An 81,711-nucleotide genomic window follows, 5' to 3' on the forward strand; every position below is an offset into this window, starting at 1 on the left:
AAAAAAATGCGTGAGTTAGCACAATTTTAGGGAGGTAACATAATGGATGTTAAAATGCCAAAATTAGGAGAAAGTGTCCATGAAGGTACAATCGAACAATGGTTAGTTTCTGAAGGGGATCATGTGGATGAATATGAACCACTATGTGAAGTAGTTACAGATAAAGTAACAGCAGAAGTTCCTTCAACTATTTCTGGTACAATTACAGAGTTAATTGCTACTGAAGGTGAAACGATTGAAATCAATCAAACCATTTGTAAAATTCAACCCGATGATACATCTTTAAATTCTAATCAAGACGATACTAACGAAACTAATGAAACACCCAGTCAAACACAAAGTAATTCTGTAAAGAGCCAGTCTAAGCCTTCTAACACAAATCAATCATCTAAGCATTCGATCAATAATGGAAGATTTTCTCCAGTCGTATTTAAGATAGCTTCAGAAAACGATATTGATTTATCACAAGTCCCAGGCACAGGATTTGAAGGTAGAGTAACCAAAAAAGATATTGAAACTTATATTCAAGAAAATAACCAACAAAATTCAAAAGAAACATATACCACTCAGATAACGAATCATTCCGAAACAACTTCAAGAAATAATAACGCTTCATCAAATGAACCATTAGACGATTATACAATATCAGTTAAAGGCGTGCGAAAAGCAATTGCCCAAAATATGGTTACCAGTGCCACTGAAATTCCACATGGCTGGATGATGATAGAAGTCGATGCTACAAATCTTGTGAAAACTAGAAATCATTATAAGACTGTGTTTAAAAAACAAGAAGGATATAATTTAACTTTCTTTGCTTTCTTTGTAAAAGCTGTAGCAGAAGCTTTGAAATCTAATCCATTACTTAATAGCAGTTGGGATGGTAATGAAATTATAATTCATAAAGACATCAATATTTCAATAGCTGTAGCTGATGAAGATAAATTATATGTTCCTGTAATTAAAAATGCTGATGAAAAATCAATTAAAGGTATTGCTAGAGAAATCAATCAACTAGCACAAAAAGCTCGAAATCAACAACTGGCTCAAGAAGACATGACTGGTGGTACTTTTACAGTTAATAATACTGGTACATTTGGTTCTGTATCTTCAATGGGTATTATTAATCATCCTCAAGCAGCAATTTTACAAGTAGAATCAATTGTTAAAAAACCTGTTGTCATCGACGATATGATAGCTATAAGAAATATGGTTAATTTATGTATTTCAATTGATCATCGTATTTTAGATGGTGTTCAAACTGGACGATTTATGTCGCAAGTAAAAAATCGAATTGAAAGCTATTCAATTGAAACAACAAATATTTATTAAAAGTTTGTTATATTACAACCAACCTATTTGAACTATATGTTGTAAATTAGTAAAATGACAATAAATAATAATTGACTGAAAGGTGATTCTAAATGGATTTAAATTTTGATTTATATATGAATGGTGTTGTAGAACAAGCTAGAAATGAAATTGAATCTGCTGGTTATGAACAATTAACTACTTCAGATGAAGTTGATAAAGTATTTAAACAAGATGGCACTACACTCGTAATGATAAATTCTGTTTGTGGATGTGCAGGAGGTATAGCGCGTCCAGCAGCAAGTCACGCACTTCATTATGATAAGTTACCTAATAGATTGGTTACTGTATTTGCTGGTCAAGATAAAGAAGCAACTCAGCAAGCAAGAGACTATTTTGAAGGATACGCACCTTCAAGTCCTTCATTTGCACTGATGAAAGATGGTAAGATTACTGAAATGATAGAACGCCATCAAATAGAAGGTCATGACGTAATGGATGTTATCAATCAACTTCAAAAGTTATTTGATAAGTATTGTGAAGAAAGATAAGAGGAACAATACATGCTAACTTTAAATCCTTATAGAATTGGATTTAGAACACTTAAAACAGCTGTAGGAATTACTTTAGGTGTTATTTTAGCTAAATGGATAGGGCTTGATAACTATGCTTCAAGTGCTATCCTCATTGTTCTATGTATTAAACATACTAAGGTTCACTCACTACAAGCAATTGGTTCTCGATTCGTTTCGTGTTTATTAATGTTATTTTTTGGTTCATTTATTTTTAATTTACTTGGTCAAAATGCAATCGTTTTAGGATTAATTGTTTTATTATTTATTCCACTTACAGTGATGTTGAATGTTCAAGAAGGTGTAGTGACAAGTTGTGTCATTTTACTTCACGTATTTAATGCCAAAGTTATTGGGCTTCATTTAATTATTAATGAAATTTTACTTCTTATCATTGGCTTAGGAATAGCATTTTTAATGAATTTAATTATGCCTAGTCTAGATAATACATTAGGTAATTTTAAGAAAGAAATTGAAAATGAAATTAAAACAATATTTACACAATATAGTGAAGCATGTTTAAATATTAATAAACAATTGTCAATTTCTTTTGATACATTAGAAAACAATATTCGTAAGGCTAAATCTATTGCTTTTAGAGACGTTAAAAATCACTTTGTGCGAAATGAAAACTCATATTATCACTATTTTGATATGAGAGAAGAACAACTAGAAATACTACGCAGAATCCAAACATTAATTCATAATACTTCAGCTAATGATCCTTTGTTAGAGACTGTTGCCCATTTAATGGCTGAAATTGGAGATAATGTTAATAGTAATGATTATACTGTATTAAGACTACATTCATTATATGAGATACGTTTAAAATTAGACGAATTGCCATTGCCAGAATCACATCAATCTTTAAAATCAAGAGCAAGTATGATGCAAATTTTAAATGAATTAGAAGAATATTTAAATATTAAATCTCAATTCGGCTCTTTAAAATTACATAGTGAAATATAACATCTAAGATTAACTTCTAATCAAAGTAAAAAGACAAACTTTCTTTAAATACAAAAAGTTTGTCTTTTTTATTTGCATAATTTTAAGAAATAATAATAAAAACTATCGTCAAATTCGAATTTTTGTCGATAGTTTTTAATCTAATTAATTTTTAATGCATGAGAGGAACAAGACTTGTAAGTAACAATGCAGCTACAACTGCAATTAACATGATAATGATAATAATCTTTAGCACTTTATTATTCAATGTAAACGCTCCTTGAAACCTTTAAAATAATTTGATTATTCGTTATATTAATAACTTATAGTATATAAAATAACCTTAAATGATTTCGATAAAAATGGCAATCAATTTATTTACTCTAATTGTCAAAGTCAGTTAAAATATTATCTATATAAGAAAGGGGTTTTCATAATGATTAATAGTCGCCGTTTACTTAATACTTTTTTAGAGTTAGTGCAAATTAATTCTGAAACTGGGAATGAAGAAACGATACAACCCATTCTAAAAAAGAAATTTATAGATTTAGGATTAAAAGTTGTAGAAGATAATGCGTCTAAAAGAGAATGGTTAGGTGCAAATAATTTAATTTGTACCTTACCAAGTAGTAAAGGAAAAGAACATGTTTCTAAAATCTATTTTACTAGCCATATGGATACGGTTGTTCCAGGTATTAACGTTAAACCGATCCTTAAAGAAGATGGCTATGTATATTCAAATGGCACAACTGTATTAGGAGCAGATGATAAAGCAGGTATAGCTGCTTTGTTAGAAATGATTCAAACTATAAACGAACAACAATTACCTCATGGACAAATTCAATTTATTATCACTGTAGGAGAAGAAGCAGGTTTAAAAGGTGCTAAAGAATTAGATCAAAACTTGATAGATGCGGAGTTCGGCTATGCTGTCGATGCCAGCCAAGCGGTTGGAACAACAGTGGTGGGTGCTCCAACTCAAATGATTATCAATACAACTATTTATGGGAAAACAGCACATGCTAGTAAACCCAACCAAGGTATAAGTGCAATTCATATTGCAGCTAAGGCGATTAATAAAATGCATTTAGGTCAGATTGATCAAGATACCACAGCGAATATTGGTAAATTTTATGGTGGTTCTGCTACAAATATTGTTGCAGATAAAGTCATTTTAGAGGGAGAAGCTCGTTCGCATAATGATAAAAGTTTAGAATATCAAGTCAACCATATGAAAGAGACTTTCGAAACGACAGCAAAAGAATTAGGGGGTAAAGCAAACGTTGAAATTTCTAAGAGTTATCCTGGTTTTAGAAGAAACGATTCTGAGACTGTAACTCAATATGCTATAAAAAGTGCGAAAATTTTAGGCCTTTCAGGTAAAACTGTTATTGCTGGCGGAGGTTCAGATGGAAGTATTATTAATACGTATCATATTCCAACTGTTATATTAGGTGTAGGATATGAACATATTCATACTACTTCTGAACGTATTCCTGTAGCTGCTTTAAATCAACTTACGAATCAATTGATTAAAATTGTTGAATTAGTAGCGAAATAATATTTTACTTTAGTGAAGTCATTTATATTTTTGTGATACAATACTAATGAAATTATTGAATAAGAGAGGTAAGTAATATGACTCAACAAATAGGTGTAGTAGGTTTAGCTGTTATGGGTAAAAACCTAGCATGGAATATCGAATCACGTGGTTATAGCGTATCTGTTTATAACCGTTCTAGTGATAAAACAGATTTAATGATTAAGGAATCAGAAGGTAAACAAATTCATCCAACGTATTCTTTAGAAGATTTTGTAAACTCTTTAGAAAAACCACGTAAAATATTATTAATGGTTAAAGCTGGTCCTGCTACAGATGCAACAATTGATAGCTTATTGCCTTTATTAGATGACGATGACATTTTAATTGATGGCGGTAATACAAACTATCAAGATACAATTCGTCGTAACAAAGCACTTGCTGAAAGTGGTATCAACTTTATTGGAATGGGTGTTTCTGGTGGTGAAATCGGAGCGTTAACTGGTCCATCTTTAATGCCTGGTGGTCAACAAGAAGCTTACAACAAAGTAAGTGATATTTTAGATGCCATTGCTGCTAAAGCAAAAGATGGTGCTGCATGTGTAGAATATATTGGACCAAATGGTGCAGGACATTATGTAAAAATGGTTCATAATGGTATCGAATATGCTGATATGCAATTAATTGCTGAAAGTTATGCAATGATGAAAGAATTATTAGGTATGTCTCATGAAGAAATTTCTAAAACGTTTAAAGAATGGAATGCTGGAGAATTAGAAAGTTATTTAATTGAAATAACAGGCGATATTTTCACTAAATTAGATGAAAATAATGAACCTCTTGTAGAAAAAATTCTTGATACTGCGGGTCAAAAAGGAACTGGTAAATGGACATCAATTAATGCATTAGAATTAGGTATACCATTAACAATCATTACTGAATCTGTATTTGCACGTTTCATTTCTTCAATTAAAGAAGAACGCGTAAATGCATCGAAAGTATTAAGTGGCCCTAAATCAAACTTTGATGGCAATAGAGAAGACTTCTTAGAAAAAATCCGTAAAGCGTTATATATGAGTAAAATTTGTTCATACGCTCAAGGTTTCGCCCAAATGCGTAAAGCGAGCAATGAAAATGAATGGAACCTTAAATTAGGTGATTTAGCAATGATTTGGCGTGAAGGTTGTATTATTCGTGCTCAATTCTTACAAAAAATTAAAGACGCATATGACAATAATTCAGGTCTTCAAAACTTATTATTAGACCCTTATTTCAAAGGTATTGTTACTGAATATCAAGATGCACTTAGAGAAGTAGTTGCTACTGGTGTTAAAAATGGCGTACCAACACCTGGTTTCTCAGCAAGTATCAGCTATTATGATAGCTACCGTTCAGAAGATCTACCTGCTAATTTAATTCAAGCTCAACGTGATTATTTTGGTGCACATACGTATGAACGTAAAGATAAAGATGGTATTTTCCATACTCAATGGACTGAAGAATAATCATTGTAGGATTAAAAATCTGGGACATCATTAAGTGTCTCAGATTTTTTTATTATGACAGTTTTGTATAGATGTCTTAATACATATAGCCTTGCTATTTAATTTACATTTAATCGATATATCCCAAGTTGACATTTAGAGACTCGATTAGTACGATAAATATAGGTGTAAACGTTTTCTAAATAACTGGATTATCGCTATATAATGCTATTACATATTATTTTATATTTATATAAATCCAGAAAAATTTAGATTATATATTGAAGACTAACATTGACTATTAAATATTTAACTCGAATATTATGATTAATTATTTCAAAGTTAATTGATTTACATAATACTTTCAAAGGAGCGATATAAATGGAAAAAAATTGGTGGAAAGAAGCCGTAGCATATCAAGTGTATCCGAGAAGTTTTAATGATAGCAATAATGATGGTATTGGTGATTTACCAGGGATGGTAGAAAAATTGGACTATCTGAAAGATTTAGGTATTGATGTCATTTGGCTTAGTCCAATGTATAAATCTCCAAACGATGATAATGGTTATGATATTAGTGATTATCAAGATATTATGGAAGAATTTGGAACAATGGAAGACTTTAATCATTTATTATCTGAGACTCATAAGCGTGGAATGAAATTAATTTTAGACCTTGTTGTTAACCATACATCTGATGAACACCCATGGTTTATAGAATCTCGTTCTAGTAAAGATAATCCTAAACGAGATTGGTATATTTGGGCAGATCCTAAATCTGACGGTTCTGAACCTAATAATTGGGAAAGTATTTTCAATGGTTCAACATGGGAATATGATGACACAACAAAACAGTATTATTTCCACTTATTTAGTAAAAAGCAACCTGATTTAAATTGGAGTAATCCTGACGTTAGAGAAGCTGTTTTTAAAATGATGAATTGGTGGTTCGAAAAAGGAATTGATGGCTTTAGAGTCGATGCGATCACACATATCAAAAAAACATTTGAAGCTGGTGATTTACCTGTTCCAAAAGGAAAACAATACGCTCCAGCATTTGATGTTGATATGAATCAACCAGGCATTCAAGATTGGCTTCAAGAAATGAAGGACAAATCACTTAGCCATTATGACATTATGACTGTTGGCGAAGCAAATGGCGTAAATCCAGATAATGCAAAAGAGTGGGTTGGAGAAAAAGAAGGTAAATTCAATATGATTTTCCAATTTGAACATTTAGGTTTATGGAGTACTGGAGACTCTAAATTTGATGTTTTATCTTATAAAAATGTATTAAACCGTTGGCAAAAACAACTAGAGGGTATAGGATGGAATGCACTATTTATTGAAAATCATGATCAACCTAGACGTGTTTCTACTTGGGGAGATGATACAAAGTATTGGTTTGAATCTGCTACTAGCCATGCAGTGGTATATTTCTTACAACAAGGCACACCTTTTATTTATCAAGGTCAAGAAATTGGTATGACAAACTATCCATTTGAAAGTATTGAAACATTTAACGATGTTGCTGTAAAAACAGAATATCAAATTGTTAAATCTCAAGGTGGAGATGTTAATCAGTTATTAGATAAATATAAAATGGAGAATCGTGATAATTCTAGAACACCTATGCAGTGGACTAATGAAGTAAATGGAGGTTTTACTGAAGGTACGCCATGGTTCCCAGTCAACCCTAACTATAAAACAATAAATGTAGCACAACAATCCGAAGATTCAGATTCCGTTCTTAATTTTTATAAACGTCTAATTAAATTAAAAAAATCCGATGATATATATACTTATGGTGAGTTTAATTTAATCGATGATGAGAATGAGAATATTTTTGCTTACACACGTAAACTTAATAATAAAACAGTTCTAGTTGCAGGAAATTTAACAGATCATGTTGCATCATTAAATTTACCATTTGAAGTTGAAGCATCTCAAATTAAGCTACACAATTATAAAAATGATTTAGATATCACTAATATGAAACCTTTTGAAGCATTCGTAGCCGAACTTTAATAGTAAAGCGTTAGATGACATAAGTTTAATAACTTAGTCATCTAACGCTTTTTTTATTCTATATCATAAGTTTCTTGTTTAATAGGTAGCCATAATTGTATTTTAGTGAACGGGTTCTCGAATGAGAGATCAAAAGGATAAATTTCAACATATAAGCTATTTTTTTCATAAGGTAGAGTAAGTTGTAAGCTGGATTCAATATAATACCAAGCTTCATTAACAGTATAATCCACTTGACCTTGCAAATTAAATTTTGCATAGTGTCGCCCTGGTAACAATCGGCTTTCTAAGTGAGCTGGATAACGTTCACTAGGTACGCCCACAAATAATTCTACACCTTCATCTAAAGGACATGTAATAACAAATAACTCATATGGACTTATATTATTATATCGTTTTAATTCTTTTATTTTACCATCTAAATATAAATCTTCTAAAAAGTCAGGAACTTTGTAAGGGTTAGATAGTTGATTAGCCTCAATATATTTTACATATCCAACTAAAGGTGTGTCTTTAGTCGTTTCTAGTCTGTAAGGGTATGGTGCTCTTTCTGTAGTTGTTAATTTAATATACAAGCGTTCATTCATTTTTAGTTCTTCTTTTTTAGTAGAAGCTTGAATAGGAGATATTCCATGAAAATCACTAAAATCATTTGCAAAGTCATTTGAACTTAAATAATTATAGCGTTTTGCTACATCAACTAATCTCGAAGAACTTTGTATCATTTCTTTAGCAGCTTCAGTCATTTTTCGAGAGTGAGCATAACTTTCAGGAGGTTGTCCAACAATCATTTTAAACGATTGATCAAGATGGTAAGGAGAGAGACCAACGTAATCACTTAAATCTTGCAAATTAAAAGGCTCTAATAAATGATCTTCTATATATACAATTGCCTGTTGTATCTGCTTGATAACGTCCAAAACTTTCACTCCAATAAATTTACAATCAATACTAATATTTTACATTATTTTATAAAAATATACATCAATAATATAAAATTAAATTAAATTTTTAAATGACTCTTTCAATATTCAATTTAAAAAGGACAAGACCTTATTTTCAATGAGTGAAAATAATATAATGTGTCTTATCCTTTATACATTTATCACATGAAACGTCTAGTATATCTGTTTATTGAATATCGTCCCACCAATGATTTCCGTCTCTGCTTAATAATAAATCACTTTCGATAGGGCCATTTGTCCCTGATTTATAGTTAGGGAAGTTTGGATCAATCATAGTCCAATGTTCTTGAATAGCGTCTACAAATTTCCATGTAGATTTAAGTTCTTCCCAATGTGTAAAGTTCGTTGCATCACCTTTAAGACAATCGAATAACAAGTTTTCATATGCATCTACTGTGTTCATTTTATCTTGTGCACTCATAGCATAAGACAGTTGAACAGGCTTTGTTTCGATACCTTGAATACTTTTCTTAGCATTTAAGTGTAATGAAATACCTTCATTAGGTTGAATATTAATAACTAATAAATTAGAATCTAGTAATCGATCCGTTTGATAATATAAATTCATAGGAACTTCTTTAAATTCTACAACAACTTGTATACATTTAGACTTCATACGCTTACCAGTACGAATGTAGAATGGTACACCAGCCCAACGGAAGTTATCGATAGTTAATCTTCCAGAAACAAAGGTTGGTGTATTGGAATCAGATGCAACACGATCTTCATCTCTATAAGCGATAACACGTTGGTCATTAATAGTTCCTTCTCCATATTGTCCACGCACAAAGTTTTGATTGACTTCTTCAGGTTTTAATTGTCTTAAAGATTTTAATACTTTCACCTTTTCAGCTCGAATATCTTCACTTTTAAGACTAATAGGTGCTTCCATTGCTAGTAATGCAACCATTTGTAACATATGGTTTTGTACCATATCTTTTAATGCACCGCTCGATTCATAATAACCTCCACGATCTTCAACACCTAGTATTTCTGAAGAAGTGATTTGTATATTAGAGATATACTTATTATTCCAAAGAGGTTCAAACATCGCATTAGCGAATCGTAGAACTTCGATATTTTGCACCATATCTTTACCAAGATAGTGATCAATTCTGTATATTTCTTCTTCTTTAAATGATTGTCGTAATTGATTATTTAATTTTTCAGCAGATTTAAAATCACTACCAAATGGTTTTTCAATTACAAGGCGTTTAAATCCTTTAGTTTCAGTTAAGCCAGAAGCTTTTAAATAATCAGAAATTGGTCCAAAGAATTGAGGTGCCATTGCTAAATAGAATAGGCGATTACCTTCTAATTTAAATGTATCATCAAGTTCATTAGAGAATGCTAATAATTCATGATAACTTTCTTCTTCATTGACATCATTTTTAAAATAAAAAACATGTTCTATGAATTCATCGAGTCGATCAGTATCTTTGACGTGCGTTTGAATAGATTGTTTAACTTGTTCACGGAAAAAGTCGTTAGTATAATCTCTTCGACCAACGCCAATAATGGCAATATGTTCATCTAAATTATCTTGTTGATATAAGTGGAATAAAGAAGGGAATAATTTTCTATGACTCAAATCTCCAGTTGCGCCAAATATAGTAATTAAACAAGGGATATGTTTAGTGTGTGTGTTCAAATTCAAAACCTCAATTCTTTAATTGCTATGATTAATTCATTATAAATTAAAACTGTTTTTCTTGATATGTTTTTGCCTAAAATTGTTGATAATATTTACAACATTAAACTAAATAACATACAATTTATTTTTTATAAGTTACATTATACCCTAAATTCTGATAAATTCATTTATTTTATTTCATATGATAACAAACTTATAGACGTATGATAAAATATATTGAAGAAAGAGGAGGCAAATGCATGGAAGTTACATTTTTTGGAACGAGTGCGGGTTTACCTACTAAAGATCGTAATACTCAAGCGATTGCTTTAAACCTAGAACCTTATTCAAATTCAATATGGTTATTCGATGTAGGAGAGGGGACTCAACATCAAATTTTGCATCACTCGATAAAATTAGGCAAAGTTGATCATATTTTTATCACGCATATGCATGGCGACCACATTTTTGGATTACCTGGATTATTAACAAGTCGTTCATTCCAAGGTGGAGAAGATAAGCCATTGACGTTAATAGGGCCAACAGGTTTGCAACAATTTATTGAAACCGCTTTGAAATTATCTGAATCTCATTTAAACTATCCTATTACATATATTGAAATTGATAATAATTTTACATATCATCATAATGGCTTTACAGTTTCATCAAGGTTATTAAATCATGGTATACCTTCATATGGTTATCGAATTGAGGCTCCTACAACACCAGGTACAATTGATGTAACTGCATTAAAGGCAATTGGACTAGAACCGGGTCCTAAATATCAAGAAGTAAAAATGTTTGATACTTTTGAATATAATAATCAAATTTATCTTTCTAAAGACTTTAAAGGTCCAGCCAAACCAGGACCTATTGTTACTATTTTTGGAGATACGAAACCATGTGATAACGAATATATACTTGCAGAAAATGCGGATATTATGATTCATGAAGCAACATATATTGACGGTGACAAAATTTTAGCAAATAACTATCATCATAGTCACATTGACGATGTATTTAGGTTAATTTATCAGTCTAATGTGAAGAAAAGTTTTATTACCCATCTAAGTAATCGATATAATTTAGAAGATATAGAAGAGATAAACCGTGCATTAAAAGAAATGAAAGATACACCAAATTTTGAGTTTGTTAAAGACTTTGATACATTCAAATTTTAAATAATAATAGCGTTTTAAATGCTACGTAAAAACTAAAAAATAGCTATAACGATATGTATGACTTAATTTTCGTTATAGTTATTTTTAATATTTATTACTCATCTTCACTTTTAGAAAGGGCGATACTTCTATGAACTGCAGCATCTAGACAGGCTTTAAAAATACTCTCAATATCATGTCGATCAAGTTCATTTAATCCAGCTTGTGTTGTGCCACCTTTAGAGGTAATATTTTTTCTAAGTTGTTCCATACTTAAATCCGATCGTTCAATCATCTTACTTGTTCCAATAATGAGATTCTTAATGGATTCTTCAACTTGTTTTTTTTCAAGACCTAATGATGTTCCTGCTTTAACATATTGTTCAAATACATGATATAAAAAAGCTGGTCCGCTTCCTGTAATAGCCGTCACTTGATGTAAATATTCTTCGTCAACTTCAATAACTGAGCCAAAAGCACTAATTAATTCTGTTACTTCATCTTTAGAATGAGGATCGAAATTACCAGAAAAACTAATACCTGTTACTGAATGACCTACCTGTGCATTTGTATTGGGCATAATTCTAGCAACGGGATTATTCGTTTCTAACTTTTCTCGGATATAATTTATCGATAAACCAGCCATAATAGATATAAAACGATGGTCTGATTGTATATGTGATTTAATACGTGATGCGACCGTTTCAAAATCATGAGGCTTAGTACCTAGAAAAACATAATCTGCATCTTTTAATAAAAATGCATCATCGTAACTATATTTTACTCCTAATTCTTTCGCAAATGATTTTAAAGTATTTTCATTTGATTTATTTGTTAAATAAATATCGTTATGATTTAATATTTTAGAATCAATAATTCCTTTAAAAATGGCTTGTGCCATGTTACCAGCGCCATAAAATACTAACTTCATAAAACAGCACCATCCTTACCCTTAATTGATAAAACTATAGTAACATATTCAATATAATTATTATCAAAAATTAACTATACTTGTTAGATAGGAGAGAGTCATCCGTGATTGTAGGTAAACATTTCATCGTAACTGGAGGAACTAGTGGCTTAGGTTTAGAAATAACGAAAGAATTATTAAAAAAAGGCGCATATATTACCCTCATTGTTCGTAGTACGGAGAAATTCGAAAATATTAATTTTAATCCGTACAAACATCGTGTTTCAATGATTAAATGTAATTTACAAGATATTTCACAAATAGATAATATTTCTAAATCTCTTTGTTATCCGATTGACGGAATCATTTATAGTGCAGGTTTAGGCTTTTTTAAATCAATACAATCTCATTCGTTAGAAGAAATCATGGAAACTTATGATGTAAATGTGCTTGGTTTTATTACATTATTTAAAACTGTTAAACCCTATTTAACAATGAACGCTTCTATAGTGGCTATTTCAAGTCAGGCAGCATTTGTAACGCAAGCGAATGCTGCATTTTATGGCTCATCTAAAGCTGCTTTAAATGGCGTATTAAATGCTCTAAGAATTGAGGAACAAGACTTTCATGTAATGACTGTTAATCCAGGTCCCATTAATACACCATTTCATAAAAAAGCAGATCCATCATTGAAGTATGCTAATAAATATGCATCACTAATGATAGATCCCAAAATACTCGCAGAAGACATCGTTAAAGGTATCATCACTCGTAAAGTAGAAATTAACAAGCCGCTATGGATGAATCCACTATTAAAACTTTACCAATTAGCTCCTAGAAAAATTGAAAAATATTTTACTTCATTGTTTAAAAATAAAATATAATTTAACCTAAAAAAGTGATGAAGCATTCATCATAGATACTTCATCACTTGTACTTTACATCAACGATTGTTTATAAGAATTTATAATAATGATTCCTTACTCAAGATGCTGAGTATATTCCAAATCTTTCACACGGTGACGTGCAGATTTAATTTGATCCAAACTTACTGTTTTATTAAAATTAGCAATATTATCTTTTAATTGTGAAACAGAACTTGCACCAACAATAATAGAACCTAATGCATCATGAGATTTTAAATATTCGAATGATAAAGCACTTAAATTACTTTCAACTTCCTTAACAGAAGCAATCGTTTCTCCTAATTCATGATAATTATAGTCAAAAATACCATCAGAGAATTTCTGATCAAGTACATTAACACTATTTGAAGTAAGTAACCCTTTAAACACGGGACCACGTGCTAAAACTTTTACGCCATGAGAATGAATATGATTTAAAAGACGTTCTGGACGATTATCAATAAGATTAAATTGAGACATAATCGTTTCTATTTGACTGTGTTTTAAATAATACTCAATCACGTTAGGTCTAATAGAAGAGATTCCATAAGCTTTGATTACACCTTCTTTTTTCAGTTCATCGAATGCACTAATCGTCTCATCTAGGGGATCATCAATTGTACCTCCGTGAAGTTGATAAAGATCTAACTGTTCTAAGCCTAATCGTTTTAAAGAACTTTTAACACTTTCTTTAATATATTTTTTTGAAGGATCCCAAGTAGTACTACCATCATTAAGTGGTCTATTTCCTACTTTTGTTCCTATAACAATATCATCTCTATTTTGATATTTCTTTAAAGACTTTCCAACAATGTCTTCATTGACCCCTCTATCATAAATATCTGCGGTATCAAAATATGTGATATCATTTTCAATTGCACACTCAATAATTTCTTCTGCATGATGATATTCTGTGCCTAAACTCATACAGCCTAAACCTAGTTCCGAAATTTCAATGCCACTTTTTAATATATTTTTTTGCATGAACAATCTCCTTCCGATACACTTTAGTTAACGCATTTATCTTATCAATTTATTAACTTAATGAAAAGGGACGTGGATATAATGGACTTTAATGAAAAAACTTTTGATAGAACAGTCATTTATAATGGTAAAATTATCGATCTAGAACTACACGATGTGGAATTACCAGACGGAAAAACTTCCAAGAGAGAAATTATCAAGCATAATGGTGCTGTGGCAATTTGCGCTATTACTCCAGAAAAAGAAGTACTATTGGTTAAACAATATCGTAAACCTATTGAAAAACCCTTGTTAGAAATTCCAGCAGGTAAACTAGAAGAATATGAAGAAAGAGAAGAAGCAGCTAAACGCGAATTAGAAGAAGAAACTGGCTACAAAGCTAATCATCTAACGTTCATCACTCATATGTATGGTTCTCCAGGATTTTCAAATGAGAAACTAACCATTTATTTTACTGATCATTTAAGTGTAGGAGAATTAAATCTGGATGATGACGAATTTGTAGAATTGCATAAAATACACTTAGACGATATCCATGCACTTATAGAAAATCATGAAATTGAAGATGCGAAAACAATGATTGCTTTACAATATGTATTATTAAATTATAATCATTATAAATAAGATGTGATAACTACTTGATTTTTACTAAATTTATTGGTAATTTATTAATTGAAATAATTTAGTTTAAAATGATTATAATTAATTGAGGAGTGATGCTCCCGTGGAAGAACGTCTAAATAGAGTAAAACAACAATTACAGCAATCTTCTTATAAATTAACACCTCAACGCGAAGCAACAGTTCGTGTGTTAATTGAGAATGAAAAAGATCATCTCAGTGCTGAAGATGTATATTTAAAAGTAAAAGATAAAGCACCTGAAATAGGTTTAGCTACTGTTTATCGAACTTTAGAACTACTTGCTGAATTAAAAGTAGTAGATAAAATTAATTTTGGTGATGGCGTAGCGCGATTTGATTTGAGAAAAGAAGGTGCTAAACATTTTCATCATCACTTAGTTTGTATGGAATGTGGTAGGGTAGATGAAATTCATGAAGACTTACTACCAAAAGTAGAAGAACGTGTTGAATCAGAATATCAATTTAAAATTTCGGATCACCGCTTAACATTTCACGGTATATGTTCAGAATGCCAAGCTAAAGGTAAATAATAAGTTAAACTTAATAAAGTGTTGTATCAACTCTATATACAAATGCTTGAAGAACTTTTCAAGATAAAAAAGTAATATGTAATAATTAATCGATAGAAGGTGTGAAATTAAGAATCAACTTTGAATTCTATTTCATACCTTTTTTATATAAACAGAGGTGTAATATGAATACGATTATTGAAGAATTTTTAAAATTTATTCAAATTGAAAAGGGATTGAGTGAAAATACTATCGGCGCATATCGACGTGATTTAGCTAAATATGAAGAATACATGAAAGAACATAAAATTGCTCATATCGATTTTATTGATCGCCAAGTTATACAAGAATGCTTAGGATATTTAATAGACCAAGGTGCTTCTGCTAAATCAATGGCGCGTTTTATCTCTACAATTCGCAATTTTCATCAATTTGCACTTAGAGAAAAATATGCCGCTAAAGATCCAACTGTCTTAATTGAGACTCCGAAATATGAGAAGAAGTTACCCGATGTTTTAGAAGTTGAGGAAGTCATTCAACTTTTGGAAACACCGGACTTAAATAAGAAAAATGGGTATCGTGATCGTACAATATTAGAATTATTATATGCGACTGGCATGCGTGTTTCTGAACTGATACAAATTAATATTGAGGATATAAATCTTATTATGGGATTTGTTAGAGTATTTGGTAAAGGTAATAAAGAACGAATTATACCATTAGGAGACACTGTGATTGAATTTCTAGATACGTATTTAGAAAAGATACGTCCTCAACTTTTGAAAAAGACTATTACGAATGTATTGTTTTTAAATATGCACGGTAGACCTTTAACTAGACAAGGGATATGGAAGATGATTAAACAATATGGTTCAAAGGCCAATATTAATAAAACTTTAACTCCTCATACGTTGAGACATTCATTTGCTACACATCTTTTAGAAAATGGGGCAGATTTAAGAGCAGTTCAAGAAATGCTTGGTCATTCAGATATTTCAACGACGCAACTTTATACACATGTGTCTAAATCTCAAATAAGACAAATGTATAATCAATTCCATCCCAGAGCTTAAAATAAAAGAAAGAAAAGTGAATGATTTAACTTTTCTTTCTTTTATTTTTAAGTGCTTTTTTTCTAGCTGCAATGATATCGCTTCTATCTCTTAGACGATGGCAATGAACAATCATGTCATCATTGTTAATTTGTGTCTTATATTCATAATTAGGATATAAATTGATAATTTCCCTTTCTACCGAAGATTTAATTGGCAACTGTATTGGTTGAAATGTCTGATCATATTTCACTTTTTCTATTTGATTTTGAATCAAAAAAGTAAATTCATTGACCTTTAAACCTAGTGTCTCTTTATCTTTCGCATGCTTAAATGTATATAACGCTTTTTTAAAACTTTTTAATGCACCTAACTTATTACATCGTCTATAGTGATACATTGCAGTTGAAAATAATATTAAACTAACTACAGCATCTTTCTTAGAAAAATTAGGGTTTGACTTCCATAATTCTTCTAAAATATCATGACATAAAAAATAATGTTGGTGTGTATGAAATTGATAGTAGAAGTGACTTAATGCTTTATTCATGAATACTCATCCTTAATTTAATTCTAATATATATTCATGCTATAATATTTAAGTGAATTATGCACAATTTAGATTTTATAATACAAGGAAGTTAATTTATGTACGAAGTTAAATTAGATGCTTTTAATGGCCCATTAGATTTACTTCTTCATTTAATTCATAAATATGAAATAGATATTTATGATATACCAATGAAAGCTTTAACTGAACAATATATGCAATATGTTCATGCAATGAAAGAAGTTGAAATTAATATTGCAAGTGAATATTTAGTGATGGCTTCAGAGTTATTAATGATAAAAAGTAGATTATTATTGCCACAACAAGAAACTGAAAATGACTTAGAAGAAGATCCTCGTGAGGAACTTGTAGGTCGTTTAATCGAATATCAAAATTATAAAGAATATTCTTTACTATTAACAGAATTAAAGAAAGAACGAGAATTATATTATACTAAATCACCAGCTGATTTATCTCACTTAGAAAAAGAAACGCATTGGGACAAAAATCAAACGATTGATTTGACTCAACTGATTGTTGCATACCAAAGAGTAAAAAATAGAGTAGCATTAAATACGCCAAAAGCAGTTGAAATTTCAAAAGATACTTTTACAATTCAACAAGCTACTGAAGTGGTTGCTAAACATTTAGAGAAACAAACATCATTTAACTTCTTTAGTTTATTTAACTTTAATGAACCTGTGAGTAAAGTCGTTACACATTTCTTAGCAATATTAGAAATGTCTAAAGCAGGTCTTATTAATATAGAACAGTCAAATAACTTTGAAGACATCAATATCATTAGAGGAGTGAACTATTCTATTGGATAACATTGGAATTATAGAGTCATTATTATTTACTGTAGGCGATGAAGGACTCGAAGCAGGTCAGCTTGCAGATATTTTAAAAATGGATTTAGATGAACTTGATCAATTAATTTCGACGTATCATTCAAAAGGTCTTGAAATACAAAGATATGGTTCCATTTATATGTTAACCTCCAAAAAAGAGAGTGCACCTTTTATCGAATTACTAGTGAATCAAAAAGCAAACATGAAATTATCTCAAGCTGCTATGGAGACACTATCGATTATTGCTTATAATCAACCATTAACTAGAAGTGATATCGAAGTAACAAGAGGTATCAATTCTGATGGTGCAGTGAGAACATTAATTGCTAGAGGACTTATTGAAGCAAAAGACATGGAGAATTCGCGTAGTCATTTACTCATGACTACTGATTTATTTTTAAATGTTTTTGGAATGAAATCAATAGAAGAACTACCATCTACTGAAGAAGATAACGAAGAGATCGAAAATTTCTTTAGTACACTTACAGAGCAAAAGGAGAAATAAAATGAATAAAGATTTAGAAAGACTTCAAAAACGAATTGCTAACAGTGGATATACATCTCGAAGAAAGGCAGAAACTTTAATCACTGAAGGTAAAGTAAAAGTCAATGGTCAAGTAGTTACAGAACTTGGAACGAAAGTTAAATCTTCAGACACTGTTGAAGTTGAAGGAATTAAAATTGAGCAAGAAGATAAAATTTATATTCTGTTCTATAAACCAACGCAAGTGATTACTAGTGTTTCAGATGATAGAGGTAGAACGGTTGTAACAGATTATTTTAAAGATTTAGAAGCAAGAATTTATCCAGTTGGACGATTAGACTATGATACTTCAGGGTTATTATTACTTACAAATGATGGTGAATTTACTAACCTGATGACTCATCCTAGATATCATATTCAGAAAAAATATGTTGCAAAATTAAAAGGGTATTTAATGAGAGAAGAAGTTAAAGCATTAGAACAAGGAATTGAATTAGAAGATGGTTTTACACAACCTGCTCAAGTTAAAATAAAAAATCAAAATAAAGAAAAAAATACGACACTGGTTGAAATAACTATTAGCGAAGGTAGAAATAGACAAGTTAGACGTATGTTCGAACATTTTAATCACACAGTCGATAAATTGATACGAATCGAATTTGGAAATCTTAATTTAAAAGGTTTAAATGCAGGTGAAGGTAGAGTATTAACACCTCATGAGGTGAAAATATTAAGACATATGGCTGAAAATGGTAATTAATTCGAAATAACTTAACAATACAAAGTATTTTCTCAATTACAATGTGTATCTTTTTTTATTTATTCACTGTAATTATAAATCATAGGTCCTACATCAAAAAAGATATTTTGCTATTTTTTTCACAAAGTCAATTGAATCGAAAGCTTTAATATAGTGAATATGCTATAATTAAAATGGTATAGAGCATGTGTAGGAGGTATATTGTAATGATGAATGAAATATTAATTGTAGACGATGAAGATAGAATCAGAAGATTATTAAAGCTTTACTTAGAAAGAGAATCGTTTACTATCCATGAAGCAAGTGATGGTAGAGAAGCATATGAACTTGCTATGGAAAATGACTATGCGTGCATTCTTTTAGATTTAATGTTGCCTGAAATGGATGGTATTGAAATGTCATCAAAATTACGTGAGCATAAAGATACGCCTATTATTATGCTTACAGCTAAAGGCGAAGAAACCAATCGTGTGGAAGGATTCGAATCAGGTGCAGATGATTATATAGTGAAGCCTTTCTCTCCCCGAGAAGTCGTATTAAGAGTGAAAGCATTACTGCGTAGAACTCAAACATCTAAACCAGAACAAAACGAACCACATGCAAGAGATGTCATTGAGTTTAATCATCTTATTATCGATAATGATGCACATCGTGTATTAGCGGATCAACAACAAGTGAATTTAACTCCAAAAGAATATGAGCTATTAATATACTTAGCAAAAACACCTAATAAAGTATTTGATCGTGAACAACTATTAAAAGAAGTTTGGCATTATGAATTTTATGGTGATCTAAGAACTGTAGACACACATGTTAAACGATTAAGAGAAAAATTAAATCGAGTTTCTGAAGAAGCAGCACATATGATTCAGACCGTTTGGGGTGTCGGTTACAAATTTGAGGTCAATACAAATGATGAATCGACTAAATAGTGTTGTTATAAAACTGTGGTTAACTATAATATTTATAGTAACGACAGTTTTAATTTTATTAAGTGCAGCATTAATTACATTTATTCAATATTATTACACCCAACAAACAGAAAACGCTATAAGAGAAGATGCTTCAAGGATTAGTCATCTTGTTGAAAAAGCTGATAACAAGTCACTTGCCATACAACATAGTCAGGAATTGATTGATGGTACAGGTGGCGTTATTATTATGTCTAATAAAAATATGTCAGCAGAAAAATCATATAATCTGATTAAAAAAAGAATGTTAAAAGAAATTCAAAACAACGATAACTTTAATAAAGTATTTGATACAGGGAAATCTGCCACACAAAACGTCACAATAAGTGAAAAAGGAGCATCCCATTCTTATATTCTTTTAGGATATCCGATGCAATCTCAAGATCGTAAACATGCTAAGTTTAGTGGCGTATTTATATATCAAGATTTAAAAACAATTGAAGATACTAATAATGCAATTACCATTATTATTTTAATTACTGCCATTGTATTTTTAATTGTTTCAACGATTTTTGCGTTCTTTTTATCTAATCGTATCACTAAGCCACTTAGAAAATTAAGTACACAGGCAATCAATGTATCGAATGGAGATTACTCTCAAAAAACAACAGTAAATACGAAAGATGAAATTGGTGAACTTTCTTATACGTTTAATAATATGAGTTATAAAATTCAAGAACACATTGAAGCTTTATCTACTCAAAAAAATATTCGTGATCGTTTATTTAATTCTATGATTGAAGGTGTAGTGGGTTTAAATGATAAAAGTGAAATTATTTTATCTAACAAAATGGCAGACCAAATACTACCGACAATTGATAAATCTATTTATTCAGAAATTAAAAATCAAATTAATGCCACATTTCATTCAAAAGGTACAGAGTTTAATGAATATACAATAAACTCTAAGTATTATGTGTTTATAATGAGCTATATTGATCGTATTCAACAAGATGGTCGTAGCGGGATTGTAATCATCATAAGAGATATGACAAATGAACATAATCTTGATCAAATGAAAAAAGATTTTATCGCAAACGTATCCCATGAACTCCGTACACCGATTTCGTTATTACAGGGTTATACTGAATCGATAGTCGATGGCATTGTAACAGAACCTAACGAAATCAAAGAATCACTATCAATTGTATTAGATGAAACAAAACGACTTAATCGCCTTGTCAACGAGCTTTTAAATGTTGCAAGAATGGATGCGGAAGGATTAGCCATTAATAAAGAAATACAGCCTATAATGCCATTATTACGTAAAATACAACTTAAATATCGTCAACAAGCACAAGATTTAGAACTAAACATAGACTTGTTACCAAATATTAATGAAGATGATTTATGGAATTACGATGCTGATCGAATTGATCAAGTACTCACAAACTTAATTGATAATGCAACACGCTATACACATCCTGGAGATTCAATTACGATTACTGCTAATAAAGATAGTCAGTACCAATTTTTAAATATAAAAGACACAGGTAGCGGCATTGCTCCCGAACATCTTGATCATGTATTTGATCGTTTTTATAAAGTAGAAGCTTCTAGAACTAGAGGTAAACAAGGAACTGGTTTAGGATTATTTATTAGTAAGATGATTATTCAAGAGCATGGCGGAATTATTTCTGTAGAAAGTACAGTGAATAAAGGCACAACCTTTATTATTAAATTACCTAAACCTTCTATAGATTCTAAATAATTAACTTTCGACAAAATAGGATTAAATATCCAAATTATTTGAGATTATGCTCTTCAAAGTTAAAGATAAAACTTTGAAGAGCGTTTTTATATCTATAGTTTTTTTAAATTAATATTTCATTTCATATTAATTTAAAATCAGTCGACGAAATTGATGAACCATATCTCTCATTTTTATAAATAAACAGAGATATTGCAATGAAGGAGTTATTCATGTAATATAAATTTTAAATGATAAATTCAATAATTCATCTTCGGGGTAGGGTGTAATTCCCAACCGGCAGTAATTTGAGCCTGCGACCCGCTTCAATGGAAGTGGCTGATTCAGTGTAAATCTGAAGCCGACAGTATAGTCTGGATGGGAGAAGGTGGAGGTTTTTTGTTGTGTAAAAGTATCCTCCAATTCTTAGTAAGATGAATGGAAGGAGAAAACTGAATATGCAACAAAATAAACGTTTAATTACCATAAGTATGTTGAGTGCAATTGCATTCATATTAACATTTTTGAAATTTCCATTACCATTTTTGCCTCCATACTTAACATTAGATTTTAGTGATGTACCGACTTTATTAGCTACTTTTATTTTTGGTCCTTTATCTGGTCTTCTTGTAGCATTAATTAAAAATATATTAAATTTCTTATTTAATATTGGCGATCCTGTTGGGCCTGTGGCAAATTTTTTAGCAGGGGCTAGTTTTTTACTAACAGCTTATTTTGTTAGTCATCGTAAACAATATTCATCTCGTCGTTCACTAATTATAGGATTAGTTGCCGGCACTATTGCAATGACTATCGTTTTAAGTATTTTAAATTATTTTGTCTTACTACCTTTATATGGCATGATATTTAATCTTGGTGATGTATTTACTAATTTAAAAGTAATTATTTTATCTGGTATTATTCCTTTTAATATTATTAAAGGATGTGTAATATCGATTATTTTTATCTTGCTATATCGCCGTTTAAAAAAAGTATTGAAATAAAATCAAAACCTCCGATGACTTCTTAGTAGGAATCATCGGAGGTTTTATATTATAATTATGGTAATGCAATTTTATTTACGGATTTATTCAAATTTTAAGGCATCTCCATCAAAAGGCTCTTCTTCAATTTTAATTGAATCAGTTGGACAGCCTTCAAGAGCATCTTCCATATCTTCATATAATTCTTCTGGTACTTCTGCAGTACCTTGATTATCGTCAAGGATTACGAAAGCAATACCTTCGTCATCATAATCGTAAATATCTGGTGCAGCAGCGCCACAAGCACCACAAGCAATACATGTATCCATATCAACGATTGTGTACTTTGCCATTTTATTCGCCTCCTTTGATAAAAATGCTACACTAGTCATAATAAATAATTTTATTATATTCTAGATATAAAAGTTCTATAAAAGAGGAGTTCACTCATGCAAGAAATGATTAGTTATGTTAAACATCACTCATTCAATTATAAAACTAATAAAAGTATATATAATATTTTAAGTGGAAAAAAGTCACATCAAACGTTTTTTGATGCGAGCTCTCAACAACTTTTATCATTATATCATAGTTTACCTAAATTAAAATATCAGACATTTGAACGACTTTTAAATAAAAATGATATAAAAGAATTAAATATCAAGGTGCATCCTCGATTCACTTATGATAGTCTTAATAATACTTTTAAATGTATTCAATTATTAATTCAGACGATATCTCAATATCTCCATCATCAACTTAAATTCGTACCAATGAACCAACAGGTTATTATTCAAAATAAAGTTAAAAAGGTTTATGGAACTATTATTGAAAATGATTTAATAAAAGACTTTGAAAATGAAGTGACTGATTTATTTCAAGCAATCAGTTTAAATAATAATAATAAGTGTTACCTTCATTATTATTTGCATGGTTATGATGAGCCTATGTATACAAGACAACAGGTAAGTTTGATTGAGAATATTTCTATTTCAAAATTATATACATTAGAATTGAATAATTTAGTCACCTTAGGAAGTGAAATTGAAAATAAACAACGTTATCCTATATTGTCTGAATGTATTATTCTTTCATCATTATTAAATAAAACATCTATTACTCAACAATATCTTCATCAAGGTTTGAGTTTAAATGAAATCGCAATTGCACAGAATGTTAAACTTAATACAATAGAAGATCATATTTTAGAATTATTTATTAAAGGTTATGAGAAAAATTACGAAAATTATGTGGAGAAAAAAGATATTTTTCAATTTACTCAATACTATACAGAGCATAAAGGAGAAAGATTAAAACGATATAAACAAGAGTTTGATCATTTATCATACTTTGAAATTAAACTCATGATTGTTGGGATAGAAAGAGGTGAAATGAATGTTAGAGAACAATCTTAAACAATGGTTTGGACATGAAAGTTTTCACCCAGGTCAGAAAGAGGTCATAGAAAGTGTATTACAAGGCAATCATACACTTGGTGTTTTGCCAACAGGTAGTGGGAAAAGTCTGTGTTATCAATTTCCAACTTATATGCAACAAAAACCTACTCTTATTATTTCACCGCTAATTTCTTTAATGGATGACCAAGTGATGCAACTTAAATCTCAAGGTGAACGAAGGGTTGTGTGTATTCATTCAGGTATGGATGAACAAGAAAAAAAAGAAAATATCAATGTATTAAATCAAAGTCGTTTTATATTTCTAAGTCCTGAATTTATTCTTCAATCTCATCATTTCAATTTAATTAAAAACATTCCATTTGGTTTAGTAGTATTAGATGAAGCACATTGCTTATCAGAATGGGGATATGATTTTAGACCGCATTACGCACTTATTGGTCAAATCACTCATCATTTTAAATTAGCGACTATTTTAGCATTAACTGCTACTGCACCGCCACATTTAACAAGTGATTTAGAACATATTTTAAAAGTTAAATTAAACACTATACAAACTACTATGAATCGTAAAAATATTTCGTTATCACATTTTAATTTCAAGGATGACGACGAAAAAATAGAATGGTTATTGAAATTTATTGAATCTTCAGGTCCCACAATTATTTATGTATCATCTAAGAAAATATGCTTACAACTCGCAAAACTCATTTATCAACATGGATATTTAACTGGTATTTATCATGGGGATTTAACTTATCAAGAACGTCAAACTGTTCAAAATCAATTTATTAATAATTTTATTCCAGTTATTGTAGCTACTAGTGCTTTTGGAATGGGGGTTAATAAAAAAGACATTCGGACTGTTATTCATTTTCATTTATCATCTAGTCCTTCAAATTATTTACAAGAAATTGGACGAGCTGGGAGAGATGGAAAACAAAGTCAAGCGATTAGTCTATATCAACCAGACGATGCTTATATTCTAGAGACGTTACTCTTTAATGATGCTATCGTATCAGAAGATGTCGAAACTTTTGAGTTAGGCGCATTCCTTCCACCTAATAAAGAAGAAATTTTAACAGTATTACACCAAAATTATACATTTAAAGAATTGAAACACATTTTTAAAACCTCATATATACGTAAACAAGCTGGTTATCAAAGAATCATAGGTTATACTCGTATAGATCAATGTAGAAGAAAATTTTTACTGGAATTTTTTGGAGAATCTCCTAATCAATCTAATGAATGTTGTGACAATGATTCAGATTTAAGTAAAATTGAGTGTTACAACAGAAAAAAAGTTAAAAGACAATTTACTTTCAATGAAAAAATTAAAAACTTATTTAGAGTTTAGTGACTTTACTTTACTAAAATATTTTATACAGGATATAATTAAATTACAAAATGATTTATAAGAAATTTAAAAAATGATACATATTTATGCATTACTTGGGTATAAATAATGTGACAATTAAAATAAGAAAAAGAAAGGATGTTGACTATGTCTAGAGATAATTTTAAGGATGATTTTGAAAAAAATCGACAATCGATAGATTCAAACGATCAATTCGATCGTGTAAATAATGAAACTAACGATGAAATAGACAATTTTAACAATGAAACTGATCAACAGTTTCCACCAAGAAATGCACAAAGACGACAAAGAAGAAGAAACCAATCTTCTAGTCGTAACAAAAAATTTAACGATCAGGTTAATGATTATGAAGAAGGTTCATTAGATGACCGTTATGATGAGGAAACATTTGACAAAGTACATAACGAAAGTAACTCTCATCATAATCACGAGAATGATGAGAATAATCAACGTTCCAATATAGATGAGCATTATGATGAACGCAACCGTCATTCTAATTTAAATGATCGTCATAATGATGATGATCGTCGTAATAATTCTAATCATCGTTTTGAGGACGATAGTTATGAAAATGATGATAATAGTGATGATAGAATGAATAGTGATCATCGTCGTCATCGTGATTTTGATCAAGATAATGATAGACATGAAGATCATCATTCCAAAATCGGAAAAGATGCAACCATTGCTGGAGGAGCTGCTGCTACTGGAGCTGTTGGAGCAAAAGCATCACGTAATAAAAAACGTAAAAATAATCGTCATGATGAGGAAAATTATAGAGATAATGAAAATAGAAGTGTTCAACATGACAACGAAGATAATAATGAACTAGATAATAAACATCACAGAAAAAAAGGAAATAAAGGCAAAAAAGCTGCTGCAGTCGGTGCTGGCGCAGCTGGAGCAGGTGCTGCTGGTGCTGCTGCTTCTAAACATAAACATCATAATGAACATAACAATCTAAATCATCATGATGATGATAAACATCGTGAATACGAAGATAATGATGGTTTCCAAGCACATAACGGTAAGAAAAAACGTGGTTTAATGGGAATTTTACTTCCACTCATAGCTTTATTACTTATTTTAGCTGCTCTAGCTATTTTTATTGGCATGTATCTTAACAATGACCATAAAGATAAGAATAATAACACTGCAGATAATAAAACAGAACAAACTGAGAACAAAGATAAAGATAAAGACAAAGACAATGCTACAAATGAAAAAGACCAATCAAATGAAACAGCAGCAACAAAAGAAGATAAATCAAGTGAATCAGATAATAGCACTAAAAAAGATAGTGATGAGTCAAATGAAGTAGCTACAACAGAAAACAGTACATCAAATGATAATAATGATAAAAATTCTACTGAAAATGCAACATCTGAAAATGATAACAATAAATCAAATGTATATAATAATTCATCAAGTTCAGATAATAACTCAAATTCTCAATCAACTCAAAATAACACACAATCAAGTAATAGTGTTGGCCAACAAACTCACGTAGTATCTGGTAATGATAATTTATATCGTATTGCAATTCAATACTATGGTGAAGGTACAGTTGAAAATGTAAATAAATTAAAACGAGCTAATGGCTTAACTAGTAATAATATTGTAAATGGTCAAAAATTAGTTATTCCTCAATAATATCTGAATGTATTAAAAAAGATACACCTAAAATGGTGTATCTTTTTTATGTTCATTTGAAGATAAGTAAATAATAATGTAAATATTTTTATTTAGAAATATATCAGTAAACTGATATAATATGTTAGTGATTAAAGGAGGCCATTAAACATGCAAACAATTGAAAGTATTATTATTGGTGGAGGCCCATGTGGTTTAAGTGCAGCCATTGAGCAAAAGAAAAAAGGCATAGAAACACTAGTAATTGAAAAAGGTAATATTGTAGATGCCATTTATCATTATCCTACGCATCAAACTTTTTTCTCTTCTAGCGATAAATTAAGTATTGGCGATGTGCCATTTATTGTAGAGGAAAGTAAACCTCGTCGTAACCAAGCACTTGTCTATTATAGAGAAGTAGTAAAATTTCATCAGTTGAATGTACATCCTTTTGAGGAAGTATTAACAGTTAAAAAAATTGGAAATAAATTTACAATTACAACAACTAAAGACGTGTATGAATGTAAATTTTTAACAGTTGCGACTGGTTATTACGGTCAACATAATACTTTAGATGTTAAAGGTGCGGATTTATCTAAGGTTAAACATTACTTTAAAGAAGCACATCCATACTTCAATCAAGATGTTGTGGTTATTGGAGGTAAGAATTCTGCAGTAGATGCAGCTTTGGAATTGGAAAAGGCTGGGGCAAATGTGACTGTATTATATCGTGGAGATCGATATTCAGCAGCAATTAAACCTTGGATTTTACCAAATTTTGAATCTTTAGTTAACCATGAAAAAATCGATATGGAATTTGATGCAAATGTTACTGAAATCACTCAACATTCAGTAACTTATGAAAAAAATGGTGAAACAGTAACAATACCAAATGACTTTGTTTTTGCAATGATTGGTTATCATCCAGACTATGAGTTTTTACAATCTATTGGTATAGATATTCATACTAATGAATTTGGAACAGCTCCAATTTATAACAAAGAAACGTATGAAACAAATGTGGAAAACTGTTATATTGCTGGTGTTATAGCAGCTGGTAATGATAATAATTCAATTTTCATTGAAAACGGTAAATACCATGGTGGCATTATCGCTCAAAGTATTTTAAGAAAAAAACAAACTCCACTAGAAAGTTAAATTTCATTTATTTTAATTAAAAGAGAGAAACAATGAGTGCATCATCATTGTTTCTCTCTTTTTTAAGTTTCAAAGTATTCTTTCAATTCCTTGTGATTCATATGATTACTTAAACCAATTAAAAGTTTTAATCTTGCTTTAGGGCCATTTAATCCGTTAGAAAAAATAAGTCCCTCTTCAGCTAATCGAAAACCTCCACCTTCATAATCATATACTGGACTTACAATGCCATTAAATGAGCGAGACACAAGTACGATAGGAATATCTTTTTTGACACACGATTCAATACCTTTTAAACAACTTGGGGGTAAGTTACCTTGGCCTAACGCTTCAATAATTATACCTTGAACATTTTGTTGAGCATAAAATTCTAAAACATCCTTAGTCATCCCCATATACGCTTTAATTAATGGCACATTTAAACTCTCATCTATTCTTGGAAATACTGTTTGTCGATATGGACGATTATAGAATTGAACACGATCTTTAGTTAAGATACCTAAAGGGCCTTGATTAGGACTCTGAAAGGTATTGATATTCGAAGTATGTGTTTTAGTAACATTTCTCGCAGTATGTATTTCGTCATTAAATACGACCATCACGCCTTTATCAGAAGCTTCTAATGAAGTTGCAACTCTAATTGCTGAAATAAAATTATATAGCCCATCTGAACCAATCTCGTTTGATGAACGCATCGCACCTGTTATAACAATAGGTTGACTTATATCGATTGTTAAATCGAGCAAATAAGCTGTTTCTTCTAACGTATCTGTGCCATGTGTAATCACACATCCATCATAATGATTCTTAGAAAATTCCTTAATAATGATGTCTTTTAACTTTATTACATGAGAAAGTGTGATATGTGGTGATGGGACATTAAAAGGACTTATTTCATATACATTTGCATATTGACCTATGATGTTTTTATGTAATGAAATAGGATTGATGTCATTTGTAACGACCTGATTGAGTTGATTTTGAGACATACTAATTGTTCCACCTGTATGAATAACAAGTATTTTTTTCATTAAACTCCTCCTATTTTTAAAATATATATTTATGATAAAATAATACAGATAAAACAACAAGAAAGGAAAAATGTTATGAATCCAATTAATATTGCATTAGATGGTCCTGCTGCTGCTGGAAAAAGTACAATTGCAAGACAAGTGGCTAGTAAATTATCAATGATTTATGTCGATACTGGTGCAATGTATCGTGCAATAACGTATAAATATTTAAAGCAAGATGCTCCTGAAGATTTTCAAAATTTAATTAATCATACTTCTTTAGAATTAACTTACAATCCATCAAAAGGACAACGAATTATTTTAGATAACGAGGATGTGACAGACTATCTAAGAGAAAATGATGTCACGCAACATGTTTCATATGTTGCATCAAAAGAACCTGTACGCACATACGCCGTACAAAAACAAAAAGAATTAGCAATAAAAAAAGGAATTGTTATGGACGGTAGAGATATTGGTACCGTCGTTCTTCCAGATGCTGAGTTAAAAGTATATATGATTGCCTCTGTAGATGAAAGAGCTGAAAGAAGACAAAAAGAGAATGAATTACGTGGCATTTCTTCCACTTTAAATCAATTAAAAAAAGAAATTGAAGAAAGAGATCATTACGATATGAATCGTGATATTTCACCTTTAAGAAAAGCGGAAGATGCTATAACAGTGGATACAACGAGTAAAACTATAGAAGAAGTAACTGAAGAAATATTAAAATTAGTAGAGAATCTGTAATTTTTGTACATAGCTATTTAATTTAATTCGTCAAATGACTAAAATATAAGCGAATTATTTTAAATAGCTATTTTAGTTATATATAATTAATTATGGAAATATAAACAATAAATTTTCTTAATCTTATATTCAATCATAAGTTTCGATTTTTATTGATATTAATAAATATATTTTTTCTATTGCTCAATATTAAATAATTTTAAAAAATGATATATTTTTTAAAAACTTATGAAACTAAAGGGGTATTTCTTGACAATTCCTTGTGTTTATAAGATGTTATAGTTATGTAGTGTATAAGGAGGCAAACATGATGACTGAAGAATTCAATGAATCAATGATTAATGATATTAAAGAAGGTGACAAAGTCACTGCAAAAGTTCAACAAGTTGAAGATAAACAAGTAGTAGTTCATATTGATGGGGCTAAATATAATGGAATTATTCCAATTAGCCAACTTTCAACTCATCACATTGAAAATCCAAGTGAGATTATTTCAGAAGGTGATGAAATTGAAGCATATGTAACCAAAATTGAAATTGACGAAGAAAATGAATCAGGCGCTTACATTTTATCAAAACGTCAACTTGAAACCGAAAAATCATATGAATATTTACAAGAAAAGCTTGATAATGACGAAGTAATCGAAGCTAAAGTTACTGAAGTAGTTAAAGGTGGCTTAGTTGTGGATGTGGGCCAAAGAGGATTCGTTCCTGCGTCACTCATTTCAACTGATTTCATTGAAGATTTCTCTGTATTTGAAGGACAAACAATTCGTCTTAAAGTAGAAGAATTAGATCCTGAAAATAATAGAGTCATTTTAAGCCGTAAAGCAGTTGAACAAGCTGAAAATGACGTTAAAAAAGCATCGTTATTAGATTCACTTAATGAAGGGGACGTTATCAAAGGGAAAGTTGCTCGTCTTACTAACTTTGGTGCTTTTGTAGATATTGGTGGCGTTGATGGATTAGTTCACGTATCAGAATTATCACATGAGCATGTTCAATCTCCTGAAGACGTGGTAAGCGTTGGACAAGAAGTGGACGTTAAAGTTAAATCTGTTGAAAAAGATTCTGAGCGTATTTCTTTATCTATTAAAGATACTTTACCAACTCCATTCGAAAATATTAAAGGTAAATTCCACGAAAACGACGTTATCGAAGGTAAAGTAATTCGCTTGGCTAACTTTGGTGCTTTTGTGGAAATTGCTCCTGGTGTTCAAGGACTTGTACACATTTCAGAAATTGCTCATAAACATATTGGTACACCAAGTGAAGTGTTAGAACCAGGACAACAAGTGAGCGTTAAAATTTTAGGTATTGATGAAGAAAATGAGCGTATTTCTTTATCTATTAAAGCTACATTACCAAATGAAGATGTGATTGAAAGTGACGAAGCTACAACTCAATCATATTTATCTAATGAAACAGATGAAGACAATCCAACATTAGGTGACGTTTTTGGTGATAAATTTAAAAACTTAAAATTCTAATATTAAATATTTTATTATTTAATTTAATGATGAGAGCAAGAAAAGATATTCAAATAGAATTCTTTCTTGCTCTTTTTTATTTATCTTTACTCACTATCTATCGTATGACAATATATACTTGTTTTTAAATCATCATTGCATATGATAAAATTATAGAGATTTTAGAAAGAGAGGAAGTTAGCTTATGACTAAACCTATTGTAGCAATTGTAGGTAGACCTAATGTGGGTAAGTCTACAATTTTTAATAGAGTAGTAGGTGAACGTGTATCAATTGTTGAAGATACTCCAGGTGTTACGCGTGATCGTATTTATTCTTCAGGCGAATGGTTAACACATGAATTTAATATCATTGATACTGGAGGCATCGAAATCGGAAATGCACCTTTCCAAACACAAATAAGAGCTCAAGCAGAAATCGCTATTGATGAAGCAGACGTAATTATCTTTATGGTAAATGTAAGGGAAGGTCTCACTCAAAGTGATGAAATGGTAGCTCAATTACTTTATAAATCAAAAAAACCTGTTGTTTTAGCAGTAAACAAAGTAGATAATCCTGAAATGAGAAGTGATATTTTTGATTTTTACTCTTTAGGTTTTGGCGATCCTTATCCAATTTCTGGTTCACATGGTTTAGGTCTAGGTGATTTATTAGATGAAGTCGTTAAACATTTTAAAGAAGAAGATAGTGATCCATATGATGATGACACTATTCGTTTATCTATTATTGGTCGTCCAAATGTGGGCAAATCTAGTTTAGTAAATGCCATTTTAGGTGAAGAACGTGTTATTGTATCAAATGTAGCAGGTACAACTCGAGATGCTGTAGATACTGAGTATAGCTATGATGGACAAGATTATGTGTTAATAGATACAGCAGGTATGAGAAAAAAAGGTAAAGTATATGAATCAACTGAGAAATACTCTGTATTAAGAGCTTTAAAAGCAATTGAGCGTTCAAATGTGGTGTTATTAGTTATTGATGCCGAAGAAGGAATTATTGAACAAGATAAGCGTGTTGCTGGATATGCTCATGAAGAAGGAAAAGCAATGGTGATTGTCGTAAATAAATGGGATGCTGTAGAAAAAGATACTAATACCATGAAAAAATTTGCTGACGATGTACGTAATCAATTTCAATTTTTAGATTATGCACCTATCGCTTTCGTATCGGCAAAAGAGCGACTACGATTAAAAACACTTTTCCCTTATATTAGAGAAGCAAGTGAAAATCACAAAAAACGTGTTCAAAGCTCAACACTTAACGAAGTAGTAACAGATGCTATTTCAATGAATCCTACACCTACAGATAAAGGTAGACGTTTAAATGTCTTCTATACTACTCAAGTGGCTATTGAACCACCAACATTTGTTGTATTTGTAAATGATGTTGAGTTAATGCATTTTTCTTATAAACGCTATCTCGAAAATCAAATTAGAGATGCATTTGGTTTTGAAGGAACGCCTATTCATATCATCCCTAGAAGAAGAAACTAAGAGGAGAGATTAAGATGACTAAGATTACGGTTTTTGGTACAGGAAGTTTTGGTACTGCATTAGCAAATGTTTTAGCAGAGAATGGCCATTCAGTTTTAATGTGGGGGAAAAATGAAAATACTGTAGATGAAATCAATCAATCTCATCAAAATAAACGGTACTTGAAAGACGTAACATTAAATGAAACGATTAAAGCAACAAGTCAATTAGAACAAGCAGTTAATTTTTCAGATATATTTTTAATTGCTTTACCTACAAAAGCAATTAGGAATGTTGTGACTGAAATTGATCAACATATTAAAACTAAAAAAACGTTTATTCACGTTGCAAAAGGTATTGAAAATGAAACATTTAAACGTGTATCAGAAATGATTGAAGATTCAGTATCTAAGAACCATAAAAATGGCGTAGGGGTACTATCTGGACCAAGTCATGCTGAAGAAGTTGTAATTAAACAACCCACAACTGTTGCAGCTTCGTCAAAAGATGAACACATAAGTAAACTTATTCAAGATTTATTCATGAATGATTACTTAAGAGTATATACTAATAATGATTTGATAGGAGTAGAACTAGGTGGTGCACTTAAAAACATTATTGCTGTAGCAAGTGGTATTGTTGCTGGAATGGGTTATGGTGATAATGCTAAAGCGGCTTTAATGACAAGAGGTTTAGCTGAGATTAGTCGACTAGGTGAAAAGCTAGGGGCTGATCCTATGACTTTTCTAGGTCTTGGTGGCATTGGTGATTTAATTGTAACGTGTACGTCTACTCATTCAAGAAATTATACTTTGGGATATAAATTAGGAAAAGGTAAAACGACTGAAGAAGCACTTAACGAAATGAATATGGTTGTTGAGGGAATTTACACAACAAATTCAGTATATCATTTAGCGAAGTCTCAAAATGTTGATATGCCAATAACCAATGCTTTATACAAAGTATTATTTGAAGATAAACCAGTGAAAGATAGCGTGAAAGATTTAATGGGGCGAGATAAAAAAGCTGAATAAAGTGTAATTTTGCTATTTAACACAAATATTTTATAAAATTATTCACGAAATACTGACAATTCAACGTTTTAAGTATATAAATCGTTGCGGTAAAGGGAATTATTGTGTTAAAGTCATACCATAATGATATAAATTTATCATTATCATTCATCCGGAGGTGAACTCATAATGAATAAAACTGACTTAATCAATGCGGTTGCAGAACAAGCTGATTTAACTAAAAAAGAAGCTGGTTCAGCAGTAGATGCTGTTTTCGAATCAATTCAAAACTCACTTTCTAAAGGTGAAAAAGTTCAATTAATTGGTTTCGGAAACTTCGAGGTACGTGAACGTGCTGCACGTAAAGGACGTAACCCTCAAACAGGTAAAGAAATCGAAATTCCTGCAAGTAAAGTTCCAGCATTCAAAGCTGGTAAAGCATTAAAAGATGCTGTAAAATAATTTACTTAAAAAAGCCCTATAAGGGCTTTTTATTTTATATATTGTTTAATTCTAAATACATATGTTTTATTTATAATTGTACAATTCACTGTGAAGCGACTATGAAGTTATTTTCGTCATAAGCACTATATTTTATTTTTATGAATATAATGTTAATATGTATATTGATACTAACGTGAGGTGTGAACATGGAAAGAACATTAAGCAAATTAAATAGACAAATTACTCAAAGGCTTAAAGGAATTAATGAATATGAAGCAATTCACATTAATAAAGGATTAAGTGATGTTTTAGATCATTTTAATATTCCAGAAAATGCTAAACTTGCCTGCCTCACTATTGATACTTCAATGAAGCATCTAGATGATATTTCTAAAAATAAATTATCTAAGAAATCAATTCTAATTGGTGACTTATTAAGTGCTCATTTTTATACTTTAATATCTGAAATTGGTGATGTATCATATCAAAGACTAATGAGTGAAGCGATTATCAAATCTAATGAGCTTAAAACTTCATTGCATCATCATTCACTCGAGCGTCATGATATATATAAGGCTGTGTTAGATATAGAAACACTTTTCCCTTTTATAACTATTTCTCATTTTACAGATATTGAGATCTCTCAATATGAAATATTTGAAAAATTATTTAATGGGGTACATCAATATTATCCCTCTTATTTAAGTGAATATGATGAAGATGAAATCAACCAAATTATTAAACATATAAAGCAAAGCGATAAAGAGAAAAGTAGAGGTAATAATTAATGACTGAAAATAATGCAAAAAAAGAACAAGTTCATACGGTTTTTCAAAATATTTCTAAAAAATATGATCGATTGAACAATATAATAAGCTTCGAACAACATAAAATATGGCGTAAACATGTAATGAAAGATATGAATGTGTTACCTGGAAGTAAAGCACTTGATGTATGTTGTGGTACAGCAGATTGGACCATTGCTTTAAGTAGAGCAGTAGGACCTAATGGAGAAGTTACAGGTTTAGATTTCAGTGAAAATATGCTTGAAGTTGGTAAAGAAAAAACTAAATCAATGCCTAATATTCACTTAGTGCACGGCGATGCTATGAATTTACCATTTGAAGATAACACATACGATTATGTAACCATTGGTTTCGGTTTAAGAAATGTGCCTGATTATTTAGCAACATTAAAAGAATTAAATCGCGTATTGAAACCAGGCGGTATGATTGTATGTTTAGAAACAAGTCAACCAACATTACCCGTATTTAAACAAGTTTATAAACTTTACTTTAAATTTGTGATGCCTATTTTCGGGAAGTTGTTTGCTAAATCTAAGGAAGAATATGAATGGTTACAACAATCTACATTCAATTTTCCAGATAAAACTAAATTAAAGCGTTTATTTGAACAGGCTGGTTTCAGTCATGTAAAAGTTCGTAGCTTTACAGGTGGCGTTGCTGCAATGCACCTTGGCTATAAATAGAAAGTTCTACTAAATAAAAGGTGATTAATGTGGCAAAGTTAAGTATGAATAGTGAAATTAAAAATGTTGAAAAGCGTTTAAAAAATGCTATTAAAAGTAATGATTCTGTATTACAAGAAGCAGCATTTCATTTATTATCTTCGGGTGGCAAACGAGTGCGTCCAGCATTTGTTCTTCTTAGTAGTCAGTTTGGACCAAAAAAAATTACTGAAGATACGTATCATGTTGCAGTAGCTTTAGAATTAATTCATATGGCAACACTTGTGCACGATGATGTGATTGATAAAAGTGACAAACGTCGTGGTAAATTGACGATTGAAAAAAAATGGGATGTTACTACCGCTATCCTAACTGGCAATTTCTTACTAGCTTTAGGTTTAAAACAACTTTCTAAAATTGAAGATCATCGTGTTCATACTATTATTTCTAACGCAATTGTTGATGTTTGTAGAGGCGAGCTCTTCCAATTCCAAGACCAATTTAATAGTCATCAAAATATTACGAACTATTTGAGACGTATTAATAGAAAAACGGCGTTGCTTATTCAACTTTCAACGGAAGTTGGTGCAATAACATCACAAGCTGATAATGAGACGATTCGAAAATTAAAAATGATTGGTCATTATATTGGAATGAGTTTTCAAATTGTAGATGATATTTTAGATTTTACAAGTACTGAGAAAAAATTAGGTAAACCTGTGGGTAGTGATCTAATGAATGGCCATATTACATTACCAGTTTTATTAGAGATGAAAAAAGACCCAGTTTTCAAAAAACAAATTGCTGAGTTATCACACCTGACAAATAAAAATCAATTTGGCCCACTTATTGATCAAATCAAGAATTCAAATAGTATCACACAATCTCAAGAAGTGAGCGATCACTATTTAAATAAAGCACTCGACTTAATTGATCAATTAGAGGAACCAAATGCTCAAAATTTATTTAGAAAGCTTATTAAAAGAATGCGATCTAGAAATACTTAAAAATAGAAAAAAGTTGAAAGCGCTTTAACAACCTGTTAGTATTTAGTAGTAGTAGGTTGTTTTCTATTAAATGTATTTATACATATTAAATCAATTTTTTTAATTAGGGGGATTTGTATAATGGAACGCACTTTTTTAATGATTAAGCCAGATGCAGTACAACGTAATTTAATAGGAGAAATTATTTCTAGAATTGAAAGAAAAGGTTTAAAAATAGTTGGCGGTAAATTTATAATTCCAACTAAAGATACTGTTAACGTACATTATGCTGAACATACAGAGAAGCCGTTTTTTCATAAACTTGTTTCATTTTTAACTTCTGGACCTGTGTTTGCCATGGTTGTTGAAGGAGAAGACGCAGTTGCGGTATCTAGACATATTATCGGAAAAACAAATCCCACTGAAGCCGATCCCGGTACTATAAGAGGCGATTATGGTTTAACAGTAGGGAGAAATATTATTCACGGATCAGACTCTGTAGAATCTGCTGAAAGAGAAATCAATTTATGGTTTAATGATGATGAAATATATAGCTACGAAGCTATTAGGGAAAATTGGCTTTATGAAGAATAATTTTTTAAAAGTGGAATAAACTGGAATTTATTTTCCATTCAACCATTGACTGCCAACATGTTAGAAAGTACCTAAGACAACAGTTGTCTTAGGTACTTTTTTATATGAAATTATTTGAATTTTCAAACACCAATTATTCTACACTAGTTATGTAATTTCGTTGAATATGATATGATAACAAATAATACATAATACTATTTAAAGTGGTAAAGGAAAGGAGCTATTATTCATGAGATATTTAACTTCAGGAGAATCCCATGGTCCACAACTAACAGTAATTATTGAAGGTGTTCCAGCTAACTTAGAAATGAGAGCTGAGGAGATAAATAAAGAAATGTTTAAGCGTCAAGGTGGCTACGGTAGAGGACGTCGAATGCAAATTGAAAAAGATGCAGTAGAAATTGTTTCTGGTGTAAGAAATGGCTTTACTTTAGGTAGTCCAATTACAATTGTAGTTAAAAATGATGATTTTACTCATTGGAGAAATATTATGGGTATTGAACCAATTAGTGACGAAGCACGAGAAAATATGAAACGTACAATTACAAAGCCAAGACCTGGTCATGCAGACTTAATTGGCGGTATGAAATATAATCATCGTGATTTGAGAAATGTACTTGAACGTTCTTCTGCAAGAGAAACAGCTGCACGCGTAGCTGTAGGAGCAGTGTCCAAAATTTTACTTTCTCAACTAGACATTCATATGTATAGTCGTGTTGTAGAAATTGGTGGAATTAAAGATGAAGGGTTATACGATACAGAAACATTTAAACAAAATATCGATAAAAATGATGTACGTGTGATTGATGAATCGATTGCTCAAAAAATGAGAGATAAAATTGATGAAGCTAAAAAGGAAGGCGACTCTATAGGTGGCGTAGTTCAAGTTATGGTTGAAAATATGCCAGTTGCAGTAGGTAGCTACGTGCATTATGATCGTAAACTCGATGGACGTATTGCGCAAGGTGTTGTAAGTATTAATGCCTTCAAAGGTGTCAGCTTTGGTGAAGGGTTTAAAGCTGCTGAAAAACCTGGAAGCGAAATTCAAGATGAAATTTTATATCATTCTGAAAGAGGTTATTATAGAGGATCTAATCATTTAGGTGGCTTTGAAGGTGGAATGACTAATGGTATGCCTATCATTGTAAATGGCGTTATGAAACCTATTCCAACTTTATATAAACCTTTAAATTCTGTAGATATTAATACTAAAGAAGATTTTAAAGCAACTATAGAACGTTCAGATAGTTGTGCAGTTCCAGCAGCAAGTGTTGTTTGCGAGCATGTCGTTGCTTTTGAAGTTGCTAAAGCTCTTTTAGAAGAATTCCAATCTAATCATATCGATCAACTTAAAGAACAAATTGAAGAACGTAGAAAGTTAAATATAGAATTTTAAACATCTTTTTTAATTAACCTTTAGAAATGAGGTATATCATGCAATTACAAACCACATATCACAGTAATAATTATCCAATTATTGTAGAACATCATGCATTTAAATATTTATCCGAATATATTCAAGATTACGATAAAGTATTCTTAATTATAGATGAATTTGTTGATTTTAATTTTAGAGATAAATTTGAAACAATATGTCACAATTCAAACATTCAAAAAGTTATCGTTCCTGCCGGCGAAAAAATGAAAACGTTTAATCATTATCAAGCTATCATGGAACAACTACTAGGAATGAATCTTACTCGTAATACTTGTTTAGTTGCTATAGGTGGTGGAGCCACAGGAGATTTTACAGGATTCTTAGCTTCTACTTTATTACGAGGTGTTGATTTTATACAAGTACCTACAACAATATTAGCGCATGACTCAAGTGTAGGAGGTAAGGTTGGAATAAATTCTTCCCATGGTAAAAATCTTATAGGCGCATTTTATAGACCTAAAGCAGTCATATATGATTTGGATTTTTTAAAAACTTTACCTTATCATGAAATTTTAAGTGGATACGCTGAGGTGTATAAGCATGCTTTATTGACTGGCACAGTTGCTACAGAAGATATTGAAAAACACTTTTCAGATAGAAAAACACTTGAATCACTTAAAGATATGGATCAATTTATTTTTAAGGGCATAAAAACAAAACTAAACATTATTATAAAAGATGAAAAAGAAAGTAATGTTAGAAAATATTTAAATTTAGGTCATACCTTTGGACATGCAGTAGAATATAAGTATAAAATACCTCATGGTCATGCCATTATGATTGGGATGATTTATCAATTTATTGTGGCAAATCATCTTCTTGGCACACAATTTGATATTCAACATTACATTAATTATATGAATCAATTAAATTATCCGCTGGATTTAATCCAGCAGATTGATTTTGAAGAAATGTATCAATATATGTTATCAGATAAAAAGAATAATGGTGAAGGTATTCAAATGGTTCTACTCGAGAAATTAGGCAAACCTAATGTATATCATGTAGAAAAAAATATATTGAAGCAATCATTTAAACAACTACAATTATTAGTAGAGTAGGTGAAATACTGTGACAACAAGTCAAATAATAGATATTCATGGTCCATTAAAGGGTGAGATAGAAGTGCCCGGAGATAAATCTATGACGCATAGAGCAATTATGCTATCGTCACTCGCTAAAGGTAAATCAATTATTGAACAACCGCTTCTAGGTGAAGATTGTTTACGTACGATTGAAATTTTTAAACTCTTAGGTGTGGAGATTGAAATTGAAGAACATCGTCTTATTGTTAATTCTCCAGGATATCAACATTTCAATATACCACATCAAACGTTATATACTGGAAATTCTGGTACAACAACGCGCTTACTTGCTGGTCTTTTAAGTGGATTGGGCATAGAGTGTGTTTTATCTGGAGATGCATCGATAGGAAAACGACCTATGAATCGTGTTTTAAGACCTTTAAAATTAATGAATGCAAATATTAACGGTATTGAAAATAACTATACACCACTTATTATTAAGCCTTCAGCCATTAATGGCATCAATTATCAAATGGAAGTCGCAAGTGCTCAAGTTAAAAGTGCAATTTTGTTTGCAAGTCTATTTTCAAAAGAAGCATCACAAATTACAGAATTAGACATAAGTAGAAATCATACTGAAACGATGTTTAAACATTATCAAATTCCAATACAAGTAAATCAAAAAGTGATTACAACATCTCCTTATGCTATAAGCAATATTCAACCTAAAGACTTTGTAGTACCAGGAGATATTTCTTCGGCCGCTTTCTTTATTGTAGCTGCTTTGATTTCTCCTGGAAGTGATATTACAATTCATAATGTTGGCATCAATCCTACACGTTCAGGTATTATAGATATCGTTGAACAAATGAATGGTAACATTGAGTTATTTAATGTTACAGAATCTTCAGAACCAACTGCGTCGATTAGAGTTCAGTATACGAACAACTTGAAACCCATCACAATTGAAGGAGATTTAATTCCTAAAGCAATTGATGAATTGCCAATTATTGCTTTGTTATGCACTCAAGCTTCTGGTACAAGTATGATTAAGGACGCAGAGGAATTAAAGGTAAAAGAAACTAATCGTATTGATACAACTGCAGATATGCTTAATTTACTAGGTTTTAAATTACAAGCTACTGAGGATGGATTAATTATTCATCCCTCTAAATTAACTAGAAATGCTATAGTAGATAGCTTAACTGACCACAGAATTGGCATGATGCTTGCAGTCGCATCTATTTTAAGTGATTCACCATTAACGATACGTCAGTTTGATGCAGTAAATGTATCATTCCCTGGTTTCTTGCCGAAATTAAAGCTTTTAGAAAATGAGGGATAAAATATTATGGAAGATATCTATAAATTAATAGACGATATCAATCTTCAAAAATTAGATCATTTAGATACACGTGTAAATGAAGCATTAACTTCCAATAATGATGATGCTTTATTTATTTTAGGAGAAACATTATATCACTTTGGATTAACACCTCAAGGTCTTGAAGTGTTTAGAACGTTATATCATAAGTATCCAGATGAAAGTGAACTATTAATTTATTTTATCGAAGGGCTTATGTCTGAAAATCAGACAGACGAAGCATTAGAATATTTAAATCAAGTTGAATTGTCACCTGAAAAATTAATGTTAGAAGCCGACTTATATCAACAAATCAATATGACTGAAGTTGCTATTGATAAATTAACTGAAGCGCGTGAATTAGAACCTAATGACCCAATTATTCATTTTGCTTTAGCAGAATTACTTTATTTTGATGGACAATACCTTCGTGCTACACGAGAATATGAAGTTGTTTTAGATACAGGCGAATATGAAATAAATGGAATTAATTTATTTTCAAGAATGGCTGATTGTGCGTTACAAAGTGGAAATTATAGTGATGCTATACAGTTATTTGATGAGATTAGTGAAGATGAAATGATCTCTGATGACTTTTTCAAAAAAGCTATCGCATATGAAAAAAATGATCTAACTCAAGAAGCTATAAAAATTATGACTACACTTCTTTCTAAAGATCCAGACTTTATTCAAGGTTACTTTTATTTACAATCTTTATATGAAAATGAAAAAAATTATCCAGATGCGATTGAAACAGGTAAAGAAGGGTTACGTCTTAATCAATTTTATAAAGAGCTCATGGTTTCTACCGGTAGTTTAGAAATTGAACATGGAGATGCGAATGAGGGGGTAGAACTTCTTAAAAAAGCACTTGAAGTAGATAATGCTTACCATGAACCTTTACTTATCTTAAGTGATTTATTCCGCCAAGAAGAAGATTATGAAGCCATCATTTCACTCCTATCTTATGTAGATGAAGAAGATTTTGACCCTGTCTTTATGTGGCACTTAGCACATGCATATGGGGAAGAAGAAAGAGATACTGAAGCCCAACATTTCTATGAATTGGCTTATCCGACATTGAAATCTCAGAGTTTATTCTTAAGCGATTATTATTTTTATTTAATTGAAATTGGCCAAAAAGATAAAGCTAAAGTATTGCTTAACGAGTTATTAATCATTGATCCAACTAATGAAACTTGGAATGAAGAATTGAGTAGATTGAATGACTAGAGTGGGTGTTAAAATTGAATGACACATTAGTTAAAATGAAACAAAGCTATATTGAATATGCTTTGTTTCATTATCATTTTAAGTCCAGAATTAGTGTGTGGCTATTAAATTATTTAAAAGCTTCACCGCTAAAATTAAATTGTAGTCATTTTGTAAATAAGAAAATTAAAAGTCATATAACCCTTGAAATTGGCCTAAAACACTCCAATTTCTCTGCAATTAAATTAACAAAAGACGATCAAACATTAATTAATACAAATGAAATATTCAATTATATAGCTTCTAAAGATATTTGTATTGATATATTCATTCACTTTGAATACAACGATGAGCAAGATTGGCGATTAAATGAGCTCATAATTCAACAATTAATATATTCTGATCAATATCTTGCATATCTTAATAATATATATCACTTAAATCTTGATCTAAATAAAAAGTATTCATTAATCGAACAATTAGAACATCATATCGATGTAAGTTTACAAATGAAAGATCAACAACGCTTTTATCAATTATCACAAATTTTGAGTGTATTAACTCATCACTCATAGATCAAAATTAAAGGAATTATAACTTATGCCTACTTTAAGACAACTATGGGAATTATCATTATATCAACGTTCCATACTCGTAATATTGCTTATATGTAATGTTTTAGGTACCATTTATGGTTTTATATGGTATGGTGATCAATTACTTAAGACACAATGGCATTATCTAATTTTTGTACCAGATAGTCCTATTGCATCGCTATTTTTATGTATATCAATTTGTTTAATAATTTTAAATAAACAAAATAGTATTATTGAAGGACTAGCATTTGTAACTTTATTTAAATATGGTTTATGGGCTGTCATTATGAATTTTATAATGATAATTAATAATGATGATATAACTATTATGAATGTATTTTTAATTATTAGTCATGGAATTATGGTACTTGAAAGTATCTATTTTTATCCACGATTCAACATCTCTATGCTCAGTTTGTTTATCTCTATGATATGGGTATTTAACAATGATTATGTAGATTATATATTAAAGAAATATCCTTATTATGATTTTATACAGCAACACGTTAATTTAGTTGCTTTTATCGCGCTATGGCTAAGTATTATATCACTTATGCTTTATTATAATTTTAATAAATTAATAAAGGTTAAATTATTTGCTAAAAAAATCGATAGTCAGTAGAATATGATTAAAGGAGAGTGAAATTGATTGTCTATAGTGTCTTATATTATATATATCGTCATTATTATGCTCATTCCAATGTGGGCTCAACACAAAGTAAAATCAAATTATGAAAAATATTCACAGGTAAGATCAACAAGTGGTAAAACTGGTCGTGAAGTAGCAGAAGAAATTCTTCATGCTAATGGAATTTATGATGTAGATGTAGTTAAGGGCGAAGGCTTTTTAACAGACCACTATGATCCAAATAAGAAAGTAGTTTGTTTATCTCCTGCAAACTTTGACCGTCCTTCAGTAGCTGGTACAGCTATTGCGGCACACGAAGTTGGACACGCTATTCAACACCAACAAGGTTATGCATTTTTACGTTTTAGAACTGCTTTAGTACCGTTAGCAAATATTGGTAGTTCATTAAGCTACATCGTTATTATGGCTGGTATCTTTTTAACAGCATTAGGTAGCGCTTTTGGCTCAACTGCATTATGGATTGGTGCTGGGTTAATGTCATTAGCAGTTTTATTCTCAATCGTGACATTACCAGTTGAATTTGATGCAAGCTCAAGAGCTATGAAACAAATTACTGCACTTAATATTGTGAATGAAAAAGAATATAAACATGCGAGAAAGGTATTATCAGCAGCAGCTATGACTTATGTAGCAGCAACAGCTACAGCTGTAGCCGAACTTGTTAGAATTATTTTACTAGCACGTGCAAATGATAACTAAAATACCTTTATAAACTAACTTAAGTTTAAATCTTGTATAATAACATTTAAGATTTTCAAATAGTTATACCGAGCGAAATATGAATTCAAAAATGAATTCTGTTTCGCTCTTTTTTATACCCCATAGAATAGAATTGATAAAATGCATTAACAAGTAATTTGAGATATACTTAGTAAGAAACGGAAAAAAGGAGAATGATGATGAAATCTTTAAATCAAATGCAAAAAGAAGTAGATGACTATATTAGTCAATTTAAAGCGGGTTATTTTTCTCCATTAGCTAATTTAGCCCGTCTAACAGAAGAAGTGGGCGAACTTGCAAGAGAAATCAATCATTATTACGGTGAAAAGCAAAAGAAACCAACGGAAGAAGAAAACTCTGTTAAAGCTGAATTAGGAGATAATTTATTTGTTTTACTTTGCATTGCTAATTCCCTTGGTATTGATATGACAGAAAGTTTTAATGATACAATGGAGAAATTTAATACTAGAGATAAAAACCGATTTGAACGTAAATAATGGATAGAAAGGTGGTTATTTTATGAAAATAGGTATTACATGTTATCCGTCAATGGGTGGCTCAGGTATCATAGCAACTGAATTAGGTATTAAAATGGCAGAAAGGGGACATGAAGTTCACTTTATTACGTCAAATATTCCTTTTAGAATTCGTAAGCCGTTGCCTAACATTACTATCCATCAAGTCGAAGTAAATCAATATGCAGTATTTCAATATCCACCGTATGATATTACATTGAGCACAAAAATATCTGAAGTCATTAAAGAGTATGATTTGGATATCTTGCATATGCATTATGCTGTACCACATGCTGTATGTGGTATTTTAGCACGTCAAATGGCTGGAAAAGATATAAAAATTATGACAACATTACATGGTACTGATATCACAGTGTTAGGCTACGACCATTCACTTAAAGGTGCTATTAAATTTGGCATTGAACAAAGTGACCTCGTGACTAGTGTCAGTCAGTCATTAGCTAAACAAACACAATCAATTATTGAAACAGATAAAGAGATTATTCCTATTTATAATTTTGTTCGAGAAAAAGAGTTTCCTACACAACATGAAAATCAATATAAAGAGCTTTACGATATAAAGCCTGAGGAAAAAGTTCTTATACATGTATCAAACTTTAGAAAAGTCAAACGTATTGACACTATTTTAGAAACTTTCGCTAAAGTCCATAAACATATACCAAGTAAGTTGATCTTATTAGGTGATGGCCCAGAACTTTTAGATATGCGTAAAATAGCAAGATCATTACATATCGAAGATGATGTATTATTTTTAGGTAAACAAGCTCAAGTTAGTAAATTTTATCAAATGGCTGATTTAGTTTTACTGTTAAGTGAAAAAGAAAGTTTTGGTCTTACACTATTAGAGGCAATGACTACGGGAGTAGTACCTATAGGTTCAAATGCTGGAGGTATTAAAGAAGTCATCAAACATGGTGAAACAGGTTATATTGTAGATGTAGGAGATAGTGAACAAGCAAGTGATTATGCACTAAAATTATTAACAGATGAGGAACTCTATCAAAAATTACAAAGTAATATGCTTAAAGATATTAAACAACGATTTAGTTCTGAACTTATCGTCGATCAATATGAATATTACTATAAAAAAATGTTGAATTAAAAAAAGAGGATTAATATGGGTAATGAATTATTTGAAAAAGCTCTGCCAATTCTTAATCAAATAGAAAAACATCATTTCGAAGCTTATTTTGTAGGCGGGGCAGTCAGAGATTACATTATGCATCGTACAATTCATGATATTGATATCACTACAAGTGCGATGCCAGATGAAATTGAAGATATATTTGAACACACTATTCCAATTGGAAAAGAGCATGGAACAATCAATGTTGTTTTCAACAATGAAAATTACGAAGTGACGACATTTAGATCAGAAGGTGATTATTTAGATCACCGTCGTCCAAGTGAAGTTCATTTTGTGAGAAATCTCTATGAAGATGTACAACGTAGAGATTTCACTATCAATGCTATTGCTATGGATAAAAATTATAAAATATTTGATTACTTTGGTGGTCAAAAGGATATACAATCAAAATTAATACGTACAGTAGGGAATCCAAGTGAACGATTTAAAGAAGATGCATTAAGAATTATTCGTGGACTTAGATTTCAGTCACAACTTACATTTGATATTCATACTGAAACCTTTGAAGCAATGCAATTAACTTGTTCGAACATTGAATATTTATCAATCGAACGAATTGTTGTAGAATTTAAAAAATTAATCTTAGGAAGTAATGTTAAACAGAGTTATCATAATTTATTATCTTTAAAACTTTTTAATCATATTCCATTTTTTAATGAATTAGATATGACATGTGTTTACATCAATGAACCTCTTGAATTTGAACAATGGTTAGCCATTTTACTTATAAAAAATGATACGCTTCCTTCTTTAAAGCAATTAAAAATTAGTAATAAAGAAAAATCAGATATACATACATATATTGATATTATTGAAACATTACCTCAAATTACTTCTAAAGATGCTTTAAAATTATTTGTTTATGATTATAGTGACTATTATATCTTAAAGGTTTTAAATATTTATTCTGTACTTCAAAATAATCAAATTCCTACCGCTTCAGAACTTATTATCAATTCTCTTTCTATTAAACAAGTCGTTCAACACCTCCAATTACATGAACGTAAAGAAATGGATGTGAATGGAAAAGATTTACTTGATCATTTTAATAAAAATGGTGGCCCTTGGTTAAAAAATGTATTGAGAGAAATAGAATGTGCGATAGTTACTGATAAAATCAAAAATAACAAAGAAGAAATTTTGAAATGGGTGAATGAAAATGTCAAAATATAGTCAAGATGTCGTTAAAATGTTATATGAGCATCAATCAGAATATATTTCTGGTCAATACATTGCGAATCAGCTTAATATATCGAGAGCTGCTGTAAAAAAAGTAATTGATCAATTAAAAGCAGATGGATGTGATATTGACTCAATTAATCATAAAGGACATAAGCTTAATGCATCGCCAAATCGTTGGTATAGAGGCATTATCAATAAAGTACTAGAGTCTAATCATTTAGTATCCAAAATTGAAGTATATGATAGTGTTGAATCTACTCAAACTATTGCTAAACAAAGCCTTGTTGATAATCAATACACCATGTTAATTTTAAGTGATGAGCAAACAAAAGGTCGTGGTCGTTTCAATCGTAATTGGTCTTCTTCAAAAGGAAAAGGGTTATGGATGTCTGTTGTTTTAAGACCTAATGTCTCATTTGCAATGATTCCAAAATTTAATCTTTTTATAGCTTTAGGAATTAGAGATGCTATCCAAGCATTTTCTAAAGACAAAGTAGAGATTAAATGGCCAAATGATATTTATATTAATGATAAAAAAGTATGTGGATTTTTAACAGAAATGGTAGCAAATGCTGATGCAGTTGAGGCTATAATATGTGGTATTGGTATTAATTTAAACCATCAAGAAGAAGATTTTTCTGATATTATACGTCATCGTGCTACAAGCATTCGCTTGCACTATTCAGAAGAAATCAATCGATATCAATTTTTAAAACGTTTAATTGAGGAAATTGAAAAGCGTTACCATCAATTTCTTAATTCTTCATTTGAAACGATTAGAGATGAATACATTCGTACATCTAATATTTGGCATCGTAAGTTAACATTTACTGAAAGTGGAGAACAATTTATAGGTGAAGCTATTGATATTGATAATGATGGCTTTTTAATTGTCAAAGATGAAGATAATCAGATGAGACGACTGATAAGCGCAGATATAGATATATAAGCATACGGATAGAATTAGGAGAGATAGATATGGCATATACAAGTTTTGCGGTAGTAGATTTAGAAACAACCGGAAACCAACTTGAACATGATGAAATTATACAAATTGGTATTACATTTGTACGTGATAATAAAATATCAGGAACTTATCATTCAATGATTCGTACTGATTTGGAAATCCCACCATTTATCCAAGCTTTGACTTCTATCGAAGAAACTATGCTAGAACAAGCACCGTATTTTTATGAAATTGCTGATGACATATACGAACAACTCAAAGATTGTATATTTGTAGCCCACAATGTTGACTTTGATTTAAATTTCATTAAAAAGGCATTTGAAAAAAGTAATATTCATTTTAAACCTAAAAAGGTGCTTGATACCCTGGAATTATTTAAAATTGCATTTCCTACTGAAAAAAGTTACCAATTAAGTGAATTAGCAAATGCTCATAATATACCTCTGACAAATGCACATCGAGCAGATGAGGATGCAACAACAACGGCCTATTTAATGATTAAAGCTTTTAAAAAGTTTGAGTCATTACCTATAGATACCTTAAAGCAATTATATTATTTAAGTAAGCATTTAAAATATGATTTATTTAACATTTTATTTGAAATGGTCAGACAACATCATAATCATGATATAGATTATCAGTATGCTCAATTTGAACAGATTATCTATAAAAAACAACAAGACTTAAAAGTACCACAAATTGAATTTAAAGGTTCATTAAAAGATTTATATCTAGAAGTTACAACAGCACTTGAACTTACTTATCGCCCACAACAACTCTATTTGTCAGAAATTATTTTAGAGCAGTTAATGCATAATGATAAGGCACTTATTGAAGCACCTTTAGGAAGTGGTAAATCACTAGCATACTTATTAGCTGCATTGATGTATAACATTGAAACAGGCAAACATGTAATGATTTCAACAAACACGAAATTACTTCAACATCAATTACTTCAAAAAGATATTCCTAGTATTAATCGCGCGCTAGATTTCAAAATTAATGCTGCACTTATCAAAAGTAAAACAGACTATATTTCACTAGGATTGATAAGTCAAATTTTAAAAGATGATACAGCTAACTATGAAGTGAATATTTTAAAAATGCAATTACTTATATGGATATTAGAAACAAATACTGGAGACATACAAGAGTTAAATTTAAAAGGTGGTCAGAAAATGTATTTTGACCAAAAATTAGAAACTTATGTTCCAGTAAGGCACGATATTCATTACTATAATTATATAAAACGTAATGCTCAAAATATTCAAATTGGTATTACTAATCATGCGCATCTTATTCATTCAGATCAAGAGAATTCAATCTATCAGTTATTTGATGATTGTATCATTGATGAAGCACATCGTTTACCTGATTATGCTCTTAATCAAGTGACCAATGAATTAAACTATTCTGATATCAAATATCAGTTAGGTTTAATAGGGAAAAATGAAAATGAAAAGCTTCTTAAATTAGTAGATCATTTAGAGCAACAACGTATTTTAGAACGATTAGATATTCCACCTATTGACGTGTTTGGTCTAAAATCTAATATTTCTGATTTACACGAACTAAATGAAACCCTATTTAATCATATTTTTGATATTGTTCAACACTCAGACGTACATGATGATGATGTACATCGATATCATTATGTATTCGACTTTGATGCTACACGTATTCTAAAAGATTTGCATGCAATTGTAGACAAAATCAACAAAACTTTAGAATTTTTTAATGGTATTAACCATAAAACAATCAAATCTATACGTAAGCAATTACTTTACATTAACGATAATTACAGACATATAGAACTAAGTTTAAAACAAAATCATACTGCCTTCATATCTATCAAAAATTTGAATCAAAAATCGACCATACGTCTAATTGTAAAAGATTATGAAGTCCGTGATATTTTAACAAAGCAAGTGCTCGAGAAATTTAAATCATTAACATTTATTTCAGGCACACTTACATTCAACCATTCGTTTGAGGCATTTAAAAACTGGTTTAAAGAAGATGTAGAATTTAATACTTATGAAGTACAGTCATCACTTCAAAATCATAAATCAACAAATATTTACATTCCAAGCGATGTTGTTTCTTATGATTTTAAAAATACAGAAGATTATGTAGCATCTATTGTAGACTATATTCAAGAGTACGTCACTGTAACACAATCTAAATGTCTCGTACTTTTCACAAGTTATCGAATGATGCATATGGTACAAGAGCTATTAAATGAATTACCGATATTTGACGATTATGTTATTTTGACCCAACAACAAAATCAAAACTATAAAATTGTTCAACAATTTAATCATTTTGATAAAGCTATTTTGTTAGGTACATCAACATTCTTTGAAGGATTTGACTATCAATCTAATGGTATTAAATGTGTGATGATTGCTAAATTACCATTCATGAATAAATATAATACAAAGCATTGGTTAATGGATTCAGAATTTGAATCTACATTTAAAGATTATGTCTTACCTGATGCTGTAACGCGTTTTAGACAAGGTCTAGGTAGATTGATTCGTAACGAAGATGACAAGGGGCTCATTGTTTCCTTTGACGATCGTTTAACAAATAGTAACTATAAGCGTTTTTTCGAACAATCGTTAGAATCTTATTCTCAAAAAAAAGGGGATATTCAACAATTTAGTAAATTACTTTACCGCATGCAGGCAAGTAAACTGAAAAACAGAAAAAAATAGTTTATTTTAAATAATGAGAACACTATTCAGGTGCTAGAAGTTCACTTTCTATTTTGATAGAATAAATAAGTATTGTATAAAAAGAAAATAAAGTAGGAGTTTGATTATGAAAACAACAATTAAACAAGCAAAACAATACATTAATCAAGAAGTCACAATTGGCGCTTGGTTAACAAATAAACGTTCAAGCGGTAAAATCGCATTTTTACAATTACGTGATGGTAGTGGATTTATGCAAGGTGTTGTCGTTAAATCAGAAGTCGATGAAGAAACATTTAAACTTGCTAAAGACATTACACAAGAATCATCACTTTATGTCACAGGTACGATTACAGAAGATAATCGTTCTGATTTAGGCTATGAAATGCAAGTAAAATCAATTGATGTCATTCATGAAGCTCACGATTATCCAATCACACCTAAAAACCATGGTACAGAATTCTTAATGGATCATCGTCACTTATGGTTAAGATCTAAAAAGCAACATGCAGTAATGAAAATTAGAAATGAAATCATTAGAGCAACATATGAATTTTTTAATGAAAATGGCTTTACTAAAATTGATCCGCCTATCTTAACTGCAAGTGCACCAGAAGGTACTAGTGAATTATTCCATACTAAATACTTTGATCAAGATGCATTTTTATCTCAAAGTGGTCAATTATATATGGAAGCTGCAGCTATGGCACATGGACGTGTCTTCTCATTTGGACCAACATTTAGAGCTGAAAAATCTAAAACAAGACGTCATTTAATTGAGTTCTGGATGATTGAACCTGAAATGGCATTCACAAATCACGAAGAAAGTTTACAAGTTCAAGAACAATATGTATCTCATATCGTAAAATCTGTATTAGAACATTGTAAATTAGAATTAAAAGCGCTAGATAGAGATACGAGTAAATTAGAAAAAGTATCTGCGCCATTCCCACGCATCTCTTATGATGATGCTATCAAGTTCTTAAAAGAAGAAGGATTTGATGACATTGAATGGGGTGAAGACTTTGGTGCGCCACATGAAACAGCTATAGCCAATCATTATGATTTACCAGTATTTATTACAAATTATCCAACTAAAATTAAACCATTCTATATGCAGCCAAACCCTAACAACGAAGACACAGTTTTATGTGCAGATTTAATTGCACCAGAAGGTTATGGTGAAATTATTGGTGGTTCTGAACGTATTAATGATTTAGAATTATTAGAACAACGTATCGATGAACATCAACTTGATACAGAAAGTTATAACTACTATTTAGACTTACGTCGTTATGGTAGTGTGCCACACAGTGGTTTTGGTTTAGGTTTAGAACGCACAGTTGCATGGATTTCAGGCGTTGAACACGTGAGAGAAACATCACCATTCCCACGTTTATTAAATCGTTTATATCCATAAAATATCACGTTTTATAAATCATACATGGGGAGTGAGACTAAATGATGTTATTCATGTCTCACTCCCACTTTTTACAATAAGAAAGAGAGGGGTATCATGGACACACATCAACTTAAAACTCGTCCTGTTGTAGTTAGAAGGGAACTTTTCGATCATTACAATGAATTAGGTTTAAATGAAAAAGATTTAGTCATTTTGATTAAGTTGATTTATGCCGCTGAAGTTTCTAATAAACAACCCTCAATAGAATTTTTGCAAAAAGGTTCAAATATGGAGCCGAGAGAAATAACATCAATTATTCAAAATTTAATTCAGCGTGATTTACTTGCACTACATGTAAGTAAAGATGAGGAAGGAAAATTTACTGAATATATGAATTTAAATCGTTTTTACGAAAAGTTAAGTGATATTTTAACTCAAGAAAAAAATGAAACTACACATCATCAAACGCAACAAAACTTTAAGGAATTATTTCAATATATTGAACAGTTGTTTTCGAGACCCTTATCACCATATGAAATCGAAACGCTCAACCAATGGATTGATGTAGACCAACATGATTACACTTTAATACGTGCTGCATTAGATGAAGCATATAGTCATGATAAATTAAGCTTTAAATATGTTGATCGTATCTTATTAAATTGGAAGAAAAACAATGTAACAACTTTAGAAGAATCTAACAAAGTGAGAGAAAAATTCAATAAACCTAAATTAACTCATACTGTAAAACATATACCTAAATTTGACTGGTTAAATGGAGAGAATCTAGATGGTAAGTAAGAAAAAAGCATTAGAAATGATTGACGTTATTGCAGATATGTTTCCTGATGCAGAATGTGAATTAAAACATGATAATCCCTTTGAATTAACAATAGCTGTATTATTATCTGCGCAATGTACAGATAATTTAGTTAATAAAGTGACACGTTCACTTTTTAAAAAATATAAAACTCCTGAAGATTATTTAAAAGTAGATATAGAAGAATTGCAGAATGATATAAAATCAATAGGTTTATATCGTAATAAAGCAAAAAATATTAAAAAATTATGCCAATCTTTACTCGACCAGTACGGTGGACAAGTTCCTCATACACATAAAGATTTAGAAAGCTTAGCTGGAGTCGGACGAAAAACAGCGAACGTTGTCATGAGTGTAGCTTTTGATGAGCCTTCTTTGGCAGTAGACACACACGTTGAACGTGTTTCAAAGCGTCTAGGTATTAATAAGTGGAAAGATAATGTTAAACAAGTAGAAGAACGTTTGTGTGATATTATTCCAAAAGAAAGATGGAGTAAAAGTCATCATCAACTTATCTTTTTTGGACGTTATCATTGTATTGCTCGAAAACCAAAATGTGATATTTGTCCATTACTTGAGGATTGTAGAGAAGGGCAAAAACGCATGAAAGCAATGAAAAAGGAAGTCGGAACAAATGATTAATAAATCACAATTTGAATCGCTAGAAAATGAACTTGATGTCTATGCTAAGAAAAGACAACTAAATTCTGATTTAGCAAAACAATATATCGATGATTATTTTGAACTGCTTCTTTTGTTCTTTAAACAAATTAATGAAATAGAGTCTATTGATTTAAATCATTTAGACCAATATCCAGTTGTTCCTATGAATTTTTTAGAACGATATCAATATATGTTAAAAAGAAAATACCACTTTATGGGGTATAGTCAAATGAAAACATTAAAAAATGAGCTTATTAAAATGAATGCTTCATATCAAATTAGAAGAAAAAATCAAAATAATAATTAATATGAAAGATAGTCTAGAGCAAAGTTGTTCTAGACTTTTTTTAATTAAAAAAACGACATAGCCTTATAAAAGACTATGTCGTTTTTAAAGCTATTACGACGCTTTTCTAAAATTAAAAATCGTGTTTGCTTTAAATATGTTAGATAAACTATTATTGTTATTTGTATTATCATTATTATTATTTTGTTGAGTTAATGTGGTACTATTGTTAGCACTGTTGTTCGTAGTTGAATTATTTGCTGAGTTATCAGTTGTATTACCTGTGTTCGTTGTTGATGTAGTATTTGAGTTGTTATCACTGGTAGAATTAGAATTGCTTGAACTATTTCCTGTACTACTAGAATTACTTGATGAGCTACTATCTGAATTGTTAGTAGACATATTATCATATTTACTTCCTGAAGTTGTATTATTATCTGGATGATCTTTAACTGATAATGTACTTGCACCTGAACCAGTAACTGAATCAGGTTTTTTGAAGTCTCCGTCATTACTTGAAGTAATATCTGACATCACATCTTTATATAGATATTGTGGATATTCTTGTTCAGAATGTCCTAAGAATGAATCTTCACCGCCTGGTTTAATTTGGCTGAAGCCCATCCAAATTGACATTGTATATTTAGGTGTGAAACCATTCATCCAAATATCTTTAGCTGCATTGTCAGGTAAGTTATATTGATTATTAACTTCTGTGCCATAAGTACTTGTACCTGTTTTAGCACCCATATTAACGCCAGCAACACCATGACCGTAAGCAGACCCATATGGTTTAAATGTACCAGTTAACATTTCTGCAAGCATATAAGCAGTATAATCTTCCATGGCTTTATGACTTGTATGATCAAATTCGATAGTTTCATCATCAGATGTTACAACTTTGCGAATTGAATGCGCATTATTGTAAGTACCACCATTAGCTATTGATGCAAATGCTGATGCTAATTGAGTAGGTGAGAATTCAGAAGCACCACCACCTAAAATTTCAGATGGTCCTAAATCAATTTCATAATCTAAACCAACTTTAGACGCAAAATCTTTTGGAGCATCTTTACCTGCACTTGATGATACTTGCTGCCAAGCTTTTAAAGCAGGAATATTAAAACTTTGTCTTAATGCATCATATGCCGATACTGTACCATGACCTTGCCCATCATAGTTACGGAATGTACCACCATCAATGGAATAACTTGATTCATCTTGCATTACGTGGTTTGTAGCCCATTGCATATTTTCAATTGCTGGACCATATGATAAGAATGGTTTCAGTGATGAACCAGTCAAGTGTGTATCTGTAGCAGCATTACGATCAACGACATCTCTATAATTTCGTCCACCGGAAATGGCTACAATGCCTCCAGTTTTACTATCAAGAATGGTTGAGCCTACTTGTTGGTCATCATTTTTATAGTAATTACCATTATCAATGCGATCTTGAAGCGTTTTTTGAACGTCTTTATCCATATTCGTATAAATCTTAATACCACTTTGCATTAAATCACTATAATTTTTATTTTTAAAGTGTTTATTACCTATTAATTCAGCTTTAACAAAATTAACGTAAGAATCATACTCACTATTAGAATCATCATTAGATATTTGACGTTCTTTTGTTGTACGTTTTACTAAATTATCTTCTAATGAAGTAGCTTTAGCTTCTTTCCACTGTTTATCAGAGATTCTATTATGGTAGTGCATTAAGTATAAAACAGTTTCTTTACGATTTTCAGCTTCTTTTGGGTTATCATAAATGTTATACAGGTTAGGAACTTGTGGTAAACCAGCTAGATAGGCCTCTTCAGCTAAATTAAGTTCATTTAAATTTTTATTAAAGTAATATTTAGCTGCAGCCCTAACGCCATATACACCATCTGAGTAATAAATTTTATTTAAGTACATTTGGAAAATATCATCTTTACTGTACTCTTGCTCTAAACGGTAAGATAGATAAGCTTCTTGCGCTTTACGTCCAATCGATTTCTTTTCTGAAAGGAATGAACGCTTAACCACTTGTTGTGTTAAAGTAGACGCCCCTTGGGAACCAAAACCACCAGTTACGTTCTTACCAATAGCACCAAATAAACGTTTATAGTCTAACGCACCATGTTCATAGAAGCGATTATCCTCAGTTGCTAACACGGCATTTTTCATATTTTTAGGAACATCTTTCAAATCAACATGTTCTCTACGTGCGCCATTGTCTAATTTCTTAACCAAGTCCCCGTTTTTATCATAAATTTCAGCAGGCTTTGGATCTTGTAATTTAGACTCATTAAATGCTGGAGCTTTCCAAGCATAGTATGCAAATAGAAGTATACCAAGTAGAAGTAACACGATAAAGGCAATGAATAAAAAGCCTATAATCTTAATAATCGTTCTTTTTACATTCTTATTCTTTTTTGATTTGGATTTCCCATTTTTGCCTTTATTTGGTTGGGAAGATCCTTTATTTTCCGTCATACGCGGTCCTCACTTTCATCTAATATCAACTTATCAACAGCCTTAAGATAATTCAATCTAGGTTGATACTGATAAGGAATATAGTAACTATTTTTTTTGATTTCTTCAACTGTTATTGATTTTTTTATTTCCTTTTTATATCTTTCCCAAAAAGGTTCAAACTTCGAAAAAGGTAATAGATATACCTCATCAAGCACTTTAAATCTAATCAGTAAAAAGACGAGTCCTTTTTGTAGAAAACAACTTTTCATATGTTCTACTTGATGATCATGGATATTATTTAAAGGGAAAGACGTTTTATTTTTCGTTTCTTTCGCTTCAAAATCAATGTAATAGCCTCGATAAACGCCATTATAATCAGTTGTAGAAGGTGTTCGAAAGTATGCTTCATTAATTACAGCTTTACTTCTTTTAGGATAATGAACATTTACAATTTGAATAGGAGTAGGTTTCTTATGTATAACAGCCACACCATGCTTAAAATAGTAATTGTTAGATTGTTCAATATCTTTTTCGAGAGTCATACCTCGTCCACCATATTTAATGTTACTAGAAGCATCACTTTGATTACTTCCAACCTTAGTAGGATTTAGTTTGAATGGTTTTCCATTTGGATAATTTATCATACTCACCACACAAATTTAATATTACACTTTCAATTTCTCAGAGAATAATATTAAACTATAATACGATAATAATGAAATGAGCATAATATTTATATTATACTACACATAATTAAATATATTCATTAATTATCTATTCTATTTTAACGTGCTTTAACAGTGAAAACAATATGTTTAAAAATTTGTAATAATGTAAAATTTATATCTAAACAATACTATAAAATAATTGTAATAAATTGTAAGAATATAGGAGGCCTCGTTATGTACACATTAATTAATGAAATACTTAAAGAACTACAGTACATGGCGTCAAGCTATAATGAAATAAAATTGACACAGTCAGAGAAGCAATTTCATCGAGATGTTGTTCCTTATGTAAAAAAAATTGATGGTTTAACTGAAGAATTATCTCATTATCATGATGAACTAATTCAATTTCCTTATATGAATAAGGAAAAATTAGAAATTTTAGTTAAACATATTAAGGAATTATCTGTAGAGTGTCACTACAATAAAACAAGTAAGAAGTTATTTAATGAAAAATTGAAATCTGCTAATTATGATCTTACCAATTTGCTTAAACATATAAAAGATAAAGAGGAATCAATACATTGAAAACAGTATATGTGACTGGATATAAATCATTTGAGTTAAATATATTTAAAGATGATATGAAAGAAGTGGATTATCTTAAACAATTTATAGAACATAAATTATTACAGTATATTGACGAAGGGCTAGAATGGGTACTCATTCAAGGACAAATTGGTATTGAATTATGGGCAGCTGAAGTAGTATTAAAATTACAAGACACATATCCTGAGTTAAAATTAGGTATTATCACACCATTTTATGGTCATACCTCCAAATGGAATGAACACAATATAGCAAAGTATGAATCTATTGCTAGTAATGCACAATTTCTAGAAAGTGTATTTCATTCTGAATATCAAGGACCTTTTCAATTTAAACAAACAGACCAGTTTATATTAGATCATACAGATATGACGTTATTAATTTATGATGATGAACAAGAAGGAAGTCCAAAATATTTTAAGAGGATGTTAGTTGATTTTATGGAAAAAACGACTTATAATTGTGATATTGTGACATTTGATGAACTTACTGACTTTATTAACGATTTACAATGGCAACAAGACCAAAGTTTTGAATGAGGTGGAAATTAATGGCAGATGTTTCTTTAAAGCTTTCAGCAAAAGATATCTATGAAAAAGACTTTGAAAAAACGATGGCTCGCGGTTATCGTCGTGAAGAAGTTGATGCTTTTTTAGATGATATCATTACTGATTATCAGAAAATGGCTGATATGAATAATGAAGTAGTCAGACTATCTGAAGAAAATAATAAACTTAAAAAAGAAGTTGAAGAATTGAGAATCAGAGTTGCAACTTCACGTCCTTCTGATAATAAGTCATTTGCTTCAAGCAATTCGAAATCAGCGAATAACAACGTAGACATTTTAAAAAGAATTTCTAATCTTGAAAAAGCTGTTTTTGGCAAATAATACATTGATATCTTAAAGATATAAGCTTGTTACGAAGCATGTTTGATTGCTATTATGTTTGATTTTGATAGCTAATTATTTATCTATTTAAAATTCTATTAAATATTTTAAAATTATGTTATACTCATAAAAGTGATATTTTGGGTAATCGCTATAGAAATATAGAGGAAAGTCCATGCTCACACAATCTGAGATGATTGTAGTGTTCGTGCTTGATGAAACAATAAGTCAAGGCATTAATTTGACGGCAATGAAATAACCTAAGTCATTCATTGATATGGTTAAAATAGTTTGAAAGTGCCACAGTGACGTAGCTTTTATAGAAATATAAAAGGTGGAACGCGGTAAACCCCTCGAGTGAGCAATCCAAATTTGGTAGGAGCACTTGTTTAGCGGAATTCAACGTATAAACGAGACATCTTTACTCGCATAGTAAAGATTTGTAGACAGATGATTACCACCAAAGTACCAGTACAACTAGTGTACGTTATGAGTACAATGGTACAGAACATGGCTTATAGAGATATCACAGACTAGTTTAGCTCTCCCTTTTTATGGAGAGCTTTTTTTATTTTGTATACATAATTATTTTAATATTTGTTAATATACTAATATGATATGAGACAAAGGAGATGAAATAATGTATCAATTATTAGCCGTGTGTCCAATGGGTCTTGAAGCCGTAGTTGCTAAAGAAATACAAGAACTTGGTTATAATACTCAAGTTGAAAATGGACGCATTTTCTTTGAAGGTGATGCTAATGCCATTGTAAAATGTAATTTATGGCTACGTACAGCTGACCGATTAAAAATAGTAGTAGGACGCTTCAATGCTAAAACATTCGATGAACTTTTTGAAAAGACAAAAGCATTACCTTGGGAAACAATTATCGATAAAGAAGGACAATTTCCTGTCCAAGGTCGTAGTGTAAAATCTACACTTCATAGCGTTCCTGACTGTCAAGCCATTACTAAAAAAGCTATCGTTGAACGTCTTAAAAAAGCTTATAATGAAAAAGGATGGTTAAACGAAAGTGGTGCGAAATATCCTGTTGAAGTAGCTATTCTTAAAGATAATGTCCTACTTACCATTGATACGTCAGGTTCAGGACTAAATCGTAGAGGGTATCGTATTGCACAAGGTGAAGCACCTATTAAAGAAACATTAGCAGCTAGCTTAGTACGTTTAGCAAATTGGAAGGGTGATACACCCTTTATTGATCCATTTTGTGGTTCTGGAACCATTGCTATTGAAGCATGTTTAATTGCTCAAAATATTGCGCCAGGTTTTAATAGAGAATTTGTATCAGAGGAATGGAATATTATGCCTCCTAATATTTATGACGTCATGCGTGACGAAGCTGATCAACAAGCTGACTATGATAAAGACATTCAAGTGTATGCGTCTGATATCGATCCAGAAATGGTTGAAATTGCTAAACGTAATGCTGAAGAAGTAGGCCTAGGTGATATTATTCAATTTAGTGTTAAGGATGTTAATACATTAACTATCGACCAAGAAGGACCTGTAGCGTTAGTTGGTAACCCGCCATACGGCGAGCGTATTGGAGGTAGAGCTGAAGTTGAAGAAATGTATCGATATGTAGGTAAACTAATGAAACAACATCCTTATTTATCAACATATATCCTTACAAGTAATAAAGAATTTGAGTATTTAGTAGATCGTAAAGCAACTAAACGTCGAAAACTTTTTAACGGTTATATCGAATGTACGTATTATCAATACTGGGGAAAAAAGCCTAATATTGATAAATAAATTTGACTTGAAGATTTATTTGAAAATAATTAATTTTGTAAATTTTTCTTAATAAATTGGATAATATTTATTTAAAATTTATGTATTTATTAGCACTATAATAGTGACTATTGTAAAGTTATTAGTAAGCGTGTTAAAAACATAGCACATTTAAACAGTATAGTAAGGAGAATAAGTTATGCAAACAGTTTTAATTGTAGGGGCTAACGGAAAAGTATCAATTGAAGCAACTAAAATTTTCTTAGAGAATTCTAGTTTTAACGTTGATTTATTTTTAAGAAATGCCCACCGTATTCCTGATTACGCATCTAATCGTATCACTGTCTTTGAAGGTGATGCTAAAAATGTTGAAGATTTAGAAAAAGCATTAGATCAAGTAGATATTGTTTTTGCAAGTTTATCAGGATCACTAGATAGAGAAGCACAAGCCATTATAGATGCCATGAACAAAAAGAATGTTAAACGTTTAATATTTGTGGCAGCTCCTGGTATTTATGACGAATTACCAGATAAATTCAATACATTTAACAAAGAACAATTTGGTGAAAAATTAACTAAATATCGTAAAGCAGCTGATTTAATTGAAGCGTCTGACTTAGATTATACAATTATTCGTCCTGCTTGGTTAACATTTAAAAATGAATCAGATTATGAAATTACTCAAAAAGGTGATACCTTTAAAGGAACAGAAGTTTCTAGAAGAAGTGTAGCCAATTTAGCAGTGCGTATAGCGAAACAACCTGAACTTTATTCTAGACAAAATATTGGAGTAAATAAACCAAATACTGATGGCGATAAACCAGCTTGGTTTAACTAATTCATTCTATATAGGTTTTTATTATTTCTTATGATAAAATTTAATAAACATAGCTAAAGATATTTTAGTTTTATCACCCTAAAAGTGAGGTTATAATTCTTTTTAGTTTTATAACCTTAATTTTTTTATATTTTAGAGTGAGTGAAATAAAGGGGATAGCATTATGCAAAATAATGAACAATTAGATGTATTATACAAATTAAAAAAAGAAATAGAAAAATCGAATAACGAAGCATTAGTACATACAATAAATCAAGTGATTAAAAAAGTATATTTAAATCAATATACTTTATCATTTGTTGGACATTTTTCAGCTGGTAAGTCAACATTAATCAATTTATTATTAGAACAAGATATATTGCCTAGCTCACCTGTACCAACAACGAGTAATACGGCTATAGTTTCTGTTTCAAAAGAAGAAGAAATTATTGCTAATTTAGAATATCAAAAATATGCTAAGTTAAAAACGTATGATGATGTAAAAATAATGAACCGATTAAATATTGATGTGGAATCTATTGAAATAAAGTTTCCTTCAAATAAGTTTAATCTTGGTTTTACATTACAAGACACTCCAGGAGTAGATTCAAATGTTTCTACACACCAATCCACTACTGAACAATTTTTATATACAAGCAATATGATTGTGTATATAGTTGATTATAATCATGTTCAGTCTGCGCTCAATTTCCAATTTATGAAACGCATGAATCAAGTAGGCATACCTATTATTTTTGTTATCAATCAAATTGATAAGCATAATGAGAATGAAATTTCTTTTGATACATTTAAACAAAAAGTAGAACAATCTATACAAGATTGGGATATTAAAGTCGCTCAACTATTTTATGTTAGTAAATTTGATCATCCAAACAATCAACTTCATTTATTCTCAGAGTTTTTAGTAGAACAAGATAAACTACGTGAACCTATTGAAGATTTTGTAACACGTATCATTGAATTTATACATCGTACTCAGCTTTCATATATTCAAGAGCATATGCAAAATATACTTGACGCTTTAAATATCAATGAATCCGAATTTGAAGAATCCTATAAACAATTTCAACAGAATCAAGCTATAAGTGAAGAAGCACAATTATTAAATCATTCTTCTCAATTATTAACGTACTTAAAAGAAAAACGGAAAAATATATTAGATAATGCTTATATTATGACTCATGATATGCGAGAAGATATTCGTTATTATCTTGAAAGCATGGCTTTAGACTTCAAAGTGGGCGGTCTTCTAAATAAAAAAAAGAAAACGGAAGAAGAGAGAGCAAAACGTTTACAAATTGTTGTAGACCGTTTACAAGAAAAAGTGAATCGACACATTCGTCAACCAATGCGTGAAGATTTATCTTTTGTAACTCGCTTTATTCATCATTCTGAAGTAAATCAACGAATTTTAAATCAACATTATGAAATTGAACCTACTTTAATTTCTAATTTATATCAAGTACAAACAAGCATTAATAATACCTATGTGCTCACATTTAGTGATGACGTTTTAAAAGCAATTGCACGTGCTATCGAAAAACAATCAGATTCATTATTTAAAGACATTATTGAACATACTGAAGCAACGGAATTATCTAACATAGAAGATAATGATGCACATTTATATGAACAGTATCTTGAGTTCAAGAATTTAAAACAGTCATTAACAACTGAAAATTATAAACATTATTATATTCATATAAATGACTCACTCGATAAATTAATTGATCGAACAGAAACACATTATAAACTTAATCAATCAACCATATCTTCAACAAATGATTTAGACGAAGATATTACATCAACTAAGGATACGACAACTCATCACTTTGATATTCAGAAAGCTCTGGCTATCATTGAGCCTGTTCCTTTATTCAATAAAACTAAGCAAGACATCAAAGCAACATTGCAACGCATAGATAATAAAATTGTAAAAATAGGCGTCTTTGGTACATTTAGTGCAGGAAAAAGTAGCTTGATTAATGCTTTACTTGGAGATCATTATCTTGTAAGCTCACCTAATCCAACAACAGCAGCTACGACTGAAATCTCATATGGTCATGATAGTCAAATTACTTTGAAAACAAATACGCAATTGTTAAATGAATTAAACCAATTACTTGAATATCAAAACGTTTCTTTTAACTCGTTAGAAAAATTTATGAATAGTAATATTGAGTCTTTAAAACAACAATTAGAAAAAAATCAATTGGCTTTTATAACATCAGTAGAGAAGCACTTTTCAATGTACCAAGATATGCTAACAGAAGGTATAACACATACTATTTCACAAAATGAAATTAAGCAATGGAGTGCTGAAGACGAATACGCTACATTTGTTAAAACCGTTCATATACAACTTCCACTGGATTGGTTAAAAGACAAAATTATCGTTGATTCATTAGGGTTACATTCTAATAATCAACGACATACAAATGAAACTGAACGCATCTTAACTTCTTCAGACCTAATTTTATATGTGAGCTATTTTAATCACTCATTTACTGATAATGACAAAGCATTTATTGAACATATGAAAGATATTAACCAATTAAATGAAGCACAGACATTTAAAATGATTATTAATGCGATAGATTTAGCTGAAACTAATGAAGATTTAATAGCAGTGGAGCAGTATGTAAAAGATGCTCTATCTCAAGTGAATCTGCCATCTGAATTATTCGGTGTATCAAGTAAACGTGCATTGGAGACTAAAGATGAAGGCATTCTTAAATTAAAAGAAAGTATTAATCATTTTGTCGAAACTGAATCGAAAACGATTTTAGAGAAGCAAATGATTCATCAAATCGAGCAAATGCGCGATAACTTTAATCAAATCATCTATGAATTTAAAACAAATCAAACACGTATGTTAGAACAACAACAACAACTTGAAACTTATAAAAATAAAACACCATTAACTAACCAAATGATTCATACAAGTGAGCAGCATACTAAAAATGAGGTTGAAGAACAAATCTATCATTTAAATAAACGATTACAGCTTCAATTATTAGATGAGGTTAAAAAAGTATATAATAGTCAAATGACACAAAATAATGATTTTAATGATGAAAAGAAACGTGCTACGAAAATGTACTTAGATCAAGTTCATCAACGATTATATTTAGAACAAACTTTATTAGTCGAAAGAATAAAAACATACTTTACTTCTCAATTAGATCAACAAATAGCACCAACAATTCAAAAATTAAACTCAGTTCATGTACTTATCCAACCTCATTTTAAAATAACAGCGCCGTTTACTGATGATGCACTATTACGTATTAGTTTAGAAGAGATGCTTTCAGTTTTACCTAAACAGTTGTCTAAACGTAAAATTTTAAATGCAAATGCGCAAAGAGAACTGCAAGAAATGATTTGTACAAATACACTAGAACTGCTACAACCATCACTAAACGTATTAAAACAACAATTAAATTATTATGTATCTAACTTAACTCACGACGCGAACATCGAACTTAATCAGTTAAATAATAATGTTTTAGAGCAAATCAATGACTTATTATCTAAACGTATCGATAATTCACTCATTGAACAATTAGAAACAGTAAATCAACAATTGGAACCACTTTTAAATTAGAAAGAAGGATTAATATGACTCAACGTGTCTTACTTGTAGATGGAATGGCACTCTTATTTAGACATTTTTATGCTACAAGTCTACACAATCAATTTATGTATAATTCTAAAGGTATGCCAACCAATGGGATTCAAGGTTTTGTTAGACATATCTTTACGGCAATTAAGGATATTAAACCAAGCCATGTTGCGATATGTTGGGATATGGGGAAAGCGACCTTTAGAAATGCTATGTATACTTCTTATAAACAAAATAGACCTGCGCCACCAGAAGAATTGATACCTCAATTCGATTACGTAAAAGACATTTCAGAACAATTTGGTTTTGTGAATATCGGTGTTGCAAATTATGAGGCAGACGATGTCATAGGAACACTCGCTAAAATATATTCAAAAGATAATGAAGTACATATTGTAACTGGAGATAGAGATATTTTACAATGTATCAATGAACAAGTAGAAGTCTGGTTAATCAGAAAAGGTTTTAATATTTATCATCATTATACTCTTAATCGTTTTAATGAAGAGTATGCATTACATCCACTTCAACTTATTGATATTAAAGCATTTATGGGAGATTCAGCAGATGGGTATCCTGGTGTTAAAGGTATTGGGGAAAAAACCGCCATTAAATTAATACAATCTTATGGTAGCGTTGAAAACGTACTAGACCATATCGAATCACTTACACCTGGTCAACAGAAAAAAATTGCAACTGATAAAGAAAATTTGATTTTATCCAAACAATTAGCGGAAATCTATACGGATGTGCCTATCGATACAACTGTATTATATAAAGAAATGGAATATACACATTCATTGAATCATATTCTTTCAATTTGTAATGAACACGAACTTTATGTCTCTGGTAAATATCTTGCTTCAAAAATTTTAATGTAAAACAGATAAAAAAAGAAGATAAAAGAATTCAACATAAATTCTTTTATCTTCTTTTTTACATTATTATTGTTTATTCTTAATTAATTTGTATAGAGCTTGTTGTGCTAATTGATTTGCTTCTTTATTTTTATCTCTTGGAACCCATTTTACAAATAGCAAATCAAAACTTGCTTCTAAAATCTCCATATTTTCAAAAAATGGTTTGAAACGCGCATTTTTTACATAACCTTGATTCACGCTATCTTCTATCAATTTAGAATCTGTATGCAATAAAGCATTTGAAACATTTAATTCACGAGCATGTTCTAATGCATGAATGAATGCAGACCATTCAGCACTATGGTTGTCCAATTCTCCTAAATCATGTGTATACGTATATTTAATATCATTTTCTTTAATTACTATCCCACACGTACTACGTCCCGGATTGCCACTCGTCGCAGCATCAAAAAATATTTTAGCCATTAAAAACACCTCTAGTTTAAGCATTAATTAAACACTATTTGTCTATTTAAAAATAGCATATTGCTTAGTAAACCTAAACAATATGCATGTATGATTGTTTTAATAACCTTCGTCTAATTTTTGAATTTTTCCTTTTCGATAGAAAGACTTCGCAATATAACCAAATGGAACATTGAAAATCGTTGAGACTAATTTTAAAACATACGTAGTAATAAAGATTTCAAATACAACACTTGCAGGCAATGTACCGATAAATGCGATAGTTACAAATAATGCAGTATCAATAATTGAACTTAATACCGTACTTCCATAAGCTCTAATAATAAATGTTTTATCTGATTGGAAAACTTTTTTTATCATTGAAAAGATGAACACATCTACATGTTGCCCTATAATATAAGCAATAATTGAACCTAAAGCAATTCTCGGCACTAAATCAAAAATCGTAGATAATGCTTTTTGAGATATATCTTCTGGTGCGGGTATAAAATGTAATGACATTTGCATTACAATTATCATAACAAGAGTTGATGAGAAGCCTAACCATACAGCACGTTTAGCAACTTTTCGTCCATAAATATCATTTAAAATATCTGTAGCTAGGTAGATAGAGGCAAACATTACATTACCTAAAGTTGCTGAGATACCAAAAATATCAACCGTTTTGATGACTTGGATATTAGCAATAATTGTACCGATAGCTACCCAAGCGATAAGACCTTGTTTACCAAAACAACGATACATTAAAACCATTACAATAAATGTTATAAAAAAAGTAGCAATACCAAAAAATTCATTATACATCATTTATTCCTCCTAAATTTTGATAATGCGGGTGTTTAGAAACCGCTAAGCAACTTTAATATTTTATAGTAAAAGTAATTCAAATTCAATACTCATTAATCAATTCATATTATAAATAATAAAAAATAAAATCGATTATTTTAAAATGATCATCATATAAGTTATAATAACTCCATATTTATAAAATTAAGTATAAGGAGTGAAAGTTATACTTACACATTCCGAACAAAATGCAATAGAAAAAATTGATGAATTAATGAATACTTATTGTGATAAATGTTTACTGAAAACACACATTAGAAAAACAGAAGGAAAAACACAAGCACATCATTTTTGTATTTCTGAATGTTCAATAGGTAAGCAAATTAAGCAATTAGGCAATGAACTTCAATAGGAGGGAATTTTATGCATATAAAGTCAATTGAAGACACACCAAATTATAATACGATTAAAATTAATTTAAGTGAAAAACGTAAAGATAATCAATCAAATACGTATACATCTGCTCAAGATGGGCAACCTGATTTTATTAATCGATTATTTGATATCGAAGGAGTAAAGTCAGTTTTTTATGTCATGGATTTTATTTCAGTAGATAAAGAGGAATATGCCAATTGGGATGATCTTGTACCTAAAATTGAAGACACATTTTAATTTTAGGAGGAACAGTAGTGGAAATATTAAAAATTGAACCAACACCAAGCCCAAATACAATGAAAATCGTTTTAAGTGAAAAGCGTGCTGATAATCAGTCGAACACATATACAGAAGTCAAAACATCTCAACCTGATTTTATTAATGACTTATTACAAATTAAAGATGTTAAATCTATATTTCATGTAATTGACTTTTTAGCTATTGATAAGTATCCGAAAGCAAATTGGGAAGAGGTATTACCTCAAATTACTGCGTCACTTCAAAAAGAGGAAACTATTAGTCAATCATCTCAGTTTGATGAACACTATGGAGAAGTGAAAGCAGAGATACTCACTTTTAAAAATATCCCATATCAAATTAAATTAACAAATGCTCATGAAGAAGTACGTAAACAACTACCTGATATCTTTATTAATAGTATGCTTAAAGCACAAGAAGATGATGATAATGTTATTTTTCTTAGAAAATGGAAAGAGCTTGGTTTACGTTATGGAGAACTTTCTCTAGTTATGGAAGAAGTTTATGAAGAAATCATTGCATTATATCCAAAAAGTCGATTGGAACAATTAGTCGTTCAAGCTTTATCTACACAAACGAAAAGTACATCTCATTTTTATCAACATGTTTCATACGAGGAGTACTTGAATGAATCAGACTGGAAAGTACGTCTCAGAATGTTAACAGAATTCCCAACACCAACACTTGAGGATATTCCACTCTTAGAGCAAGCCCTAAATGAAAATAAGTTACCATTAAGACGTCAAGCGATTGTTTTATTTGGTATGATTGAAAGTAAAGAAATATTGCCATATTTGTATAAAGGATTAAATGATCAGCATCCAGCTATTCGACGTACAGCTGGAGACTGTATCAGTGATTTAGGTTATAAAGAAGCTTTGCCAGAAATGGAAAAAGCACTTGATGATCCACAAAAAATTGTTCGTTGGAGAGCTGCAATGTTTTTATTTGAAGAAGGTGGCGAAGCGCAACTAGCATCTCTAAGAGCGCATGCAAACGACAATGCTTACGAAGTAAAACTTCAAGTGAAAATGGCAATTTCTAGAATTGAAAATGGCGATGAAGCATTAGGTTCCGTATGGAAACAAATTGCTAATCGTAATAAACATTAAAGGAGTTTTTTATATGAATCCGTATGAACAATATATGCATGAACTAGCACAACAAATGCGTTCTGAATTAACTGATAATGGTTTTACAAGTTTAGAATCAAGTGAAGATGTATCAAACTATATGAACAATGTTAAAGATGACGAAACAACATTTGTTGTTATTAATTCTACATGTGGTTGTGCTGCTGGTTTAGCGAGACCTGCTGCTGTAGCAGTTGCTGATCAAAATGATAAAAAGCCAACACATAAAGTCACAGTATTCGCTGGACAAGATAAAGAAGCAACGCAAACAATGCGCGATTATATCCAACAAGTACCTTCAAGCCCTTCGTATGCTTTATTTAAAGGTACAGAATTAAAGCATTTTATTCCGCGTGAACATATTGAAGGTAGAGATATTCAAGATATTTGTATGGATATTAAAGATGCTTTCGACGAAAATTGTTAATATGATTATATTAAATTAATCTATCTTAATATGCATCTCCAATAATAAATTATCTCAGTTTGATAATTTATTATTGAAGATTTTTAAATATAAAAATGTTTTGAAATAATATAATTCATTCAATATCTTTCTATTTTCTAGTATAATGATAATTAATATAAAATTTAGGAGAGATGTACATATGCTCAATCCTTTTGATTCGGCGTATCACGATTTATGTAATGACATTTTAGAAATTGGTAATCAACGTGATGATAGAACACATACAGGTACCATTTCTAAATTTGGACATCAAATCCGCTTCGATTTAACGAAGGGATTCCCTTTACTCACTACAAAAAAATATCTTTCAAACTTATTGCTACTGAGTTATTGTGGTTTATAAAAGGAGATACTAATATTCAGTATTTATTAAAATATAATAATAATATTTGGAATGAATGGGCTTTTGAAAAATATATTCAATCTGAAGATTATCATGGTCCAGATATGACAAATTTTGGACATCGTTCTCAAGAAGATGAAAATTTCAATAAAATGTATCAACAGGAAATGAAAAAATTTAAAGAGAAAGTGTTGAATGATGATACTTTTGCTAAAAAATATGGTGATTTAGGAAATGTCTATGGAAAGCAATGGCGTGATTGGGTAGATCAATATGGTAATCATTTCGATCAGCTTAAAACAGTTATTCAGCAAATTAAGACAAACCCTAATTCGAGAAGACACATAGTTTCAGCATGGAATCCCACTGAAATTGATACTATGGCATTACCACCATGTCATACAATGTTTCAGTTCTACGTACAAGATGGCAAATTAAGTTGTCAACTTTATCAACGTAGTGCAGATATTTTCCTAGGTGTGCCTTTTAATATTGCAAGTTATGCATTACTTACGCATTTAATTGCTAAAGAATGTAACTTAGAAGTTGGAGAATTCATTCATACTTTTGGAGATGCACATATTTATTCTAATCACATAGAGGCAATTAAGACTCAACTTTCTAGAGAAGGTTTTGCACCTCCTACATTAAAAATAAATTCTGAACACTCAATCTTTGATATTAATTATGAAGATTTAGAACTTGTAGACTATCAATCTCATCCAGCAATTAAAGCGCCCATTGCTGTGTAATCTATCTTTAATTAAAAATAAACTAAAAGGGGATATGATAAATGACCTTATCAATTTTAGTGGCACATGATCAACAACGTGTCATTAGTTATAAAAATGCTCTACCATGGCATATTCCAAATGATTTAAAACATGTAAAACAACTCTCAACTGGCCATACACTTGTAATGGGTAGAAAAACATTTGAGTCCATTGGCAAACCATTACCAAATAGAAAAAATGTAGTTTTAACTCGTGATAACAATTTTAAACCTGATGGCGTTGAAGTGATTCACACAATTGATGATATCTACAACTTAGAGGGTCATGTATTTATTTTTGGTGGCCAAACATTATATGAAGTAATGATTGATAAAGTTGACGATATGTATATCACTGTAGTAGATGGAAAACATCAAGGTGATACATTTTTCCCTCCCTATACATTTGAAGATTGGACGGTTGTATCTTCTGAAGAGGGTCAACTTGATGGAAAAAATACTATTCCACATACCTTTTTACATTTAGTACGAAAATAAAATAAATTAACAGGAGAAATTATGACTAAACAAGTAATCGTTACAGACTCTACCTCAGATTTATCAGCTGAATATTTAAATCAACATAACATCCATGTTGTTCCATTAAATTTAACCATTGATAAAGAATCATTTGTAGATCAAGTAGATATCTCATCCGAGGAGTACATTAAACGTATTGAAGAAGACGCTGACGTTAAAACGAGTCAGCCATCAATTGGTAAATTTATTGAATTATATGAACAACTTGATAAAGACAATGACGATGTAGAAATCTTTAGCATTCATATGTCTTCAGGATTAAGTGGAACATATCAGACTGCTTTACAAGCGAGCAATATGATTGAAGCAAAAGTAAATGTGATTGATTCAAAATCAATTTCTTTTGGATTAGCATACCAAATTCAACGTTTAGTAGAACTTGTAAACACTAATCTTTCAAGTGCAGAAATTATTAAACATATTTCAGAATTGCAGAAAAATATTAAACTATTTGTTGTTATTGGCCAACTCAATCAATTAATTAAAGGTGGACGCATCAGTAAAACAAAAGGTTTAATCGGAAATATTATGAAAATAAAACCGATAGGAACACTTAGAGAGGGATATTTAGAAATCGTACATAATTCTCGTACACAAAACTCTAGTATTCAATATCTAAAAAAAGAAATTGCTAAATTTATTGAAAATCATACTATTCAATCGATTGGTATTGCACATGCAAATACGATTGAATTCATTGAAAAAGTAAAACATCAATTTAATGAAGCATTTGGACAACAAAATTATGATGTTAATGTAACGACACCAGTCATTTCTACACACACTGGTCAAGGCGCTATCGGTCTTGTCGTAGTTAGAGGATAATAGATAATAATAGGTGACTTAAGTTATTGATCTCTGAGTTAATTACTTTAATTTCATATCATTATATCGTAAATTTAAAGAAAGATAGAGGAGGTAATATAATGGCATATGCAACTTTAGCAGGAGGATGTTTCTGGTGTATGGTTAAACCTTTTACATCTTACCCAGGTATTGAAGATGTCGTATCAGGTTATAGTGGCGGAAATATAGAAAATCCAACGTATGAACAAGTATGTTCAAATCAAACTGGTCATAGAGAAGCAGTTCAAATTACTTATAATCCAGATATTACGTCATTTGAAAATATTTTGGATGTTTACTTTAAACTATTTGACCCGACAGATAATAAAGGGCAATTTTTTGATAGAGGCGAAAGCTATGAACCAGCAATATTTTATCATGATGAACAACAAAAAAAAGCTGCTGAATTAAAAATCCAACAACTAAATGAAGAAGGTATTTTTAAAAAACCAATCATCACACCAGTTCTTCCTTACAAAAACTTTTATCCAGCGGAAGATTACCATCAAGACTATTATAAAAAAAATCCTATGCATTATGAGCAATATCAACGCGGTTCTGGTAGAAAAGCATTTATAGAATCACATTGGGGGTCTCAAAATGATTAAAAAAGATAAAAGCGAATTAAATGATATGGAGTATCTCGTTACTCAAGAAAATGGTACAGAACCTCCTTTTCAAAATGAATATTGGAATCATTTTGACAAAGGAATATACGTAGATAAAATTTCTGGTAAGCCTTTATTTACTTCTGAAGAGAAATTTGAATCTGATTGTGGTTGGCCAAGTTTCTCAAAAGCATTAGACGATGATGAAATTGTTGAACTCGTAGATAAATCATTTGGTATGATTCGAACTGAAGTTAGATCAGAAGATGCTAACAGTCATTTAGGTCACGTATTCAATGATGGCCCAAAAGAAAGTGGCGGATTGCGTTATTGTATTAATTCTGCAGCTATTCAATTTATTCCATACGAAAAATTAGAAGAATTAGGATATGGCGATTTGATACAACATTTTAATAAATAGGAGCGATGAATAATGTTTAAAAAATTATTTGGTAAAGATAAAGAAGTCAATAAGGAAACTCAACTATATGCACCATTAACAGGTGAATATGTCAAAATTGAAGATATACCAGATCCTGTATTTGCCCAAAAAATGATGGGTGAAGGTTTCGGTATTAATCCTACTGAAGGTGAGGTAGTTTCCCCAGTTGCTGGAAAAGTTGATAATGTTTTTCCAACAAAACATGCAATTGGTTTAAAAACTAAAAATGGTCTTGAAATTTTAGTACACATTGGATTAGATACTGTTCAGTTAGACGGAGAAGGATTTAATGTACTGGTTAGCAGTGGTGACACAGTACAAGTAGGCGACCCTTTACTCAAATTCGATTTAGAATTTATTAGAAATAATGCCAAATCAGTTATTTCACCTATTATTATTACAAATTCTGATCAAACAGAATCTATTTCACTCGATGATGTTAAAGCTGTTATTAAAGGCGAAACTAAAGTTGTCGATGTGACAATGAGCTAATGAAAGATCATTCATTTTATCAATTTGCCTTAACGGCTAGAGGACGTAAAGATGATAAAGGTGAATTAGCCGAAGACATTTTCAATGACTTATCGTTTCCAAAACATGAAAGTGACTTCAACGTATTATCAGACTATATCGAAATGCAAAGTGACATTACGTTACCTATGTCCGTATTTGATGATTTATATGAAGAATATACAGAATGGTTAAAATTCTAATTTAAATTCATTTTATGTCTAAATATGATATGGAGTGGTGTTATAAAATCTTAATTTTAGATTTATATGCCACTCTTTTTATTTTTATCTAATTAAGAATACAATTTCTTATAATTTGCGTTTGCTTAAAAATAAAGACATACTAGGTATGTCTTTATATAAAATGATAAGAGACAAGATGTAATTAGAGGAAGTGATTTTATGAATAATCATTCTGAGGAGCACCATGACGGACAATCAGATGAAAAAAGACATGCATCTCCTAAAAAAAAGATGCATTTGAAAATATGGCAGTTTATCTTAATTTTATTAAGTGTTATTATCATTACAACAATTATAGCTGTATTTGCAACGATAGGAATCAGTCATAAGTTAAGTGGTTTAACTAAAGAAGAGCGTCAAGAAATGAAAAAAATAGAATTTGCATATAAAACGTTAGATACAGACTATTACAAAAAACAAAACTCAAGTAAACTTTCTGAAGCTGCAATTAATGGTATGGTAAAAGAATTAAAAGACCCATATTCTGAATACATGACAAAGTCTGAAACAAAGAGCTTTAATGAAGATGTATCTGGAGATTTTGTAGGTATTGGTGCAGAAATGCAAAAGAAAAATAAAGATATTATGATTACAAGTCCTATGAAAGATTCTCCTGCTGAAAAAGCTGGCCTTCAACCTAAAGATGTTGTCACAAAAGTTAATGGTAAGTCTGTAGTAGGTAAACCTTTAGATCAAGTTGTTAAAGTGGTAAGAGGTAAAGAAGGCACAAATGTTAGGTTAACTATTAAACGCGGTTCTGAAGAAAAAGATATTAATATTAAACGTGGTAAAATTCATGTCAAAAGTGTGGAGTATAAGAAAAAAGGTAACATAGCTGTATTTACGATTACTAAATTCCAACAAAATACTGCGGGTGAATTAAAATCTGCAATTATAAAAGCTCATGATGCTGGTGTTCGAAATATCATCTTAGACTTGCGTAATAATCCAGGGGGATTATTAGATGAAGCAGTTAAAATGGCTAATATTTTTATTGATAAAGGTCAAACTGTTGTTCAACTTGAAAAAGGCAATGATAAAGAAGCAATTAAAACTTCAAATGATGCTTTAAAAGATGTTAAAGATATGAAAGTGAGTATTTTAGTAAATGAAGGTTCCGCAAGTGCGTCAGAGGTCTTTACAGGGGCAATGAAAGATCACCATAAAGCTAAAGTGTATGGTTCAAAAACATTTGGTAAAGGAATCGTTCAAACCACACGAGAACTTAAAGATGGGTCATTATTAAAATATACACAAATGAAATGGTTAACACCTGATGATCATTATATTCATGGAAAAGGTATTAGACCAGATGTTACAATTGATTCTCCTAAGTATCAATCATTAAGTGTTATTCCGTCTGATAAAACATATTCTGTTGGCGATAATAATAAAAACGTTAAATCGATAAAAATTGGTTTAGATGCTTTAGGTTATTATAACGGAGATGAATCAAACCAATTTGATAATCAATTAGCTAATGCTATTAAACTATTCCAATCAGATAATCAACTATCTGAAACGGGAAAATTTGACACCAAAACAAATGAAAAATTCACTCAATTATTAGTTGAAAAATCAAATAAAGAAGACACAGTCTTAGACAAATTATTAAAATTAATAAAATAGAAAGGAATAACTATTATATGATTAGACTAGGTAAACATGAAGATATTAATCAAATCGAAACATTAGTGTCAGAAGCAAAAGATTTAATGAAATCATTTGGGAATAATCAGTGGGACGATAAATACCCAGCTACTGAACATTTTAAGGAAGATATTGATACAGAGACGTTATATGTTTTAGAAGAAAATAACACTATTTATGGATTTATTGTTGTCGACCAACAACAATCAGAGTGGTATGATGATTTAGAATGGCCAGTTGATAGAAATAACGCTTATGTTATTCATAGATTAGCTGGTTCTAAAGATTATAAAGGTGCAGCAACTCAATTATTTGATTTTGCAGTTAAATTAGCAGAAGAACATCATATCCATGTGATTCTGACAGATACTTTTGCATTAAATAAACCCGCTCAAGGTTTATTCGAGAAATTTGGTTTCCAAAAAGTAGGAGAAACAAAAATTGACTATCATCCATTCGATAGAGGCGCACCATTCTATGCATATTATAAAAACATATAAGAATAGAGGTTAATAATCATGTCTAAAATTGCGTTTACCGGAGGCGGCACAGTAGGCCATGTGTCTGTGAACTTAAGTTTAATTCCAACTGCATTAGAAAAAGGACATCAAGTTTTTTATATTGGTTCTAAAAACGGAATTGAACGAGAAATGATTGAATCACAACTTTCGAATATTAAATATTACCCAATTTCAAGTGGTAAATTACGTCGTTATTTATCATTTGAAAATGCAAAAGATGTTTTTAAAGTATTAAAAGGTATCTTAGATGCCCGTCGCGTTCTAAAAAAAGAAAAGCCTGATTTATTATTTTCTAAGGGGGGATTTGTTTCTGTTCCTGTTGTTATAGCAGCACGTTCATTGAATATTCCTACTATTATTCATGAATCAGATTTAACTCCTGGTTTAGCAAACAAAATATCTTTAAAATTTTCAAAAAAAATATATACAACATTTGAAGATACACTTAAATATCTACCTAAAGATAAAGCTGATTTTGTAGGGGCAACCATTAGAGAAGATTTAAAAGAAGGTAATCAACAAAAAGGTTATGAAATAACAGGGTTTGATTCAGATAAAAAAGTATTACTTGTTATGGGTGGTAGCCTAGGTAGTAAAAAATTAAATGATATTATTAGAGAAAATCTTGAAGCTTTACTACATGATTATCAAATCATTCATTTAACAGGGCATGGATTAGTAGATGAGTCTTATAAACAAAAAGGATATATTCAATATGAATTTGTTAAAGAAGAATTAACGCATTTATTATCTATTACAGACACAGTCGTAAGTCGTGCAGGTTCTAATGCTATCTATGAATTCTTGACTTTAAGAATCCCAATGTTGCTCATACCACTAGGACTTGATCAATCTAGAGGGGATCAAATTGACAATGCTAAATATTTTGAATCCAAAGGATATGGAAAAATGATTCCAGAAGATCAACTTACACAATTCAAATTACTCGAACAATTAAAACAAATTGAATCTCACCGTACTGATATTACTCATCAAATGGAATCTTATAAAGAAAGTTATACTAAAGAAGACTTATTTAATAAAATCTTGAACGACGCGCTTTAATATAGGAGGACCAATTGATGAATAGAACGAAACGCATTACATTGCTCATTGTTTTTACATTAATCTTTGGCATCATTGCATTTTTCCATGAATCACGTTTAGGCAAATGGATTGATAATGAAGTATATGAATTTATTTATGCATCGGAGAGTTTTATTACTACATCTATTTTATTAGGTGCAACAAAAATTGGAGAAGTATGGGCAATGGTTTGTTTGTCATTAATGCTTGTTGCTTATTTAATGCTTAAACGTTACAAAATTGAAGCTTTATTTTTTGTTATCACAATGTCACTATCAAGTATATTAAATCCCTTACTAAAAAATATTTTTGATCGTGAACGTCCAACATTACTACGTTTAATTGATATTTCTGGATTTAGTTTTCCTAGTGGACATGCAATGGGTTCGACTTCATTTTTTGGAAGTGCAATGTATATTGCTCAGCGTAGAGCATCAGGAAGTACAAAAGGCGTCATTATTGGACTATGTGCGGCACTTATTTTACTCATTTCTATTTCAAGAGTTTATTTAGGCGTGCATTATCCAACTGATATTATTGCAGGAATCATTGGAGGTGCTTTCTGTATCGTTCTTTCAACTTTAGTATTAAAAGGATTACATGAGCCTACAACCTTATAAATAATAAATAAGTGCGCCTTATTTGGCGCACTTATTTATTATTTACGTCTCGTTTTAAAACGAACGTTTATTAGTATTTACGGACATATAAATTAAGGGGGGAATGGCTTGAAAATGATTATAATTCTAAGTATTTTAAATTATGGGGGAAACTTAGATTTAATTGATAATCATTTTCAATTAATATTATAACTTATTGATAACGATTGTCAATTAAAATCTTACTTTTATTTTATTCATTCTATTAACAAATAATTTTTGTGATAGAATATTGGTTATGTTATGAGAAGTCATACGTTTATTAAAAAAGAGGTGTCTGAAAAAATGACTAATATTTTAATCGTCGAAGATGAACAAAATTTAGCCAGATTTCTTGAATTAGAATTAACACATGAGGGTTATAAGGTGGACATCGAATATGATGGGGAACCTGGTTTAGAAAAAGCATTAAATAACGATTTTGATTTGATTATTTTAGATTTAATGTTACCAAATATAAATGGCCTAGAAATTTGTAGACGTGTACGCCAAGTGCAATCAACACCAATTATTATCATCACTGCTAAAAGTGATACTTACGATAAAGTGACTGGATTAGATTATGGTGCAGATGACTATATAGTAAAGCCCTTTGAAATTGAGGAGCTTTTTGCAAGAATTCGTGCTATATTACGTCGTCAGCCTCATAAGGATATTATCGATATTAATGGTATCAGAATAGATATTGATGCATTTAAAGTAACTGTTGATGGTAAGCAATTAGATTTTACTAAAACTGAATATGATTTATTGTATCTATTAGCAACGAATCGCAATCACGTACTACAACGTGAACAAATTTTAAATCATGTATGGGGATATAATAGTGAAGTAGAAACGAATGTGGTTGATGTATACATCAGATATTTAAGAAATAAATTGAAACCTTTCAATAAAGAAAAAGTCATTGAAACTGTTCGTGGTGTAGGATACGTGATTCGATAATGAAAAATCATACATTACAATATAAATGGATGACTATCACTACATTGATTATGTTTACGACAATTATTTTATTTTGTCTTATTATTATATTCTTCTTAAAAGATACTTTAAGAGAAGGAGAAGTGGATGAAGCAGAACATAGTTTAAGTGATATTGTCAATTTAATTCAAACGCGTCCGATTAATAATATATCGATATTAGATTTAAGTGCTTCATTAGAAAATTATGAAGAAGTCATTATTTACAATCATACAGGTCAAAGAATAATGAAATCATCTAATGAAAGTACGATTCAGTTTATACCTAATAATAATTTACAAAAGACCGATCGAATTCAAGTAATGCGAAATAATGGAAAAGAGTATTTAGTTATTACTGAACCACTTCATAGTCCAAACTTTAAAGGTTATAGCGTACTCATTCATTCTCTTGAGCATTATAACAACTTAGTAAAATCACTTTATATTATTGCTGTTGTTTTTGGTCTACTTGCTACAGTGATTACTGCATGTATTAGCTATTTCATTTCTAAAAATATTACAAAACCGCTAGTAACAATGTCTAATAAAATGAATCAAATACGACGCGATGGTTTTCAAAATAAATTAGAACTTGATACAAGTTATGAAGAAACAGACAATTTAATAGAAACTTTCAACGAAATGATGTATCAAATTGAAGCCTCTTTTAATCAACAAAGACAATTTGTTGAAGATGCTTCTCATGAGTTAAGAACACCACTTCAAATCATTCAAGGCCATTTAAATTTAATTAAACGCTGGGGTAAGAAAGATCCTGCTATTTTAGAAGAGTCTTTAAATATTTCACTAGAAGAAATGAATCGAATTACAAAGCTAGTAGAAGAATTATTATTATTAACCAAAGATAAAGTAAATATGCAATCCTTAGAAAAAGAGGACGTTGATATCAATGAAGAAATTCAATCACGAATTAAGGCACTTCAACAATTGCATCCAGATTATCTATTTGAGATTGAATTAGAACAAAAACCTTTAGTTTTACAAATTAATCGTCATCAATTTGAACAATTAATCTTAATTTTTATAGACAATGCTATGAAATATGATAAAGAGAGAAAGCATATATGTATTAAAACACAATTGCGTAATAAACAAATAAGTATTGAAATTACCGATCATGGCTTAGGCATACCAAAAGAAGATCAAGAATTTATTTTCGATCGTTTCTATAGAGTAGATAAATCTAGAGCAAGAAGCCAAGGTGGTAATGGCTTAGGGCTTTCAATTGCCGAAAAGATTGTGAGTCAATATGGAGGTTACATTTCTGTAGATAGTGAACTTAATAAATTCACAACATTCAAAATCAATTTTAAATAAAAACACAGATGATTATCATCTGTGTTTTTTTATTAATATAAAATTAAAAAAGTTTATCTTTATTGAATTTTTTCTTTTTACATAATATTCAGTCAATAGTCTTTATCAATAGTTAAAATAGTGCTATGATGGTTTTGTAAGCGGTTTAACTATTTTGTGGAGGGTATAATATGGCAAAGGATAAAAGGGATGTTACAGAAGCTCCAGTAAATTTTGGGGCAAATTTGGGTCTTATGCTCGATTTATATGATGATTATCTTCAAGACCCAACTTCTGTCTCAGATGATTTACAAGTGCTTTTTAGTACAATAAAAAATGGCGAAGCACAAGTTAAAGCTAAGTTTACCACAGATGGGAGTGGTACTTCAGCAGATGATAGCACAATCAAACGTGTCATGCGATTAATTGATAATATTAGACAATATGGTCATCTAAAGGCTGATATTTATCCTGTAAATGCGCCTAAAAGAACGCATATCCCAAAATTAGAAATTGAAGATTTTAATTTAAATAAAGAGACATTAAAAAATATTTCATCTGGTATCGTATCAGATCACTTTAGTGATATATACGATAATGCTTATGAAGCGTTAAAGCGTATGGAAAAGCGTTATAAAGGCTCTATTGCGTTTGAGTACAATCATATTAACAATAATAAAGAACGTACTTGGTTAAAACGTCGTATTGAAACACCTTATAAAGCTACCATTAATAGTGATGAAAAAATTAACTTATTTAAAACACTTGCTCATGTTGAAGGTTTTGAAAAATATCTACATAAGAATTTTGTTGGAGCAAAACGTTTCTCAATTGAAGGTGTAGATACATTAGTGCCAATGTTACAACATACATTGAAGCGTGCTGCTCAAGAGGACATTCAGAATATTCAAATTGGAATGGCACATAGGGGACGTCTCAATGTTTTAACACATGTATTAGAAAAACCTTATGAAATGATGATCTCAGAATTTATGCACACGGATCCAATGAAATTCTTACCTGAAGATGGCAGTTTAAAACTTACTGCTGGTTGGACAGGAGACGTTAAATATCACTTAGGTGGCGTTAAAACTACTTCTTCATATGGTATTGAACAATGTATTTCTTTAGCAAACAATCCAAGTCACCTAGAAATTGTAGCACCTGTAGTTATAGGAAAAACACGTGCTGCTCAAGATGATACACATCATGCGGGTGGACCAACTACAGATTTCCATCACGGTATGCCAATTATTATTCATGGAGATGCTGCATATCCTGGTCAAGGTATCAATTTTGAAACAATGAATTTAAGTAATTTAAATGGTTATTCAACTGGCGGAGCACTACATATAATTACAAATAACCGAATTGGTTTTACAACTGAACCTATTGATGGTCGTTCTACAACGTATTCATCAGATATCGCTAAGGGGTACGATGTACCTATTCTTCATGTGAATGCAGATGATGTAGAAGCGA

General features: G+C 30.4%; 82 protein-coding genes, 1 other RNA gene, 1 pseudogene and 1 riboswitch. Of the genes and pseudogenes, 72 read left to right on the top strand and 12 right to left on the bottom strand.

The window, feature by feature from the left end:
* Nucleotides 1–42: 42 nt before the first annotated feature.
* The 3 genes from HMPREF2930_RS03455 (at nucleotide 43) to HMPREF2930_RS03465 (ending at nucleotide 2,849) form a co-directional block, all read left to right on the top strand.
* A complete protein-coding gene (locus HMPREF2930_RS03455; RefSeq protein ID WP_017176259.1) occupies nucleotides 43–1,329 on the top strand; it encodes a dihydrolipoamide acetyltransferase family protein in 1,287 nt (428 codons plus the stop codon).
* Between the two features lie 92 nt (nucleotides 1,330–1,421).
* Nucleotides 1,422–1,859: a bacilliredoxin BrxB gene (gene brxB / locus HMPREF2930_RS03460; protein WP_017176260.1), complete on the top strand. Its 438-nt coding sequence runs from the start codon at nucleotides 1,422–1,424 to the stop codon at nucleotides 1,857–1,859.
* A 12-nt stretch (nucleotides 1,860–1,871) separates the two neighbouring features.
* A complete protein-coding gene (locus HMPREF2930_RS03465; RefSeq protein WP_017176261.1) occupies nucleotides 1,872–2,849 on the top strand; it encodes an aromatic acid exporter family protein in 978 nt (325 codons plus the stop codon).
* Nucleotides 2,850–3,000: 151 nt separating this feature from the next.
* Here HMPREF2930_RS03465 and prli42 read toward each other — a convergent pair whose 3' ends face one another.
* A complete protein-coding gene (gene prli42 / locus HMPREF2930_RS11515) occupies nucleotides 3,001–3,096 on the bottom strand; it encodes a stressosome-associated protein Prli42 (protein WP_017176262.1) in 96 nt (31 codons plus the stop codon).
* A gap of 168 nt (nucleotides 3,097–3,264) precedes the next feature.
* Between prli42 and HMPREF2930_RS03470 the strand changes: the two genes are divergently transcribed.
* From HMPREF2930_RS03470 to HMPREF2930_RS03480, 3 genes are all read left to right on the top strand, one after another.
* Nucleotides 3,265–4,389: a M20/M25/M40 family metallo-hydrolase gene (locus HMPREF2930_RS03470; RefSeq protein WP_017176263.1), complete on the top strand. Its 1,125-nt coding sequence runs from the start codon at nucleotides 3,265–3,267 to the stop codon at nucleotides 4,387–4,389.
* 77 nt (nucleotides 4,390–4,466) lie between these two features.
* Complete coding sequence (gene gndA, locus HMPREF2930_RS03475; RefSeq protein WP_017176264.1) at nucleotides 4,467–5,873, top strand: NADP-dependent phosphogluconate dehydrogenase; 1,407 nt, start codon at nucleotides 4,467–4,469, stop codon at nucleotides 5,871–5,873.
* 360 nt (nucleotides 5,874–6,233) lie between these two features.
* Complete coding sequence (locus HMPREF2930_RS03480; RefSeq protein ID WP_017176265.1) at nucleotides 6,234–7,880, top strand: glycoside hydrolase family 13 protein; 1,647 nt, start codon at nucleotides 6,234–6,236, stop codon at nucleotides 7,878–7,880.
* 53 nt (nucleotides 7,881–7,933) lie between these two features.
* Here the strand turns inward: HMPREF2930_RS03480 and HMPREF2930_RS03485 are convergent, their stop codons facing one another.
* Entirely contained in the window at nucleotides 7,934–8,800 is an 867-nt protein-coding gene (locus HMPREF2930_RS03485) for an AraC family transcriptional regulator (protein ID WP_017176266.1), read from the bottom strand.
* 211 nt (nucleotides 8,801–9,011) lie between these two features.
* Nucleotides 9,012–10,496, bottom strand: coding sequence for a glucose-6-phosphate dehydrogenase (gene zwf / locus HMPREF2930_RS03490; protein ID WP_017176267.1), 1,485 nt, complete (start codon nucleotides 10,494–10,496; stop codon nucleotides 9,012–9,014).
* Between the two features lie 242 nt (nucleotides 10,497–10,738).
* Here zwf and rnz point away from each other — a divergent pair, with 242 nt between their 5' ends.
* A complete protein-coding gene (gene rnz / locus HMPREF2930_RS03495) occupies nucleotides 10,739–11,659 on the top strand; it encodes a ribonuclease Z (protein ID WP_017176268.1) in 921 nt (306 codons plus the stop codon).
* A 94-nt stretch (nucleotides 11,660–11,753) separates the two neighbouring features.
* On the opposite strand, the gene proC is transcribed toward rnz, so the two are convergent.
* Nucleotides 11,754–12,569 (bottom strand): pyrroline-5-carboxylate reductase, encoded by an 816-nt coding sequence (gene proC, locus HMPREF2930_RS03500; RefSeq protein ID WP_017176269.1) that lies wholly within the window; start codon nucleotides 12,567–12,569, stop codon nucleotides 11,754–11,756.
* Between the two features lie 107 nt (nucleotides 12,570–12,676).
* On the opposite strand from proC, the gene HMPREF2930_RS03505 reads away from it, so the two are divergent.
* Entirely contained in the window at nucleotides 12,677–13,432 is a 756-nt protein-coding gene (locus HMPREF2930_RS03505; protein ID WP_029376822.1) for an SDR family NAD(P)-dependent oxidoreductase, read from the top strand.
* A 96-nt stretch (nucleotides 13,433–13,528) separates the two neighbouring features.
* On the opposite strand, the gene HMPREF2930_RS03510 is transcribed toward HMPREF2930_RS03505, so the two are convergent.
* Entirely contained in the window at nucleotides 13,529–14,437 is a 909-nt protein-coding gene (locus HMPREF2930_RS03510; RefSeq protein ID WP_017176271.1) for an aldo/keto reductase, read from the bottom strand.
* A gap of 81 nt (nucleotides 14,438–14,518) precedes the next feature.
* Between HMPREF2930_RS03510 and HMPREF2930_RS03515 the strand changes: the two genes are divergently transcribed.
* The 3 genes from HMPREF2930_RS03515 to xerD all read left to right on the top strand — a co-directional run bounded on the left by HMPREF2930_RS03515 (nucleotide 14,519) and on the right by xerD (nucleotide 16,660).
* On the top strand, nucleotides 14,519–15,061 hold the full coding sequence (locus tag HMPREF2930_RS03515) for an NUDIX domain-containing protein (protein ID WP_017176272.1): 543 nt from the start codon (nucleotides 14,519–14,521) through the stop codon (nucleotides 15,059–15,061).
* Nucleotides 15,062–15,161: 100 nt separating this feature from the next.
* Nucleotides 15,162–15,608 (top strand): ferric iron uptake transcriptional regulator, encoded by a 447-nt coding sequence (locus tag HMPREF2930_RS03520; RefSeq protein WP_070597244.1) that lies wholly within the window; start codon nucleotides 15,162–15,164, stop codon nucleotides 15,606–15,608.
* Between the two features lie 164 nt (nucleotides 15,609–15,772).
* On the top strand, nucleotides 15,773–16,660 hold the full coding sequence (xerD, locus tag HMPREF2930_RS03525; RefSeq protein ID WP_017176274.1) for a site-specific tyrosine recombinase XerD: 888 nt from the start codon (nucleotides 15,773–15,775) through the stop codon (nucleotides 16,658–16,660).
* Between the two features lie 25 nt (nucleotides 16,661–16,685).
* Here the strand turns inward: xerD and HMPREF2930_RS03530 are convergent, their stop codons facing one another.
* Nucleotides 16,686–17,189 (bottom strand): DUF309 domain-containing protein, encoded by a 504-nt coding sequence (locus tag HMPREF2930_RS03530; protein WP_017176275.1) that lies wholly within the window; start codon nucleotides 17,187–17,189, stop codon nucleotides 16,686–16,688.
* Nucleotides 17,190–17,287: 98 nt separating this feature from the next.
* Here HMPREF2930_RS03530 and HMPREF2930_RS03535 point away from each other — a divergent pair, with 98 nt between their 5' ends.
* From HMPREF2930_RS03535 to HMPREF2930_RS03560, 6 genes are all read left to right on the top strand, one after another.
* A complete protein-coding gene (locus tag HMPREF2930_RS03535) occupies nucleotides 17,288–18,019 on the top strand; it encodes a segregation and condensation protein A (RefSeq protein WP_017176276.1) in 732 nt (243 codons plus the stop codon).
* Nucleotides 18,012–18,545, top strand: a complete 534-nt coding sequence (scpB, locus tag HMPREF2930_RS03540) for an SMC-Scp complex subunit ScpB (RefSeq protein WP_017176277.1) — start codon at nucleotides 18,012–18,014, stop codon at nucleotides 18,543–18,545. Before HMPREF2930_RS03535 ends, scpB begins: the two co-directional genes overlap by 8 nt.
* A gap of 1 nt (nucleotide 18,546) precedes the next feature.
* Complete coding sequence (locus HMPREF2930_RS03545; RefSeq protein ID WP_017176278.1) at nucleotides 18,547–19,284, top strand: pseudouridine synthase; 738 nt, start codon at nucleotides 18,547–18,549, stop codon at nucleotides 19,282–19,284.
* A gap of 206 nt (nucleotides 19,285–19,490) precedes the next feature.
* On the top strand, nucleotides 19,491–20,216 hold the full coding sequence (locus HMPREF2930_RS03550) for a response regulator transcription factor (protein ID WP_017176279.1): 726 nt from the start codon (nucleotides 19,491–19,493) through the stop codon (nucleotides 20,214–20,216).
* Complete coding sequence (locus tag HMPREF2930_RS03555) at nucleotides 20,200–21,966, top strand: ATP-binding protein (protein ID WP_269321159.1); 1,767 nt, start codon at nucleotides 20,200–20,202, stop codon at nucleotides 21,964–21,966. The genes HMPREF2930_RS03550 and HMPREF2930_RS03555 overlap by 17 nt, the downstream gene beginning before the upstream one ends.
* Nucleotides 21,967–22,211: 245 nt before the next feature.
* Nucleotides 22,212–22,339, top strand: a riboswitch (FMN riboswitch).
* A 64-nt stretch (nucleotides 22,340–22,403) separates the two neighbouring features.
* Complete coding sequence (locus HMPREF2930_RS03560) at nucleotides 22,404–22,949, top strand: ECF transporter S component (RefSeq protein ID WP_002449844.1); 546 nt, start codon at nucleotides 22,404–22,406, stop codon at nucleotides 22,947–22,949.
* 83 nt (nucleotides 22,950–23,032) lie between these two features.
* Here the strand turns inward: HMPREF2930_RS03560 and HMPREF2930_RS03565 are convergent, their stop codons facing one another.
* Nucleotides 23,033–23,281: a ferredoxin gene (locus HMPREF2930_RS03565; protein WP_002449743.1), complete on the bottom strand. Its 249-nt coding sequence runs from the start codon at nucleotides 23,279–23,281 to the stop codon at nucleotides 23,033–23,035.
* Nucleotides 23,282–23,377: 96 nt separating this feature from the next.
* On the opposite strand from HMPREF2930_RS03565, the gene HMPREF2930_RS03570 reads away from it, so the two are divergent.
* From HMPREF2930_RS03570 to ypdA, 4 genes are all read left to right on the top strand, one after another.
* Entirely contained in the window at nucleotides 23,378–24,343 is a 966-nt protein-coding gene (locus tag HMPREF2930_RS03570; RefSeq protein ID WP_037541043.1) for a helix-turn-helix domain-containing protein, read from the top strand.
* Nucleotides 24,324–25,703, top strand: a complete 1,380-nt coding sequence (locus HMPREF2930_RS03575; protein ID WP_017176282.1) for a RecQ family ATP-dependent DNA helicase — start codon at nucleotides 24,324–24,326, stop codon at nucleotides 25,701–25,703. Before HMPREF2930_RS03570 ends, HMPREF2930_RS03575 begins: the two co-directional genes overlap by 20 nt.
* A gap of 147 nt (nucleotides 25,704–25,850) precedes the next feature.
* Complete coding sequence (ebpS, locus tag HMPREF2930_RS03580; protein ID WP_037541042.1) at nucleotides 25,851–27,377, top strand: elastin-binding protein EbpS; 1,527 nt, start codon at nucleotides 25,851–25,853, stop codon at nucleotides 27,375–27,377.
* Between the two features lie 150 nt (nucleotides 27,378–27,527).
* Entirely contained in the window at nucleotides 27,528–28,514 is a 987-nt protein-coding gene (gene ypdA, locus HMPREF2930_RS03585) for a bacillithiol disulfide reductase YpdA (protein ID WP_037541041.1), read from the top strand.
* A gap of 62 nt (nucleotides 28,515–28,576) precedes the next feature.
* Here ypdA and HMPREF2930_RS03590 read toward each other — a convergent pair whose 3' ends face one another.
* The gene (locus tag HMPREF2930_RS03590) at nucleotides 28,577–29,545 is read right to left on the bottom strand and encodes an asparaginase (RefSeq protein ID WP_017176285.1); all 969 of its coding nucleotides are present in this window, start codon (nucleotides 29,543–29,545) and stop codon (nucleotides 28,577–28,579) included.
* 75 nt (nucleotides 29,546–29,620) lie between these two features.
* On the opposite strand from HMPREF2930_RS03590, the gene cmk reads away from it, so the two are divergent.
* From cmk to HMPREF2930_RS03715, 25 genes are all read left to right on the top strand, one after another.
* Nucleotides 29,621–30,277, top strand: a complete 657-nt coding sequence (gene cmk / locus HMPREF2930_RS03595) for a (d)CMP kinase (protein ID WP_017176286.1) — start codon at nucleotides 29,621–29,623, stop codon at nucleotides 30,275–30,277.
* 310 nt (nucleotides 30,278–30,587) lie between these two features.
* Nucleotides 30,588–31,766 carry a 30S ribosomal protein S1 gene (gene rpsA, locus HMPREF2930_RS03600; RefSeq protein ID WP_017176287.1) on the top strand — a complete coding sequence of 393 codons (1,179 nt, stop codon included), beginning with the start codon at nucleotides 30,588–30,590 and terminating at the stop codon, nucleotides 31,764–31,766.
* Between the two features lie 184 nt (nucleotides 31,767–31,950).
* Nucleotides 31,951–33,261 (top strand): ribosome biogenesis GTPase Der, encoded by a 1,311-nt coding sequence (gene der, locus HMPREF2930_RS03605; protein ID WP_017176288.1) that lies wholly within the window; start codon nucleotides 31,951–31,953, stop codon nucleotides 33,259–33,261.
* Between the two features lie 14 nt (nucleotides 33,262–33,275).
* A complete protein-coding gene (locus HMPREF2930_RS03610; protein WP_017176289.1) occupies nucleotides 33,276–34,274 on the top strand; it encodes an NAD(P)H-dependent glycerol-3-phosphate dehydrogenase in 999 nt (332 codons plus the stop codon).
* A gap of 168 nt (nucleotides 34,275–34,442) precedes the next feature.
* A complete protein-coding gene (locus HMPREF2930_RS03615; RefSeq protein ID WP_002449794.1) occupies nucleotides 34,443–34,715 on the top strand; it encodes an HU family DNA-binding protein in 273 nt (90 codons plus the stop codon).
* A 188-nt stretch (nucleotides 34,716–34,903) separates the two neighbouring features.
* Nucleotides 34,904–35,485, top strand: coding sequence for a heptaprenyl pyrophosphate synthase subunit A (locus tag HMPREF2930_RS03620; protein ID WP_017176290.1), 582 nt, complete (start codon nucleotides 34,904–34,906; stop codon nucleotides 35,483–35,485).
* On the top strand, nucleotides 35,485–36,186 hold the full coding sequence (locus HMPREF2930_RS03625; RefSeq protein ID WP_037541038.1) for a demethylmenaquinone methyltransferase: 702 nt from the start codon (nucleotides 35,485–35,487) through the stop codon (nucleotides 36,184–36,186). The genes HMPREF2930_RS03620 and HMPREF2930_RS03625 overlap by 1 nt, the downstream gene beginning before the upstream one ends.
* 29 nt (nucleotides 36,187–36,215) lie before the next feature.
* Nucleotides 36,216–37,172, top strand: a complete 957-nt coding sequence (locus HMPREF2930_RS03630; protein ID WP_017176292.1) for a polyprenyl synthetase family protein — start codon at nucleotides 36,216–36,218, stop codon at nucleotides 37,170–37,172.
* Nucleotides 37,173–37,292: 120 nt separating this feature from the next.
* Complete coding sequence (gene ndk, locus HMPREF2930_RS03635) at nucleotides 37,293–37,745, top strand: nucleoside-diphosphate kinase (RefSeq protein ID WP_017176293.1); 453 nt, start codon at nucleotides 37,293–37,295, stop codon at nucleotides 37,743–37,745.
* A gap of 229 nt (nucleotides 37,746–37,974) precedes the next feature.
* The gene (aroC, locus tag HMPREF2930_RS03640; protein WP_017176294.1) at nucleotides 37,975–39,141 is read left to right on the top strand and encodes a chorismate synthase; all 1,167 of its coding nucleotides are present in this window, start codon (nucleotides 37,975–37,977) and stop codon (nucleotides 39,139–39,141) included.
* 38 nt (nucleotides 39,142–39,179) lie between these two features.
* On the top strand, nucleotides 39,180–40,244 hold the full coding sequence (aroB, locus tag HMPREF2930_RS03645) for a 3-dehydroquinate synthase (RefSeq protein WP_037541037.1): 1,065 nt from the start codon (nucleotides 39,180–39,182) through the stop codon (nucleotides 40,242–40,244).
* Nucleotides 40,245–40,254: 10 nt separating this feature from the next.
* A complete protein-coding gene (gene aroA, locus HMPREF2930_RS03650) occupies nucleotides 40,255–41,553 on the top strand; it encodes a 3-phosphoshikimate 1-carboxyvinyltransferase (RefSeq protein ID WP_037541035.1) in 1,299 nt (432 codons plus the stop codon).
* Between the two features lie 6 nt (nucleotides 41,554–41,559).
* The gene (locus tag HMPREF2930_RS03655) at nucleotides 41,560–42,804 is read left to right on the top strand and encodes a tetratricopeptide repeat protein (protein ID WP_037541032.1); all 1,245 of its coding nucleotides are present in this window, start codon (nucleotides 41,560–41,562) and stop codon (nucleotides 42,802–42,804) included.
* Nucleotides 42,805–42,818: 14 nt separating this feature from the next.
* Nucleotides 42,819–43,358 (top strand): YpiB family protein, encoded by a 540-nt coding sequence (locus tag HMPREF2930_RS03660; protein WP_017176298.1) that lies wholly within the window; start codon nucleotides 42,819–42,821, stop codon nucleotides 43,356–43,358.
* Nucleotides 43,359–43,383: 25 nt separating this feature from the next.
* Nucleotides 43,384–44,001, top strand: coding sequence for a DUF1405 domain-containing protein (locus tag HMPREF2930_RS03665; RefSeq protein ID WP_037541030.1), 618 nt, complete (start codon nucleotides 43,384–43,386; stop codon nucleotides 43,999–44,001).
* A 27-nt stretch (nucleotides 44,002–44,028) separates the two neighbouring features.
* On the top strand, nucleotides 44,029–44,727 hold the full coding sequence (locus HMPREF2930_RS03670) for a zinc metallopeptidase (protein ID WP_017176300.1): 699 nt from the start codon (nucleotides 44,029–44,031) through the stop codon (nucleotides 44,725–44,727).
* A 200-nt stretch (nucleotides 44,728–44,927) separates the two neighbouring features.
* Nucleotides 44,928–45,245 carry a nucleotide pyrophosphohydrolase gene (locus tag HMPREF2930_RS03675; RefSeq protein ID WP_017176301.1) on the top strand — a complete coding sequence of 106 codons (318 nt, stop codon included), beginning with the start codon at nucleotides 44,928–44,930 and terminating at the stop codon, nucleotides 45,243–45,245.
* Between the two features lie 22 nt (nucleotides 45,246–45,267).
* The gene (gene bshA, locus HMPREF2930_RS03680) at nucleotides 45,268–46,386 is read left to right on the top strand and encodes an N-acetyl-alpha-D-glucosaminyl L-malate synthase BshA (RefSeq protein ID WP_037541028.1); all 1,119 of its coding nucleotides are present in this window, start codon (nucleotides 45,268–45,270) and stop codon (nucleotides 46,384–46,386) included.
* Nucleotides 46,387–46,401: 15 nt separating this feature from the next.
* Complete coding sequence (locus HMPREF2930_RS03685) at nucleotides 46,402–47,604, top strand: CCA tRNA nucleotidyltransferase (protein ID WP_037541026.1); 1,203 nt, start codon at nucleotides 46,402–46,404, stop codon at nucleotides 47,602–47,604.
* Nucleotides 47,591–48,562, top strand: coding sequence for a biotin--[acetyl-CoA-carboxylase] ligase (locus HMPREF2930_RS03690; RefSeq protein ID WP_037541024.1), 972 nt, complete (start codon nucleotides 47,591–47,593; stop codon nucleotides 48,560–48,562). The genes HMPREF2930_RS03685 and HMPREF2930_RS03690 overlap by 14 nt, the downstream gene beginning before the upstream one ends.
* 29 nt (nucleotides 48,563–48,591) lie before the next feature.
* Nucleotides 48,592–51,300: a helicase C-terminal domain-containing protein gene (locus tag HMPREF2930_RS03695; protein ID WP_017176305.1), complete on the top strand. Its 2,709-nt coding sequence runs from the start codon at nucleotides 48,592–48,594 to the stop codon at nucleotides 51,298–51,300.
* A gap of 106 nt (nucleotides 51,301–51,406) precedes the next feature.
* Nucleotides 51,407–52,699 (top strand): asparagine--tRNA ligase, encoded by a 1,293-nt coding sequence (gene asnS / locus HMPREF2930_RS03700; protein ID WP_017176306.1) that lies wholly within the window; start codon nucleotides 51,407–51,409, stop codon nucleotides 52,697–52,699.
* A gap of 96 nt (nucleotides 52,700–52,795) precedes the next feature.
* Nucleotides 52,796–53,482, top strand: coding sequence for a DnaD domain-containing protein (locus HMPREF2930_RS03705; protein WP_002449719.1), 687 nt, complete (start codon nucleotides 52,796–52,798; stop codon nucleotides 53,480–53,482).
* Nucleotides 53,472–54,143 carry an endonuclease III gene (gene nth / locus HMPREF2930_RS03710; protein WP_002455326.1) on the top strand — a complete coding sequence of 224 codons (672 nt, stop codon included), beginning with the start codon at nucleotides 53,472–53,474 and terminating at the stop codon, nucleotides 54,141–54,143. The genes HMPREF2930_RS03705 and nth overlap by 11 nt, the downstream gene beginning before the upstream one ends.
* Entirely contained in the window at nucleotides 54,136–54,471 is a 336-nt protein-coding gene (locus HMPREF2930_RS03715) for a YpoC family protein (protein WP_002455327.1), read from the top strand. Before nth ends, HMPREF2930_RS03715 begins: the two co-directional genes overlap by 8 nt.
* Nucleotides 54,472–54,564: 93 nt before the next feature.
* On the opposite strand, the gene HMPREF2930_RS03720 is transcribed toward HMPREF2930_RS03715, so the two are convergent.
* Complete coding sequence (locus HMPREF2930_RS03720) at nucleotides 54,565–56,931, bottom strand: transglycosylase domain-containing protein (RefSeq protein WP_017176307.1); 2,367 nt, start codon at nucleotides 56,929–56,931, stop codon at nucleotides 54,565–54,567.
* Nucleotides 56,928–57,554: a Holliday junction resolvase RecU gene (gene recU / locus HMPREF2930_RS03725; protein ID WP_029376824.1), complete on the bottom strand. Its 627-nt coding sequence runs from the start codon at nucleotides 57,552–57,554 to the stop codon at nucleotides 56,928–56,930. Before recU ends, HMPREF2930_RS03720 begins: the two co-directional genes overlap by 4 nt.
* 261 nt (nucleotides 57,555–57,815) lie before the next feature.
* On the opposite strand from recU, the gene HMPREF2930_RS03730 reads away from it, so the two are divergent.
* From HMPREF2930_RS03730 to HMPREF2930_RS03765, 8 genes are all read left to right on the top strand, one after another.
* The gene (locus tag HMPREF2930_RS03730) at nucleotides 57,816–58,169 is read left to right on the top strand and encodes a DUF1798 family protein (RefSeq protein ID WP_017176309.1); all 354 of its coding nucleotides are present in this window, start codon (nucleotides 57,816–57,818) and stop codon (nucleotides 58,167–58,169) included.
* On the top strand, nucleotides 58,166–58,729 hold the full coding sequence (locus HMPREF2930_RS03735; protein ID WP_017176310.1) for an SLOG family protein: 564 nt from the start codon (nucleotides 58,166–58,168) through the stop codon (nucleotides 58,727–58,729). The genes HMPREF2930_RS03730 and HMPREF2930_RS03735 overlap by 4 nt, the downstream gene beginning before the upstream one ends.
* Before the next feature lie 11 nt (nucleotides 58,730–58,740).
* Nucleotides 58,741–59,079, top strand: a complete 339-nt coding sequence (gpsB, locus tag HMPREF2930_RS03740) for a cell division regulator GpsB (RefSeq protein ID WP_002449866.1) — start codon at nucleotides 58,741–58,743, stop codon at nucleotides 59,077–59,079.
* A gap of 136 nt (nucleotides 59,080–59,215) precedes the next feature.
* Nucleotides 59,216–59,602, top strand: an RNA gene (gene rnpB / locus HMPREF2930_RS03745) — RNase P RNA component class B.
* A 117-nt stretch (nucleotides 59,603–59,719) separates the two neighbouring features.
* Nucleotides 59,720–60,856: a THUMP domain-containing class I SAM-dependent RNA methyltransferase gene (locus HMPREF2930_RS03750; protein WP_017176312.1), complete on the top strand. Its 1,137-nt coding sequence runs from the start codon at nucleotides 59,720–59,722 to the stop codon at nucleotides 60,854–60,856.
* A gap of 178 nt (nucleotides 60,857–61,034) precedes the next feature.
* On the top strand, nucleotides 61,035–61,673 hold the full coding sequence (locus HMPREF2930_RS03755) for an SDR family oxidoreductase (RefSeq protein WP_002455331.1): 639 nt from the start codon (nucleotides 61,035–61,037) through the stop codon (nucleotides 61,671–61,673).
* A gap of 163 nt (nucleotides 61,674–61,836) precedes the next feature.
* Entirely contained in the window at nucleotides 61,837–65,280 is a 3,444-nt protein-coding gene (locus tag HMPREF2930_RS03760) for a dynamin family protein (RefSeq protein WP_017176313.1), read from the top strand.
* Nucleotides 65,281–65,294: 14 nt separating this feature from the next.
* The gene (locus HMPREF2930_RS03765) at nucleotides 65,295–66,179 is read left to right on the top strand and encodes a 5'-3' exonuclease (RefSeq protein ID WP_017176314.1); all 885 of its coding nucleotides are present in this window, start codon (nucleotides 65,295–65,297) and stop codon (nucleotides 66,177–66,179) included.
* Between the two features lie 63 nt (nucleotides 66,180–66,242).
* Here HMPREF2930_RS03765 and HMPREF2930_RS03770 read toward each other — a convergent pair whose 3' ends face one another.
* Nucleotides 66,243–66,644, bottom strand: a complete 402-nt coding sequence (locus tag HMPREF2930_RS03770; RefSeq protein WP_002449811.1) for a ribonuclease HI family protein — start codon at nucleotides 66,642–66,644, stop codon at nucleotides 66,243–66,245.
* A gap of 99 nt (nucleotides 66,645–66,743) precedes the next feature.
* Nucleotides 66,744–67,448, bottom strand: a complete 705-nt coding sequence (locus HMPREF2930_RS03775; protein ID WP_017176315.1) for a queuosine precursor transporter — start codon at nucleotides 67,446–67,448, stop codon at nucleotides 66,744–66,746.
* Nucleotides 67,449–67,647: 199 nt separating this feature from the next.
* Between HMPREF2930_RS03775 and HMPREF2930_RS03780 the strand changes: the two genes are divergently transcribed.
* The 18 genes and pseudogenes from HMPREF2930_RS03780 to HMPREF2930_RS03865 all read left to right on the top strand — a co-directional run.
* Complete coding sequence (locus tag HMPREF2930_RS03780; protein ID WP_002449911.1) at nucleotides 67,648–67,842, top strand: zinc-finger domain-containing protein; 195 nt, start codon at nucleotides 67,648–67,650, stop codon at nucleotides 67,840–67,842.
* 11 nt (nucleotides 67,843–67,853) lie between these two features.
* Nucleotides 67,854–68,102 carry a NifU N-terminal domain-containing protein gene (locus HMPREF2930_RS03785; RefSeq protein WP_002449746.1) on the top strand — a complete coding sequence of 83 codons (249 nt, stop codon included), beginning with the start codon at nucleotides 67,854–67,856 and terminating at the stop codon, nucleotides 68,100–68,102.
* Nucleotides 68,103–68,119: 17 nt separating this feature from the next.
* Nucleotides 68,120–69,235 (top strand): conserved virulence factor C family protein, encoded by a 1,116-nt coding sequence (locus HMPREF2930_RS03790; protein WP_017176316.1) that lies wholly within the window; start codon nucleotides 68,120–68,122, stop codon nucleotides 69,233–69,235.
* Between the two features lie 13 nt (nucleotides 69,236–69,248).
* The gene (gene brxA / locus HMPREF2930_RS03795) at nucleotides 69,249–69,683 is read left to right on the top strand and encodes a bacilliredoxin BrxA (protein ID WP_017176317.1); all 435 of its coding nucleotides are present in this window, start codon (nucleotides 69,249–69,251) and stop codon (nucleotides 69,681–69,683) included.
* A 181-nt stretch (nucleotides 69,684–69,864) separates the two neighbouring features.
* Nucleotides 69,865–70,820, top strand: a pseudogene (locus tag HMPREF2930_RS03800) (thymidylate synthase).
* Nucleotides 70,821–70,861: 41 nt separating this feature from the next.
* Entirely contained in the window at nucleotides 70,862–71,338 is a 477-nt protein-coding gene (locus HMPREF2930_RS03805; RefSeq protein ID WP_017176319.1) for a dihydrofolate reductase, read from the top strand.
* Nucleotides 71,339–71,359: 21 nt separating this feature from the next.
* Complete coding sequence (locus HMPREF2930_RS03810) at nucleotides 71,360–72,205, top strand: DegV family protein (protein ID WP_017176320.1); 846 nt, start codon at nucleotides 71,360–71,362, stop codon at nucleotides 72,203–72,205.
* Nucleotides 72,206–72,306: 101 nt separating this feature from the next.
* Complete coding sequence (msrA, locus tag HMPREF2930_RS03815; RefSeq protein WP_017176321.1) at nucleotides 72,307–72,834, top strand: peptide-methionine (S)-S-oxide reductase MsrA; 528 nt, start codon at nucleotides 72,307–72,309, stop codon at nucleotides 72,832–72,834.
* Entirely contained in the window at nucleotides 72,827–73,255 is a 429-nt protein-coding gene (gene msrB, locus HMPREF2930_RS03820; protein ID WP_002449905.1) for a peptide-methionine (R)-S-oxide reductase MsrB, read from the top strand. The genes msrA and msrB overlap by 8 nt, the downstream gene beginning before the upstream one ends.
* Before the next feature lie 12 nt (nucleotides 73,256–73,267).
* The gene (locus HMPREF2930_RS03825; protein ID WP_002449797.1) at nucleotides 73,268–73,768 is read left to right on the top strand and encodes a PTS sugar transporter subunit IIA; all 501 of its coding nucleotides are present in this window, start codon (nucleotides 73,268–73,270) and stop codon (nucleotides 73,766–73,768) included.
* The gene (locus HMPREF2930_RS03830) at nucleotides 73,768–73,989 is read left to right on the top strand and encodes a YozE family protein (RefSeq protein WP_017176322.1); all 222 of its coding nucleotides are present in this window, start codon (nucleotides 73,768–73,770) and stop codon (nucleotides 73,987–73,989) included. Before HMPREF2930_RS03825 ends, HMPREF2930_RS03830 begins: the two co-directional genes overlap by 1 nt.
* Before the next feature lie 201 nt (nucleotides 73,990–74,190).
* Complete coding sequence (locus tag HMPREF2930_RS03835; protein ID WP_017176323.1) at nucleotides 74,191–75,660, top strand: S41 family peptidase; 1,470 nt, start codon at nucleotides 74,191–74,193, stop codon at nucleotides 75,658–75,660.
* A 17-nt stretch (nucleotides 75,661–75,677) separates the two neighbouring features.
* Nucleotides 75,678–76,181 (top strand): GNAT family N-acetyltransferase, encoded by a 504-nt coding sequence (locus HMPREF2930_RS03840; protein WP_017176324.1) that lies wholly within the window; start codon nucleotides 75,678–75,680, stop codon nucleotides 76,179–76,181.
* A gap of 18 nt (nucleotides 76,182–76,199) precedes the next feature.
* Nucleotides 76,200–77,267, top strand: a complete 1,068-nt coding sequence (locus HMPREF2930_RS03845; RefSeq protein WP_017176325.1) for an undecaprenyldiphospho-muramoylpentapeptide beta-N-acetylglucosaminyltransferase — start codon at nucleotides 76,200–76,202, stop codon at nucleotides 77,265–77,267.
* Between the two features lie 17 nt (nucleotides 77,268–77,284).
* Nucleotides 77,285–77,908 (top strand): phosphatase PAP2 family protein, encoded by a 624-nt coding sequence (locus HMPREF2930_RS03850; protein WP_017176326.1) that lies wholly within the window; start codon nucleotides 77,285–77,287, stop codon nucleotides 77,906–77,908.
* A 324-nt stretch (nucleotides 77,909–78,232) separates the two neighbouring features.
* A complete protein-coding gene (locus tag HMPREF2930_RS03855) occupies nucleotides 78,233–78,892 on the top strand; it encodes a response regulator transcription factor (RefSeq protein ID WP_017176327.1) in 660 nt (219 codons plus the stop codon).
* Between the two features lie 50 nt (nucleotides 78,893–78,942).
* Entirely contained in the window at nucleotides 78,943–80,250 is a 1,308-nt protein-coding gene (locus tag HMPREF2930_RS03860) for a HAMP domain-containing sensor histidine kinase (protein ID WP_371089565.1), read from the top strand.
* Between the two features lie 170 nt (nucleotides 80,251–80,420).
* Nucleotides 80,421–81,711 (top strand): thiamine pyrophosphate-dependent enzyme (locus tag HMPREF2930_RS03865; protein ID WP_256278342.1); only part of this gene is annotated, 1,291 nt, incomplete at its 3' end.

This window comes from Staphylococcus sp. HMSC068C09 (assembly GCF_001813735.1).
In the GTDB taxonomy this organism is placed as follows: domain Bacteria; phylum Bacillota; class Bacilli; order Staphylococcales; family Staphylococcaceae; genus Staphylococcus; species Staphylococcus hominis.

Bases quoted from the DNA above. Each gene is read 5' to 3' on its own strand.
- HMPREF2930_RS03620 (WP_017176290.1), top strand. From the start codon at position 34,904: ATGGAAAGAACATTAAGCAAATTAAATAGACAAATTACTCAAAGGCTT.
- HMPREF2930_RS03535 (WP_017176276.1), top strand. From the start codon at position 17,288: ATGTACGAAGTTAAATTAGATGCTTTTAATGGCCCATTAGATTTACTT.
- msrB (WP_002449905.1), top strand. From the start codon at position 72,827: ATGATTAAAAAAGATAAAAGCGAATTAAATGATATGGAGTATCTCGTT.
- HMPREF2930_RS03565 (WP_002449743.1), bottom strand. From the start codon at position 23,281: ATGGCAAAGTACACAATCGTTGATATGGATACATGTATTGCTTGTGGT.
- HMPREF2930_RS03625 (WP_037541038.1), top strand. From the start codon at position 35,485: ATGACTGAAAATAATGCAAAAAAAGAACAAGTTCATACGGTTTTTCAA.
- HMPREF2930_RS03775 (WP_017176315.1), bottom strand. From the start codon at position 67,448: ATGTATAATGAATTTTTTGGTATTGCTACTTTTTTTATAACATTTATT.
- HMPREF2930_RS03845 (WP_017176325.1), top strand. From the start codon at position 76,200: ATGTCTAAAATTGCGTTTACCGGAGGCGGCACAGTAGGCCATGTGTCT.
- HMPREF2930_RS03590 (WP_017176285.1), bottom strand. From the start codon at position 29,545: ATGAAAAAAATACTTGTTATTCATACAGGTGGAACAATTAGTATGTCT.
- HMPREF2930_RS03570 (WP_037541043.1), top strand. From the start codon at position 23,378: ATGCAAGAAATGATTAGTTATGTTAAACATCACTCATTCAATTATAAA.
- brxA (WP_017176317.1), top strand. From the start codon at position 69,249: ATGAATCCGTATGAACAATATATGCATGAACTAGCACAACAAATGCGT.
- HMPREF2930_RS03545 (WP_017176278.1), top strand. From the start codon at position 18,547: ATGAATAAAGATTTAGAAAGACTTCAAAAACGAATTGCTAACAGTGGA.
- HMPREF2930_RS03840 (WP_017176324.1), top strand. From the start codon at position 75,678: ATGATTAGACTAGGTAAACATGAAGATATTAATCAAATCGAAACATTA.
- ypdA (WP_037541041.1), top strand. From the start codon at position 27,528: ATGCAAACAATTGAAAGTATTATTATTGGTGGAGGCCCATGTGGTTTA.
- HMPREF2930_RS03715 (WP_002455327.1), top strand. From the start codon at position 54,136: ATGATTAATAAATCACAATTTGAATCGCTAGAAAATGAACTTGATGTC.
- HMPREF2930_RS03555 (WP_269321159.1), top strand. From the start codon at position 20,200: ATGAATCGACTAAATAGTGTTGTTATAAAACTGTGGTTAACTATAATA.
- ndk (WP_017176293.1), top strand. From the start codon at position 37,293: ATGGAACGCACTTTTTTAATGATTAAGCCAGATGCAGTACAACGTAAT.
- HMPREF2930_RS03720 (WP_017176307.1), bottom strand. From the start codon at position 56,931: ATGACGGAAAATAAAGGATCTTCCCAACCAAATAAAGGCAAAAATGGG.
- HMPREF2930_RS03530 (WP_017176275.1), bottom strand. From the start codon at position 17,189: ATGAATAAAGCATTAAGTCACTTCTACTATCAATTTCATACACACCAA.
- HMPREF2930_RS03805 (WP_017176319.1), top strand. From the start codon at position 70,862: ATGACCTTATCAATTTTAGTGGCACATGATCAACAACGTGTCATTAGT.
- gpsB (WP_002449866.1), top strand. From the start codon at position 58,741: ATGGCAGATGTTTCTTTAAAGCTTTCAGCAAAAGATATCTATGAAAAA.
- HMPREF2930_RS03855 (WP_017176327.1), top strand. From the start codon at position 78,233: ATGACTAATATTTTAATCGTCGAAGATGAACAAAATTTAGCCAGATTT.
- HMPREF2930_RS03510 (WP_017176271.1), bottom strand. From the start codon at position 14,437: ATGCAAAAAAATATATTAAAAAGTGGCATTGAAATTTCGGAACTAGGT.
- HMPREF2930_RS03825 (WP_002449797.1), top strand. From the start codon at position 73,268: ATGTTTAAAAAATTATTTGGTAAAGATAAAGAAGTCAATAAGGAAACT.
- aroB (WP_037541037.1), top strand. From the start codon at position 39,180: ATGCAATTACAAACCACATATCACAGTAATAATTATCCAATTATTGTA.
- rnz (WP_017176268.1), top strand. From the start codon at position 10,739: ATGGAAGTTACATTTTTTGGAACGAGTGCGGGTTTACCTACTAAAGAT.
- gndA (WP_017176264.1), top strand. From the start codon at position 4,467: ATGACTCAACAAATAGGTGTAGTAGGTTTAGCTGTTATGGGTAAAAAC.
- HMPREF2930_RS03515 (WP_017176272.1), top strand. From the start codon at position 14,519: ATGGACTTTAATGAAAAAACTTTTGATAGAACAGTCATTTATAATGGT.
- HMPREF2930_RS03705 (WP_002449719.1), top strand. From the start codon at position 52,796: ATGGACACACATCAACTTAAAACTCGTCCTGTTGTAGTTAGAAGGGAA.
- HMPREF2930_RS03470 (WP_017176263.1), top strand. From the start codon at position 3,265: ATGATTAATAGTCGCCGTTTACTTAATACTTTTTTAGAGTTAGTGCAA.
- HMPREF2930_RS03685 (WP_037541026.1), top strand. From the start codon at position 46,402: ATGGGTAATGAATTATTTGAAAAAGCTCTGCCAATTCTTAATCAAATA.
- HMPREF2930_RS03785 (WP_002449746.1), top strand. From the start codon at position 67,854: ATGCATATAAAGTCAATTGAAGACACACCAAATTATAATACGATTAAA.
- rpsA (WP_017176287.1), top strand. From the start codon at position 30,588: ATGACTGAAGAATTCAATGAATCAATGATTAATGATATTAAAGAAGGT.
- HMPREF2930_RS03655 (WP_037541032.1), top strand. From the start codon at position 41,560: ATGGAAGATATCTATAAATTAATAGACGATATCAATCTTCAAAAATTA.
- HMPREF2930_RS03850 (WP_017176326.1), top strand. From the start codon at position 77,285: ATGAATAGAACGAAACGCATTACATTGCTCATTGTTTTTACATTAATC.
- HMPREF2930_RS03835 (WP_017176323.1), top strand. From the start codon at position 74,191: ATGAATAATCATTCTGAGGAGCACCATGACGGACAATCAGATGAAAAA.
- aroC (WP_017176294.1), top strand. From the start codon at position 37,975: ATGAGATATTTAACTTCAGGAGAATCCCATGGTCCACAACTAACAGTA.
- ebpS (WP_037541042.1), top strand. From the start codon at position 25,851: ATGTCTAGAGATAATTTTAAGGATGATTTTGAAAAAAATCGACAATCG.
- HMPREF2930_RS03675 (WP_017176301.1), top strand. From the start codon at position 44,928: ATGAAATCTTTAAATCAAATGCAAAAAGAAGTAGATGACTATATTAGT.
- asnS (WP_017176306.1), top strand. From the start codon at position 51,407: ATGAAAACAACAATTAAACAAGCAAAACAATACATTAATCAAGAAGTC.
- HMPREF2930_RS03665 (WP_037541030.1), top strand. From the start codon at position 43,384: ATGCCTACTTTAAGACAACTATGGGAATTATCATTATATCAACGTTCC.
- proC (WP_017176269.1), bottom strand. From the start codon at position 12,569: ATGAAGTTAGTATTTTATGGCGCTGGTAACATGGCACAAGCCATTTTT.
- cmk (WP_017176286.1), top strand. From the start codon at position 29,621: ATGAATCCAATTAATATTGCATTAGATGGTCCTGCTGCTGCTGGAAAA.
- HMPREF2930_RS03760 (WP_017176313.1), top strand. From the start codon at position 61,837: ATGCAAAATAATGAACAATTAGATGTATTATACAAATTAAAAAAAGAA.
- HMPREF2930_RS03465 (WP_017176261.1), top strand. From the start codon at position 1,872: ATGCTAACTTTAAATCCTTATAGAATTGGATTTAGAACACTTAAAACA.
- HMPREF2930_RS03830 (WP_017176322.1), top strand. From the start codon at position 73,768: ATGAAAGATCATTCATTTTATCAATTTGCCTTAACGGCTAGAGGACGT.
- HMPREF2930_RS03810 (WP_017176320.1), top strand. From the start codon at position 71,360: ATGACTAAACAAGTAATCGTTACAGACTCTACCTCAGATTTATCAGCT.
- HMPREF2930_RS03755 (WP_002455331.1), top strand. From the start codon at position 61,035: ATGCAAACAGTTTTAATTGTAGGGGCTAACGGAAAAGTATCAATTGAA.
- HMPREF2930_RS03615 (WP_002449794.1), top strand. From the start codon at position 34,443: ATGAATAAAACTGACTTAATCAATGCGGTTGCAGAACAAGCTGATTTA.
- der (WP_017176288.1), top strand. From the start codon at position 31,951: ATGACTAAACCTATTGTAGCAATTGTAGGTAGACCTAATGTGGGTAAG.
- xerD (WP_017176274.1), top strand. From the start codon at position 15,773: ATGAATACGATTATTGAAGAATTTTTAAAATTTATTCAAATTGAAAAG.
- HMPREF2930_RS03690 (WP_037541024.1), top strand. From the start codon at position 47,591: ATGTCAAAATATAGTCAAGATGTCGTTAAAATGTTATATGAGCATCAA.
- HMPREF2930_RS03610 (WP_017176289.1), top strand. From the start codon at position 33,276: ATGACTAAGATTACGGTTTTTGGTACAGGAAGTTTTGGTACTGCATTA.
- HMPREF2930_RS03770 (WP_002449811.1), bottom strand. From the start codon at position 66,644: ATGGCTAAAATATTTTTTGATGCTGCGACGAGTGGCAATCCGGGACGT.
- HMPREF2930_RS03765 (WP_017176314.1), top strand. From the start codon at position 65,295: ATGACTCAACGTGTCTTACTTGTAGATGGAATGGCACTCTTATTTAGA.
- HMPREF2930_RS03480 (WP_017176265.1), top strand. From the start codon at position 6,234: ATGGAAAAAAATTGGTGGAAAGAAGCCGTAGCATATCAAGTGTATCCG.
- HMPREF2930_RS03730 (WP_017176309.1), top strand. From the start codon at position 57,816: ATGTACACATTAATTAATGAAATACTTAAAGAACTACAGTACATGGCG.
- HMPREF2930_RS03455 (WP_017176259.1), top strand. From the start codon at position 43: ATGGATGTTAAAATGCCAAAATTAGGAGAAAGTGTCCATGAAGGTACA.
- HMPREF2930_RS03560 (WP_002449844.1), top strand. From the start codon at position 22,404: ATGCAACAAAATAAACGTTTAATTACCATAAGTATGTTGAGTGCAATT.
- HMPREF2930_RS03860 (WP_371089565.1), top strand. From the start codon at position 78,943: ATGTTTACGACAATTATTTTATTTTGTCTTATTATTATATTCTTCTTA.
- HMPREF2930_RS03750 (WP_017176312.1), top strand. From the start codon at position 59,720: ATGTATCAATTATTAGCCGTGTGTCCAATGGGTCTTGAAGCCGTAGTT.
- bshA (WP_037541028.1), top strand. From the start codon at position 45,268: ATGAAAATAGGTATTACATGTTATCCGTCAATGGGTGGCTCAGGTATC.
- HMPREF2930_RS03695 (WP_017176305.1), top strand. From the start codon at position 48,592: ATGGCATATACAAGTTTTGCGGTAGTAGATTTAGAAACAACCGGAAAC.
- nth (WP_002455326.1), top strand. From the start codon at position 53,472: ATGGTAAGTAAGAAAAAAGCATTAGAAATGATTGACGTTATTGCAGAT.
- brxB (WP_017176260.1), top strand. From the start codon at position 1,422: ATGGATTTAAATTTTGATTTATATATGAATGGTGTTGTAGAACAAGCT.
- HMPREF2930_RS03575 (WP_017176282.1), top strand. From the start codon at position 24,324: ATGTTAGAGAACAATCTTAAACAATGGTTTGGACATGAAAGTTTTCAC.
- HMPREF2930_RS03550 (WP_017176279.1), top strand. From the start codon at position 19,491: ATGATGAATGAAATATTAATTGTAGACGATGAAGATAGAATCAGAAGA.
- msrA (WP_017176321.1), top strand. From the start codon at position 72,307: ATGGCATATGCAACTTTAGCAGGAGGATGTTTCTGGTGTATGGTTAAA.